Source organism: Nocardioides asiaticus, assembly GCF_040049175.1.
GTDB classification, from domain to species: Bacteria; Actinomycetota; Actinomycetes; order Propionibacteriales; family Nocardioidaceae; genus Nocardioides; species Nocardioides cheoyonin.
In genome coordinates this window covers 283,053-393,884 of sequence record NZ_JBDZDM010000004.1, presented here as the reverse complement: position 1 = coordinate 393,884, position 110,832 = coordinate 283,053, and the positions used below count along the sequence as shown (strand labels likewise).

Sequence of the window (110,832 nt, the reverse complement as noted above, 5' to 3'; positions counted from 1 at the left end):
CAGCCCCGCTTCGCCGGCGGCAACCCGCCCGACCTGATCGACAACTCCGGCGCCGGCATCATCGGCTTCAACACGATCGCCGACCAGCTCGAGACGCTCGACGACGTCTTCGACGCCGACAACTACGAGGGCACCAAGATCGCCGACACCCTCTACCCGAACGCCAAGGCCACCGGCACCTACAACGGCCGCTTCGTCGCGATGAACTACGTGATGACGCTGTACGCCGTCTGGTACTCCGCGTCGCTGTTCGAGGAGAACGGCTGGACCCCGCCGAAGACGTGGGACGAGGCGCTCGACCTCGGCGCGAAGGCCAAGGCGAAGGGGAAGTACCTCTGGGTCTGGGGCAAGGAGGCGGCGACGTACTACCGCACCCTCGCCATCGACTCGGCGGCCAAGGAGGGCGGCGACGAGGTCCGCCTCGCGCTGGAGAACCTCGAGTCCAAGGCCTGGTCGCACCCCGCGATCCAGGGAGTCTTCGAGAAGCTGGGCGAGATGGTGAAGCAGGGGATGTTCGTCCCCGGCGGCGCGGGCACGCAGTTCACCGCCGCGCAGGCGAAGTGGAGCAACGACCAGCTCGCCCTGCTCTACCCCTCGGGTGGGTGGATCGAGAACGAGATGAAGAAGGCCACGAAGAAGGGCTTCGAGATGACCGGCTTCCCCGAGCCGACGCTCACCGACAGCCCCGAGATGGGGTACACGGCGCTCCGGGCCGCCTCCGGCGAGGGCTTCATCGTGCCCAGCCAGGCCAAGAACCCGGCGGGCGGCAAGGAGATCCTGCGGGCGATGCTCTCGAACGCCGCGGCGACCAACTTCTCCAAGACGCGCCTTGCGCCGACGATCGTGAAGGGCACCGTGCCCTCCGACGGGTTCGGGTCCACCGCCCTGAAGTCGCAGTCGAAGCTGCTCGACGACGCCGGCGACAAGGTCTTCAACTACCAGTTCTACGACTACTACGGCATGGACAGCGACCAGCTGGTGGTCTGGAACTCCTTCCTGTCCGGCGACACCGACGTCGCCGGGCTGACCAAGGGGATGCAGGAGATCAGCGACAAGGTCGCCAACGACTCCTCCGTCAAGAAGCTCAAGATCACGTGACAGCCATGAGCACCAGCAGTACGACGACGGGCGGCCGCCCCCGCGTGGCCGCCCGACGGCGGCTGGCCCGCTGGCGTGGGCTGCTGACCTTCGACCGGATCAGCTTCATGCTGGTGTTCCTCGGGCTGCCGCTCGCGATCTTCGTGATCTTCGTGCTCGTGCCGGTCTGCCAGGCTATCTTCTACTCCCTGACCGACTGGACCGGGTTCTCGCCCGAGATGCACGTCGTCGGCCTCGCCAACTTCCGCAAGCTGGCCCACGACGACATCTTCCTCCACGCCGTCCGCAACAACGTCCTGCTCGCCCTGGTGGTCCCGTTCGTGACGCTGACGCTCGCGTTCGCGATCGCGGTCGTCGTCACCATGGGCGGTCCCAGCACCGGCACGATCCGCGGGATCCGGGCAGCGGGCCTCTACCGGATCGTCTCCTTCTTCCCGTACGTCGTGCCCGCGATCGTCATCGGCCTGATCTGGGCGCAGGTCTACGACCCCGCCGCGGGGCTCCTCAACGGCGCCCTCACCAAGGTCGGGCTGCACGGGTTCGAGAACTTCGCGTGGCTCGGGGAGGTGAAGAGCGCGATGCCGGCCTCGATGTTCGTGATCATCTGGGGCTCGATCGGGTTCTACACGGTGCTCTTCGTCGCCGCCATCAAGGGTCTCCCCGCCGAGATCTACGAGGCGGCCCGGCTCGACGGCGCGGGCCGTTTCCGCACCGCGGTCTCGATCACGCTGCCGCTCGTCCGGGACAACGTCCAGACGGCGTACATCTACATCGGCATCCTCTCCCTCGACGCCTTCGTGTTCATGCAGGCGCTCAACCCGAACGGCGGGCCCGACAACTCCACCCTCACGATGAGCCAGTACCTGCTGACCACCGCCTTCAAGAAGAGCCAGTTCGGCTACGCCACCGCGATGGGCGTCGTGCTCGCGCTCATCACCCTGCTGTTCGCCACGCTCGTCTTCCTGGTCAACTACCTGACCGGCGGGCGCGAGAGGAGGAAGGCATGACCGCCGTGGCCACCGACGAACGCGTCGTCGCACCGCACCGCCGTAGCGCGCGCAGCGGGGGGGACATCGCCGTCGAGACGACCTCGCACGTCCTGCTGGTCATCTGGTCGGTGATCGTGGTCGTGCCGTTCCTCTGGGTCGTGCTGTCGTCGTTCAAGACGACCAAGGAGATCCTGCACTCGCCGTTCGCGCTCCCGGCGCACTGGCGGTTCGCGAACTACTCCGAGGCCTGGACCGACGCCGGGATCGGCCGGTTCTTCCTCAACACCGTGCTGGTCGTCGCCAGCGCGCTGGTGATCGTCATGCTGCTCGGCGCGATGTGCGCCTACGTCCTCGCGCGGTACCGGTTCCCCGGGCGCCGGCTCATCTACGGCCTCATGCTCGGCGGACTCGCCTTCCCGATCTTCCTCGTCATCGTCCCGCTCTTCTTCGTGCTGCGGAACGTCGGCCTCCTCAACACCCTGCCCGGGCTCACGCTGACGTACGTCGCGTACGCGCTGCCGTTCACCGTCTTCTTCCTGTACGCGTTCTTCAAGACGCTGCCGCACGACGTCTACGAGGCGGCGACGATCGACGGGGCGGGGGAGTGGCGGACCTTCTTCCAGATCATGCTGCCGATGGCCGGTCCCGGCATGGCGAGCGTGGCGATCTTCAACTTCCTCGGGTTGTGGAACCAGTTCCTGCTCCCAGTGGCGCTCAACACCGACCAGAGCCACTACGTGCTGACCCAGGGGATGGCGAGGTTCTCCTCCCAGGCCGGCTACTCGGTCAACTTCGGTGCGCTCTTCGCCGCCGTCGTCATGACCGTGGTGCCGGTGCTCGTCGTGTACCTGTTCTTCCAGCGGCGGCTCTCCGGCTCGGTCGCGACCGGCACCTTCCGATGAAGGTTAATGAACGCTAACCTGCGGACATGACCTTCGAACTCTCCCGCGAGCACGAGGAGTTCCGGCACGTCGTCCGTGACTTCGCCGAGGCCGAGATCGCGCCGTACGCCGCCCAGTGGGACCGCGACCACCACTTCCCGGTGGAGGTCGTGCAGCAGATGGGCAAGATCGGGCTCTTCGGCCTGACGGCCCCGGAGGAGTACGGCGGCGCCGGCGGCGACTTCACCTCGCTCTGCGTCGCCATCGAGGAGCTCGGCCGGGTCGACCAGTCCCTCGGGATCACGCTCGAGGCCGGCGTCGGGCTCGGGATCAACCCGATCCTCACCTTCGGCACGCCGGAGCAGAAGGAGCGCTGGCTGCCCGACCTCGTCGCCGGGCAGAGGCTGGCCGGCTTCGGGTTGACCGAGCCCGGCGCCGGCTCCGACGCCGGCGCCACCAAGACCCGCGCCGAGCTCGTCGGCGACGAGTGGGTCGTCAACGGGGCCAAGCAGTTCATCACCAACTCCGGCTCCGACATCACCTCCGTCGTCACCGTCACCGCTCGGACGGGCGCGCGCGAGGGCGGCAGGCCGGAGATCAGCGCGGTCCTGGTCCCGGCCGGCACGCCCGGGTTCACCGCGGAGCCGGCGTACGACAAGCTCGGCTGGCACGCCTCCGACACCCACCCGCTGACCTTCGAGGACGTCCACGTCCCGGCCGACCACCTGCTCGGCGAGCGCGGCCGCGGCTACGCGCAGTTCCTCGCCACGCTCGACGACGGCCGGGTGGCGATCGCCGCGCTCGCGGCCGGCTGCGTCCAGGCGTGCCTCGACCACTGCCTGGCGTACGCCGCCGAGCGGCAGACCTTCGGCGTACCCATCGGACGCAAGCAGGGCGTGGCCTTCCAGCTCGCCGACCTCGAGGTGATGGCGCAGGCCGGCCGGCTGCTCACCTACAAGGCGGCGGCGATGAAGGACGGTGGCGCGCCGGTGGCTGACTTCAAGCGGGCGGCGTCGGTCGCGAAGCTCTACACCTCCGAGGCGGCGGTCACGGCGACCCGGATCGCCACCCAGGTCTTCGGCGGCTACGGCTTCATGGAGGAGTACCCCGTCGCCCGGTTCTACCGCGACGCCAAGATCCTCGAGATCGGCGAGGGCACCTCGGAGATCCAGCGGATGCTCATCGCACGCGGCCTCGGCCTGCCGGTGGAGTGATCGGCGGGACCGCGTTCGGGCTCCCTTCACCTGCAGCCTTTAGGCTGCTGCGCATGCGCGCAGGACGCCTGGCCGGCGAGGCCGGCCGCTTCATGGCGGTCGGCGGCATCGCGACGGCCGTCGCGTTCGTCCTGTTCAACCTGCTCGCGCACGGGCTGTTCGTGCCGGCGGTCCTCCCGTCGCACCCGATCCTGTCCTACGTCCTCGCCAACACGGTCGGGATGCTCATCAGCTATGAGCTGAGCCGCCGGTGGACGTTCCGGTACCGCGCGTCCGACCACCCCGACGGCGGCTTCACGGCGTACGTCGTCATCAACGTCGCCACCATGACGATTCCGGTCGCCTGCCTGTGGATCAACCGGAACTGGCTGGGACTCTCGGACCCGATCTCGGACAACATCGCAGCCAACGTGATCGGGATCCTGCTCTCGCAGGTGGCGCGGTTCTATCTCTTCCGGCGGTTCGTGTTCCACCGGCCGATCCGCTACACCGAGGTCTACGAGGACCCCCGCGCGACCGCCCGCGCGGCGCGGGTGCTCGACGAGATCACCGAGGAGGTCACCGACTGACCGGCGGCGTGGCTCGGGTCGCCACGGCACTGCGTGAATGCCACGGGCACTGCGTGAATTCGGCCGAGCCGGTCAGGCTGCGGTCGGCTGCCGGTGGCGTCGTAGGAGGGCCGCCTCGCCCTCGGTCAGGACGTGGGTGCCTGTCGGGTCGACGAGTCGGAGCAGGCCGTGGGGCGTGCGCCAGAGGTAGCGCCCCAGACCGAGCTGCTCGACGGTGTAGCCGAGATGGGTCTTGGCGCGGTGGGAGCTGCGTGAGAGTGGGGCGGCGTTGAGATCGCTCGTCTGGCCGGGAGGTCCACCGGGGTCGTAGGGGACCGGGTGGTCGAGGTCGCCGCGACGGTTGGTGGACGTGGCGTGCGGGAAGACGTCGCCGACGGCAAGGCGGAGTCTGGTCCGCTCCTTGAGGTGTTCGGGGTGCTCGTAGCCGTTGACGCTGCGGATCTGGGCCAGGTCGACGACCGGGGTGAGCTCGATGTCGGCATGGCCGAGGAGCCGGGAGAGGTGTGAGGCGAGCATCGGCCCGAGGCCCTCCACCCGGGTGAGGCCGTCTCCGGAGAGCAGGGTCGACTCGTGGAGGTGCACGTAGACCTTCGCTCGGTCTCTCTTCCGTCGTCTCGCCGGCGGCTGGTCGGGGGTGGAGGCGTCGTCGTTGATCAGGTCGAGGACCTCGTCGGGCCTGGCCAACAGCTCGAGTGCCCGCGCTCGAAGCTCGTCGTGGCTGAGTGGCCCGGACTCGGCGTCGGACTCCGGGTCGGGAGCGTCGTCGGAGTGCGCCGCCAGCCGGTCGGCGACCTGGGTGATGAGTGCGTTGAGCTGGTAGGCGGCGGCCGGGTCGATCTTGGCGAAGAGGGACTGCACGGCCCGGCCCGAGTCGGGATGGGCGGGGTCGGCGGGCCGAAGCCGGCCGAGCCAGACCCCGCGCTCGCGTCGCCTCTGCTCGAGCTGGGCCTCGTGGGCGGCGGTGTCGGCCTCGATGATCTTGGCCTCGGCGATGGCGATGAGGCGGGCCGGGGACTCGTGGACCGCGGCGGTCACCGCCTGGTCGACCACGCCGACGGCGCGTTGTGAGAGGCGCCTGGACATCCTGGCGACCTTACGGGCCAGCCAGGGCTCGCACTCGAGCCCTCGGGTCGCTGCCCAGAGCGCGGGAAGCCGGTGGCGCAGGTCGAGGGCGTCGGCGGTCGCCGACCGCGTCGCCGCGGCGGACGCGTGGCGCGCGATCGCGAGCTCGGCCAGGCACAGCTCCCGCACCGTCGGCGTCCCGTCGCCGCCGAGATCGATCAGCCGCTCTCCGCCCGGCACCTCGAGGGCGGGCGCCTCGCCGTGCAGGTCCGCCCAGGCCAGGCACACCTCGAGGTCGTCGACCTCGGCGGCCCGGCGGGCGCGCAGCACCGACTCGGCGCGGTCGAGCACCGTGCGCGGGTCGAGGAGGTCGGGGCTGGCTGCCATGGACCCGAGTCTACCCGGCATCGACCCATATTAGAACAGACGATCGATAATCCACAGGTACCCGTCAAGATGTTGCCGGCCGACCGCCGACCTCAGTGAGGGTGCGGGTTCACCGCGGCGGACTGACCGCGGCGTCCGGCATCACCGTGCCGGAGGTGCTCGGCGTGGTAGAGCGCCTGGTCGAGCAGCTCGGCGACGTGATCGTCGTAGAGCTCGTAGACGATGGAGCGCCCCTCGCGCTCGCCGGTGACGAGGCCGAGGTTGCGCAAGATCCGCAGCTGCTGGGAGACCGCCGGCTGCTCCATCCCGACCGACTCGGCGAGCTCACCGACTGTCGACGGCGCCCGACGCAGCCGGTCGAGGATGAGTAGCCGGCTGGACGAGGCGAGTGCCTGCAGGGTCGCCGCGAGCGACTTGGCCGAGGTGGCGTCGAGCTCGGCCCGCGCCCCGGCGCTTCCCTCCCCGATGTGACCCATGCTGACATCCTACCGACGTTTTCATGCATATATGTGCATGTGATTATCCTTGGGTGTGACGACCCTCCAGGACCCTTCCCCCTTGGCTGTCCGCCCCCTACCCGCCCGCCGCTCGCCGTGGGCCTCGGCATGGGACCTGCTGGAGGTCCGCTGGGCCGGCCTCGCCCTGGTGCTCTTCGCCCTCGGCGGCATCGCCGAGCTGACCGGCGCGGCCTCGCCGCTGTGGTGGGCGCTCTATCTGGCGTGCTACGTCGCCGGGGGCTGGGAGCCCGCGCTGGCCGGTCTCCGGGCGCTGCGGGAGAAGACACTGGACGTCGACGTCCTCATGATCGTGGCCGCGATCGCGGCGGCGGCGATCGGCCAGGTCCGCGACGGTGGGCTGCTGATCGTCATCTTCGCGACCTCGGGCGCGCTGGAGGCGTTCGTCACCCGGCGTACGGCCGACTCGGTCAGCGCGCTGCTCGAGCTCACTCCGGACCGGGCGACCCGGGTCCATGCCGCCGGCGAGGAGGTCGTAGACGTCGCCGAGCTCGAGGTGGGAGACCGGATCCTGGTCCGGCCCGGTGAGCGGATCGGCGCGGACGGCGTCGTCGTCGAGGGCTCCAGCGAGGTCGACCAGGCGACCATCACCGGCGAGCCTTTGCCCGTGCTCAAGAGCATCGACTCGGAGGTCTACGCGGGCACCGTCAACGGCACCGGGTCGTTGACCGTACGAGTCGGCGCAGCGGCACACGAGTCGGTCGTGGCCCGGATCGTCGCGCTGGTCGAGGACGCCTCGCAGACGAAGGCGGCGACGCAGCTGTTCATCGAGAAGGTCGAGCAGCGCTACTCCGTGATCGTGGTAATCGGGACCTTGCTGATCGTGGCCATCCCGCTGATCGCCGGCGCCGCGTTCCAGCCCTCGTTGCTGCGCGCGATGACCTTCATGATCGTCGCCTCGCCCTGCGCCGTCGTACTCGCCACCATGCCGCCGCTGCTGGCTGCCATCGCCAACGCCGGCCGACACGGGGTGCTGATCAAGTCGGCCGTCGCTCTGGAGAGCCTTCGGGGCGTGGAGGTGGTGGTGTTCGACAAGACCGGCACGCTGACGCACGGCTCGCCGCTCGTGGTCGACGTAGTTCAGCTTGCCGACCACTCGGCCGACGACGTGCTTGCCGCGGCCGCCTCTGCCGAGCAACACAGCGAGCACCCGATCGCGCGTGCCGTCGTCGCGGCGGCCCGGGCCCGCCGGCTGACCCTCTCGGCTGCCGGAGAGTTCCACGCCACCCCGGGCCGCGGCATCACCGCCCGTGTCGCGGACCGCACGCTGAGGGTCGGCTCGCCGCTGCTCCTCGATGAGCTCTCCGGAGCCGAGGCCGTACGCCCGTCCGTCGTCGACCTCGAGGAGGCCGGGCACACTGTCGTGGCCGTCATCGTCGACGACCAGCCCGTCGGCCTGATCGCCCTGACGGACGAGATCCGGCCGACCTCCCGTCCGACCGTCGAGCGGCTCAGCGCAGATGGACTGCGGTCGATCCTCCTGACCGGCGACCATGCTCTGGCCGCCCGTCACGTCGGCGACCGCGTCGGAGTCGCCGAGGCGTACGGCGGGCTGTTGCCCGCGCACAAGGCGGCCACCATCACCGCCCTCCAGGACGAGGGCCGCCGCGTCCTCCTGGTCGGGGACGGCATCAACGATGCCCCGGCGATGGCGACCGCCGACGTCGCGGTTGCGATGGGACGCGGCGGCTCAGACCTGGCCGTGGAGACCGCCGACGTGATCCTGGTCCACGACGACATCGCCGCCATCCCCGCCACCGTCGAACTCGCACACCGCGCGCACCGCGTCGTCAAGGCGAACATCATCTTCGCCGCCTGCGTCATCGTCGCCCTCGTCACCTGGGACTTCGCCGGCCATCTGCCGCTGCCGCTCGGCGTCGCGGGACACGAGGGATCGACCGTCGTCGTCGGCCTCAACGGACTGCGCCTGCTCCGCAGGCACGTGTGGAAGGCCGATGCCACGTAGGTCCGGCCCCGTGGCGGCCGCCTCGACGCGGAAGGTGCTAGCCCCAGAGCTCGGTCCACGAGTGGCCGAGCTCAGCCAGCAGGTCCCGCAGCAGCGGCAGGCTGAGGCCGACGACGTTGTGATGGTCGCCCTCGACACCGGTGACGAACGCGCCGCCCAGGCCGTCGATCGTGAACGCGCCCGCCACCACGAGCGGCTCGCCGGTGGCGACGTACGCCGCGATCTCCGCGTCGCTCACCTCGGCGAAGTGGACGACGGTGGCGGCGGTTGCGGAGACCGTCTTGCCAGTGGCGGTGTCGGTCAGGGCGTGACCGGTGAGGAGTACGCCGGAGCGCCCGCGCATCTCCTGCCAGCGCCGGGTCGCCTCCTCGGGGCTGCCCGGCTTGCCGAGCGCCCGGCCGGCGAGCTCGAGGACGCTGTCGCAGCCGAGCACGAGCGCGTCAGCGGGGAGGTCGTCGCGACCTGCGACGGCGGCGCACTTCAGCTCCGCCAGCTGCAGCGCCAGCTCCGCGGGCGGAAGCCCGTCCAGCTGCTCCTCGTCGACCCCGCTGACGATCACCGTCGGCTCGACGCCGGCGGCCCGAAGCGTCTTCAGGCGGGCGGGGGACTGGCTTGCGAGGACGAGCGTCGGCATGAGGGTCACCCTATGGTCGTGCGTGCGCCCGGAGAGACTCGAACTCTCACTGAACAGGACCTAAACCTGTCGCCTCTACCTATTGGGCTACGGGCGCGGGATCTCAGACCTTGTTGAGCTGGAGGTCCTTGCGCAGCTTGGCGACGTGGCCGCTGGCCTTGACGTTGTACTGCGCGAGGAAGACCTTGCCGTCCTCGTCCACCACCACCGTGGAGCGGATGACCCCCTCGACCTCCTTGCCGTACAGCTTCTTGGTGCCGTACGCGCCGTACTCCTTCATGACCGTCTTGTCCGGGTCGGACAGCAGCGTGATGGTGAGGTGGTCGCGCTCGCGGAACTTCGCCAGCTTCTCGGGCTTGTCGGGGGAGATCCCGACGACCTCGTAGCCCTGCGCCTGGAGCGAGTCGAGCGAGTCGGTGAAGTCGCATGCCTGCTTCGTGCAGCCGGGCGTCATCGCGGCGGGGTAGAAGTAGACGATGACCTTCTTCCCGAGGTAGTCGCTCAGCGCGACCTCCTTGCCGGTGTCGTCGGTCAGCGTGAACTCGGGAGCGGTGTCGCCGGGCGCGAGACGGGTCATGCGGCACAACCTACCGTCCGGTCGCCGCCCGGATCGGCGCTGGGCCGGTCTGAGGGGCTAGTCTCTGCGCCATGGCCAAGGCAGACCCGACCTCCGCCCTCGAGAGCGAGATCGAGGAGATCCGCGAGCGACTGGCGGGCACGATCGACCAGCTGCTCTACCGGTCGAGCCCGAAGACCATCGCCCAGCGGCAGATGGCCGCGGTCAAGGCGGTGTACGTCGACCCCGCGACCGGCCAGCCGAGGACGCTCAACATCCTCGCGACCGTCGGCGGCGTGGTGGGGACCATCGCCCTCTTCGTCGCCCTGCGCAAGGTCGCGAAGTAACGCGCCGCCGACCTCATCCAGAACCTCATCCAGATCAGTCCGAGACAGAAGCCTGAACAGCACCGCCACGTGAGCGACAAGACTCCCATCAAGATGCTCCACGACCGTGTCCTGGTCGAGGTCGACAAGGACAACGGCGAGCGCCGCTCGTCCGGTGGCATCGTCATCCCGGCCACCGCAGCCATGGGCGCCCGCCGCCTCGCCTGGTCGCGGGTCGTCGCGGTGGGCCCCCACGCCCGCTCCGTCGAGGTCGGCGACCGGGTCCTCTTCGACCCCGAGGACAAGGCCGAGGTCGAGGTCGCCGGCGAGACCTACGTGATCATGCGCGAGCGCGACGTCCACGCGGTCGCGGCGGAGCTGGTGGGGGACGAGACCACCGGCCTCTACCTCTGATATGGGCTAGGCGGGCAGCAGCCGCTCCCAGACCCGGTGCTTCGCCATCAGCCCGGAGACCTCGGAGAGGACCGGCTGCGGGTCCTCGCCGGTGACGATGCCCGGTGCCTCGAGGCCGACCCCGGCCGCCGTGATGACGCCGTCGCCGTCCCCCCACGCGCCGATGGCCTTCCCGTGCCTGAACGACTCCTGGACGAGCAGCGCCACGCGGTGGTCGGTCGACTGCTTGCCGGCGCCGTCGGCGAGGAGCAGCGCGTCGTACTCCACCGACCGGGCGGTCGCGAAGGACCGCTGTGCCGGTGTGCCGTCCTCGAGCTGGCCGCCGGTCGGGGCGATGAGGAGGGGAGTCATCCCGGCCTCGTCGATCGCCGACCGGAGCGCACCGACCTGGTCCAGCGGCGAGTCGGGACCGACCACGATGCCGATCATCCGGCCGTCCAGCGGCCAGCTCTGACCGACCATCGACAGCGCGGGGCTGGGGTCGGGCTCCGCCAGCTCGACCGTGGGCTCCGGCGCCGGCAGGCCGAGCTCGTCGGCCACCCTCTGGCACAGCACCGGGTCGATGTTGGCGAGGCACTGCAGCTGCCGGACCTTGATGTTCTCCTCGTAGCACTTGCCGAGCTCGAAGGAGTACGCCGCGATGATGTGCTCCTGCTCGACCGGCGTCATCGACTTCCAGAACAGCCTGACCTGGCTGAAGTGGTCGTCGAAGCTGGCCGCCTGCTCCCGGGTCTTGGTCGCCGCCTCCGGGACCTTGACCGGGTTGTCGAGGAACGCCGACTGATCACCGCCCGCCTGGAACGGGCAGCCGCCGTCGAGCGAGTTCGGGTGGTACGGCGCCACCCCGCGGTGCACGCCGTCCTGGTGGAACCCGTCGCGGAACATGTCGTTGACCGGCGCGTGCGGACGGTTGATCGGGATCTGCTGGAAGTTCGGGCCGCCCAGCCGGGTGAGCTGCGTGTCGACGTACGAGAACAGCCGGGCCTGCATGAGGGCGTCGTCGGTCACGTCGATGCCGGGCACGAGGTTGCCGACGTGGAAGGCGACCTGCTCGGTCTCCGCGAAGTAGTTCGATGGATTCCGGTTGAGGACCATCTTCCCGATCGGCTGCACCGGGGCGAGCTCCTCCGGGACGATCTTGGTCGGGTCGAGCAGGTCGATGCCCTCGAACACCTGCTCCGGGGTGTCCGGGAAGACCTGGATGCCGAGCTCCCACTCCGGGTAGGCGCCGGCCTCGATCGCGTCGGCGAGGTCACGCCGGTGGAAGTCGGGGTCGAAGCCCGCCAGCATCTGGGCCTCCTCCCAGACCACCGCGTGCACGCCGAGCCTCGGCTTCCAGTGGAACTTCACCAGCGAGGTCTCACCGGCGTCGTTGACCAGCCGGAAGGTGTGGACGCCGAAGCCCTCCATCATCCGGTACGAGCGGGCGATGCCGCGGTCGGACATGTTCCACATCGTGTGGGCCTGTGCCTCGGTGTGCAGCGAGACGAAGTCCCAGAACGTGTCGTGGGCGCTCTGCGCCTGCGGGATCTCCCGATCGGGGTGCGGCTTCCCGGCGTGGATCACGTCCGGGAACTTGATCCCGTCCTGGATGAAGAAGACGGGGATGTCGTTGCCGACCAGGTCGAAGGTGCCTTCGGCGGTGTAGAACTTCGTCGCGAACCCGCGGGTGTCGCGGACGGTGTCGGCCGAGCCGCGGGATCCCAGCACGGTCGAGAACCGGACGAACGTCGGCGTCTCGACGTCCTTCTTCAGGAAGCCCGCGCTGGTCACCGAGTCGGCGTTGCCGTAGCCGACGAAGACCCCGTGGGCGGCGGCGCCGCGGGCGTGCACGACCCGCTCCGGGATCCGCTCGTGGTCGAAGTGGGTGATCTTCTCCCGCAGGTGGTGGTCCTGCAGCAGCGTCGGGCCGCGCTCGCCGGCCTTGAGGGACTTGTCGGTCTCGCGCAGGCGTAGGCCACTGCTGGTGGTGAGCCACTCGTCCTGCTGGGCGTTCACGGCCTGGTCCTCGTTCGCCTCCACGCCTGTCGGCGTACGCACCTCGGGCCCGGTCTGGTCCGGCTTGGGCGGCAGCGGGCCGCGGGGAGTGGTGGGCTCTTCGAGCGTGGGCTCCTCGGAGCTCGGCGCGCCGGGGATGTTCGGGTCGGTCATGGGATCCTCCGGAAAGTCTGGTCTGTGGCTCGGGCGGCGCTGCTCGCGCCTTGGCTCCGTGTACCCGATGCCGGCGGTGCGCCATGCGGCCGCGCGCTCGATGTCCGCTCGATGTCTGCGGACGGACGACCCGTTCAGTCGGCGAAGGAATGGGTACCGACCGGCCATGAGCGAGCGTTCCGGCGCACTCGACCAGCTCCTTGGTCGGGGCCGCGCGAAGTCCGAGGCCACGTCCGACGAGGGCTCCGACGTCGAGACCCCGCCCCGATCGCCGCTGGGACTGAGCAAGCGGTCGTGGCTCTACGTGCTGCGCAAGACGATCCGCGAGTTCAGCGGCGACCAGTGCACCGACCTCGCGGCCGCACTGACCTACTACTCCGTGCTCGCGCTGTTCCCCGGCGCGATCGCGCTGATGTCGCTCATCGGCCTGGTCGGGCAGGGCGAGGAGACGGTCAACACGATCACCGACATCATGCGCGACGTCGGCGCCGGGTCGATCGCGGACACCCTGCAGCCGACGCTCAACGAGCTCAGCAAGAGCACGACCGCGGGGCTCGCCCTGGTTCTCGGTCTTCTCGGTGCCGCCTGGTCGGCATCCGGGTACGTCGGCGCGTTCGGCCGCGCGATGAACCGGGTCTACGGCGTGCAGGAGGGTCGCCCCGTCTGGAAGCTGCGGCCCGCGATGCTGACCCTCACCGCCGTCACGCTCGTCCTGGCCGCGATCGCGCTGCTCGCGATGGTGCTCACCGGTCCGGTGGCGAAGGCGGTCGGGGACCAGATCGGCCTCGGATCGACGGCCGTCCTGATCTGGGACATCGCCAAGTGGCCGGTCCTGGTGTTCGTCGTGATGCTGATCGTCGCGCTGCTCTACTGGGGCACGCCCAACATCCGTCCGCCCCGGTTCCACTGGCTCAGCGTGGGCGCGTTGGTCGCAATCATCACCTGGGCGGTCGCCTCGGCCGGGTTCGGCGCGTACGTCGCGAACTTCTCGTCGTACGACCGGACCTACGGCTCGCTGGCCGGTGTCATCGTCTTCCTGCTGTGGCTGTGGATCACCAACCTCGCGCTGCTGTTCGGGGCCGAGCTCGACGCGGAGCTCGAGCGTGGCCGCGAGCTGCAGTCCGGCATCGCCGCGGAGGAGAACGTCCAGCTGCCGCCGCGTGACACCCGCACGATCGAGAAGGCGGAGAAGAAGCGTCTCAAGGACGTCGAGAAGGCGCGCAAGATCAGGCTCGATGCTGCCCACCGGCTGCGCCACCTGCACGGCCGCCACGCGCACGTCGACGACCGGACGGGCAAGACTCCCGAGGACCCGCCGGAGAAGCCGCCCGGCACCGAGAGCTGAGCAGGCTGAGCGTCAGGCGTTCTTCGCGTGGCGCGCCAGCGCGCCGTAGCGGTGGGCGAGGACCACGATGTTGCTCTCGTAGTCGTGGCCGTTCCAGTCGGTGCAGGTCACCAGCACGAGCCGACCGTCGCCGCGCCCCTGGCCGAAGAGCCGGCGGGCCTGCGCTGCGAGCCGGTCGCGTGAGAGGACGTCGACGCTGTCGACCTGGTACTGGAACGTGCCGAGCCTGGTCACCACGTCGACCTCCTGCTGCGGCTGCAGCCGGTCGAGGCGGTTCATGCTGCCGCCGCCGGTGTGGACCGTGTGGCCCGTGATCACCGTCTGGCCGTGGTCGGCGCCGGGCTTGGCACTGCCGCGCCACCAGCCGACCTCGGTGTAGTTGCGCGGCGGGTCGAGGCTCGTGCCCTCGAGCTCGATCGGCACGACCTTGGCCTTGGTGTGCGCCCCAGGCATGCGCAGCATCAGCGGCGCGCCAGGGGGTACGTCGGCGTCGTCGCCGTTGCTCGGCCACGCGACTCCCGCCACGGCGAGGGCGAGCGCGAGCACCACGAGCGTCGTCCAGACGCCGTTGGCGGCCGCGCCGGTGCGGGACTGCTCGGACATCTCGGCGGCCGGCTCAGCGACGGGTGCGGCGGTAGGCGATCAGCCCCGACCCGGCGGCGCCGAGCAGGACGAGGCCGAAGAGTGCGACCCGGCCCGGCGTCACCGGCCCGTCGGCGTCGGACGCATCGCGGTAGCCCGCCGTCACGACCGTAGGCACGTGCTCCGGAGCGCGGGCGGGCGGGTTCTTGGCGGGCGGGTTCTTGGTCGGCACCGTGCGCGAGGCGACCCGGCCATTGGGCCCGCACGACGAAGTGCCGACCGTCAGCTGCACCGCGTCTGTGCCGACGAACTGCTTCGCAGCGGGCAGCACGTGCAGGTCGAGCGCCGTGACCTTGATCGAGCCGTCGCCGCGGGTCTGCTCGTTGAGCACCGCGTCGAGCACGTTGTCCTCGAGCGGACCGAGCTGGCTGCTGAGCTGGTCCAGCGCTTCGTCCACGATCGGCTGGATCTGGTCGGTCGCAAGGCTGAGGTCAGCCGCCCCCTGGAGCGCATCCGTGAACTGCGTCTGGAGAGCGGCGAACACCTTGTCGGCAACGCTCCTCGCATTGGTCACGACGTGGGTGTTGGGAGCCGGGTCGACAGGGAGCGCCACCAGGTCGAGGCGACCGTAACCGGGGATCTCCGTCCACAGGACGGCGTCCGCGATGTTGCTCGTGCCGGTCGCGGTCCTGCCCTTCGCGGTGCACTGGCTCTGCACGGCGCCGAGGTCGAGGTGGAGACCGGGGTCGCCAAGGCTGTCGAGAGCCGCTTTGAGGACTGAGGCCAGATTCTGCGTCAACGCGCTCTGCGGACCCTGGAACAGATCCTGCAGCTGGTTGTCCATGCCCTGGAACAGGTCGGACTGCACGACTTGCACCTTGCTGAAGTCGAGGCTGCCGACGGACAGGTCGAGCGTCTGGCCGCCGGTGAGGCAGCGGCCCTCACCGACGCTGACGACGGTGGCGCCGTTGCCGGCGAGGCCGGAGCAGGCCGCCGCCGTACCGGTGCCGTTCGAGACCGAGGTGGTGGCGTCCTGGGCGAGGGTGCCGAGCCGGAGCGCGCGCTGGCCCGCGAGCGCGGTGAGGGCGGGCTCGTTGCTGCCGGACGCAGTCTGACCGGAGCCGTCGTTGGTGACGGCGTACGTGCCGGTGCCGGAGCCGCTCCCCGCGACGCTGATCGAGGCGGCCGTCGCCGAGGCCTGGGCGACCGGCGGGTCGGCCGCAGCGAACGCCGGCGCAGCCGACAACCCGACGACGGCAGTGACGACCGGCAGCGCGGCTGCCCGCGCCCATGCGGAACCACCCACGGCTTCCTCCCCTGTGGTGACCTACATCACCATCAACGGAGGACGGAGCCGGAGGTTACGCGCCAGTACCCGTGCGGGTGTCGGCGATGCCGTAGGCGTACGTCGGCCGCAGGCGTACGACGACCCGCCGGTCCTTCACCATCGCGGTGCGGTAGTCCTCCCAGTCCGGGTGCTCGCCGCCGATCGAGCGGTAGACCTCGACCAGCTCGTCGACAGTGGCGTCGTGCGGGTCGGCCGCGACGGGGGTCAGCTCGGCGTCGCACTCGAGGACGGCGTACGACCAGAAGGTCCCGCCGTTGAGATGGAGCGCCGCCCACGGCGTACGCCGCAGGTTGTGGTACTTCGCCCGGTCGGCGGTGATCGAGATCCGGATCAGCCCGTCGTCGCCGACCGCGTGGCCGACGTTGGAGAGCTGCGGCTTGCCGTCCTTCTTGAGGGCGACCAGCGTCGACTGGTGGGTCGCCCGCGCCATCGCCATCGCATCAGAGATGTCCACTGCTCAAGGATGCCTCGCGCTCGGTCACCGGCGCGTCGGCGGGCCGACGGCCCCAGTAGCCGGCGATCAGCGACCCGGACACGTTGTGCCATACCGAGAAGATCGCTGCCGGGAGCGCGGCGACAGGCGAGAAGTGGGCGGTGGCCAGGGCCGCGGCGAGGCCGGAGTTCTGCATGCCGACCTCGAGGGCGACCGTACGCCGGCTCGCCACCGGCAGGCCGGTGACCTTCGCGAAGAGGTAGCCGAGCGTGAGCCCGCCGCCGTTGTGGAGCACGACGGCGAGTACGACGAGGGCGCCGACGGAGAGCACCGTGTCGGCGCTCCCGGCGACGACCGCGAGCACGACCCCGGTGATGCCGGCGACCGAGACGAGCGGGAGGACGTCCAACACCCGCTCGACGAGCCGCGGCACGGCGAGCCGGAGCAGCAGCCCGACGATGACGGGCACGACGACGATCTTCACGATGTCGACGAACAGGTCGGACGCCGACACCGGCAGGTCCTTGCCGACCAGCGACAGCACGAGCACCGGCGTCAGGACCGGCGCCAGCAGCGTCGAGACAGACGACATCGCCACCGACAGCGCGACGTCACCCTTGGCGAGGAAGACCATGACGTTGGACGCCGTGCCGCTCGGTGCGGAGCCGACCAGGATCATCCCGGCGGTCAGCATGGGGGACAGGCCGAGCACGTGCGCGATGCCCCAGCCGAGCAGCGGCATCACGAGGTAGTGGGCGACGATCCCCACCAGCAGCGCCCACGGGCGCTGCCCGATGATCGCGAAGTCCGACGGCCTCAGCGTCATGCCCATCCCGAGCATGATCACCGTCAGCAGCCACGGCACCGCCGCGGTCCAGCTCGAGAACGCCCCGGGCGCCGCCAGCGCCACCGCGCCGGCGACGAGGACGATGAGCGGGAACCATCGGCCGACGACGGCACCCACCTGCTTGACGGTCATCTCGAGCTCCTCCTGATCGTTGACTCCCCGCGGCCGGGAATGACGAAGGCCCCGGCCGGACATCTCGTCCTGGTCGGGGCCTTCGCGCGACGTACGCCACGTAGGACTTGAACCTACAACCCGCTGATTAAGAGTCAGCTGCTCTGCCAATTGAGCTAGTGGCGCATGCCTGACGGCGAGAGGAAACACTAGCAGCGCCCGACGTACCCCCAAAATCGTCAGCGGAGCTCGAGGACGGCGTGGGCGGCGTTGTGGCCGCCGAGGCCGGAGACGGCGCCGCCGCGGCGGGCGCCGGAGCCGCAGAGGAGTACGGCGAGGGAGCCGGTCTGCACGCCCCAGCGGGCGGCCGGCTCGTCGAGGCGGCTGCGGTGCGGGGCCCACGGCCAGTCGAGGTCGCCGTGGAAGATGTGGCCGCCGGGCATGGCCAGGTCGGCCTCGACGTCCTGCGGGATCTTCGCCTCGAGGCAGGGCTTGCCGTCGTCGTCGCGGGCGACCACCGACGCGATCGGGTCCAGCAGGTGCTCGTCGAGCGAGGCGATCGCCCGCTTGACGGCCTCGGCCTTGGCGGCGGCCACCTGGTCGGGGTCGCCCTCGAAGAGCGGGGCGGGCGTGTGGAGGCCGAAGTAGGTGAGCGTGTGGGTGCCCTCGGGGACGTCGCCGAGGATCGAGGGATCGGTGAGGCTGTGGCAGTAGACCTCGCCGGGCAGGCGGGTGGGGAGCGAGCCGGCCGCGGCCTCGGCGTACGCCCGCTCCAGGGCGGAGAGCTCCTCGCCGAGGTGGAGCGTGCCGGCGAAAGCGACGGCGGGGTCGGCGCCCGACCGGAGCCGGGGGAGCCGGTCGAGCAGCAGGTTGATCTTCAGCTGGGAGCCGACGGGCTTGGACTCCGGGTCCTCCGCCTCGCCGAGCAGGATGCCCAGGACCCACGGCGCGACGTTGGCGAGCACGAACCGCGCGGAGACGGTGTGGCGTCCGGAGCGGTCGTCCCAGGTGACCTCCGCGCCGTCGTCGCCGGCCGCGATGCGGTGTACGCCGGCGGAGGTGACCAGCTCGGCGCCGGCGTCGACCGCCGCCTTTGCGAGCGCGTCGGTGACCGCGCCCATCCCGCCGACCGGGACGCGCCACTCGCCGGTACCGTTGCCGATGAGGTGGTAGAGGAAACAGCGGTTCTGGGCCAGGGACTCGTCGTGGAGCGAGGCGAAGGTGCCGATCAGCGCGTCGGTGGCGACCACTCCACGGACCAGGTCGTCGCGGAACCGCTTCTCGATCGTCACGCCCAGCGGCGTCTCGACGAGGTCGCGCCAGATGCCGGGATCGACCTGCTCGCGGATCGCCCGGTCGGTCGGCAGCGGCCCGACCAGCGTGGGCGCGACGGCGTGGGCCAGGTCGGAGACGTCGGCGTAGAACTCCCGCCAGGCGGCGTACTCGCCGTCGCCGCCGGTCAGCCGCCGGAACGACGCCGCGGTCTCCTCGCCCTCCTCGCGCTCGACGAGCAGGCCGCCGGGGACGCCGTCACGGACGAAGGGGGTGTACGACGCCGTCGGCCGCGACACGAGCGCGAGATCGAGACCGAGGTCGCTGACGATGCGGTCGGGGAGGAGCGAGACGAGGTAGCTGTAGCGCGACAGCCGGGTCGGCCGACCGGCGAACGCCGGCGCCGAGACCGCGGCGCCGCCGACGTGGTCGAGCCGCTCCAGCAGCAGCACCGAGAGGCCGGCCCGGCCCAGGTAGGCCGCGGCGGTGAGGCCGTTGTGGCCTCCACCCACGACGACGACGTCGTACCTCCCTGCGGTCACGTGCCCAACCTAGGGCATCGACGCTCAGAGGACCTTCTGGAAGAAGTGCGTGGCGTAGGGGTTGTCGTTGTAGCGCTCGATCCGCTCGTAGCCGGCGCGGTCGTACATCGCGACCGCCTCCTCCAGCACGTGGCGGGTGTCGAGCCGGACGACGTGGTGGCCGAGTGCCGCGGCCTCAGCCTCGAGCGCCCGGAGCAGGCGCGACCCGAGGCCGGCCCCGCGCCACTCCGGGTGGACCCACATCCGCTTGATCTCGGCCGTGCCGGCGTACTCGCGTACGCCGCCGCCGGCCACCGGCTCGCCGGCGCTCGTCGCGACCAGGAAGACCCCGTGGGGCGGACGCAGCGTCTCGTCGTCCTCCTCGATCGGCGGAGGAGTGAAGCCGTCCTCGAAGCGCTCGTCGGCCTCGGTGAAGTAGCGGGCCACCGCCTCGCGCGCCGCCGGGTGGGCGGGGTCGACCGGCTCGATGACGACGGTCGCCGCCCGGACGAGCAGGTCGGCGGTGGCGAGCGCCTCGTTGAGTCGCTCGCGCTGGCGAGGGGTCAGCGGGTCGAGCAGCTGGTGGGCGCGCTCCTCGGAGCGGCGGTCGAGGTCGTCCCAGCGCTCCCGGCCGGCGGCCGTCAGCTCGACCGTACGACGCCGCCTGTCGGCGGGGTCGGGCCGGACGGCGACGTACCCCTTCCGCTCGAGGCCGCGCAGCATCCGGCTGAGGTAGCCGGAGTCGAGGCCGAGCCGCGTGCGCAGGTCGGCCACGGTGGTCGCCCGCGTGCCGATCTCGTACATCAGCCGGGCCGCACCGAGCGGCAGGCCCATCCCGAGGAAGGAGTCCTCGAGGGCGCCCACGCGCTGGGTGTAGCTGCGGTTGAAGCGGCGCATCACGGAGGTGTCGGTCGTCACTTGTCTGACTCTAGTCAGATGATTTCGGGACTCAACCCGATTCGCTCGTCCTCCTGGCGGTCCGGCATAGCCCGTTCGGGCTATGGGGGCAGGGTAAAGAGACCCTTCCATTCGGCGTATCGAGGCCGGTTCGCCCATGCTTCCGACGTGAAACTCCGCATGCTCCCCGCGCTGGTCGTCGCGGTCGTCGTCGGCCTGGTCGTCGGCGGCGCGGCGCTGTCGTTCGCCAGCAGCACGACCACCCCGAAGGTCTACGTCTGCGTCGGCAAGAAGAGCGCCGTCGTCGCGGCGACCAAGCAGGGCACCTGCCCCGCCGGCTCGAAGCGCACCGCCGTCGATCAGCGCGGTCCCGCCGGCGCCCGCGGTCCCGCCGGCGCGCGCGGCGCGACCGGCGCCCGCGGTCCCGCCGGCGCGCGTGGCGCGACCGGCGCCCAGGGCCCTGCCGGGCCGACCGCCACGGTGACCGCGACGGTCACCACCGATCCGGCGGCGTCGGCGACAGCCGCCGGCCAGGCCGTGGCACCGGAGCCCGCCACGCCGACCACGTCCGAGGCCGCTGCCACCGCGGACCCGTCCGTCCTGGACGGAGGCCGCCCGTGACGTACGACGGACGCCGGCGCTACCACCGGCGCGGACTGCTCACCCTGCTGGTCGGGGGCGCGTCGTCCCTCGCCGTCGCCGCCACCGCCGGGCCGGCGGCGGCGCACGACGACGCGGCCGGTGGAGCTGCGAGCGACGAGATCGACGGCGGCCACGTTTCCGAAGGGCTCCAGCGGTCACCGAAACAGGCGTGACCACGATCAAGCTGCGCCGCGGGTCGGCCGAGGAGTGGACCGAGGTGAACCCGGTCCTCGCGCAGGGCGAGCCCGGGTTCGACACCACGACCGGTGTCCTCAAGGTCGGCGACGGCACGACCGCCTGGGCGGACCTGCCCGGCTACCTCGCCGACACCGAGCTGCGGGCGACCTTCGCCGCGCGGACCCGCACCGGCGTCGCCGCTGTCGGCCAGGGCGAGCTGGTCGTCAATGTCAAGGACTACGGCGCGACCGGTAACGGCACGGACGACGACACCGAGAAGGTCCAGGCCGCCAACAGCGCAGCGAAGGGCGGGGTCCTCTACTTCCCGAAGGGCACCTATCTCGTCTCGGCTCCGATCGCCGCGCAGAGCCACACCATCTACCGCGGCGCCGGCCGCACCGCCTCGACGATCAAGGTGGCCGCCGGCAGCGGACAGTCGAAGGTGCTCGATCTCTCGGGCTGCCGGGACGTCATCGTCGAGGACCTCGGCCTCGACGGCACGGGCTCGGGCTGCATCGCGGGCGTCTACGGCTCCGACAACCACTCCGGGAAGGACTGGCACGTCCGCCGCTGCCTCCTCACCGGCTTCGCGCCCGGCTCCGCGCCGAAGAACGGCCAGGGAGCGGTCTACATGTGGACCGCGAACGGCGTCTCGGTGATCGACTGCGTCATCACCGCCTCCGGCCGCGGGATCCGGCTCGACACGCCCAGCGGCGACGTCGTCGTGAGGGGCAACCGCATCACCGGCGGCGCCGGCCCGGTCTCGGCCGACGGCGTCATGCTCACCGGGATCTCGATCAACTCCAGCGTCCAGTGCGACAACGCCCGGGTGTCGGTGACCGACAACATCGTGTCCGGCGCCGACCGCGACCCGTACTACCCCAACGGGCGGGAGGGGCACGCGATTGCCGTCTACAAGGTCGCCAACGTCCGGATCACCGGCAACCACTGCCTCGCCTCCGGTCGCGGCATCCTCTGCTCGGCCGGCTCGTTCGGCGCCGTCGTCCAGGGCAACACCGTCGAGCGCAACTGGGACGCCGGCATCCGCTGCGAGCCCGCGATCGACGACGACATCACCGTCGGCGGCGCCGGCCAGCGTCGTGGCGTCGTCATCGTCGGCAACCGCTGCCTCGGCAACAGCGTCGTCGGTGCGAGCGGCAGCAGCGCCAACGGCACCGCCATCACCACGTCGTACGCCGCCGGCTCCACGGTCGTCGGCAACGTCGTCCAGGACTCCGGCAAGCACGGCATCCACTGCGACAGCGACCGGGTGGTGGTCGTCGGCAACGTCGTCTCCAACTCGTGGAACGGCGGGGCCTCGCCGCTCTCCGGCCAGGGGGCGAAGGCCGGGATCGGGCTGTACGCCGCCAAGGACTGCATCGTCGCGTTCAACCAGTGCTACGACAACCAGGCGACGCGCACCCAGGACTACGGGCTCTCCGTGGTCACCGGCGACGGCGGCGGACCGCACGTCGTCTTCGGGAACGTCCTCAGCGGCAACGGGCGTGGCGAGATCCACGACCCGCAGGCGCTCGTGCGGAACGGCTTCTTCGGCGCCAGCCCCGCGGCCCGGCCGGCGGCGCTGCCCGCGACCGACGCCGGCACCGTCGACGAGAGCTACGGCGCCGAGGAGGCCGCCGTGATCAACAACCTGCGTACCCGACTCGAGGCCCTCGAGTCCCGGTTGCGGGACATCGGCCTGCTCGGCTGACCTGACCCGGCTCGCGGGAGCTCGCCGACACCACGTCGGCATCGTGAGAAATGCACCTCGCCCCGGTCACTGCGTGAGTGACCGGGGCGAGGGATGAAGCTCGAAAGAAGCAGCCTCAGATGGCGCGGACGTTCTCCGCCTGCGGGCCCTTCGGGCCCTGCGTGACGTCGAACTCGACGCGCTGGTTGTCGGTCAGGCTGCGGAAGCCCTGCGCGACGATCGCGGTGTGGTGGACGAAGACGTCAGCGCCGCCGTTGTCCTGCGCGATGAAGCCGAAGCCCTTGGTGTCGTTGAACCACTTGACGGTTCCCTGGGTCATGATCTTTTCCTCGGTGTGACCAGGTGCGGCACTGTGCCGGCACCGTTCTGCTGAAGACATCCGTAACCGTCCTGATGTCCAGCGAACTCGAAGAAGAGGCGAGGAACAGGTACTGCGAAGATGATCGGCCACCGGCGGCGGCCGGGAAGTCGTCGTACGACGCTTCCTCCAACACGGTGAACCCTACCAGTCGCCCGGTGATCGTGCCCCATCCCGGCGAGGCCGGTGACAAAGCACGAGACCCCGTCCCGGCAGGGGCCGGACGGGGTCTTGTGCGATGGGGTGAGCGACGGGGCTTGAACCCGCGACCCTCGCGACCACAACGCGATGCTCTACCAGCTGAGCTACGCCCACCATCGGTCGCCGGCGCGTGTGCCAGGACCGCGGATCAGCATAGGGGAATCAGGCGCCTTCCGTGGAATCGGGGCCGTCGTCGGCCGGGCCGGCGTCGGTCTCGGCGTCGGCCTCCTCGGCACCGAGCCCGGTGATGGAGCCGCCGTGCCGCGCGGCGATCGCCTTGGCGGTCTCGCTGTCCGGCCCGGGCTCGGGGACGAACACCGCCTCGCGGTAGTAGCGCAGCTCCTCGATCGACTCCTGGATGTCGGCGAGGGCGCGGTGGTTGCCGCGCTTGGTGGGGGAGGAGAAGTAGGCACGCGGGAACCACCGCCGGGCCAGCTCCTTGATCGAGGACACGTCGACGTTGCGGTAGTGCAGGAAGCCCTCGAGCTCGGGCATGTCCCGGGCGAGGAAGGACCGGTCGGTGGCCACGGTGTTGCCGCCGAGCGGCGGGCGGCTGTCGGACGCGCAGTACTCCAGGACGTACGCCATCACCTGCTGCTCGGCCTCGCCGAGCGTCACGCCGTGCTCGAGCTCCGGCAGCAGACCCGACTTGGTGTGCATCTCACGGACGAACCCGTCCATCTGCGTCAGCGCCTCGGCGGGCGGCTTGATGACGATGTCGACGCCCTCGCCGAGGACGTTGAGATCGAAGTCGGTGACCAGCGCGGCGACCTCGATCAGCGCGTCGCGCCGCAGGTCGAGGCCGGTCATCTCACAGTCGATCCAGACGAGGCGCTCGTTGAGTGATGGCACGTGGAGACCTTACCGCCGTGCGGGCGGGTGCCCTCTCTCAGCGACGACTCAGCCCGGTTGCCTATTCTTGCGAGCATGGCGAGCAGGAGCGAGAAGGCGCGGGAGCGTGCCGAACGGGCAGCAGCGGCGCTGGCCGAGCAGAAGGCGAAGGAGCGCCGCCGTCGGATGCTGTCCGTGGTCGGCGTGGTCGTCGCGATGGCGGTCATCATCGGTGGCGCGCTCGCCTACAGCCTCACCCGGGACAGCGGCACCGACGCGCCGTCCTCGTCGTCGTACTCCCTCGGGATCGGGAAGAAGAGCGCCCCGCACACGGTGGTGGTCTACGAGGACTTCCTGTGCCCGTACTGCCAGGCCTTCGAGGCGGCCTCCCGCGCCCAGCTGACGAAGCTGGCCCAGCAGGGGAAGGTGTACGTCGAGTACCGCCCCTTCCACTTCCTCGACCCCGACTACTCACTCGAGGCGCTCAACGCCTTCGCCGTCGTCAAGGGCGCCTACCCCAGCACCTCCCCGACGGGGGTCGCGAAGAAGTTCCACGACCTGCTCTACGAGAACCAGCCGTCGGAGCAGGGGCCGTTCCCCAGCACCAGCGACCTCGTCGACCTGGCCGTCAAGGCGGGCGCCGCCAAGAGCAAGGTCGAGGACGGGATCAAGGACACCAGCAGCGAGAAGGACTGGACCGACGGCGCCACCAAGGAGGCGCTCGCGACCGGTCTGCAGGGCACCCCGACGGTGCTGCTCGACGGGACCCAGTTCCAGCAGGGGTCCTCGGTCGAGGACATCGCGAGCAACCTGATCAAGCAGCTCTCGTGACCACCGTCTAGGCTTCCGCCGTGCAGCTCGAGCAGGTCCAGAAGTACGTCATGTCGTCCTTGCTCTGCTCGGTCGTCCTGCTGCACTCCCTCGCGATGGCCGTGCTCGGTGTCAGCCTGCCGAACAAGGGCGGGTCGCGCCCCGGGCTCTTCGTGATCTCGGTGCTGCTCGGCGTCGTCGCGATCACCGGCGTACGCCTCATCAACAAGCTGCGCATCGCCACCCCGTGGCTCGTCTGCGCGCTGGTGATCCCCGTCGCCGTCTACGTCGTCGCGCCCCACTGGGGCTGAGCGCTGGCAGGATCGGCGCCATGGAGCCCGACTGGGACACGCTGAAGGAAGGTGACGTGGTCTACCTCGAGGAGGAGACCGGGGGACCGGTGCAGTTCCGGGTGGGGAAGGACGCGCTCTACCCGCAGGAGTACCCCGCCGTCCACTGGGACAACCCCTACATGCCGCTGGCCGCCGCGCAGCGGCTCGTCGCCGACGGCGAGGGCGGGCTGCGGAAGAAGTACGACGCCGCCACGAGCACGTGGCGGTACTGAGCGGCTGACGACCGGGCGGGTCAGCTCGTGGGCAGGGGACGGTCGGCGTACTGCTCCCGCAGGGTCTTCTTGGAGAACTTGCCGACCGAGGTCTTCGGCACCTCGTCGATGAAGACGACGTCGTCGGGCACCTGCCACTTGCCGAGCCGCTCGGTGAGGAAGGCGAGCAGCTCCTCCTTGGTCACGCTCTGCCCCTCGCGTACGACGGCGAACGCCAGCGGGCGCTCGCCCCACTTCTCGTGCGGCACCGCGATGACCGCGGCCTCGGCGATCGAGGGGTGCGCCATGATCTGGTTCTCGACCTCGACCGAGCTGATCCACTCGCCGCCGGACTTCACCAGGTCCTTGGTGCGGTCGACGATGCGCATGTAGCCGAGCGGGTCGATGGTGGCGACGTCGCCGGTGCGCAGCCAGCCGTCGGGGGAGTACGACGAGCCGGGCTCGTCGGTCCGGTAGTACTGCCGCGCGATCCACGGTCCGCGGGCCTCCAGCTCGCCGGTGGTCTCGCCGTCCCAGGGCTGCTCCTCCCGGGTCGTCGGGTCCACGATGCGCAGCTCGACGCCCGGTGGCGGCCACCCGGCGGTGGCGCGTACGTCGGCCAGCGTCTCCTCGTCGGCACCGTCGTACTCCAGCCGGAAGGTGCTCAGGCTCCCCACCGGCGACATCTCCGTCATGCCCCAGCCCTGGGTGATCGGGATCCCGGCCTTCGCCCGCCAGGCCTCGGAGAGCGACCGCGGGATCGACGACCCACCGCCCATCACCAGGCGCAGGCTCAGGTCGCGGCCGGGGAGCAGGTCGAGCATGCCCATCCAGATCGTCGGGACGCCGGAGGTCACCGTCACCTTCTCGGTCTCGATCAGGTCGAGCAGGCCGGCGGGTGAGAGGTCCGGGCCGGGCAGGATCTGGGCGGCGCCGGCCATCGCGGCGGCGTACGGCAGGCCCCACGCCATCGCGTGGAACATCGGCACCACCGGCAGGGTGCGGTCGCGGTCGGTGAGGCCGAGCGCGCCGTTGGTCAGCATCGCGATCGCGTGCAGCCAGGTGGAGCGATGGCTGTAGACGACACCCTTCGGGTGGCCCGTCGTGCCGGAGGTGTAGCAGATCGCCGCTGCGGTGTTCTCGTCGGTGACACGGCCGTAGACGTCGACCTCGGGCGCGCTCCCGACCAGCTGCTCGTAGTCGATGATGCGCGGGTCGTCCGGCAGCGGAGTCGGCGCGCCGTCGTCCATGACGACGATGTGCTTGAGGGTGGTGAGCTGGGAGAGGTTGGGCCCGAGTACGCCGAGCAGCGACCGGTCCACGAAGACGACCTCGTCCTCGGCGTGCTCGAAGGTGTAGACGAGCTGGTCGGGGAAGTAGCGGATGTTGCCGGTGTGCAGCACCCGCCCGGTGCTCGGCACCGCGTAGTAGAGCGCGAGGTGGCGGAAGGTGTTCCAGGCGAAGCTCGCCACCCGGCCGTCCGGGGAGACGCCGAGGGTCTCCAGTGCGCCGGCGAGCCGGCGTACCTCTCCCGCCAGGTCGGCGTAGGTCGCCCGCTCGACCCCCGTCGCCGTCCTCGTCACGATCTCGCGGGTCGGGAAGAGGCGCTCGGCGCGGCGGAGGATCGAGTCGATCGTCAGGGGTGCGTCCTGCATGAGCCCGTCCATGCGGCACATGGTGCACTCATGTGCCCTGGGTCACAAGGAAACGTCTCGGAAGTTCACCGACACGGAGGAAGCCGATGCCGGCCGGGACGTCACGCGCGCCGGGCGGTCAGGCGACCGGCGCCCGACCCAGCGTGACCGTCGCGGTGTGGGCGTCGCCCGACTCGTCGGTCCAGTGCAGGCTGACGCGGTCACCCGGCTCGTGCTTCGCGAGGACGTCAGTGATGTCGGAGAGGCTGCTGACCGAGGTCCCGTCGATCGAGGTGATCGTCGAGCCGACCGTCACGCCGGCGTCGTCGGCGGCGCCGCCGTCGACGACCCCGGCGACCCGAGGCGTGCCGGAGCCGTAGAGCTGGACGCCGAGCGCCGCGTCGTACCCGATCTCGACGTCGCCGCCATCCTTGCCGGCGATGATCTGCGCGGCGATGTCGAGGACGCGGTCGATCGGGATCGCATAGCCGGAGATGTCCGACCCGCCGCTGCTGGCGGCGACGTTCATGCCGACTACCTCGCCGTCCGCGTCGAGGAGCGCACCGCCGGAGTCACCGGAGACGATGTCGGCGTCGACCTCGATCAGGCCGGTGAGGCGGCTCTTCGAGCCGTCGTCGTCGGTCACCGTGATGGCGGTGCTCGGGTCGGTCACCGTGCCGTCGGCAGCGACGAGAGAGCCCTCGCCCTCGGCGTTGCCGACCGAGGTGACCTGTTCGCCGTCGGAGACCGCCGCCTTGTCGGTCGCGACCGTGGAGAGGCCGGAGGCGCCCTTCAGCTGCAGCACCGCGACGTCGTGGGTGTCGTCGTAGCCGAGCACCGTCGCGTCGTACGTCTTGCCGCCGGGCACCGACACCTTGATCTCGGTCGCGCCCTCGACGACGTGGTGGTTGGTCACCACGATCCCGTCGCTGCTCAGGACGAGCCCGGTGCCCGCCGCCTCCGCCGACCCGTAGTCGACGATCGTGTCGACGAGCACCACGCCCTTCGACTCGGCCGTGGTCGCCGGCTCGGTGTCCAGCGTCGTCGTACCCGAGTCCTGCGAGCCGTACGACGGCAGCCCCTCGCCGTAGCCGTAGTCACCGTAGCCACCGCCGTAGCCGTAGCCGCCATAACCGCCGCCGCCGTAGCCGTATCCACCCCCGTAGCTGTAGCCGTAGCCGTAGCCCGGAACGGGGCTGTCCACCGCCGACGCAGCAGCGGGGAGGGCGACCGGAAGTGCGACGAGCGGGATCGCCAGCGCAGAGGCGGCGAGCGTGTTGCGGAAGCGGCGGTGCTTGGCCATCGGGACCTCCTGGAAGGGCTTGACGATGACTACTGTCCGCGCGCGTTCTGTGACATCGCTGTGAGAGGCAGAGGTGTCTGCTGGGAGCCCGGAGAGCGCCGGTCTCAGGGGACGACGGTCACCGGGCAGGGGCAGTTGCGGACCGTCCGGACCGCGGTGGAGCCGAAGAACTTGTGGACCGCAGCGGTGCTCGCGCCGACGACGATCGCGTCGGCGCGACGGTCCGTCGCGATCCTGGACAGGACGGCCGCGGGATCGCCGAAGGCCGTGGTGAACGTGACCGGGACATCGGTGTGCGCGGCGACGTCCTTCACCGTCTCCTCGAGGCCGGAGCGGACCGTCGGGTCGGCGGCGGCCTGCGAGGCCCAGAAGGGGTCGTACGGCGCCGAGAGCACGTGCACGGCGAGCACAGACGCCCCCTGCCGGCCGGCGAGGCCGATGGCGTAGTGGAGCGCGTGCTCCGAGGTCGTCGATCCGTCGAACCCGACGACCACGACGGGTTCGTGTCGCTCGGGCGCCGTCATGGCTCCCGGCGCGACGGCGCGCCAGTCGGAGAGTGCACGAGGAAACTGTATTGATCGTTTATATAAAGCGTCAATGCGATCGGGTAGGGTGTCGCTGTGACCGGGGGGCCGGGGGCGACGGAGTCCGAGGTGGCGGAGGCGCTGTACGCGCTGCTGACCGCCGTCGTCCGGCGTACGCCGCGTGACCTCAGCCTCACCGCTCTCTCCACGCTTGGCACCCTCGCACGCAGCGGCCCGCGGCGCATCACCGACCTCGCCGCGGTGGAAGGGGTCACCCAGCCGGCGATGACGAGCATGGTCACGAAGCTCGCGGCGGCCGGGCACGTCGTACGCCGTCGGCACGCCTCGGACGGGCGGGTCGCCCTGGTGGAGATCACCGACGCGGGCGCCGACTACGTGGCCGGCCGGCAGCGCGAGGGCGCGGCCGAGCTCGCCGTACTCGTCTCGAAGCTCTCGCCCGCGGCCGCGGCCGCGCTCGCCCGGGCGGTTCCAGGGCTGCGCGAGCTGGTCGAGCTCGACACCGAGGAGCGCGACCCTGCCGACGAGCGCCGCTGACCGCGCCGACGCGCGGGAGGAGTACCGTCGACACGAAGCGCGGTGCCCGACGTCCGGAGGGCCCGTCACCTTCAGGGGCCGCGGGCCTCGTGAGCGGTCGGAGACGAACATGCACCAATCCACGGTCCCTTCGGTTCGTCCCGGCCCGGGCGGTCGGCTCCTCCGAGCGCGCGACCTGGAGGTGACCGCCGCCCGCGCGCGCCTGCGTGCGGCACGGGACGCCTCGCCACGGCACTGGGACTCGCAGGACCTGCGCGGCGAGCTCCTGCTCGCCCTGGAGAGGCTCGCCGCGACCGTCGTCCGGTCCGGTGCGCCGGTGCCGTACCGGCTCAGCTCCGAGATCGACCTCTACCGGCGGCTCGGACGGCTGAGCTGAGCGGTCGCGTAGTCGCAGACCCGGATGAGCACACGGGCCGGGCGCGATGCGCCCGGCCCGTCCGGTGAGATCGCCGGTCAGGCGACCGACCGGTACTCCGGTGCCTCCTGCTCCTTGACCTCGAGCGTGTGGACGACGCGCTCGGTGGTCAGCTCGTGCAGGACCAGCGCACCGGCGGCGAGGACCGCCATCGCGATCGCGTCGGCGAAGGCCAGCCAGCCAAGGGTCGCGCCGGTGAAGGCCCGGCTCCACACGATCGCCACGACGCTCGCGACCAGCGCGAAGGCGTTGATGAGGTAGCGCCCCCGACAGGATTCGAACCTGTGACCCGCGGATTAGAAGGCCGCTGCTCTATCCAGCTGAGCTACGGAGGCCGGGCCCGGGATCGGGCCGCAGGCAAGTATGCCCCAGCGGCGCCGCTCGCCACGCACTCTCGCCGACGTACGACGGCACCGGCGCGCTCCTCGGCGCTCTCCCCAAGACGGGGCATCCGCCTCTTGCCGCAACCCCGCGTCTGCCGCCAGATTGTCGTGAGGGTCTCGACGGAGGCTCGGCGCAGTGTCCGGGGGGCAGCCATGCACACGCGGAATACCAGCCTCAAGCGGTCCACGGTCGTGCTGGCCGTCGGGGTGCTGGCGATCGGCACCGGTCTGAGCACCGGCACGTCGTACGCCGCCGACCGAGCCAAGCCCACCGCAAGGGCGAGCCTCGGGAAGACCCAGCACGAGCAGCGCGGGGCCTTCGACGCCCGGTACGGGACCAGCGCTGCGGCGAAGGCCCGGCTGGCACGCACCGCCGCCAGGGCGGCGGCCCGGCCTTCGACTCGGTCGCTGCGCCGGTCGCTCGGCGACCAGGGGCTCGTCGACATCGACGGCACCACCGGTACGCCGCGGCTGGTAGGCAGGCTCGACGGGTTCCTCACCGGCGCGAGCTCGGCGTCGCCACGCTCGATCGCTCTCGGCTACGTACGGGCCCACGAGACCGCCTTCGGGCTGACCGGCCGGGACCTGACGACCCTCCACTTCCGACAGGACTACGTCGACATCGCCGGGACCCACCACCTGTCGTGGACCCAGCGGATCGGGGGCGTTGAGGTCTTCGGCAACGGGCTGGACGCCGCCGTCACCAGGACCGGGCGGCTGCTGATGATCGGCGGCTCGCCGGTCTCCGGTGCCGACGCCCCGCCGGCGGGGGCGCGCCGGATCGGCACCGCGGCCGCGGCCATCTCCGCAGCCCGGCGCAAGCTCGGCGAGCCGACGACACCCGGCCGTCGGGATGTGGCCGGGCCGGTGCTCTTCGTCACCCGCACCGGCACCCATCTGGGGTGGCGGGTGGTCACCATGTCCGCCTCGCAGCCGGCCTTGTCCGTCGTGGACGCGCACACCGCCCGGCTGCTGTACCGCCGCTCGCTCAGCTCGGACGCGAACTCCGGCGACAGCGGCGGGCTGGCCTACGCCTACTTCCCCGGGCACCGGCCCGGCGGCGAGCAGGTCTCGGTCGACTACACCCGGCGCGGCTGGCTGCCTGCCACCGCGCGGACGCTGTCGGGCAACAACTCCCACACCTACTCCGACGTGGACGACGACAACCTGGCGGAGAGCTCCGAGGAGGTGCCGCCCTCGGCCGGGAACCGGTGGGACTACCCGCTCCAGCCCTTCCATCTCTCCGACGTGTCGTTCTGTGACAACCCGTTCCCCTGCTCGTGGGATCCCGACACGCCGTTCTCGTGGCAGGCCAACCGCGCGCAGAACGCCGCCCAGGTCTTCTTCTACGTCAACAACTGGCACGACCACCTGCTGGCTGCGCCGATCGGGTTCACCGAGGCGGCCGGCAACTTCCAGGTGACGAACCGCACCCACCGTGGCAAGGGCGGTGACCCGGTCGACACCCAGACCGACGACGGCGCGAACACCAGCGCCGGGCTGCCGGACGGCAACCACCTCGACAACGCCAACATGAGCACGCCGCCGGACGGCCAGTCGCCCACGATGCAGATGTACCTGCAGCACCAGCCCGGTACCACCTACCCCGACGGGGACCCGTTCTCGCCGACCAACGTGGGCGACGAGGCCGACACCGTCTACCACGAGTACACGCATGGCCTGTCGAACCGGCTGGTCGTGGATCCCTCGGGCGACTCCACCCTAGGAGTCGTCCAGGCCGGTGCGATGGGCGAGGCCTGGAGCGACTGGTACGCGATGGACTACCTGGTCGACCAGCACCTGCAGACCGACGACCGACGCGCGGTGGACGTGGTGCTCTTCCAGTACGACGGCGCCGGCGTGGCGCTGGACCGGACCCAGCCGATGGACTGCAAGGTCGGCTCCACCGCGGAGGCCTGCAACGGGGGCGACACCGGCCACTCGGGCGGCTACACCTACGCCGACTACGGCCAGGTGTTCGGGCTCCCGGAGGTGCACTCCGACGGTGAGATCTGGGCGGAGACGCTGTGGGACCTGCGCGATGCGCTCGGCTCTGCGAAGTCCGAGTCGCTGGTGACCCGCGCCATGGAGCTCTCACCTGCCAACCCGTCGTTCCTCGACGAGCGCAACGCGATCCTGATGGCCGACACCGCGTTGTTCGGCGGCCGGGACCAGCACACCATCTGGTCGGTCTTCGCCCACCGGGGCATGGGCTTCTACGCCGGCAGCCTCGGCGCTGACGACGCGGCACCCGGTGCCGACTTCCACACCCCGCCCCACCACCCGGCCACGGCGACGATCACAGGCGCGGTCACCGACCCGGACACCGGCGCGCCCGTCTCCGGTGCCACCGTGACACTGGCGTTCCAGGGCGGGTCCGGGCCGGTCAACCCGTCGGCCACCACCGGCGACGACGGCACGTATCAGCTCGGCCCCGTGCCGGTCGGCACCTACCAGAAGCTGCAGGTCAGCGCCCCCGGCTTCGACCCCGTGACGACGGCGGTGACCGTCACCGGGCGCGGCGCGGTCGAGGACTTCACCCTGCGTCGTGACTGGGCGTCGGAGACCGGCGGTGCCTCGATCAGCGACTTCAACGGGCCGGACTACTCCCCTGTCTGTGGGCCCGACGGCGCCATCGACAACAGCCTGAGCACCGGGTGGGGCAGCACCACCGGCGACGACGCAGGCGACCCGACGAACGTGTTCGTGCCCAAGCACATCACGGTGCGGCTGCCGCAGGGTGTGGACGTCTCGCAGTTCGCGGTCGATCCCTCGGCCACCTGCGGGGACGGCGCGAGCGCCTCGACCGGCGCCTTCTCGATCGAGACCTCGCAGGACGGCACCACCTGGACCACCGCGGCCACGGGTTCCTTCACCTCCGCCGACCTCGGTCGGCTGAACCCGATCGTCCCCACCGCGGGCAGCCAGGGCGTCACGTACGTGCGGTTCACGATCCTGGGCAACCAGACCCCGGACTTCGCGACCAGCTGCCCCGACGGTGCGTTCTCAGGTTGCTCGTACACCGACCTGACCGAGCTCGAGGTGTACGGGGCCCCGGCGTCCTAGTGATGCTCACTGCAGCGTGCGGGTGGCCGATCTCAGGCTGTCGTGGAGGGTGTTCGCGTAGCGCTGCGCCTCACCGGTGTCGTTGCGGAGGAACAGTGCGTCGTTGATCGCCGGCAGGACCTGCGTGCCGTAGCCGGAGTTGACGCCGGGCGCGTAGATCTGGTGGCGGTACCACGACCGTCCGGGCAGACCGGCGCCGACGAGCAGCTCGCGTTCGACCTTCTCCAGGCGCCGCGTGAGTGCGTCGAGGGTGCGTGCGTCGGCGTTCGCGTCGAGCTTCGCGTCGATCGTCGACTGCAGCTTCTCGGCGGCGTCCGACCAGCCGGCCGCCTGCTCCTTGTCCGGCCCGAGGTCGACCACCTGGCGCCCGAAGGCGCTCTCCTGCTGGGAAGCGAGGTCGTCGAGGTACTGGCCTACCTCGTCGGCGTACGGCTGGTAGTGCAGCGGCACCACGTCGGCGTCGGCGAGGCGCATCGTGGTGAGGCCGACGACCTGCGCGGTCGCGACGTGGTACTTCCAGCCGGGGTCGATGAAGTGGTCCTCCATGTAGAAGTTGTCGCAGCTGCAGTGGTAGTCGCCGCTGTGGGTGGAGGAGCCGATGTCCGCCGCGGGGACGCCGTAGTGGTCGAGGTACGCCGTGTAGTCCGACCCGCTGCCCAGCCGCCCGGGCGTCGGGGTGGCGTCGTCGCTGTTGTCGGCCCACTCGTCGTACGCCGAGCCGTCGGTGCCGGGCCACGGGACGTGCTTGGCGACGTCGCTGATGACGCCGTCGAGCGAGGGGACCGAGGACGCGCCGAAGTGCTCACCGCCCGCACCGTCCATGTTGAGGTACGCCACGACCTTGCCGAGCCGCTTGGCGCCCTGGTCCTCGGCGTACTCGGTGGAGCCGAACAGGCCGTACTCCTCGCCGTCCCAGGTGCTGAGTCGGATCGTCCGCGCCGGCCGCCAGCCGGTCGACTCGAGGTTGTGCAGCCCGCGCGCGATCTGCAGCACGGCCTCCGCGCCGGACAGGTTGTCGTCGCTGCCGTAGGTCCAGGCGTCGTGGTGGGCGCCGACCTGCACGATCTCGTCGGGGTGCGTGGCGCCCGGGATCGTGACCGTGACGTCGTACACCGGCTTCACGGAATAGTCGATGTCGAGATCCATGTGGACCGTGGAGCCGGAGCCGAGGCGGTAGGTCAGCGGCAGGCCGCCCTGCCACTCCTTCGGTGCCTCCGGCCCGCCGAGGTGCTCCAGGATCGGCTTCGCCGAGGCGTAGCTCAGCGGCGTCGTCGGCAGCCTGGCGATGTTGGCCTTGCTCGGGTCGATCCGCTTCGCGTGCTTCGTCGCCGGCTTGCCGGGGGTCAGGGGGTCCCCGCCGTACTGCCAGAGCTCCTGGACGCTGCCGCGCTGGATGCCGTCGGGCGCGCGCCACGGACCGTCCGGGTACGTCGTACCCCTGGTGTCGCCGTCGTCCGCGGGGTCGGAGTAGATGAGCACGCCCTTGGCGCCGTGCTCGGCCGCGAGGTTGGTCTTCACGCCCCGGAAGACCTTGCCGTAGCGGGTGAGCACGATCTTGCCCTTGACGCTGACGCCCTGCTCGGCGAGCGTCGCGTAGTCGTCGGTCGTGCCGTAGTTCGCGTAGACGACCGGGGCGGTGACGTCGCCGGACGGTGAGAGCGCGTTGTAGCCGACCACGGTGTGCCGGCAGTCGGTCTCGACCGAGCGGCACTTCTCCTTGTTGGCCGCCTGGAAGTGCACCGGCGAGGTGAGCTCCACGCCGATGTGCTTCGGCGTGGACATGTAGACGTAGTAGGTGTGCACCCGCGGCGAGAGGCCGAAGGACCGCAGCCGCGCCACGATCTGCTCCATGCGGCGCTCGTCGCCCGGCGTACCGACCGTCGCCGTGTGCTCCGCCAGCTGCTCGTCGAGCTCGCGGGCGAGCGCGGCGGACGGCTGGTCCATGAACGCGTCCTCCGCGGCGCGCTCGCTCGCGCTCGAGGCGGTGGTGAAGCCGTCGAGGCGTGGCTCGTCAGCCTCGCCTGGGGCAGGGGCCACGACCGAGAGCGCGACCGCGCTGGCCGCAGCCGCTGCGAACGCCGTGCCTCGTCGGAGCAGCCGGGTCGTGGATCTGCGCCCGGGTGACTGCTCGTGTCCTCGCGTGGATCCCGATGGGCGGGTTGTGGTCATGGGGTCCTCCTTCGTCCCGAGTCGAGGGTGTTCCCGCTCTTTACCTTAGGGCTGGTCCAGACCACCGTGGAGCGTTCTGCCGCCCCACGGGAGAGCGGCGGCCACGTTGTCGAACGGCTTCTCCCGCCGAGTGCCGCTGCCGGCGTATCGCGAGCAGACTGGTCGTGCTCTTCGGAGGGCGGGAGCAGCGATCCTCGACTGCAGGGAGGCAGCGATGGTCACGATCGGGACGTGGAACCTGGAGAACCTGTATCGCCCGGGCGGTGACGGGCCGACGACGCAGGAGGCGTACGACGCCAAGCTGGCGACCCTGGTCGACACCATCAAGGCGCACGCGCCGGACGTGCTGGCGGTGCAGGAGGTGGGACAGCCGGCGGCGTTCACCGACCTGCTCGAGGCGCTCGGCGCCGGATGGAACGGGGTGCTGTCGGGCCATCCGGACGCCCGCGGGATCCGGGTCGGCTTCCTCTCCCGGGTCGCGGCGTCGGCGACGACGGATCTGCTCGCGTTCCCCGCGAGCCTCGAGCCGGTCCAGGTCGGCGACCCGGCCGCGGAGGGTGAGCCGCCCGCGATGGAGGCTGCGATGGGGCGCGGCGGGCTGCACGCGACGTACGACGTCGGCGGTGTGACCTGGGACCTCGTCACGGTCCACCTGAAGTCGAAGCTGCTGACCTACCCGGGCGGGCGGTTCGCTCCGCGCGACGAGGACCAGCGGGCGAGGTACGGCGCGTACGCGCTCTTCCGGCGTACGGCGGAGGCGACCACGGTGCGGATGCACGTGAACACGCTGCTCACCGACCTCGACACCCGCCGCGTCGTCGTGCTCGGCGACCTCAACGACACCGAGCAGGCGGCGACGACGCAGCTGCTCTACGGGCCGAGCGGGTCGCAGTTCGGGACCGGCGGGTTCAGCCACCCGGACAAGGGCGACGTCGCGCGGCTGTGGAACCTCGCGCCCCAGCTGCCGGCCGACCACCACTACTCGCGGATCAACGAGGGCCAGCCCGAGCTCATCGACCACATCCTGATCAGCCACGCGCTGCTCGACGGGTTCAGGTCGGTCGACGCCGACGTGTCCCAGCTGGAGAGCATCACGCCCGATCCGCGGGCGCGTGCCAATGCGCCTGCGTCCGACCACGCGCCGCTGATCGCGCAGTTCGCGTGACCGCCGCGCTCAGCGCGGGATCTTGGTGAAGTCCCAGCTCATGATCTTGGTCGGCTCGATGCGCAGCCAGGCGTGCCGGCCGTCGTCGAGGAACTCGTCACTGCCGTGGTACTTCCGCGCGAACTCGGTCCGTGGCCCGTCGCCCGTCGGCGCGGCAAGCCCTGAGATCTCGACACCGCGCAGCACGTCGTACTCCTCGCCGCTGTCGACCACCGCGGACACCCGCGGCTCGCGGACCACGTCCGCCCAGCGCTGGCTGCGGGTCAGCGACCAGAGCCAGAGTGCCGATCCGTCCCACACGAACCAGAGGGGTACGACGTGCGGGTGGCCGTCCGCTCCGACGGTCGCCACCCGGCACGTGCGCTCCGTGGCCAGGTAGGCGTCCCGCTCCGCCTCGCTCATCGCGATCCGACGGGAGCGACGCTGCTGCCTCATGACCGCAGGATGTCAGAGGTCGGTGCCGAGGGTCGTGATCCACTCGTCGGTAGTGGTGACGACCGCCTGCTTGGGGAAGACCTTCTCCAGCAGGACCCGGTGCACCTCGGGGTCGCGGTCGGCGCACGCGTCGGCGAGCACGACGAGGCGGAAGTCGAGGTCGGCCGCCTGCCGCAGCGTGGAGAGCACGACGCCACTGGTCGCGATGCCGGCGAGGACCAGGGTGTCGACGCCGGCGGCGCGGAGGAGGACGTCGAGGTCGCTGCCGCTGAAGGCGCTCACCCGGCGCTTCACCACGACCGGCTCGTCGGGCCGGGGAGCCAGCGCAGCGTGGATCTGTGTCGCCGCATGCTCCTCGAGCATCCCCTCGCCCGACCGCGCGAGGCGACCGAACGTCGGGTTGCTCGCCGAGATCTCCGGGTGGCCCGGTCGGAAGGCCACCCGGACGAACATCACCGGGACTCCCGCCTCCCGCGCCGCGTCGGCGGCGCGGCGGGCGGTGTCCACGACGCCCGTCCCGTCGTACCGCTCGACGATCTCCTGCTGGAAGTCCATGACCAGGAGGGCGGGACGGGGGTCGGGCATCGGAGCTCCTTCTCGGCGCGGGCGGGCGTCGCACCGAGCATAGGGAGACGATTCACCCGCCTGCGCACCAGCGTCGGCCAGCTCCACCACGGGATGAGCCTTCCTCGGCTAGGGCCGGATACCCCCGGCGGTTAGGGTGCAGGGCGTGACTCAGCGCTTCTGTACCTCCTGTGGCCGCTCGGTCGACGGGATGAAGTTCTGCACGGGCTGCGGGACGCCGGTCGGTGATGCCGCGGCCGGGCCTGCCTCCGTGGCCCGGCCCGGGCACGCCCCCGAGCCGGTCCCGAATCCGTCGTCGCCCGCGCCGGTGCCGGGGATGCAGCCGCCGACCCAGGGCGTTCCTGCCCCGACCCAGGGGGTCCCGGCGCCCGTGTGGACGCAGCCGGTGCCCCAGGCGCCGTCCGCGCCGCCGTCCGCGCCGCCGTCCGCGCCGCCGTCCGCGCCGCCGTCCGCGCCGCCGTCCGCGCCGCCGTCCGCGCCGCCGTCCGCGCCGCCGTCTGCGCCGCCGTCCGCGCCGCCACCGGGGCCGCCGCCGGGCTTCGCGCCGGGCCAGTTGCCGGCAGGCCAGCCGCGGAGCGGCCGGCCGGCGGCGCCGTGGCGCGGCCGGAGCAAGAGCCCGTGGATCGCGCTGGGCGTCGTCCTCGTCGTCCTCGTCGGCGGCCTCGCGTTCGCGCTGGGGACGATCGCGAACCGCGACGACAGTGGCTCGACGGTGACCTCGCCGGTCTCCGACACCGACGAGGGCGCGGCGGGCGCGACGACCCCGAAGGCGTCGACGTCCCCGACCACGACGGCGGCGGGGGAGAAGGTGGCGCGCAGCATCTCGGCGCTGCTGGCCGACTCGATGAACGACAAGAGCGACATCCAGGACGCCGCGAGCGACCTCACCGCCTGCCGCGGCATCGACAAGGCGGTGCGGACCTTCACGACCGCCGCCGCCTCGCGCGGGCGGCTGGTGCGGCAGATCGGTCGGCTCGACACCGGCAAGCTGCCGGGCTCGGCCAGGGTCGTCGCGCAGCTGAGCGAGGCGTGGACGGCGTCCAAGAAGGCGGACCTCGCCTTCGCGGCCTGGGGCCGCTCGATGCACAAGACCAAGAAGAGCTGCCACAGCGACCACGGCGCCCAGCGCCGCGCGGTCGACCAGAGCGTCAAGAGCCACGCCCCGAAGCGGGCCGCGGCACGGGCGTGGAACCCGATCGCGACGAGGTACGGCCTCCCGACGGTGGCCTGGAAGCAGCTCTAGCCTCCCGGCGCCCGACGGCGGTGGAGCAGCAACCGATCTGTCCAGTAGAACCGTTGCTGAGCCACCGCTGCGTGGCAGGGTCAGCCGTCCCGCGAGCGCCGGACGAACTCGGTCATCGCCGCGGCGATCTGGTGGGCTGCCTTCCGCTGGAACGCGTCCGAGGTGAGCATCGCGGCGTCCTCGGCGTTGCGCATGTTGCCGGCCTCGAGCAGCACCTGCGGCACGGTCGTCAGGTTCAGCCCCGCGAGGTCGTCGCGGGTGGTGAGGCCGTCGACGCCGTCGTACGTCGAGGTCGGCATGCCCGTCTTGCGGAACGAGTCGCGCAGGATCCCGGCGTACCGCCGCGACGCGGGTACGACGGCGTCGTTGGTGCCCGAGGGGACCGGCTGCAGGATCGCGAAGCCGCGTCCGGAGTCAGGGCCGCCGTCAGCGTGGATGTCGATGGCGACGTCGGCGTGCGCGCGGTTGATGATCCGGGCGCGCTGGTCGATGCAGGGCCCGACGCCGGTGTCGTCGGTGCGCGTCATCACGACCCTCGCGCCGCGGCTCCGCAGCTCACTCGCCAGGAAGCTCGCCACCCGGAAGTTGAAGCGCGACTCGGGGTAACCGGCGTACGTCGCGGTGCCGGTGGTGTTGCAGTCCTCGTAGGTCCGCCCGTTCCAGACCTGGCGCGTGATCACGTCGGTCGCGGTGTGGTTGAGACCGTTGTGGCCGGGGTCGATGCCGACGGTGACGCCAGCCAGCGGGGGTCGTGCCCGCTTCGGCTTCGGTGCCCGGTCGGTCGCGCTCGGCGATCCCGACGGCGACGGCGTGGCCGAACCCGTCCGGCCGGCCGCGGCGTCCGTCGAAGCGATCGTCGGGTCACTCGTCGGGCCGGCTGCGTGCTCGGAGCCCTCGGTCGCGCCGCAGCCTGCGAGACCCGCCGCCCCGGCCAGCAGAGTCGCCGCTGCGGCCGTGGCGGCGTACTCGCGCAGGCGCGGCATGGTTTCGACTCCTCGGCACGGGGAAGGGAACGGCGATCGACCCGCGGTGTCGACAGCACGAGGTCGGCCTTCGATGCTAGACAGGCCACCTGCGACCCGGCCAATCACCGCAGACCCCGACCGACCGGAGGACAGACGTGACAGACCAGGCCATCGTGATCCTGCGCAGCGGGTGGCGTACGGCGGGGACCGTCGCGGCCGCCACCGTCGGCTCGGCGCTGCTCCTCTCCCTCGTGCTGGCGTTCGTCGGCAAGCAGCCGGACGTGTCGGTCCACGACACCTTCACGCTCATGACCGCGCTGATGACCGGCGCGTTCGGGGCCTCGTTCGGCGGCAGCGCGGAGGACTCCGGCATCTCGGTCAACGCAAGCGCGAGCGCGATCCCGCTCACCATCACCCTGGTCGCGCTGGCCGCGACGGTGATCGTGTTCCGTCGTGCCACGGCGGGCTACGGACGCCCGTTGGAGGCGCTCATCGACGCGCTGCGCGCGGCGTTGATCTGCGGTCTGGTGATGATGATCTTCGCGCTCGTCTTCACCGCCGACTCCGACGGCACCAAGATCCACGCGAGCGCGGTCGGCGCCTTCTTCCTCACGCTGATCCTCGTCTTCGGCGTCCTCGCCGTCACCGTCCTGCTGCGCCGCGACTGGCTCCACGCCCACTGGGCGCAGCTGCTCCACGACTGGGCGCGCGCGCCGATCCTGGGGCTGGTCGCGGTCTTCGCGCTGCTCCCCGTGGCCGGGATCATCGCCGCCCTCGCCGTGCTCCTGATCGGGAAGGGCAGCTCCGGCTACACCGGCGACTTCACCGGCGCCGACTGGCGGCTGGTGGTCATCGGCGTCATCGCGTACGCCGGCAACCTCGGCCTGTGGGCCATCACCCTCGGCACCTGCGGCAAGGTCGGGGTCTTCGGCATCGACCAGATCCTGTCGATGGTCTCCAGCCTCAGCGAGAGCCTCGGCGGCGACAGCCAGGAGTTCCCCACCGGCGGCCGCCTGACCTGGTTCACCGGGACCTTCCACGAGCCCGGCCTGTGGGTCACGGTCGTCCTCACCCCGCTCCTCCTCGCCGCGGCGGCGTACGCCGTCGTACGCGCCACCGGCTACGCCGGCAAGGGCCACCCGGCCGGGCCGTCGGCCCTGCGCGGGCTGCTCGTCTGGGTCGTCGCGCTGCTGGTCGCCGTGCCGATCTTCGTCAGGGTCGCCAACCTCCACGCCCACGTCGAGGGGCCGTTCGGCATCGACCTGAGCCCGGCCGTCGGAGCCTCGGGCGTGGGCGCGACGTTCCTGCTGTTCGCCTACGCGCTGATCATCGCGGCGATCCTGGCGTTCGCGCTCGGGCTGCTCGACGCGGCGACCGTACGCCGCGCCGGCGCCGCCGTCCGCACCCGGCTCCAGGAGCCGTCGCCGACCGGCTACGGCCAGCAGGGCTACGGCCGCCCGCCCGCGGGACCGCCCGGCGGGCCGACCCAGCCGCCGCCGGCGTACCGGCCACCGCAGGCGTACCCCCAGAGCCCGCCCCAGAGCCCGCCGCAGGCCCCTCCGCAGGGACCGGCTCAGGGCTGAGCGCGGCGCGCGGCCACCATCTGCTGCTCCCGCCCGGAGCGAGCGGCGGCGTGGCCGACGCTGACACCAGCCATCACGACCAGGAGCACCCAGAAGAGCCAGGTCTCCCACTCCATCCCCTCGACCAGCTCCCAGGTCTCCTTGGCCGCGATCAGGAAGCCGCCGCAGCCCACCATCAGCCAGGCGGCCGCCTTGTTGACGAAGCCCAGGAACGCCTCGAAGTCCTCGTCCGAGAGCCGTGCCACCATCTCCCGGCGCATCCGGTCACTGCGGGACTTCGAGATGAAGTACGCCGCCGGCGGGATCAGCCACCACCAGGGGGACACCGGCTCGGGCCGGCCGACCTCCGCGGCCACCGCGGCGATCCGGTCGCGCTCGATGTCCTCGTCGCGCAGCTCCAGGACCGCCTGGTAGACCGGGCCCGCGACCAGCAGCCATGCCCCGGCGAAGCCGCACCACAGGATCAGCTCGTGCATGCGGGCAGCGTAGAGGTCAGAGGTGCTGCCCCATCCACGCCTCGACGTCGGCCGGGGTCCGGGGGAGGGCTGCGGACAGGTTCCGGGCACCGTCGGCGGTGACGAGGACGTCGTCCTCGATCCGGATGCCGATGCCGCGCAGCTCCTCGGGGACGAGGAGGTCGTCCTCCTGGAAGTAGAGGCCCGGCTCGACGGTGAGGCACATGCCCGCGTCGAGGGTGCCCTCGTAGTAGGCCTCGGCCGAGGCGCCGGCGCAGTCGTGGACGTCGAGGCCCAGCATGTGGCTGACGCCGTGGAGGGTCCAGCGGGAGTAGACCTTGCTGTCCTCGTCGAGCGCCTCCTCGACCGACACCGGCAGCAGCCCGAGGTCGCCGAGGCCGTGCGCGAGCACCTCGATCGCGGCGTGGTGCGGGTCGCGGAACTTCGCACCCGGGCGCACCGCCGCGATCCCGGCCTCCTGGGCGCGGAGCACGAGCTCGTAGAGGTCGCGCTGGAGCGGGGTGTAGGTGCCGCTGATCGGGAGGGTGCGGGTGATGTCGGCGGTGTAGAGGTTGCGGCCCTCCACGCCCATGTCGAGCAGCACCATCTCACCGGGGCTGATCGGCCCGGTGTTGTCGATCCAGTGCAGGGTCGTGGCGTGCTTGCCGCCGCCGACGATCGAGTCGTAGCCGAGGTCGTTGCCCATCGCGCGGGCGCGGCGGAAGAAGGTGCCCTCGATCCAGCGCTCGCCGTACTTCAGCGCGTCGGACCAGTCCTTGACGCAGTCCTCGAAGCCGAGCGCGGTGATGTCGCAGGCCTCCTGCAGCTCGCCGACCTCCCACTCGTCCTTGACGAGGCGCATCTCCGCGACGACCCGGGCGAGGTCCCCGTCGAGGGTCTCGTCCGGGGCGACCAGCCCGTCGACGTACGCCGAGCGGCCGCGCAGCACGCGGGTCTTGGCGGAGCCCCTGAGCGCGTCCTCGAGCTCGTCGACGTGGCGGACCTCGATGCCGAGCGAGTCGCTGATCTCCTTCGCCGAGGGGCGCCGGCCGACCCACAGCTCGCCGTACATGCGGTCGCGGAAGAACTCGTCGGTCTCGCGCGAGGAACGCGGCCGTGCGTAGAGCACCGCCTCGCCGTCCTCGACCACCAGGACCGCGTCGGAGGTCTGGTTGCCGGTGAAGTAGGTGTGGGCGGTGTCGGGGCGGAAGCGGTACTCGGTGTCGTTGGCGCGGGTCTTGTAGGTCCCCGCCGGGATCACCAGCCGCTCGCCGGGGAACGTCTCGGCCAGCCTCGCGCGCCGGGCGGCGGCGTACGGCGTGATCGGGTGCGACGGCAGGTCCAGATCACGATCGCCCCAGCCCTGGCGCATGAACGCCGACCACGCCTCGGGGACCGACGGATCGTGGCCCTCCGTCTTGAGCGTCTCGCCGGCGGGCTCCTCCGGCAGCACGGTCTCGGGCTCGGCGGGGGCGTTGAGGTCCTCGGCGGTCATGGCGCAAGCGTACGCCGAGGGCCGCTCGCGGCGCCCGTGCGTTACCCGCTCATCGCGCGCGCCTGAGCGCGGGACGGCCGGACCGTCCCGATAGGCTGCGGCCATGGGGGCGGTCTCGTCCGATAGCCGCACGTTCACCATCGTGGTGGGCGTGCTCGTCGGCCTTGCGGCGATCCCGATCATCGCGCTGGTCGTGCTCAGCGGGACCGGCGACGCCTCCGGTGCGCCGAGCTCCGCCGCGGCGCCGGTCCTCGGCCTCGTGCTGGCCTCGGTGCCGGTCGTGCCGCTGGTGCTCTGCTACCTCTGGCTGGACCGCTACGAGCCCGAGCCGCGGGTGCTCCTCGGCCTCGGACTGGCCTGGGGCGCCTGCGTCGCCTGCGCCGTCGCCGTGCTCGTCGAGGGCGTCGGCGGTCTGGTGACCGGCTGGAGCGAACGGGTCCAGCTCGCCGTGCTCGCCCCATTCACCGAGGAGGCCTGCAAGGGGACGTTCCTCGTCCTCCTGCTGCTGTGGCGACGCGTCGAGCTCGACGGCGTCCTCGACGGCATCGTCTACGCCGGCATGGTCGGCATCGGCTTCGCCTTCACCGAGAACGTCTTCTATCTCGCCGCCGCCTACAACGGCACCGACTCGGTCGCTCCGGACGGCAGCACGATCGACGGTGCCGCCGCGCTGACCGGCACCTTCATCGTGCGCTGCCTCTTCAGCCCGTTCGCGCACCCGCTCTTCACCGCCTTCACCGGGGTCGGCGTCGGCGTCGCCGTGGGCAGCCGCTCGCGCGCCGTACGCATCCTGGCGCCGGCCCTCGGCTACCTCTGTGCCGGCTCCCTCCACATGTGCTGGAACGCGTCGACGATCTACGGGCCGGGAGGCTTCTTCCTGACGTACGCCGTCCTGATGCTGCCCGCCTTCGCCGGCATGGTGATCCTCGCGGTCTGGGCGCGCCGGTCCGAGCGCCGGATGCTCGAGGCGTCGCTCGGCGACGCGGCCAGCCGCGGCCTGATCCCGTACCCCGACGTCGGCTGGATGGTCGACCTCTCCGCGCGCCGGCTGGCCCGCCAGTACGCCCGCAGCCACGGCGGGCCGGTCGGCGAGGCGGCCATGAAGGAGTACCAGCAGGCGGCCATCGAGCTCGGCTTCCTGCACTCGCGCTACCTCCGCGGCACCGCGCCCCCGGACTTCGCGACCCGCGGCAAGGAGTACGTCGCGAGGATCGGGGCCGTTCGCCCGAGAATCGCCTTCCCCGGACAGGTGGTAACCACGAGATGACATCCCCCGCCCCAGGCGACGCGGCGGACAGCACCCGCATGGTGACCGCGCTCGTGCGCCTTCACCACGCGCTCCAGGACGTCGCGCTGCCTCTCGACATCGCCGACGCCCCTGCGCAGCGGCAGGCGCGGGCGACGATGATCGACCAGCTCGAGGACTACGTCATCCCGCGGATGATGACGATCGACGCGCCGCTGCTGGCGGTCGTCGGCGGGTCGACCGGCGCCGGGAAGTCGACGCTGGTGAACTCGCTGGTCGGCACCCGCGTCACCGCCCCCGGCATCCTGCGGCCCACGACCCGCTCGCCCGTGCTCGTCCACCACCCGGACGACGGCAAGTGGTTCGGCCAGGACCGGCTGCTGCCCGAGTTCGAGCGGGTCGACCACGCGACCAACGACCCCGGCGCCCTGCAGCTGGTCCCCTCCGACCTGCTCAAGCCCGGCCTTGCGATCCTCGACGCCCCGGACGTCGACTCGGTCGAGGAGCAGAACCGTCTGCTGGCGGCCGAGCTGCTCGCCGCCGGCGACCTGTGGATCTTCGTCACCTCGGCGGCGAGGTACGCCGACCAGGTGCCGTGGGAGTTCCTCAAGCTGGCTGCCGAGCGGTCGACCGCGGTCGCCGTCGTCCTGGACCGTACGCCGGCCGACGCCGTCCAGACGGTGGCCACCCACCTCGCCCGCATGCTCGCCTCGCGCGGGCTCAAGGACAGCCCGCTCTTCATCGTCCACGAGGGGACCGTCAGCGAGGACGGCCTGCTGCCGTCGTCGTACGTCGCCGAGGTGCGCGGGTGGCTCGACATGCTCGCCGACGACGCCGCGGCGCGGCACGCGGTCGTCACCCAGACCCTCGACGGCGCAGTGCGGGCGCTCGCGTTCGACGTGCACGCGGTCGCCGACGCCGCGTCCGGGCAGGCCGAAGCCGCCCACCGGCTGCGGGCCGACGCGGACATGGCGTACGACGAGGCGGTCTCGGCCATCATGGCGGCGACCGAGGACGGCACCCTGCTGCGGGGCGAGGTGCTGGCGCGGTGGCAGGAGTTCGTCGGCACCGGGGAGCTGCTCAAGAGCCTCGAGAACCGCGTCGGCAAGCTCCGCGACCGGGTCGTCGGCGCGATCAAGGGCAAGCCGCAGCAGGCCGAGCGGGTGACCACCGCGGTGCAGGGCGGGCTCGAGCTGCTCATCCTCGAGCAGGCCGAGGCGGCCGCCGAACGGGCCGAGCGGGCCTGGCAGATGACCGAGGCCGGCCGCGGGCTGCTCGCCCAGGGGCCCGCCGACCTCGGCCGCGCCTCCCGTGCGCTGCGCGCCAGGGCGGAGCGGTCGGTCCGCGACTGGCAGCAGGACGTGCTCGACATGGTGCGCCAGGAGGGCCAGGACAAGCGGACGACGGCGAAGTTCCTGGCCTACGGCGTCAACGGCCTCGGCGTCTCGCTCATGATCGTGGTCTTCGCGAGCTCGGCAGGGCTCACCGGCGCCGAGTTCGGCATCGCCGGCGGCACCGCGGTGCTCGGCCAGAAGCTGCTCGAGGCGGTCTTCGGCGACCAGGCCGTACGCCGGCTCGCGCTGCGGGCGCGGCAGGCGCTCGAGTCGCGCGTCCGGGCGCTGCTCGAGGACGAGCGGGTCCGCTACACCGGCCTCGTTGACGCCCTCGTCATCGACGAGGAGGCGCCCGCCCGGCTGCGGCAGGCCGCCCGCCGGGTCGACGACGCGAGGTTCGCGACGCAGCGGCCCGATCTCGGTGCCGGGCTCGGCTTCGACGAGTCCTAGTCTTGACCCGGAGGGTCCACCACTGACGGCGCGAACTGAAAGGTGAGCATGAGCGGGTTGCTCGAAGGAGCCAAGAACCTGGTCACGAAGGGCACCGACATCGGCGAACGCCTCGAGGGTCTCTCCGCCGCGACCGACGCGGCGACCGGGCGGCTCGACGACGCGACCGTCGACGGCGCGCGCGGGGTGGTCGAGCGCGCCGCCGGGCGGCTCAAGCTCTCCTCCGAGCACACCGTGGTCGGCATCGCCGGCGCCACCGGGTCCGGCAAGTCCTCCACGTTCAACGCCCTCACCGGACTGGAGCTCTCCGCCGTCGGCGTACGCCGGCCGACGACGTCGTGGGCCACCGCCTGCGTGTGGGGCGCCGAGGGCGCCCGCGAGCTGCTCGAGTGGCTCGGCATCCCGGAGCGCCACCAGACCACCCGCGACTCGATGCTCGACACCCGGCGCGAGGGCCACGAGCTCGACGGCGTCGTACTCCTCGACCTGCCCGACCACGACTCGACCGAGGTGTCCCACCACCTCGAGGTCGACCGGCTCGTCGGCCTCGCCGACATGCTGATCTGGGTCCTGGACCCGCAGAAGTACGCCGACGCCGCGATCCACGACCGCTACCTCCAGCCGCTGCGGACCCACGACGACATCATGGTCGTCGTCCTCAACCACATCGACCGGGTGCCGGAGGAGCGCCGGGAGTCGATGGTCGCCGACGTACGCCGCCTGCTCGACAACGACGGCCTGCAGAAGGTGCCGGTCATCCCGGTCTCCGCCAAGCTGGGCTGGGGCGTGCAGGAGCTCAAGGCCGAGATCGCCCGCCGGGTCTCCGCGAAGAAGGCCAACAAGCAGCGCCTCGAGGCCGACATCCGGTCGGCGGCCGCGCGGCTCGACGAGGCCTCCGGTCACGGCCGGCCCCGCTCGCTGTCGAAGGGCCGCGTCGAGGCGCTCGACGACGCGTTCGCCGAGGCGGCCGGGGTGCCGACGGTGGTCGACGCGGTCGAGCGGTCGACGAAGACCCGGGCCGCCCGCGCCACCGGCTGGCCGCTCGTCTCCTGGGTCTCCGCGCTGCGACCCGACCCGCTCAAGCGGCTCCATCTCGACCTCGGCGCGGAGGGCAGGCAGCTCGCCGGGCGATCGCGGACCTCGATGCCGCAGGCCTCGGCGGTCGAGCGTTCCCGGGTCGAGGCGGAGGTGCGCGCGCTCGCCGACGAAGCGGGGGAGGGGCTGGGTGCTCCCTGGCAGGAGGCCATCCGGCGGGCGTCGGTCTCGCGGATGGGCGACCTGTCCGACCGGCTCGACGCGGCCGTCGGCAGCGTCGACCTCGGCGTACGCCGGCTCCCGGCGTGGGCGTCGCTCGTGCGCGTGCTGCAGTGGCTGCTCATCGTCTGCGCTGTCGGCGGGCTCGCCTGGACCGTGCTGCTCGCCCTCTCCGGGACCCTCTCCGACGACTCGACGCCCAAGGTCGCCGGCTTCGCGCTGCCGCTGGTCCTGCTGGTCGGCGGGGTGGCGCTCGGGATCGTGCTGGCGCTGCTCTGCCGCGTGCTGGTCATCGGCACGGCGCGCGCTCGCGCTGCCGCTGCCGAGCACCGGCTGCGCTCCGCCGTCGGCCAGGTGTCGCGCGAGCTCGTCGTCGACCCGATCGAGCAGGAGCTCTCGGCCTACACCGCGCTGCGGCAGGGGCTCGCCAAGGCGCTCAAGTAGGCCGGTTTCTCTCCACAGGCCGCCTTCCCGGCAGTGGCTTCCACAGCCGTCGCCGCCGGCGGCGGGCCCTGTCGGTGCCGGGGCCGACGCTCGTCGTCATGGCCCGCGAGCGCGGGCGAGAACAGGAGAGAGACGATGAACCAGTCGATGATCACCGTGCAGGGCTATGTCGGCGGCGAGCCGGTCCTGCGCAACGCCGGCGGCCACAAGGTCGCCAACTTCCGCGTCGCCGTGACGCCCCGGCGGCTCAACCGGAACACGGGGGAGTGGGCCGACAGCCCGACGCAGTGGTACACCGTGAACGCCTGGCGCAAGCTGGGCGAGAACGCCGCCCGCTCGCTGCGCAAGGGCGACGCCGTCGTGGTCCACGGCCGGCTGATGGCGCGGTCCTACACCAACAAGGACGGCATCGAGGTCAACACCTTCGAGATCGAGGCCAGCGTGGTCGGCCACGACCTGAACCGCGGCAGCTCGATGCTGATGAAGAACGAGGGACGGCGCTCCGAGGAGGACCCCGAGGCGGCCGCGATCGAGCAGGCCCGCCGCGACTGGGGCGGTCCTCTGCCGATGTCGGAGCCGCCCGGCTTCGAGCGCGATCGGCCCGACCCCGACCTCGCTCCCGACGCCGAGCCGGAGGCCCCGGCGCCGGCGGCCTGAGACGGCGGCCTGAGACGGCGGTCAGAGACGGGGATCGGCGCCCCGGGGCGGATGTGCCTCGGGGCGGCGATCCCCGTAGGGTTCAGGGTTATGGCGGACTACATCTTCACCCTGCGCAACGTGCGCAAGGCCCACGGTGACAAGGTCGTCCTCGACAACGTCACCCTGTCCTTCCTGCACGGCGCCAAGATCGGTGTCGTCGGCCCGAACGGCACCGGGAAGTCGACGCTGCTGAAGATCATGGCCGGCCTCGAGCATCCCAACAACGGCGATGCGATCCCCGACCCCGACGCGACCGTCGGCATGCTCCAGCAGGAGCCGCCGCTGACCGAGGGCAAGACCGTCCTGGAGAACGTCGAGGAGGCGGTCGGCGACATCAAGGCGAAGCTCGACCGCTACAACCAGATCTCGGAGCAGATGGCCGATCCCGACGCGGACTTCGACAGCCTCCTTGCGGAGATGGGCGACCTGCAGACCGATCTCGACCACGCCAACGCGTGGGACCTCGACAGCCGGCTCGAGCAGGCCATGGACGCGCTGCGCTGCCCGCCCTCGGACGCGCTGGTCGACAACCTCTCCGGTGGTGAGCGCCGCCGGGTCGCGCTGTGCAAGCTGCTGCTCCAGCAGCCCGACCTGCTGCTCCTCGACGAGCCCACCAACCACCTCGACGCCGAGTCGGTCCAGTGGCTGGAGGGCCACCTCAAGAGCTACCCCGGTGCTGTCCTGGCCGTGACCCACGACCGGTACTTCCTGGACAACGTCGCCGGCTGGATCCTCGAGCTCGACCGCGGCCGCGCACACCCCTACGAGGGCAACTACTCCACCTACCTGGAGACCAAGAAGGAGCGCCTCAAGATCGAGGGCCAGAAGGACGCCAAGCGCGCCAGGATGCTCGAGAAGGAGCTGGAGTGGGTCCGCTCCAACGCGAAGGCGAGGCAGACCAAGTCGAAGGCGCGCCTGGCCCGCTACGAGGAGATGGCGGCGGAGGCCGAGCGCGCCCGCAAGATCGACACCTCCGAGATCAACATCCCCGCCGGGCCCCGGCTCGGTGACGTCGTGCTCGAGGCGAAGGGCCTGACCAAGGGCTTCGAGGGCCGGCCGCTCTGGGACGACGTCTCGTTCTCCCTGCCGCGCGCGGGCATCGTCGGCGTCATCGGGCCCAACGGGGTCGGCAAGACCACGCTCTACCGCATGATCACCGGCTCGGAGGAGCCCGACGCCGGCTCGCTCGACGTCGGCCAGACCGTGAAGATCTCCTACGTCGACCAGAGCCGCGGCGGCATCGAGCCCAACAAGAACGTGTGGGAGGTCGTCTCCGACGGCCTCGACTTCATCAAGGTCGCCAACTTCGAGATGAACTCCCGGGCCTACGTCGCGAGCTTCGGCTTCAAGGGCCCCGACCAGCAGAAGAAGGCCGGCGTCCTCTCCGGCGGTGAGCGCAACCGGCTCAACCTCGCCCTCACGCTGAAGATGGGCGGCAACCTGCTGCTCCTCGACGAGCCGACCAACGACCTCGACGTCGAGACGCTGTCGTCGCTCGAGGACGCGCTGCTGGAGTTCCCCGGCTGTGCCGTGGTCACCTCCCACGACCGCTGGTTCCTGGACCGGATCGCCACCCACATCCTCGCGTGGGAGGGCACCGACGAGGAGCCCGGCCGGTGGTTCTGGTTCGAGGGTAACTTCGCGGCCTACGAGGAGAACAAGGTCCAGCGCCTCGGAGCCGACGCCGCCCGCCCGCACCGGGTCACCCACCGCCGTCTCACCCGCGACTGAGCCAGCGACTGACCCTCGGCGGGCTAGGGCTCGCGCATCTCGATCTGGGGGCGGTCGGAGACCAGGTGGTCCGAGACCGCGTCCATGACCCGGCCGAGCGCGGCGAAGTCGTCGGGGGAGGCGAGGTCGACGAGGTGCTCGCGTACAGCGGTGACGTGGCTCGGGGCGGCGCGCACAAGGAGGTCCATGCCCTTGTCGGTGAGCCTGGCGACCACGCCGCGCCCATCAGCAGGTGAGGTGCGCCGCTCGACGAGGCCGGCCCTCTCCATCCTGGTGACCGTGTGGGTGACCCGGGAGCGGGAGTGGGCCATCGCGTCGGCGAGCTGAGCCATCCGCATGGCGCCGTCGTTCTCGGAGAGCCGGACGAGGATCTCGTACTCCGCCAACGAGATGTCGAACTCGCGCCGCAGCTCGGAGTCGAGCCGGTCGCTGAGCAGCGTCATCCCCATCAGCAGGGCGCGCCACGACCGCTGCTGACCGGCGTCGAGCCACGGAGTCCCATCAGTCACACACAGAAGGATAGGGCTCGGGCGCCGGCGGCGAGCGCCGGGTGAGGTGGGTCGTCAGAGGCGCTCGAGGATGAGGGCCATGCCCTGGCCGCCGCCGACGCACATGGTGATGAGGCCGGTGGTCTTGTCGTGCCAGTCCAAGCTGTTGAGCATGGTGTTCTGCAGCCGCGCGCCCGTCATCCCGAACGGGTGGCCGACCGCGATGGCGCCGCCGTTGACGTTGAGCCTGTCGAGGTCGATGCCGAGGTCCTGGTAGGACGGGATGACCTGCGCGGCGAACGCCTCGTTGATCTCCACGAGGTCGATGTCGTCGATCGTCATCCTCGCGTTCTTGAGCGCCTGACGGGTGGCCTCGACCGGCCCGAGGCCCATGATCTCCGGCGAGAGCCCGGTGACGCCGGTGGACACGATCCGGGCCAGCGGCGTGACGCCGAGCTCGGCGGCCTTCGTGTCGGACATGACCACGACCGCGGCCGCGCCGTCGTTGAGCGCGCAGCAGTTGCCGGCGGTGACGGTGCCGTTCTCGCGGAAGACCGGCTTGAGCTGCGAGATCGCGTCGTACGTCACGCCGGCGCGCGGGCCGTCGTCGGCGGAGACGACGGTGCCCTCGGGCGTGGTGACCGGGGTGATCTCGCGCGCCCAGAAGCCGTCGGCGATCGCCTTCTCGGCGAGGTTCTGTGAGCGGACGCCGAACTCGTCCATCTCCCGGCGCGAGATGCCGCGCGAGGTGGCGACGTTCTCCGCGGTCTGGCCCATCGCGATGTAGATGTCGGGCAGCAGGCCGTCCTCGCGCGGGTCGTGCCATGCCTCGTTGGTCTCGGCGGTCTTCGCGGTGCGGGACTGCGCGTCGTCGAAGAGGTGGTTGACCGTGTCGGGCAGGTGGTCGGAGGTGCCCTTGAAGAAGCGCGAGACGGTCTCGACGCCCGCGGAGACGATCACATCCGCCTCGCCGGCCTTGATCGCGTGGAACGCCATCCGGGTCGTCTGCACCGAGGAGGAGCAGTAGCGGGTGATCGTCGCGCCCGGCACGTTGTCCCAGCCGTTGAGGATGCTCACCACGCGGCCCATGTTGTTGCCGGACTCGCCGCCGGGCAGGCCGCAGCCGAGGAGCAGGTCATCGATCATCGAGGGCTCCAGCCCCGGCACCTTCTCGACCGCCGTCTTCGTGATGAAGGCGGCGAGGTCGTCGGGGCGGAGCTCCTTGAGCGACCCCTTGTTGGCGCGGCCGATCGGCGTACGCGCCGCGGAAACGATGACTGCCTCGGGCATGGCAACTCCAGTTACTCGCGAGTAAGGAACGACGGTGTTCGCCACCATACTCGCCCGTCGCGGAGGCGGGCGCGAGAGCGAGTCGGCATCTGGGAGGATCGGGCCCGTGCGCCACACCTACGAGTGCCCGATGCGCTGGGCCGACCTCGACCTGCTGGGCCACGTCAACAACGTGGTGTACGTCGACTACCTCCAGGAGGCGCGGGTCGACATGCTGCAGGTCCACGCGCGCACGCACGCCACCGACGCCCTGGCCGAGGCGACCCTCGTGGTCAGCCACCAGGTGACCTACGTCAAGCCGCTGCTCTTCGACTTCGCGCCGGTCCACATCGACTGCTGGGTCACCGAGATCCGCGCGGCCGCGTTCACCCTCGCCTACGAGGTCTACAAGCTCGATGCCGCCGGGGAGCGGGTCGTCCACCTGACCGCGACGACCGTGCTCGCGCCGTACGTCTTCGCGACGGAGTCGCCCCGCCGGCTCACGCCGGCTGAGAAGGAGAGCCTGGCGGTCTACCTCGAGGCCCAGCCGACCCCGAAGGTGGAGTACGGCGAGCCGCGCCACACCGACCTCGGCCACTACCCGGTCAACGTCCGGTTCTCCGACGTCGACATCTACCGCCACGTCAACAACGTGAAGTACTTCGAGTACTTCCAGGAGGCCCGGATCGCCTCGCTCGGCCGGGTGGAGCAGGAGATGGGCGGGCGGCGGCCCTCGATGGTGGTGGCGCAGACCGACGTGGAATACCGCAAGCCGCTCCTGTTCCGCCCCGAGCCGTACGACATCTACACCTGGCTCTCCCACCTCGGGAACCGCTCCATGGTGCTCGAGGCGGAGATCCTCGACGCCGGCGAGCGACTGGCCCGCGGCCGCTTCGTACTGGTCTTCTTCGACCCCGAGACCGAGCGCAGCATCGCGCCCTCCGACGACGTACGCGCCGCGTTCGAGAAGCTCGCGTAGGGCGCCCGCGCAGGCCCGGCGCGGCGCAGGGCCAAGATGGTGCCGTGACGCTCCGCGGCCTCCTGCGCTCGCCCCTCCCGCTCCCACGGCAACTGGCCGGCTGGGTGCTGGCGCCCGTGGTGCCGATCGTGGTCGGACTCCGGCTGCACGACCGGCCCGACGTCGCACTCCTCGCCAGTCTCCTGCTGCTCGCCGGGACCGTGCTGGTCGCGCTCGTCGGCGGCCGCCGACCCGCCCTCGTGGGTGCGGTCGCAAGCTTCCTCGTCCTCAACTGGTGGTTCACCCCGCCGCTGCGGCACTGGTCGATCGCCGACACCACGGACCTCGTGGCGCTCCTGGTCTTCGTGGTCGTCGCGGTGTCGGTCGCGACGGTGGTCGACCTGGCCGCGCGGCGCGCGGAGCAGGCGGTCCGGGCCCGCAGGGAGGCCGAGGCCCTCGGCCGGCTCTCGCGATCGGTGCTGGTCGGCGAGGACACCGCGGAGGCGGTCGTCGAGGAGGTACGTGCGACGTTCGGCCAGCGCTCCGTCGTGCTGCTCTCGCGGCGGGACGAGGAGTGGGACCGGGTCGCCGGCACGGGTCTGGGGCTGGCCGCCTCCCCGGAGCACGCCGACACCGCCGTACGCGTGGACGACGACCACGTCCTCGCGCTGCACGGCCCTCGGCTGCGTACGACGGAGCGGCGGCTGCTCGACGCGTTCGCGGTGCAGGCAGGGCTGGTGCTGGAGTACCGCCGGCTGCGCGAGCGCGAGGAGCGTGCGGCGGTCCTCGAGCGCGCCGAGGCGACCTCGACCGCGCTGTTGAGGGCGGTGTCCCACGACCTGCGTACGCCGCTGGCCACCCTCCGGCTCGCCGTCGACGGGCTGCTCTCGACGCAGGGCCTCTCCGAGGCCGACCGCAAGGAGCTGCTCGACTCGGTCGCGGCGTCGAGCGCCCAGCTGGAGCGGCTGATCGAGAACCTTCTCGACCTGTCCCGGATCGAGAGCGGCCTCGTGCACCCCAGGCTCGTCGTGTGCAGCCTGGACGAGGCGCTGCCCTTCGCCGTGGCAGGTCTGCCCGTCCTCGACGAGATCCCGGAGTCGGCGCCGCTGGTGCTGACCGATCCCGGGCTCCTCGAGCGGGTGGTGGCCAACCTCGCGGCGAACGCCGTCCGCGCCGGCGGGCCCGTCCGGCTCGGTGCTCGCGAGGTCGGCGACTGGGTCGAGATCCTCGTCGTCGACCACGGCCCGGGGGTGCCGCTGGCAGATCGGGACCGGATGTTCGCGCCGTTCCAGCGGCTCGACGACACCTCGGGGGAGGGGCTCGGGCTCGGCCTCGCGGTCGCCCGCGGCCTCGCCGAGGCACTCGGCGGTGGGCTACGCGTCGAGGACACCCCGGGCGGCGGCCTCACGATGGTGGTGGCCGTACCCCGCGCGCCCGGGGCGCAGCGATGAGCAGGGTGCTGGTGATCGAGGACGAGCCCGCGCTTGTCCGGGCGCTCGAGATCAACCTCCGCGTCGCCGGCTGGGAGGTCGAGACCGCCCCCGACGGCCGCTCGGGGCTGAGGGCGGCGGCCGACTTCCACCCCGACGTCGTGCTCCTCGACCTCGGCCTGCCCGACCTCGACGGCACCGAGGTGATCGAGGGGCTGCGCGGGTGGACGCAGGTGCCCGTCGTCGTACTCTCCGCGCGGCAGCACGGCGACGACAAGGTCGAGGCGCTCGACCTCGGCGCCGACGACTACGTGACCAAGCCGTTCGCGATGAACGAGCTGATGGCCCGGCTGCGCGCCGCCGTACGCCGGGGGCAGGAGAGCTCCGCCGCCGAGGTCACCACGATGACCGTCGGCGACCTCGAGATCGACTTCGCGCGCAAGCGGGTGAGCAAGTCCGGCGCCGACGTACGACTCACGCCGACGGAGTGGGCCTTCCTCGAACTGCTGGCGCGCAACCTCGGCCGGCTCGTCCCGAGGACCCAGATCCTCAAGGAGGTGTGGGGGCCCGCGTACGCCAAGGAGACCCACTACCTGCGGGTGTACGCCGCCCAGCTCAGACGCAAGCTCGAGGACGACCCGGCGCACCCGCGCCACATCGTGACGACCAGCGGGCTCGGCTACACGCTCGAACCGGGGGAGTGACCGCCGCGCCCGGCATGAGGTCCCGCCCGCCTGGGTAACGCCCGGCCCATGGACGCGCTCGAGGTCGCCCTGCTCGACATCGACGGCACGCTGCTCGACTCGACCTACCACCACGCGCTCGCCTGGGGCCGTGCGTTCGCGGAGGTCGGCCACCCGGTGCCGCTGTGGCGACTCCACCGGCACATCGGGATGGGCGGCGACCGGCTGATGGCCGCGGTCACCGACGAGGAGACGGCTGACCGGATCGGCGACGCCGTGCAGGAACGCTGGCGGGCGGCGTACGACGAGGTCATCGGGGACACCCGGCTGCTGCCGGGCGCGCGCGAGCTCCTCGACGGGCTGCGCGCGGCCGGGCTCGACGTGGTCCTCGCGAGCTCCTCGATCCCGGAGCACGCCGAGCACGCGCTGAAGCTCCTCGACGCCGCCGACCGGACCGACGCGTGGACCACGAGCGAGGACGCCGAGGAGTCCAAGCCGGACCCGGAGCTGCTCGAGGCCGCCTTGGCCAGGGTGCGCGGGCGGCAGGCGGTGATGATCGGCGACGCGACGTGGGACGTCGTCGCCGCGAGCGAGGTCGACATCCCGACCATCGGGCTGCTGTGCGGCGGGTTCGGCGAGGCGGAGCTGCGGGACGCCGGTGCCGTCGCCGTCTACCGGGACCCGGCGGATCTCCTGGACCACCTCGACGAGGCCCTCGCGTCGGCCGCCCACGGCTGACCGGGTGCAGCGACCGGGTGCAGCGCAGGTCAGCGCGCCCGACGACCGGCGGGTCGGCTCACCGAGACCGCGGCCGAGAGCGCGATCAGCACCGCGAGGTGCTGCAGGTCCCCGGACGCGAACGTGAGTCGGCCGCCCACGTTGACGACGAAGCCGGTGAGCAGCGCCCAGCCGGTGAGCCCGGTGAGCACCGCGTAGCGCAGCGGCAGCAACAGCGCGGCGAGTCCGCACGAGCCGACGTACCCGAGGAGCCCCACCAGCAGTCCGACGTGGAGCTGCACGAACACCGCGGAGAGGGCGAGCATCATCGCCGCCGCCAGCCCCGCGCGTACGGCGTACAGCGTCCCCAGCGAGCCGCCCACGACCCCACCGTGCCCCAGAACGGGCCGTCGGGAGCCGCCGTGGACGCATCCCTGACGGCGCACGAGGAAATCCATACGGAATCTTGACGCCTCCACGCGTGGCAGCGATGAGGCCCGTACGCCGGGGACGCAGCAGGCTGAGATCGTGACCTCGTCGGCCCTCACCCAGATCCCCGCAGCCCCGCACGCCGCCGAGCCGCCGGAGGAGAAGAAGCACCCCTGGTGGCGCGTCATGTGCCTGACCGGGGTCGACTACTTCTCGACGCTGGGCTACCAGCCGGGCATCGCCGCGCTGGCCGCGGGGCTGCTCTCGCCGATCGCCACCCTGGTCCTCGTCGTGCTCACCCTGCTCGGCGCCCTGCCGGTCTACCGCCGCGTCGCCGCCGAGTCACCGCACGGCGAGGGGTCGATCGCGATGCTCGAGCGGCTGCTGTCGTTCTGGAAGGGCAAGCTCTTCGTCCTGGCCCTGCTCGGCTTCACCGCCACCGACTTCATCATCACGATGACGCTGTCGGCGGCCGACGGCGCGGCTCACGTCGTGGAGAACCCGCACGTCCCCGACGCCGTGCACGGCCACAACATGCTCATCACCCTGGCCCTGCTCGCGCTGCTCGCGGCGGTGTTCCTGCGCGGGTTCGGCGAGGCGATCGGGATCGCCGTCGCGCTGGTGGCGGCCTACCTCTCGCTCAACGCGGTCGTCATCGCGGTCGGGATCATCAAGGTCTTCGAGGATCCGTCGGTCTTCGCCGACTGGCGGTCGGGGCTCGTCGCCGAGCACGGCAACGTGCTCGCGATGGTGGGCGTGGCCATCCTCGTCTTCCCCAAGCTCGCGCTCGGCATGAGCGGCTTCGAGACCGGAGTCGCGGTCATGCCGCAGATCAGGGGCGAGCCGGGGGACACGGAGCAGGCGCCCGCGGGACGGATCCGCGGCGCGCGCACGCTGCTCACCGCCGCGGCGCTCACCATGAGCGTCTTCCTCGTCACCAGCTCGTGGGTGACGACGCTGCTCATCCCGAAGGAGGCGTTCGAGGCAGGCGGCCCGGCCAACGGGCGTGCGCTCGCGTACCTCGCCCACGAGTACCTCGGCAACGGCTTCGGCACGGCGTACGACGTGTCGACGATCCTCATCCTGTGGTTCGCGGGGGCGTCGGCGATGGCGGGGATGCTCAACCTGATCCCGCGCTACCTGCCGCGTTACGGCATGTCGCCGGAGTGGGCGGCGGCGACGCGGCCCCTCGTGCTCATCATCTCGGCCGCGGCGTTCCTGATCACGTGGCTCTTCAAGGCGTCGGTCGACGCGCAGGGTGGCGCCTACGCCACCGGCGTCCTCGTGCTCATGACCTCCGCCGCCGTGGCCGTGACGCTGGCCGCGCGGAAGACGGGCCAGCGCCGGCTGACGAGGGCCTTCGCCGCCATCACGGCGGTCTTCCTCTACACGACGGTCAACAACGTGATCGAGCGCCCCGACGGCGTGAAGATCGCGGCGTGCTTCATCGCCGCGATCATCCTGGTCTCGCTGGTCTCCCGGGTGGTGCGCTCCTTCGAGCTCCGGGTCGTGAGCGTCGAGCTCGACGCGACGGCCGACCGGTTCGTCCGTGACTGCGCCCGTCGCCGGATCCGGCTGATCGCCAACGAGGCGGACGAGGGCGGGCCGGAGGAGTACGAGGCCAAGCTCCGCCAGATGGTCGCCGACAACGACCTCGCCGACGAGGGCGACATCGTGTTCGTCGAGGTCGCCGTCACCGACCCGTCGGACTTCGAGGGCACCCTCCACGTCCAGGGCAGGGTGGTCGGCAAGCACCGCAGGGTCCTGCGCGCCGAGGCGCCGTCGGTGCCCAACGCGCTCGCCGCGCTGCTGCTGCACATCCGCGACACGACCGACGTCGTACCCCACATCTACTTCGAGTGGACCGAGGGCAACCCGGTCACGAACTTCCTCAAGTTCCTCTTCATCGGCGTCGGCGAGGTCGCCCCGGTCACCCGCGAGGTCCTGCGTCGGGCCGAGCCGGACCGGAAGCGCCGCCCACACGTGCACGTGGGCTGACTCCAGGCCCTCGCCGACGCGCTCTCTACGCCGGCGAGGGCTCCGGTCCGCCCAGGCGGGCGCGCAGCCGCTTGAGGGCACGGTGCCGCGTGACGCGTACGGCGACCTGGGTCATCCCCAGCGCCTCGGCCGTCGCCGCGGCGTCGAGGCCGACCACCTCGGTGCAGGCGACCACGTCGCGCTCGCGTGCCGACAGCACGGCCAGCGCCGAGCGCACCCAGTCGTCGGCGAGCACGCTCGTCTCCGGTCCGGGGACCGGGCGGTCGGCGTCGGACCCGATCGTCTCCGACGGCGAGGTACGCCGCCGGCCGCTGCTCCGGCGGGCGTTGGCGGCGAGCCGCCGGGCGATCCCGAAGAGCCAGCCGGCGAACTCCTCGGCGCTGCCCTGGAAGTCGCCGAGCTTGCGGGCGGCCGTCAGCCACGTCTCGCTCGCCAGGTCCTCGGCGTGGGCGGCGGTGTCGGTGGGCGAGCGGTGCTCCAGCCATACGAGCAGACGCCCGGCGTGGGCTCGGTAGAGCTCCCGCCAGGCGTCCGGGTCGCCGCGCTTCGCCGCGGCGACGACGTCGTCGTCGGCGCTCACGTCAGGGTGTGTCCGGCCTTCCGCTACCCCCGTTGCCCGCTGGGGCCGTCCGCGGCGGCCGGTGCGGGTTGTCGTTGCCCTTGTGCTTGCCGGGGTTGTCGCCCGACCGGCCGCGGTCGGCCCGGGGGCCGTGACCGCCACCGTGAGCCGAGTCCTGCCCGGTGCCGGCCGAACCCGGCTCCGGAGACCCGGCTCCGGACGCGGCACCTCCGGGGGAGGCGCCGGCGTCTCCGGTGACGGCCCCGGCGTCCTGCGAGCCGTGGCCGTCCTGGGTGGAGCCCGGTGCCGACGTCGGTGGCGCGTCGGCACCGGGCCCCGTCGAAGGCCCGCGCGTGGGGCTGGGGCCTTCGCTGCGATCCGGCGAGGGAGTGGGGCGTACTGAGCGCTCCCCGGGGGCGGGTGGGGGACCGCCGCCCGGGATCTGGGAGACGCCCCACGCCGTCACCGCGATCGCGGCCACGGCAGCGGCGGCCAGCAGCACACGCGGCAGGGCGGGCTTCGCCGGCGCCTGCGCGGGGGGCGGTGTGCTGCTGGCCGCCACCAGTCGCGAGAGCAGGACCGGGTCGGGCTCCAGCGTCGGTACGCCGACGCGGAGCCGCTCGACCGGGTCGATGCTCATCGTTCTCCTTCGTGGGGTGTCAGTCGCCCTGGTGGGCGTGGGCGCGACCGGCGGCGCGCCTCTCGGCCGCGGCGGCCTTCTTGTCCGACGCCTTCTCGTGAGCAGCTGCCTGGCGCTGCTCCTGGGTCGGCTTCGGCGGCAGGACGACGGCGCCCTTGCCGTGGCCGCGGCCCCAGGCGTGCCCGTCGTGCTTGTGCGGCTTGACCCGACCGTAGTGCCGGCCCTGATCGGCCTTCTCGGTGGGGGAGGCGGACGGGTCGGTCCCCGCCGTCGAGTCGTCGGCGGTGCCGGTCCTCGCCGAGGCGATCGGCTCGGCCGGCGCGCTCGGGTCCGCTGGGGCGGCGTGCTTCGCCCGGGCGGCCGCGGCGATCGCCTGGCCCTTGGCGGCGTGGTCGTCGACCTCGTGACCGGACTTGTTCACCACGCCGGCGGCGTACGCGCCGGAGACGGTGGCGCCGACGACGGCGGCGGCCGCCAGGCCGACCTTGATGCTGCGCATGTGCTCTCCTTCGAGGCGGGGACGTTCACCCCCACCTGTCGCCACGTGTGCGCGGCGTTACAGCCGCCTCGAAGATTTGTCCGACGGGCCGTCCGGGGCCTCCCGGCCGGGACTCAGCCGGGAGTGTTGACCATGAAGGTCGCGGCGTGGGTGACGTAGGCCCAGAACTCGGCGTCCTGCTCCGGGGTGAGCTTCGCGGCGTCGAGCCCGGCGCGGAAGTGGACAAGCCAGCGGTCGCGCGCCTCCGGAGTCACCGCGAACGGCGCGTGCCGCATCCGCAGCCGCGGGTGGCCGCGGCGCTCGGAGTACGTCGTCGGGCCGCCCCAGTACTGGCACAGGAACAGCAGGAACCGCTCCTCGGCCGGGCCGAGGTCCTCCTCCGGGTAGAGCGGCCGCAGCACCTCGTCCTCCGCGACCCCGGCATAGAAGGTGGAGACGATCGTGCGCATGGTCTCCATGCCGCCGATCTCGTCGTAGAACGTCACGCCACCATTGTGCCGAGCCCGCGGTTGCGTCCGCCCATCGGAGTGCAAGGATCGAGCGTAAGCGTCCACACAGACGGACTGTCCACCATCGAAGGAGATCGCGCATGGCCACCACTCGCACCGCCACGACCGTCTGGGAGGGCACCCTCTTCGAGGGGGCCGGCAAGGTCACGCTGGAGTCCTCCGGCCTCGGCACGTTCGACGTCAACTGGCCGTCCCGCGCCGAGGAGGCCAACGGCAAGACCAGCCCCGAGGAGCTCATCGGCGCCGCCCACTCGGCCTGTTTCTCGATGGCTTTCTCCAACGGACTGGCCCAGAACGAGACGCCGGCGACCAGCCTGCAGACCTCGGCTGCGGTCGAGTTCACGCCCGGGACCGGCATCACCGGCATCAAGCTGACTGTCCGCGGCGTCGTCCCCGGCGTCGACAACGACACCTTCGTCAAGCTCGCCGAGGAGGCCAAGGCGAATTGCCCGGTCAGCCAGGCGCTCACCGGCACCACGATCACCCTCGACGCCGCACTCGCGTAGGCGGCGTACGACGACGGAGGCCCGCGGCTCGAGCCGCGGGCCTCCTGTCGTCAGTGGGGTGTGATAGGGCGCTGCTCAGCCCGCGTCGGAGGTAGGGGTGTCCGACGTCGCCGTGGCCGCCTCGGCGGCCTTCTTCTCCTCGCGCTTCTCCTCGCGGTGCCACACGACCCGCTGCTGGAACGGGATCTCGATCCCCTCGTGGTCGAAGCGGGTCTTGATCCGCTGGCGCAGCTCGCGGGCGACGCCCCACTGCTCCAGCGGCTGGGTCTTGACCAGGACGCGGAGCGTCACCGAGTCGGGCGCCAGGGCCTCGACGCCGGTCACCTCCGGCTCCTCGATCACGACGTTCTTGAAGTCGTCGTCCGCCCACAGGTCGTGGGCGACCTCCTGGAGGATCCGCTTCGCGCGGGCGATGTCCTCGCCGTACGCGATGCCGACGTCGATGACCGCGCGCGACCAGTTCTGGCTCATGTTGCCGACGCTGAGGATCTCGCCGTTGGGGACGTACCAGACCGTGCCGTCCAGCGCTCGCAGCCGGGTGACGCGCAGGCTGACCGCCTCGACGGTGCCGCTGGCGGCTCCGACGTTGACGACGTCGCCGACGCCGTACTGGTCCTCGAAGATCATGCAGATGCCGGACAGGTAGTCCTTGACCAGCGACTGGGCGCCGAAGCCGAGGGCAAGGCCGATGATCCCGGCGCTGGCGATGATCGGGGCGATGTTGATGCCGAGCTCGCCCAGGGTCATGGTCCCGAAGATCACGAAGATGATCCCGGTGACGACGCTCTTGAGCATCCCGCCCATCGTCTTGGTGCGCTGCACCCGGCGGGCGGACGTGCTGAGTCGGTCGGCGAAGCGGTCGGCGAGCCTCTCGGGAAGGACGCCGCCCGCGGCGCGTTGGATGAGCCGGTCGACGAGGCGGTGCAGGACCCATCGCAGGATCAGGGCGACCGCGATGAGACAGACGATCGCCACGACTCTTCGGATGGCGACGTCTGCGAAGTCGGTGAGTCTCTCGGACAGGTCGAGAACAAACATGGGCCCCAGTATGGCGGCCGGGTGGTGGGCGGTAATCTGGCGCCGTGAGCACGTCCTTCGCCCGCCGCGCCGCCGCCGTGGCCGCCGGCACCACCGCTGTCGTCGCGTCCTCGACCGTCCTCGCCGGACCCGCGTCCGCCGGGGTCCCGCAGGGCTGGGCACCCCACGAGGACATGAACGCCGTCCACTTCCTCACGATCATCCTCTTCATCCCGATCGTCGTGGCGGCCGTCATCTCGCTGCTCGTCCTACTGCCCGGGATCATCCGCGGCGAGGGTCTGCTGCCCAAGGTCCACACCGAGTCGCAGCCACCGGTCGAGCGCCACTGAACCCCGCGCACCTACGAGCGAGCCCCCGCGAGCGATGCTCGCGGGGGCTCGGTCGTTCCGGCGACGGGGGCTACTCGGCGTCCTTCCTCTGCGCGGCCAGGGCGCGGGCGACCTCGTCGCGGCCCTCGCGCACGTAGCGCTTCGCGGCCGGCTCGGCCGGTGAGGACTCGAGCCACTCGTCGGCCTTCGCGAGGAGCTCCTCGGAGGCCAACGGGAGCGGGAAGATGTACTCCAGCACCGTCGAGGCCCGGAAGGTGCCGAGGTGCTCCCACAGCGTGTCGGCCGCGGTGAAGTACTTCTCGACGTACGGCGCGAGAACCTCCTCCTGCCCCGACCGCTGGAACGACAGCACGATCGAGCGGGCGGTCTCGTTGGCCACGTCGGTGCGTACGACGACGGCGTCCCACGCCTCCGCCTTCGCCTCCGCGGTGGGCTGCGCGGCACGCGCGGCGGCAGCCTTCTCCTGCCCAGAGATGGTGTTGTCGCGCTCGAGCTCCGCGGCGATCTCGGCCTCCCCGGCAGCGCCCGCGGCCGCCAGGCCGGTGAGCAGCGCCCAGCGCAGGTCCTGGTCGACGTCGAGGCCGTCGTAGGTCAGCGAGCCGTCGAGCAGCGCTCGCAGGTCGGCGAGCGCCTGCTCGGCGTGTGCCGCGGCGGCGTAGGACCGCACGAAGGTGAGCTGATGGTCGCTCCCGGGCTCGGCCCGGGCGAGCAGCTCCTTGAGCCCGGCCTCCCAGCGGTCCCTGAGCGCGGCGCGGTTGGCCGGCGCGGAGAGCCGGTTGACCGCCTGGGCGGCGAAGGCCGGGATCCGGGTGACACCCCAGCTGTCGGTCTCGGCGCCGATGTTGGCGAGCACGAGGGTGACGAAGTCGGTGGCGCTCATCTCGGCGTCGCGGGTCATGTCCCACGCGGCGCCCCAGATGAGGGCGCGGGCGAGCGAGTCGTCGAGCTGGGACAGGCTCGTCAGCGCGGTCTCGAGCGAGCGCTCGTCGAGCCGGATCTTGGCGTAGGCGAGATCTCCCTCGTTCAGCAGCAGCAGGTCGGGCTGCCTCACGCCGGCCAGCTGGGGGATCTCGGTGAGCTCGCCCTGGACGTCGACCTCGAAGGAGTCGCGACGGACCAGCTTGTCGCCGTCCTCGTCGTACAGGCCGATGCCGATCCGGTGGCGCCGCAGCGTCGGGTGGTCGGGGTGCGCGCTCTGGCGTACGGCGAAGGTGGCGTACTCGCCATGCTCGGTGAGCGTGAACTCGGGCGCGAGCGTGTTGACCCCCGCGGTCTGCAGCCACTCCTGCGCCCAGCCCTGGAGCTCGCGGCCCGAGGCCTCCTCGAGGTGGCGGAGCAGGTCGGCGAACTCGGAGTTGGCGTAGGCGAACTCCTTGAAGTAGGCGCGCAGGCCGGTCAGGAACGGCTCGAGCCCGACCCAGGCGACCAGCTGCTTGAGCACCGAGGCGCCCTTGGCGTAGGTGATCATGTCGAAGTTCACCTCGACCGCCTGCAGGTCGTAGTTGTCGGCGGCGATCGGGTGGGTGGTCGGCAGCTGGTCCTGGCGGTAGCCGGTCTGCTTGCGGGCGTTCGCGAAGCCGGTCCAGGCATCGGTGAACTCGGTGGCGTTGACCTGCGCGTGGTAGCAGGCCCACTCGGCGAACGACTCGTTGAGCCACAGGTCGTCCCACCACTTCATCGTCACGAGGTCGCCGAACCACATGTGGGCCATCTCGTGCAGGATGACCGAGCAGCGGAAGTCGTAGAACGAGCGCGGCTGGCGGCTGCGGGGGAGGTACTCGTCGCGCAGCGTCACCGCGCCGGCGTTCTCCATCGCGCCCATGTTGTACTCCGGCACGTAGAGCTGGTCGTACTTCCCGAACGGGTAGGGGAAGTCGAAGGCCTCCTCGAAGAACCTGAAGCCCTGCTTCGTGATCTTCACGATCTCGTCGCGGTCGAGGTACGGCACGAGCGACTGGCGGCAGTAGTGGCCGAGCGGGATCGCGCCGTACGCGCCCTCGTAGACGTCGTGCACCGCGTGGTACTCACCGGCGATCAGCGCGGTGATGTAGGTCGACATCCGCCTGGTCGGCTCGAAGTCCCAGCGCGCCCTGCCGTCGCCCAGCGGGACCGGCTCGGGTGAGGGGGAGTTGGAGACGACCGTCCAGCCCTCCGGCGCGCTCACGTGGAAGGTGAAGACCGACTTGAGGTCGGGCTGCTCGAAGCTCGTGTAGACGCGGCGGGCATCAGGAACCTCGAACTGCGAGTAGGTGTAGACGCGGTCGTCGGCGGGGTCGACGAAGCGGTGCAGCCCCTCGCCGGTGTGGGAGTAGGTGCAGTCCGCCTTCACGACCAGCACGTTGTCGGCAGCCAGGTCCGGCAGCGCGATCCGGCTGTCGGCGTACGACGTCGCGGGGTCGAGCGGCACGCCGTTGAGCGTGATCTCGTGGACCGTCGCGTCCACCAGATCGGCGAACGTCGAGGCCCCCGGCGAGGAGCAGGTGAAGGCGATCGTGGTGGTCGAGGCGAACGTCTCGGGACCGGTGGTGAGGTCCAGCTCGATGTCGTACGACGTGACGTCGAGGAGTGCTGCGCGGGTCTGCGCCTCCTCGCGCGTGAGGTTGGTTCCTGGCATGCCCGGAATCCTCTCATCCGGATCCCGACACCCCGTGATCGCCCGCATTCCGACAACGGAAGGCAAAGAAATTCGAGGCCATTCACGCGGGGAAAGCAAAAATACAGAATTGTAATTCCGCCACGCCGGTTTCAATGCTTGACAACTTTCCCTAGGGTGCTCACGTGCCTCAGAAGTCACATGCGCATCAGAACATCACGAGAGTCACACGGCTCGTGGCCGGGTCCGTGGCTCTCCTGCTGTCCGCGCTCTGCCTCCAGGTCGTTGTCCCGAAGCTCTCGCCGCCGGCATCGGCGAGCTCGTCGCTGCTCTGCGTCGGGTTCTCGAGCTGCGGCAGCCAAGGCATGAAGAACGCCGGCTACCACGAGCACTGGGGCCACATGTACTGGCGGATGTACTCCGGCCGGAACTGCGTGAACTACGCGGCCTACCGGATGGTGCAGGCAGGGATGCCCGACGTACGCCCCTGGTCGGGCAGCGGGAACGCGACCAACTGGGGCCGCGCGATGAGCTCGATCACCGACCACACGCCGGTGGTCGGCTCGATCGCGTGGTGGCGCGGAGGCGCGCAGGGCGCGAGCTCGCTGGGCCACGTGGCGTACGTCGAGCGGGTCGTCTCCTCGAGCGAGATCATCGTCTCGGAGTCGAACTGGGGCAGTGACTTCGACTGGCGCCGCATCACCAAGGACAGCTACTGGCCGACCGGCTTCATCCACTTCCGCGACCGTGCCTTCAAGAACATCGTGCGACCGAAGATCGTCGGCACGCCGAAGGTGGGCGTCCACCTCACCGTCGGCGGCGGCAAGTGGCAGCCCGCCGGCAAGCCGAGCTACCAGTGGCTGCAGGACGGCAAGCCGATCCCCGGCCAGACCGGGCAGCACTTCATGCCGATCCGGACGCAGATCGGCCACCGGCTCTCGGTGCGGGTGACGGCGTCGAGGCCCAACTACCAGAGCACGTCGGTGGTCACGGCGCAGACCGCCCCGGTGGTGCCGGGCGACCTGACGATGACCGCGGAGCCCTCGATCGGCGGCACGCCCGAGGTCGGCCACGAGCTGACCGTCGACCCGGGGACGTACTCGCCGTCGGGCTACAGGACCACCGTCCAGTGGTACGCCGACGGGCAGCCGCTCCAGGGCCAGACCGGGGCGACGTACACCCCGACCCAGGACGACGCGGGCAAGACGATCACCGTCAAGGTCCACGTCACCCGGATGGGCCACAACCCGCGCGACGTCACGACCGACGCGGTCGGTCCCGTGATCGGCACGCCGGTGAAGGTCGTGAAGAAGGGCGACGTGACAGGCGCGCTGCGCCCGGGCCGGGTTCTCCACGTCGACCCGGGCCGGCTCAGCCCGGCCAGCGCGAAGCCGGTCTCGTACCAGTGGCGCCGCAACGGAGTCCCGATCCCGGGCGCTACCCACGCGACGTACCGGACCACGACGGCCGACGTCGGCCGGAAGATCACGGTCATGGTGCGGCTCGCCGCCTCCCGCCACAAGTCGATCAGCGAGAAGTACACCGGCGGCTCGGTCCGGGTGTTCCCGCGGATGACGGTGAAGGCGGACGGCGGCACGAACCGGATCGCGGTGACGGTGCGCGTGTGGGCGCCGGGCGTCGGCTTCGACGGCACGCTGGTCAGGGTGATGAGCGACAAGCGGGTCCACTGGGTCCGTGTCGTGGACGGCGTCGCGCGGACGACGTACCGCCACATGGACGCCGGGAAGCGGCGCGTGCGGGTCACCTTCGACAACGCGATGGTGGTCCCGCGGACGATCCAGGTCCCGACGCACGTGTCCGCGCGGCACGCGAGGAACTGACCGCGGAATCGACCCGGGCCGGCGATGGTTGAGGGCGACATGACGACCAACGCTGACTTCTGGTTCGACCCGGCCTGCCCGTTCGCCTGGATCACCTCGCGGTGGATCCTCGAGGTGGAGAAGGTCCGCGACGTGTCCGTGACGTGGCACATCATGAGCCTCGCCTACCTCAACCAGGACAAGGACATCCCTGAGGACTACCGCAAGCGCCTCTCCACCGCGTGGCAGCCCGTCCGGGTCTGCATGGCGGTCGACCAGCAGTACGGCCAGGAGAAGCTGGCCGAGATCTACACGGCGCTCGGCACCCGGCGTCACATCGAGAAGAAGGACTTCACCCGCGAGGTGATCGAGGACGCGCTGACCTCGGTCGGCCTGCCCGCCGAGCTCGCGGACGCGATGGACGACCCGGCGTACGACGAGGCGATCAAGAAGTCGCACCACCTCGGCATGGACCAGGTCGGCAACGACGTCGGCACGCCGACGATCGCGATGAACGGCCACGCCTTCTTCGGGCCGGTGATCTCCAAGGCGCCGAAGGGCGAGCAGGCCGGGCGGCTCTGGGACGGCTTCGCGCTCGTGACGGAGTACCCGTACGTCTACGAGCTGAAGCGCGCACGGGTCGACGAGCTCGACTTCAGCTGACCGCCGCGCGCTCGCGCCCGGCGTCGGATCCCGGCTGACCGTGGCGCGGCGACCGGCGGACGTCCTACCGTGGGCGCGTGGTCTCCCCGGACTCCCTGCGGATCCTGTCGCACGCACTCGACCAGGCCGGCGACGTGCTCGACCACGTCCACGCCGGCGTCCTGGATCACCCGACGCCGTGCTCCCGGTGGGACGTGGCGGCGCTCGCCGACCACCTGATCAACGACCCGAGGCAGTTCCTCGCAGCGATGAAGGGTGAGGACGTCGACTGGGGCGCGCCGCCGCCCCACGTGACGGAGGGCTGGGGGCCGACCTTCCGGGTGGCCGCCGACGACCTGATCCACTTCTGGCACGAGCACGCGGGCGACGACGTCCAGACGCCGCCCGAGATGCAGATCGCCGAGCTCGCCGTCCACACCTGGGACCTCGCCACGGCCCTCGGCCGGCCGCCGACGTCGTCCCTCGACCCCGAGGTCGCGGAGACCGGGCTGGGCTTCCTGCGGGCGATGCTGAAGCCCGAGATGCGAGGCGACGCGTTCGCGCCGGAGCAGACCGTGCCGGACGGCGCGGGGGTCTACGAGCGGATCGCCGCGTTCGCGGGACGTACGCCGCTGCCCGTCTGACCGCCGGCGGCGTCACACCAGTCCCACGCGACACACCGAGAACAGTCGGTCCGGACACTCGGACGCCTTCATCGTCGATGATCGTGGGCATGGGTCAGACGAGAACTCGGACTCGGGGACGTCTCCTGCCTCGCGCCGCCCCCGCGCTCCTGCTCGCCCTCGTGCCGATCGGGTACGTCGGGCCGAGCGGGGCCGGTGTGGGGCTGGAGGCCGCCTCGGCACTGTCGTCAGCGAAGACGCCGGTACTGAAGCTGAAGCCCACCGGCGGTGGCGTGAAGGAGCTCGACCTGCGGCTCGCCCCGCGGCTGCGCGTGCCGACGGAGCACGGCCGGCGTACGCCGTCGCTGCGGACGACCGGCTTCTCGATGGTCGGCGTGACCTGGACCGGCAGCCACGCGCCGAGCCGGATCCTCGTCCGTTGGCGCGAGGGCGGCCGCTTCCGTGGCTGGCACCAGATCCCGCTGCAGACCGACCTCCCCGGCGCTGCCGAGCAGGGTAAGCGGAGCGGCACGCAGCCGGTGTGGACCGGACGGCACCGCGACCTCCAGGTCGCCGTCGTCGGCACGGCGCGCCGCCTCCGGCTCACCCTCATGTCCACCGGGCCCAAGCAGGACGTCGACGCGCCGTCGATCGTCGACGGCCGGCGTACGACGCCGCGGATCAAGCCGTGGCGCTACTGGACCCGGGCGCCGTACCCGAAGCTCTACAGCCGCAAGCAGTGGGGCGCCGACCCGTCCTGGCGGAACGGGACGGTGCGCTACAACCATGTGGAGAAGCAGATCCACATCCACCACACGGCGACGTCCAACAGCTACACCCGGGGCGACGTGCCGGGGATCCTGCGCGGCATCTACCGCTACCACACCCACAGCCTGGGCTGGTTCGACATCGGCTACAACTTCCTCATCGACAAGTTCGGTCGGATCTGGGTCGGTCGCAGCGGCGGCCCCCGCAAGCTCGTCCGCGGCGCCCACACCCTCGGCTTCAACCAGAGCTCGGTGGGCGTGGCGATGATCGGCAACTACCAGAACCAGCCGCCGCCGAAGGTGGCCATCACCAAGCTGGTGCGGCTGGCGGCGTGGAAGCTGGACGCCTACCACCGCCGGGCCACCGCGAAGATCAAGGTCTGGTCGTCGGGGAGCGACAAGTACCGTCGCGGCCGCGCGGTCTGGCTGCCGGTGATCGACGGGCACCGGGACACCAACGACACCGAGTGCCCGGGGACCGCGCTCTACAACATGCTGCCGGAGATCCGGAAGCGGGTCTGGGCGCGCGAGCAGCAGTTCAACAAGTAGCCCCCGTGCCTGCGTCCGCGTCGGCCGCCGATGAATATCCGATGGCGGCGGCTCACTAGGATCGTGCCCATGAGCAAGGTCCCACCGGCCGGAGGCCGGCATGTCCTCAGCGCCGTCGCCTGGCCCTACGCCAACGGCCCGCGCCACATCGGCCACGTGGCCGGTTTCGGCGTACCCTCCGACGTCTTCAGCCGCTACATGCGGATGGCGGGCCACGAGGTGCTCATGGTCTCCGGCTCCGACGAGCACGGCACCCCGATCCTGATCGCCGCCGACGAGGCCGGCCTGTCGCCGCAGGAGCTCGCCGACAAGAACCACCGCCTCATCGCCGAGGACCTCGCCGCGCTCGGCCTGACCTACGACCTCTACACGCGTACGACGTCGCGCAACCACCACGCCGTCGTCCAGCAGCTGTTCCGCGGCGTCTGGGACAACGGCTACTTCGTCGAGGAGACGACGTACGGCGCGATCTCGCCGTCCACCGGCCGCACCCTGCCGGACCGCTACATCGAGGGCACCTGCCCCATCTGCGGGTACGACGGCGCGCGCGGCGACCAGTGCGACAACTGCGGCAACCAGCTCGACCCGCAGGACCTGATCAACCCGCGCTCGAAGATCAACGGCGAGGTGCCCGAGTTCGTCGAGACCCAGCACATCTTCCTCGACCTGCCGGCGCTCGCGGAGGCGCTGGGCGAGTGGCTCGACGACCGGGAGCGGTCCGGCACCTGGCGGCCCAACGTGATCCGGTTCAGCCAGAACATCCTCAAGGAGATCCGGCCGCGCTCGATGACGCGCGACATCGACTGGGGCATCGCGGTGCCGCTCGAGGGCTGGCAGGACAACCCGACGAAGAAGCTCTACGTCTGGTTCGACGCGGTCATCGGCTACCTCTCCGCCTCGATCGAGTGGGCCCGCCGGCAGGGCCGCCCGGACGCGTGGCGGGACTGGTGGAACGACCCTGAAGCGCTGTCGTACTACTTCATGGGCAAGGACAACATCACCTTCCACGCCCAGATCTGGCCGGCCGAGCTGCTCGCCTACAACGGCAAGGGCTCCAAGGGCGGCAGCCCGCAGGAGCTGGGCGAGCTCAACCTGCCCACCGAGGTGGTCTCCAGCGAGTTCCTGACGATGGAGGGGCGGAAGTTCTCCTCCTCGCGCAAGATCGTGATCTACGTGCGCGACCTGCTCTCGCGCTACCAGGCCGACGCGTTCCGCTACTTCGTCGCCGTCGCCGGCCCCGAGAGCCAGGACAGCGACTTCACCTGGGCCGAGTTCGTCCGTCGTACGAACGACGAGCTGGTCGCGGGCTGGGGCAACCTGGTCAACCGCACGGCCACCCTGATCGCCAAGAACTTCGGCGAGCTGCCGCCGCTGGGCGAGCTCACCGACGACGACCAGGCGATCCTCGACCTCGTGGAGGGCGCGTTCGAGACCGTCGGCGCGCTGATCGGGCGGCACCGGCAGAAGCAGGCGATCAGTGAGGCGATGCGCGCGGTCGGCGAGGTCAACCGCTACGTCTCCGACCTCGAGCCGTGGAAGCTCGCCAAGGACCCGGAGGACCGCGACCGGCTGGGCACGGTGCTGCACGTGATGGCGCAGTGCGTCGCCGACCTCAACCTCGTGCTGTCGCCGTTCCTGCCCTTCTCGGCCAACGAGGTCGACAAGGCGCTCGGCGGCAAGGGCGAGGTCGCCCCCCTCCCGCGGATCGAGGACGTCGAGGACCTCGACGGCGGCCCCGGCTACCCGATCATCACCGGCGACTACTCCGGCGCACCCGCCTGGCGGCGCCACCCGATCACGGTCGGCACCGCGGTCGGCAAGCCGACGCCGATCTTCCGCAAGCTGGACCCGTCCGTCGTCGACGAGGAGCTCGCCAGGCTGGGCTCATGACCCGGATCGCAGTCCTCGGGGACGACCGCGGCCACCGCAGCCACCAGGAGCTGAACGCGCTGCGCCCGCGGCTGCTCGAGGAGCTCGGCGTGGAGGCCACCTGGGTGCCGTCGGCGGACGCCGCCGGGGCGCCGGTCCACCCGCTCGTGCGCGCGTTCGCCGCGGCGGTCAGCTCCGCGCATCGATGATCCAGTCGTAGCCGAGAGCGAGGAGCCTTCGGTCGGCGGTGAGGAAGTCCAGCCCCTCAGCGGCGGCCTGCGCGACCAGCATCCGGTCGAACGGGTCGTGCCCTTCCAGCTCGGGGATGCTGGCGATCGAGGCGGCATGGACATCCGTGAGTGGGAGCGCCCGCAGCCCGCTCTCACCCAGCCGGTGGACGAAGTCCTCGCCGACCCGGATCTTGCCTTTCGCCTGCTTGATCCGGATCTCGACATGACTGATGGCCGAATGATGGACGAACGCGGCCGCCATGAGGCGTTCGCGCGTGCGAGGGCCGAGATTCTCGGGGGAGAGGACGAGCCAGAGGAGCGCGTTCGTGTCGAGGAGGATCACGGCTCGTACTCGTAGTCGGTGCCGCGCCAGATCTCGGCGTCCACCTCGGGACTGAAGGCGTCGTCGGCCACCCATATCTCATCGCGCAGGCCGCCGAAGACGAGGTCCGGCTTGACTGACGGGCGTAGCTCGGCGACCGGCTTGCCGGCGCGGGCGATGATCACCGTCTCGCCGCGCTCGACCCGCTCGATCAGGCGCGAGAGGTGGGTCTTCGCCTCGTGGATGTTGACCGTGGTCGGCATGGACTTAGTCTAACTTAGTCCACATGCGTGTCACGCTGCAGTTCCACCCCGACTGGCCCGCCGGCCGGACGGGCGCCGGCGGGCTGGTGATCGAGGCGATGGCGCGCGACGGCGCCTATCGCAGCCAGTTCGAGACCGGCACCTCCAACGGCGGCCTGACGGCGTACGACGGTGGCGACCGGTGGCGCTGGGAGAGCCGGCTCTTCGGCGGCAGGTACGACGCCGGGCCGGCACACCGGCGGCCGGTGTACGGCGCGCTGAACCATCACGCGCGGCCGCACGGCGGGTCGGTGAGGTTCGGCTCGGCGTACGTCAGGCTGCGGCCGGAGGTCGTGCAGCGGTCGACCTTCTGCTTCCCGGACAGCGTGTTCGAGCCCGAGCGGGTCGGCGGCCCGGAGCTGATCGACGAGCTGGTCGCCCTCGCCGCGGCGAGCGGTCACGACGACCTGGACGACTACGTCGAGGCGCATGTCCACGGCGGGGTGCGGTTCGTGCGGGACGCGGAGGCGGTCGTGCTCGACCCGTGCTTCCGCGGCACGCCGGTCGAGCGGGCCGCCTGCGACCTCGGCTGTGCGGTCGAGTTCCACCCCGGGTTCCGGGTCGCGACCGACGGGCTGGACCCGACCTACCGCGGCGAGGAGTACGTCGCGCTGGCGCAGCGGCTGGCCGAGCCGCGCGGCGGCGTCCTCACCCCCGACCTCGTCGGGGCCGCCGCGCGCTCTGCCGAGCAGGACCCGCAGGCCCTGAAGCGGGTCTGGCACTACCTCGCGCGCTTCGGCCGGGTCAGCGGCTGATCTCCAGCCCGAGCCACTCGGCGAGCGCGTCGATCTCGGCCTCGACGGCGTCGCCGATCTCGGGGTCCCATGGGAAGTCCTCGTGGACGGCGAAGACGCGGAGCAGCCCCTTCTTGCGGTCAGCCTTGGCATCCAGCTTCCCGACCAGCCGGTCGCCGTGCAGGATCGGCAGGGCGAAGTAGCCCCAGCGGCGCTGCGCGGCCGGCTTGTACATCTCCAGGACGTACTCGAAGTCGAAGATGTCGAGCGCCCGGTCGCGGTCGTAGACGAGCCGGTCGTACGGCGACAGCAGGGCGGTCCGCCCCTCGAAGGGCGACCCGAGCGCCTCGACTGCGTCCGGGTCGACCCGCCAGGTCCCCTCGACGCCCTCGACCGTGCAGGGAGCGCCGAGGCCGCCGGTGCCCAGCTCCTCGCCGCCGTTGCCCTTGCTGGTGGCCCGCGCGATGCCGAGCGAGCCCAGCCGGCGGCGGTCGAGCAGGGCCCGCGCCTCGTCGGCGGCCGGTACCTCCAGGTCGGCCGGGTAGACCCGCTCGGCCAGGTCCCATGTCCGGAGCTTGCCGCGGCGGCCACTGATCGCGACCTCGCCGAGCCGGTTGAGCAGGGTGAGCATCCGGTCCACGGATCTGTCGTTGGTCCAGCCGCTCGACTCCCACGGCACCTGAGAGGTGTCGGGGATCTCGGCCGCGGTAAGGGGGCCTTCGCCGTCCAGCCGGGCGAGTACGTCGGCACGGAAGTCGGCGTTGGCCTCCACCCACTCGAGCGCGGTCGGGTGGATCCGGTGCGGCTCGGTGGCCAGCAGCAGCCCGACGTCGTCCATCGGCCTGATGAACGAGGACAGCTCGACCAGCGACCGCTCTCGCTCGAGCGCGTTGGTGAGGTCGGAGTGGTCGTAGGCGTCGCCGAGCCGGGACCAGCACACCAGGTCGGCGTTGGGCGCGATGGCGGCGGTCGGATCGATCTGGATCTGGGTGAGCTCGTCGACCACCTCGACCAGCGCCCATGGCCGGCGTACGTCGAGGAGCTGGGCGCGGCAGGCGATCCGGCGGGCGTCCTGCCGGCTCAGCCGCACCTGACCCGTGGTCACCCCGCCACAACTCCCGACTCGCCGGGCCACGACCCCGGACTCGACCTCAGAGCCGGGCGAGGGCCGCGCGGAACGGGTCGAGTCCCAGCGACCCCAGGTCGAGGGCGGCGCGGTGGAACGCCTTGAGGTCGAAGGCGTCGCCCTTGCGCGCCCGGGCGTCCTCGCGGGCCTCGAGCCAGATCCGCTCGCCCACCTTGTAGGACGGCGCCTGGCCGGGCCAGCCGAGGTAGCGCTTGACCTCGAAGTCGATGAACGCGTCGTCCATGAGGCAGTGCTGGCCCATGAACTCCCGGCCCAGCGCCGGCGTCCAGGTCTCGCCGGGGTGGAAGCCGAACGGGTTGTCCTCGGGGATCGTGAGCTCGAGGTGCATCCCGATGTCGATGATCACCCGCGCGGCCCGGAAGGACTGGCCGTCGAGCATGCCGAGCCGGTCCGCCGGGTCGGCGAGGTAGCCGAGGTCGTCCATCAGCCGCTCGGCGTAGAGTGCCCAGCCCTCGCCGTGGCCGCTGACCCAGCACATCAGCCGCTGCCAGCGGTTGAGCAGGTCGGCGCGGTAGGCGGTCTGCGCGACCTGCAGGTGGTGGCCCGGGACGCCCTCGTGGAAGACCGTCGTCTTCTCCCGCCACGGGCTGAACTCCGTGACAGATTCGGGCACCTCCCACCACATCCGGCCGGGCCGGGAGAAGTCCTCGGTGGGGCCGGTGTAGTAGATCCCGCCGTCGTGGGTCGGCGCGATCATGCACTCGATCCGCCGGACCGGATCGGGGATGTCGAAGTGGACGTCGGCGAGCTCGGCGATGGTCCGGTCGGCCAGCTGCTGCATCCAGTCGCGGAACGCCTCGGCGCCCGCGATCTTGGTCGACGGGTCGGCGTCCAGGTGGGCCACCGCCTCCTGCACCCCCGCGCCGGGGAGGATCTTGTCGGCGGTCGCGGCCATGTCGTCGGAGAGCCGCTTGAGCTCCTGCCAGCCCCAGGCGTAGGTCTCCTCGAGGTCGACGACCGCGCCGAGGTAGCGCCGCGACGCGAGCGCGTAGTGGTCGCGGCCGACCGGCTCCTTCTCCTTCCCGAGCGGCTGCAGCTCGGTCTCGAGGAACGTGCCGAAGTCGGCGAACGCCGCCGACGCGCCGGCCGCCGCCTGCTGCAGCTCGTGTCGCAGCGACTCCGGCAGCGACTCGGGGGCGCGGTCCACCAGTCCGGCGAACACGTCGTCGTCGCCGCGCTGGGCGGTCCAGCCCCTGATCTGCTCGGCCACCTCGGCGTACTGCCTCGCGGCGACCACCCGGCCGGCGGCCGCCTCCTCGGTCAGCGTCGTGCGGTACTGGTCCACGGCGGCCGGGAGGCCGCCGAGGCGGGCGCGGATGTTGCCCCAGTCGTCCTCGGTGTCGGTGGCCATCAGGTCGAAGACCGCCCGGAGCTCGTGGATGCCGCTGAAGATCACCGACACGAACGGACGGTCGAGGTTCGCGTCGGCGAACTCGACGTCGAGACCGATCCGCTCGAGGAAGGCCTCCTTCGCGACCTGCTCGCGCTCGTCGGTCGGGTCGAGCGCCGCCACGTCGGCGAGCGCCCGGCGGTGCAGCTGCTCGCGCGCGTCGTAGCCGTCGGGGGAGAGGTCGGGCAGCTCGGCCTCGTGGCCGGCCACGCCGACGTACGTCGCGGTCAGGGGGTCGAGGGCGCACAGCTCCTCGACGAAGCGGTCCGTGCGCTCGTCGACAGGTCGGGTCACGAGGGCGAGACTAGGCCATCGCGTGGGTAGCCTCGGAGCGGATTTCGCACGAGCTCGAGCGGCCGGTTGCTCAGCTGCCGGCGATGTTGAACATCCAGGCGATGCCGAACCTGTCGGTGAACTGGCCGAAGTAGTCGCCCCACGGCGCCTTCTCCAGGGGCATGCCGGGCTTGCCGCCCTCGGAGAGCCGGGCGAACGCCGAGGACAGCCGGTCGTACTCATCGGCCCCGCCGGTCATCGCGACGGTGATGCCGCTGGTCGGGGCGACGTACTCCATCCCCGGCGGCGTGTCGGCGGCCATGATGACCAGGCCGTCCTCGAGGTCGAGCTGGCCGTGCATCACGAGGTCGGCCGCCTCGGGCGGCACGCCCATCGACTGACCGGCGGGGTTGTCCCCGAACGTCATCGCCGTGACGGTGCCGCCGAGCGCCGACTGGTAGAACTCCAGTGCCTGCCTGGCCTCGCCCTGGAAGCTGAGATACGGGTTGAGGGTCGCCATCGCCGTCCATCTCCTCTGTCTGCAGCCGATCGCCGCTGATCAGCGCGCCTTACCACGCTAGGACTCGGCGGCGGGGCCGGGAAGGGGCGTCGGCGAGTGTTCACCTGCTGACAGACTGTCGGGCGTGAAGATCTTCATCTCCTCCGACATGGAGGGCACGGCCGGCGTCGTCGCGTGGGAGCAGTGCCGGCAGGGCGAGCCGGAGTACGAGTACTACCGCACGCTGCTCCAGAACGAGGTGAACGCCGCGATCGAGGGTGCGCAGGCAGCCGGCGCGACCGAGTTCCTGGTCAACGACTCGCACTCGACGATGCGCAACCTGCGCCCGGCCGGGCTGGCGGGGCGGGCCCGCTACCTGTCGGGCCGCCACAAGCCGCTCTACATGATGGAGGGGCTCGACGACTCCTTCGACGCGATCTTCTTCGTCTCCTACCACGGCTCGATGTCGGCCGCATCGCCCCTGTCGCACACCTACAACCCGCTCGCGATCGCCGAGGTCAGCCTCAACGGCCGGGTCGTGGGGGAGTCGGGGATCAACGCCCTGGTGGCGAAGGCGTACGGCGTACCACTCGTCCTCGTGACCGGTGACCAGGTGACCGCTGAGGAGGCGGCCCGGGTCTCGCCCGGCGTACACCCCGCCGTGGTGAAGACCGGGCTCAACCGGTTCGCCGCCGACAGCCTGCACCCCGACGAGGCCTGCGACCTGATCCGCGCCCAGGCGCAGAAGGCGGTCGAGTCGCTCGCCGAGGCGCAGCCGCCCGCGATCGACCTGCCGGCCACGCTGGCGGTGACGTTCCGCAACGCCGACCTGGCCGAGATGGCCACCTGGATCACCGGCGTACGCCGCACGGGCCAGGTCGCCGTCGAGCTGAGCGACGAGGATCCGCTGCGGCTGTTCCGCACGTTCGTCACCGTGGTGCTCCTGACCCGCGGGATCGCCGAGTAGCGCGCGCCGCTGCAACGCGACAGCGGGCCGTGGCGTAGAGGTCGTGTGAGACTTCTGCCGGAGGTGCCGATCGTGGCGGAACCCGAGGAGACCCTGCCCGAGGACAGGGCCGGGCGGGGGACCGACTTCGGCGCGTGGGTGGCCGCGCGCGGGGGCGCGCTGCAGCGCTTCGCCTACCTGGTGACCGGCAACGCCGACGAGGCCCCCGACCTGGTCCAGGACGCGCTGGCCAACGCCATGCCCCGCTGGTCCGAGCTCGCCGAGGCCGGGACCGCGGAGGCCTACGTGCGCCGCAGCATCGTCAACGGCTCGGTCTCACGCTGGCGCAAGGACAGGCGCCTCGTCGCTGTCGAGGACGTCGAGCACGTCGTACGCCGGCACACGCCGGACGCGACCGAGCGGCTCGACGACGCCGACGAGGCGTGGCAGCTCGTGCAGACACTGCCCGCGACGCAGCGCGCCGCCGTCGTGCTCCGCTTCTACGAGGACCTCTCCTTCGCCCAGATCGCGCTCGTCCTGGACTGCCCCGAGGCCACCGCGCGGTCCCACGTCCACCGGGCGCTCGCCCGACTCCGCCAGCAGCTCGCCCAGCCGCCTGAAGAGGGTGCCTCCCATGACTGACCAGCCCGATCCCGGCTTCGAGCGCGAGGAGCGCGCCTTCCGGGCGGCCCTCGAGGAGCACGCCGGCGACATCGAGCCGCACGATCTCGCCGCCCCGACGCGACCCGTACGCCGGCGGCGCACCTGGCTCGCCGCCGCGGCCGCCGCGGTCGTCGTCATCGGCGGTGCCGGCATCACCACCGCCGTCCTCGCCGGGGGCGGCGGAGGCGGCAGCGGCACGGCCGGCTCCGAGCAGGGCAGCAGCTCGCTCGCGACGGACGGGGCGGGCAAGGGCCGGAGCAACCTGCGTGGGGGCCGCAGCGTCGCCGCGGTCCTGCCGGACGCCGCGTCGGGGATGCAGTGGGTCTCGCGGTACGACGTCGCCGTCCAGGTCCCGTCGTCGTGGAGCTATGCCCAGGCGCCGTCGAAGCCGGAGTGCGTGCAGAAGCCGGGAGACACCTGGGACAACGCCCCGCGCCATCCGTACGTCGGGCTCGACCCGAGCTTCTTCGTCATGCCGATGATCGCCTGCCCCGACCCGCGGCCCGACGTGCCCGCGGAGTTCGTCAACCTGCCGCTGTCGCTGTGGCAGCCCTACCTGACGTTCGCCCGGACCGACGACGACGGTGCCGGTGGGGTGGAGGCAGGCAGCGCCGGCACGGCCGGGGGATCCACCGGCGCGAGCGGGTCGGACGGCTCCTCGACGCGGGACGGCACCTGGAGCTACCGCGGCTGGACCCTCACCCGGTGGACGGTGGGCGGCGTGCAGCTCTCGCTCCTGACCCGGACCGCCGACGCCGATCTGGCCGCGCGGATCAAGGAGTCGACGACGCGGTTCGAGGTCGACCAGAACGGCTGCCCGGCCACCTCCGACGTGCAGGCGGCCGAGCAGGCGACACCGAGCAGCGCCGCGAGCGCCTCCCGGCTCACGCCGTCGTCGGTCTCGGTGTGCCAGTACCTCCGCGGCTCCGACGGGGCCGGGCTGGTCGCCTCTCGCCGGCTGACCGGCTCCGAGATGGGTGGGCTGCTGCGCGGCATCGCGGCGGCGCCGTCGGGCAGCGGCCCCGACCAGGGCAGCGGCTGCCCGGCGACCGCGAGTCGCTCGGCGATCGAGCTCAGGTTCAACCGCGCCGGCGGCGGGGTGCCCGCGACGGCGTACGTCTACTACGGCGGATGCGACGACGGGATCCACGACTCCGACTCGGTCAGCAGGCTCACTTCCGCGGACTGCCGGCCGCTCTTCGCCGGGGCGCCGATCATGCCCGACGTCGCCTCGGTCCTCGAGGGCGTCTGCACGAAGCCGTAGCGCTCGGCGCGGATCAGTCGTCGGCGAGCGCCGGCCGCCGCGCCGCCTCGGGCACCCGCGGCGGCACCAGCAGGCGCGCGGCCCGCCAGGCGGCGTACGCGAAGAGGCCGGCGAGCAGCACGTTGCGTGCGGCCAGCAGGCCGACGTACAGGCCGGTGCCGGGGAAGCGGCCGAGCACGTAGCCGTAGTGGCGCGGGAAGACCTCGTGCGTGAGCGCGGCGGCGCCCAGCAGGAGCGCCGACCAGGTCAGGAGGGCACGGAGGCCGGGTCGCCCGTCGAGGAGGAGTACGCCGGCCGCGGCGGCGGGGAGCAGCCACAGGAGGTACTGCGGGCTGAGCACCTTGTTGGTCACGACGAACCCGGTCACCGAGGCGAGCACGAGCCACACCAGCGGCTCGACGCTCCGGGCGGGCGGGGCGTCGCGGAGCCGGAGCCACGCGAGCGCCCAGCCGGCCGCGACGAGGACGAGCGCGAGCACCGCGGCGACCGAGACGAGCACGAGCAGCGGACCCACGACCGGCCCGCCGACGTCGTACGCCTTCCACGTCGTGTAGGTGACGGTGTAGCCGTCGGCGCCGTTCGCCCACGCGAGCATCGCGGGGGTGGCCGCGACCGACTCGATCTGCAGCCCGCGGTCGCTCTGGTAGGTCAGCGGCGTCCAAAGCCGGTGCCAGCCGCCCGCGACGAGGCTGCCGGCGGCCAGGACGACGCCGGCCACGGCGACGGTGGCCACCACCCGCCGCCGGCCGGTGCGTGGCGCGGCGAGCGCGGGCAGGACGAGGAAGGGCCAGTACTTCACCCCCGTCGCCACCGCTCCGAACGCCGCCGCCACGCCGGGCCGGTGGACGGCGTACAGCAGCGCGAGTCCGACGAGGATGCCGGGGACGAGGTCGAACCGGGCGTACGTCGTGGCGCCCAGCGCCGGCGCCGCCGCCAGCCAGACCCACTCGGCGGCGGTGATGCCCAGGTAGGTCCGCGGCTGCTCCGGGCGCCACTCCCGGGCCCGGACCAGCATCACGAGGAAGAAGAGGTCGGTGGCCACGCCGAGCGCTGCGATCACGGCGACGTAGGCGCCGACGTGGCCGACCAGCCCGAGCAGCGCGTAGGGCAGCCAGAGCAGGAGCAGAGCCGGCACGGGGTACTCGGTCAGCGTGCCGGCCACGTGGTAGTGGTACAGCGCGGCCAGGCTGCCGCCGTAGTAGGTCACGTCACCGGTGACCATCCGCTCCTGGGTGCAGAGCAGGACGAGCACGAACCCGCGGGTGAGCACCCAGGCCACCGAGACGGGCCACACGCGCATCCGATCCCCCCCGAACCAGCTTGCTGTCGGCTGACCTCAGTGTGGCAGGCCGGAGGCCCGCCAGGCGCCGGGACCGTGGTGGAGCGGCGTACGAGGCCGGGGAGCCGCCCACAGCGACCGCGGCTTCCTCGGTGGCGGTGCCTCGGCGCCGCCCAGGGCGGAGAGGACCGCCACGATCGCCGCGACCTCCTCCGGCGTGGCGTCGGGGTTCACGACCCTGAGCAGCGGCTGGTCGGCCGGTGTCGGTTCGCTCTCGGTGCTCACAGCGGGATGTTCCCGTGCTTCTTCGGGGGCAGCGACTCGCGCTTGGTGCGCAGCAGCCGCAGCGCGCGGACGACCTCGGCGCGGGTCTCGTGGGGCGGGATGACGGCGTCGACGTAGCCCCGCTCGGCGGCGATGTAGGGGTTGGCGAGGGTGGTCTCGTACTCGTCGATGAGCTCCGCCCGGCGGGCCTCGACGTCACCGCCGGCGTCCGCGACCGCCTGCAGCTCGCGCCGGTGGATGATGTTGGCCGCGCCCTGGGCGCCCATGACCGCGATCTGCGCGGTCGGCCAGGCGAGATTGATGTCGGCGCCGAGGTGCTTGGACGCCATCACGTCGTAGGCGCCGCCGTAGGCCTTGCGGGTGATGATCGTGACGAGCGGGACGGTCGCCTCGGCGTAGGCGTAGATGAGCTTGGCGCCGCGGCGGATGATGCCGTTCCACTCCTGGTCGGTGCCGGGCAGGAAGCCGGGGACGTCGACGAAGGTGAGGACCGGCAGGTTGAACGCGTCGCAGGTGCGGACGAAGCGGGCGGCCTTCTCGGAGGCGTCGATGTCGAGGGTGCCGGCGAACTGCATCGGCTGGTTGGCCACCACGCCGACCGGGCGGCCCTCGATGCGGGCGAAGCCGACGACGATGTTAGGTGCGTAAAGTGGCTGGACCTCGAGGAACTCCCCAACCCCGTCATCATCAGTGTCGACGACGTGCGCGATCACCTCGTGCATGTCGTACGGCTGGTTCGCGCCGTCGGGGATGATCGTGTCGAGCTCGCGGTCGAGGTCGGTGATCTCGAGGTCCGCCGCCCCGAAATCCGGCCCGGCGTCGTAGGCCGGCGGCTCGTCGAGGTTGTTGGACGGCAGGTAGGAGAGCAGCGCCTTGACGTAGTCGATCGCGTCCTCCTCGTCGGCCCCCATGTAGTGGGCGTTGCCCGACTTGGTGTTGTGCGTCCGCGCGCCCCCGAGCTCCTCCATCGTGACGTCCTCGCCGGTCACCGTCTTGATGACGTCGGGCCCGGTGATGAACATCGCCGAGGTCTGGTCGACCATCACGGTGAAGTCGGTGACGGCGGGGGAGTAGACGTGGCCGCCCGCGCAGTTGCCCATGATCAGCGAGATCTGCGGGATGACGCCGCTGGCATGGACGTTGCGGCGGAAGATCTCGCCGTAGAGCCCGAGCGAGACCACGCCCTCCTGGATCCGGGCGCCGGCGCCCTCGTTGATGCCGATCAGCGGGCAGCCGGTCTTGATGGCGAGGTCCATGACCTTGGTGATCTTCTCGCCGTAGACCTCGCCCAGCGAGCCGCCGAAGACGGTGAAGTCCTGGCTGAAGACGCACACCTGGCGCCCGTCGATCGTGCCGTAGCCGGTGATGACGCCGTCGCCGTAGGGCCGGGTGCGCTCGAGCCCGAAGTTGGTCGACCGGTGCCGGGCGAGCTCGTCGAGCTCCTGGAAGGAGCCCTCGTCGAGCAGCATCTCGATCCGCTCGCGGGCGGTCTGCCTGCCCTTGGCGTGCTGTCGCTCGACGGCCTTCGCGGACCCTGCGTGGATCGCCTCGTCGAGCCGCTCCGCGAGGTCGGCGAGCTTGCCGGCGGTCGTGTGGATGTCGGGCCGTGGGGTGGCGTCTGGCTGCGCAGTCACGACTGACAATCTAGTGGGCGTGCCCGATGCCTCGATGAGACGCCCACCACTCGACGCCGTACGGCTGGCCGCCGTGAGCGGGTGGGACGTCGAGATCCTGCCGGAGACGCCCTCGACGAACGCCGTGGTCGCCGAGCGAGCCCGCCAGGGGGCGCCCGAGGGACTGGTCGTCACCACCGAGCACCAGACCGCCGGCCGCGGCCGCCTCGACCGGGCCTGGTCGACGCCGGCCCGCTCGGCGCTGACCGTCTCGGCGCTGCTGCGGCCCGACAGCGTACCCGCCGAGCGCTGGCCGTGGCTCCCGCTGATGACCGGCGTCGCGGTGGCCGACACGCTGCGGGGACAGGGGTACGCCGCCGGGCTGAAGTGGCCGAACGACGTGCTCATCTCCGGGCGGAAGGTGTGCGGCATCCTGGTCGAGCGGGTGGACTCGCCCGTCGGGCCGGCGGCGGTCGTCGGGATCGGACTCAACACCTCGCTCGCCGCCGACGAGCTGCCGGTGCCGACGGCGACCTCGCTCGCCCTCGAGAAGGGGGCGCCGGTCGACCGCACCGAGCTGCTCCACGCGCTGCTGGAGCAGTTGACGACGTCGTACGCCGCCTGGCGGGAGCGCCCGCAGGCGCTGACCGAGGCCTACCTCGGGCTGAGCGTGACCGTGGGCCGGTACGTCCGCGCGGAGCTTCCCGGCGGCGACCTGGTGGGGACGGCGACCGGCATCGACGCCTCCGGCCGGCTCGAGGTGGTCCCGGACGGCGGCACGGACCCGGTGGCGGTCGGCGCCGGCGACGTGGTGCACCTACGGGGTGCACCGGCGCCCGACGGGGAGGTGACATGATCTGCCCGTGGCCATCTCGAGCAAGCTCCTCAACCCGGGCGAGGAGGTCGTCGTCAGCACCCGCACGCATGCCAAGGTGCTGCTCCTGCCGCTCCTCGCGCTCGTGGTGCTGCTCGCGATCGCCGTCTTCGTGCAGGTACAGATCGGCAGCGCCGCGGTCCGGTGGATCGTCTGGGTCCTGGCCGCCGTCGGGATCCTGTGGTGGTTCCTGAGGCCCCTCGTGCAGTGGCTCGCGGCGTCCTACACCATCACCAACCGGCGCCTCATCACCCGCCACGGCGTTCTCACCCGCACCGGCCACGACATCCCGCTGACGCGGATCAGCGACGTGGAGTACGAGTTCGGGCTGGTCGACCGGATGCTCGGCTGCGGCACGCTGATGATCAGCGACGCCAGCACCGACGGTGAGGTCACCCTCCACGACATCCCGCACGTCGAGGACGTGCAGCGCCGCCTCAACCAGCTGCTCCACGAGCTCCACGACCCGAGTGGTCAGGGTGAAGGTGTCTGAGCCGCAGCAGAATGCCCTCACCGCTGTCCAGGTCGCCGAGCGTGCCGGCCTGAGCGTCGATCTCGCCAAGCGGCTCTGGCGCGCCCTCGGCTTCCCCGAGGTGCCCGACGAGGAGCCGTTCTTCGACGAGGACGACGTCGTGGCCGTGCGGACGCTGAAGGCGGTCGTCGACGACGGCATCATCGACTTCGACCTCTCCGTGAACCTCGCCCGCGGGATGGGCCAGACGATGGCGCGGCTCTCGGACTGGGAGGTCTCGGCGCTGCTGCACCGCGTCGAGGGGCTCAAGCAGGACGAGGAGTCCCCACGCGGCTCGGGTGACCTGCTCCAGGCCGCGGTCGGCGTCGCGGAGGAGTTCAGCGGACCGTTCGAGGAGCTGCTCGTCTACGCCTGGCGGCGCCACATCCGGGCCGCCCTGGCCCGGGTCGAGGCGTCGCTCGCCGGCGCTGACGAGCTCGGCACCACCCAGCTCTCGGTCGGCTTCGCCGACATCGTCTCCTTCACCGCGCTCTCCAACACGCTCACGGAGGAGAGGATCGGCGACCTGGTCGAGCTCTTCGAGTCCCGCTGCGCCGATGTCGTCGCCGTCCAGCACGGCCGGGTGATCAAGTCCCTCGGCGACTCCGTCCTCTTCGTCAACACCGACCCCATCCGGGCGTACGACACCGCCGAGGGGATCATCAACGTCATCGGCAAGGACCCGCGCATGCCCGACGTACGTGTCGGCATCGCCACCGGCTCCGTCGTCACCAGGCTCGGCGACGTGTTCGGTCCGCCGGTCAACATGGCCGCCCGGCTCACCGCCGTGGCCCGGCGCAACCGCGTGATCGTCGACGACGCCACCGCGGCCCTGCTGCCGTCCGCCGAGTTCGACACCCGCCGGCTCGCCGCCCGGCCGGTGCGGGGGTTCGGGATCGTCGAGCCGGTGTCCGTACGCCGGCACTGAGCGCGCGGTCGCCGACGCGCCGCCGATCGCCGCAGGTCGGATACCCGGTGGGGTAAGTGTTAGCAAAGGAAGGGATTGGCACGAATCGGCCAGTGGCCGATTCGGGCAAACCTTTGCCTGTGGGCTTTACCCAGACCTACGCTCGCGCCGTGATTCAGGTGCAAGACATCAAGCTCGACCCGGCGACGAGGCGCGCCTGGCGGGGCGACGAGGAGATCACCCTCTCGCGCAAGGAGTTCGACCTCGTCCACGCCCTCATCCGGCGCGCCGGCGACATCGTCAGCCGCGACGAGCTCATGCGCGACGTGTGGCACGCGAACTTCTACACCTCGTCGAAGACCATCGACGTCCACCTCGGCTGGGTGCGGCGCAAGCTGGGGGACGACAGCCGGAGGCCCCACCTGATCACGACGATCCGCGGCAAGGGCCTGCGTTTCGAGAAGGAGACCGTCGCGTCCTGACGCGCCGGTCGCCCGGGCGGCGGTGCCGAATCGGCTCCGGCCTGCCCGCCGCCATAGGATCTTGGGCGTGCCCCTCGCCCCGACCCTCGCCGTCATCGGCGGCGGCCAGCTGGCCCGGATGATGGCCCAGCCGGCCATCGCGCTCGGACTCCCGCTCCGACTTCTCGCCGAGGCCGAGGGGGTGTCGGCGGCCCAGGTCATCCCCGATCAGCTGGTCGGCGACTACCGCGACCTCGACACCCTCAAGAAGGTCACCGAGGGCTGCGACGTGGTCACCTTCGACCACGAGCACGTCCCTACCGAGCACCTGCACGCGCTGGAGGAGTCCGGCCTCGCCGTACGCCCCGGGCCCGACGCGCTCGTCCACGCGCAGGACAAGGCCGTGATGCGGGAGCGCCTCGGTGGGCTCGGGATCCCGTGCCCGCGCAACGCGGTGGTGACGAGCGTCGCCGAGGTCGAGGAGTTCGGCTTCCCGTGCGTGCTCAAGACGACCCGCGGCGGCTACGACGGCAAGGGCGTCTGGGTCGTACGCTCCGCCGCCGACGTCGAGGAGCCGCTCCGCGTGGCCGCCGAGAGCGGCGTCCGCATCCTGGCGGAGGAGCTGGTCGACTTCCGTCGTGAGCTCTCCGCGATCGTCGCCCGGTCCCCGAGCGGCCAGGCAGCGGCGTACCCCGTCGTCCACACCCTCCAGGTCGACGGCATCTGCCGGGAGGTGATCGCGCCTGCGCCCGATCTCGCGCCCGAGCTCGCCGGGCAGGCCCAGCAGATCGCGCTGACGATCGCGAAGGAGCTCGACGTGACCGGCATCCTCGCGGTCGAGATGTTCGAGACCGTCGACGGCCGGGTGCTCGTCAACGAGCTCGCGATGCGTCCGCACAACACCGGGCACTGGACCCAGGACGGCGCCGTCACCTCGCAGTTCGAGAACCACCTCCGCGCCGTCATGGACCTCCCGCTCGGCTCGCCGGCGCCCCGCGCCCGCTGGTCGGTCATGGTCAACATCCTCGGAGGCGAGACCCCCGACGTCGGCCGGCTGTACGACGGCTACCCGCACGCGCTCGCGCGCGACCCGCACCTGCGGGTCCACCTCTACGGCAAGGAGCTGCGGCCGGGCCGCAAGGTCGGCCACGTCAACACGTACGGCGACGACCTCGACGACTGCCTCGAGCGGGCCCGTCACGCCGCGGCGTGGTTCCGCGGCGACCTCGGCAACGACAGCGAGTAGCAGCCGGCAGCCGGCCGACGTCTCCGGCCTCAGCTGCGGTCAGATCACCGTGCCGACGTCCTGGCGGATCAGCACGTCGAGCGCGTGCTCGGCGACCGCCGCAATCGTCATCGACGGATTGCACGCGCCGGACGAGCCGGGGATCAGCGCGCCATCGAGGACGTAGAGGCCGCGCTGGCCGTGCACTCGGCCGACGGTGTCGCACACCGGGCCCATCACGGCACCGCCGAGGCTGTGCCAGGTGTTGGGGAGCACGGCGCCGACGTCGGTGAGTACGCCGTCGAGCCCGACGGTCTTGTGCATCCGCTCGTTGATCACCGAGAAGCTCCCGTTGTCGCCGAGGAACGGGAACTTCAGGTGGGCCTTCCCGGTCAGCGGCTGGTAGACGAACCGGCCGCGGTCCTCGGAGTACCCGTAGCCGATCACCATGATCGAGTGCGGGTCCACGACGTTGGTGCTGGTCAGCATCGGCGGCATCGCCGCCTGCACGATCGTGTTGACCGTCGAGGCGTCGTCCCAGTCGAAGGAGCCGAACACACACGGGCCGCCGGTGGTGGCGCCGAAGTCGGTGAACGGGTCGGTCCAGACGTAGATCCGGTCGCCGTTGGTGCCCCAGCCCTCGCCGACAGCGTCGGGCAGGTCCGGGATCGACCCTGTGCCCTGGGCCTCCACCAGCAGCCGGGAGGTGCCCGTCGAGCCGGCGGCCATGATGAGGGTGCCGGTGGTGATCGTCTTCGTCTCGAGCGTGGTGCCGTTGTCGTCGGTGCGGTCGGCCTGCACCACCCAGCTGCCGTCCGCGGCCCGCGCCACCGACGTGACGTTGTGGTGGTCCGCGATCGTGCAGCGGCCGGTCGCCTCCGCCTGCGCGAGGTAGGTGACGTCGAGGGAGTGCTTGCCGCCGTTGTTGACGCCGAGGAAGCAGTCCCCGTTCGTGTACGACGGCTTCATCTCGCCGCGCAGCTCGGCCAGTGCATAGGACCAGTCGATCGGCATGAACAGCTTCTGGACGTCGTACCCGGCGGCGAGCGACTTGTCCCGGAAGTAGCGCGCCGCGTAGTAGGGGTCGGCATCGATCAGCTCGTCGGGCGGTTGTGCGATCTGCAGCATCTGCGCCACCCGCGGGTAGTGGACCCGGTCGAGCAGGTCGTAGTCGAGGTCGGCGGGGAAGATCTTCGCGAAGACCGCGGGTGTCGGCTGGAGCGAGACGCCCTCATAGGCCACCGAGCCGCCACCAACGGCGGCCGGGACCAGCGCGAGCATGTTGTCGCCGGCGATGGCCTCCACGATGCCGACGTACGGCTCGAGGCCCAGCGGCGTGCCGAGCAGCGTCTGCAGCGCACGGGCGCCCTCGGGCAAGGTGCCGTACCAGAGGATGCGCTTGTCCGGCGGGTGCAGCGTCGGGAAGGTGTCCGCGTTCGGGCCGGTGGGCCAGCGCTTGCCGCGCTCGAGCACGGTGACCGGCACGCCCGCCTGGGCCAGCCGCAGCGCCGCGACGCTGCCGCCGAAGCCGGAGCCGACCACGACGACGCGGTGGTGCTCCGTGGAATGGGGGGTGGAATGGGTGGTGGAGCGGGGGATGGCGGCCGCCGCGGCGCGCGAGACGCCCGACCCGGCCACGGCCGCGGCAGTGCCGGCGGCGGTGATGAAGGTACGCCGAGTCGCACGCACGAGCGCTCCTGGTGGTGGGGGATGTCGCAGGGCTCGTCGGGAAAACGCGGGAGGCCGGGCGTGGTTACGGCAGCGAGAGCAGCGCGCGCGCCCCGATAGGCTCGGCGCCATGAGCGCGCAGGTGGGCATCGTGATGGGCTCGGACTCGGACTGGCCGGTGATGCAGGCGGCGGCGGAGGCGCTGGCGGAGTTCGGGGTCGCCTACGAGGCCGACGTGGTGTCGGCCCACCGGATGCCCGCGGAGATGATCGAGTACGGCGAGCGGGCCCACGAGCGCGGGCTGTCGGTGATCATCGCCGGGGCCGGTGGTGCGGCGCACCTGCCCGGCATGCTCGCGGCGGTGACGCCGCTGCCGGTGATCGGGGTGCCGGTGCCGCTGAAGTACCTCGACGGGATGGACTCGCTGCTCTCCATCGTGCAGATGCCGGCCGGGGTGCCGGTGGCGGCGGTCGCGATCGGCAACGCTCGCAACGCCGGGCTGCTCGCCGTACGCATCCTGGCGGCGACCGATCCCGGGCTCCAGCAGAGGATGCTCGACTTCCAGGCCGCGCTCAAGGAGGCGGCGCAGAAGAAGGGCGAGGCGGTCAGGGGCTCCTGACCCCTCCATGCCGCCCCTACATGCGGCCCGCCCGGCGGGATACCGGGGAGGCATGACTGCACCACCGATCGAGCCCACCGACCCGGACGTCGTCCCTCCCCGCCCGGACCCGGCGCCCGAGCCCGTGCCCGACCCCGAGCCGGCACCGGACGTGCCCCCTGCGCCCGAGCCGCTGCCGGGCGAGGAGCCGAGCGCGCCCGAGCCGCCCGACTGAGCCACGCTCCCTCATGACCCGGCCAGCACCTCCGTGACCGTGCGGGCCGGATGGCCGGTCACGCGCGGCACGACGTCGGAGACCTCGGCGACCGAGCCGTCCGCGATCGAGGAGTACCAGCTGACCTGGTCCTCCGGCACCTCTGCCGGCCCGTCGGCGAAGGCGAGGCCGGCGGCCGCGCACGCCTCGTCGAGGCTCAGCGCCTGTGGCCCGGTGACGGACAGCACCGCCTCGTCGTACGCGCCGGTCTTGTCGAGCAGCACCTCGACGGCCACCTCGGCGATGTCGTCGTGGCCCACGAAGGCGCACCGGCCCTTGCCTGCCGGGCCGCGCACGACGCCGTCGTCGGCGAAGCGGCGCAGCATCTGGGGGTAGTACGACGGCCGCAGCACCGTCCAGGTGAGGCCGCTGTCCGCGAGGACCTGCTCGGTGGCGAAGTGGTCGCGCGCGTTGACGTACGTCGCGTCGGGCGAAGCGCCGAGCAGCGAGATGTAGACGACCCGGTCGATCCCGACCGAGCGGGCGGCGTCGATGGCCGTGGCGTGCTCCTCCAGCCGTCGCCCGGACAGGTGGCCGGAGACGAGGAGCAGGGTGTCGGCGCCGGCGAGCGCGCGCGACATCGCCGCGTGGTCGGCGTACGGCGCCGGGAAGCGTGGCTCGTTGAAGCGCAGGTGGGCGACCCCGGCCAGCTTGCGCCGGTCGCGGGCGAGCGCGAGATGGAACGTCCCGCGGGCGTCGAGCAGCCGCGAGACCCGTCCGCCGAGCTGCCCGGTGACCCCGGTGACCGCGATCGTCACGCCAGGAACTTATCAGCGGTCAGCGGCAGCTCGCGGACCCTCACCCCGGTCGCGTGATAGGTGGCGTTCGCGATCGCGGCGGCCGTGCCGACGATCCCGATCTCGCCGATGCCGCGCGACCCCATCGGTGTGAACACCGGCGTCTCGTCCTCAAGCCACTCCGCGTCGATGCCGCGTACGTCGGCGTGGGCGGGGACGTGGTAGGTCGCCAGGTCCTGGGTCACGACGTGACCGAACCGCGGGTCGCGCACCGACTCCTCGTGGAGCGCGGAGCCGAGCCCCATCACGAGGCCGCCGAGGAACTGCGAGCGCGCGGTCGTCGGATTGATCACGCGGCCGACCGAGTAGACGCCGAGGAGCCGCTCGACCCGCAGCTCGCCGGTGTCGCGGTGGACCCGGGTCTCGGCGAAGACCGCGCCGAAGGAGTGGAAGGAGTACCGCTCGGCCTCGTCGCCGCGGGCCGCCCCCGCCTCGCTCCTCGCCCCCGGCTCCGGCCGGTCGCCGTGCTCCTCCCGGAACAGCTGGGCCGCGGCGACCACCGCCGAGCCCCACGAGCTGGTGCCCGAGGACCCGCCCGCGACCGTCGCCATCGGCAGCGAGGTGTCGGCGACGCGTACGTCGACCGCCTCGGGGCCGACCTCCAGGGCGTCGGCGGCGATCTGGGTGAGGACGGTGCGGGCGCCGGTGCCGATGTCGACCGAGCCGATCGAGACGGCGTACCGGCCGCCCTCCACCGCCTCCACGCGCGCGACGTTGCCTGGGAACCGCATCGCGGGGTAGGTCGAGGAGGCGACCCCGGTCCCGACCCACCACTCCTCGTCGCGGGTGGTCCGCGGCTGCGGCGACCGGTCGGCCCAGCCGAACCGTGCCGCCCCGCGGTCGAAGCACTCCAGCAGCCTGCGGGTGTCGAACGGGTTGCCCGTCTCGGGATCCACGTCGGGCTCGTTGCGGCGGCGCAGCTCGATCGGGTCGAGACCGCACGCCTCGGCGAGCTCGTCCATCGCCACCTCGTTCGCGAACATGCCCGGCATCTCACCGGGCGCGCGCATCCACGACGGCACCGCCACGTCGAGCACCGCGAGCCGGTGGCTGGTGCGGCGGTTCGGGGCGGCGTACATCATCCGCGTCGGTGAGGCCGTCTGCTCGGCGAACTCCTTCGTCCGCGAGCTCTGCTCCTGGACACGGTGCTCGATCGCGGTCAGCCGGCCGTCGCGGTCGGCGCCGAGCCGCAGGTGCGAGATGGTCGCTGTCCGGTAGCCCGCGAGCGCGAACATCTGCTGCCGGGTCATGACGACCCGGACCGGCCGGCCGGCGGTCGTCCGGGCGGCCAGGGCCGCGGCCATGACGTGGGAGTGCGCCTCGCCCTTGCTGCCGAACCCGCCGCCGACGTACGGCGCCATCACGCGGACCTGCTCCTTCTCGAGCCCGAGCATCGAGGAGAGCACCGAGGCGACACCGTGCACGCCCTGGCTGGCGTCGTACATCGTCAGCGTCTGTCGACCGTCCTCCTCGCCCCACCACGCCACGGTGGCGTGCGGCTCGAGCGGGTTGTTGTGCTCGTACGGCGTCCGGTAGGTCTGCTCCAGCACGACCTCCGCCCCGGCGAGCGCGGCGTCGACGTCGCCCTGCTCGGTGTCGGTCTCCTTGGCGGGGTTGACCTGCTCGGGACGGTACGTCGCGTTGTCCTCGCGCAGCTCCGCCTCGAACGGCTCGGCCTGCTGCTCGACGCGGAGCAGCCGGGCGCCCTCGCGCGCGGCCTCGGAGGTCTCCGCGAGGACCAGCGCGACGATCTGGCCGCGGTAGCCGATCCGGTCGTCCTGCAGGATCGCGAGCTCGCCGTTGCTCGTGTCCTCCAGCCGCGGCGCGTTGGTGTGGTCGACGACGGCGACGACGCCCGGGTGGTCGAGCGTCGCGCTCGTGTCGAGGCTCGTCACGCGTCCCCGCGCGACGGTCGACTGCACGAGCCAGCACGACAGCGGCGCCGGCACCGGTTGGTCGGCGGCGTACGCCGCCCGGCCGGTCACCTTCTCGGTGCCGTCGACCCGGGCGAGCGACGTCCCCATCACCTTCGCCGACAGCGGTGTCGTGGCGAGGTCGGTCATCGTCCCTCCTCCGAGTCCGGAGTCGCGTCAGGTGTCGTGTCGAGCTCGGGCACCAGCCGCCGGAAGGCGAGCGCGGTCGTGTTGCGGACCATCGGCACCTTGTACGCCGCTCCCGGCCCCGGGTCGGCGGCGCGCAGCTCCTCCCCGGCCGCAGCGCGTACGGCGTCCTCGGTGAGCCGCGTCCCGCGAAGCGTGTCCTCGGCGCGGGTGGCCCGCCAGGGCTTGTGGGCGACACCGCCCCAGGCGATCCGTACGTCGCGCACGGTGAGGTCGTCGGCGAGGTCCACGCCGACCGCGACGGAGACGAGGGCGAAGGCGTAGGAGGCGCGGTCGCGCACCTTCACGTACGTCGAGCGCCGGGCCGCCGCCGAGGGCGGCAGCTCCACGCCGGTGATCAGCTCGCCGTGGCCGAGCACCGTGTCGCGGTCGGGCTCGTCGCCGGGCAGCCGGTGCAGCTCCGCCGCCGGGATCCGGCGCTCGCCCTCGGCGGTGAGCGTCAGGACCGTCGCGTCGACCGCGGCCAGCGCGACGGCGAGGTCGGACGGGTGCACGGTGACGCACGCGGGGCTCGCGCCGAGCACGGCGTTGTAGTGCTCGTAGCCGCCGATCGCCGAGCAGCCGCTGCCCGGCTCGCGCTTGTTGCACGGTGTCGTCGCGTCCTGGAAGTACACGCAGCGGGTGCGCTGCAGCAGGTTGCCGCCGGTCGTGGCCTGGTTGCGGATCTGGCCGGACGCGCCGGCGAGCAGCGCACGGGCGACCGCCGGCCACTCGGCGCGCACCCGGGGGTGGGCGGCGAGGTCGCTGTTGCGGACGTTCGCGCCGACCCGCAGGCCGCCGTCGACCTCCTCGATCGCATCGAGGGGCAGGTGGCTGACGTCGACCAGCGTCTCGGGCGTGGCGACGCCGAGCTTCAGGTGGTCGACGAGGTTGGTGCCTCCGGCCAGGAACCGCGCCGTCGGGTCGGGCGCGACGGTCGCGACCGCCTGGGCGGAGTCGGCGGGACGGACGTAGCCGAGCTCCTTCACGCCTCCGCCACCTCCCGGATCGCCGCGAGGATGCCGGCGTACGCGCCGCAGCGGCAGAGGTTGCCGCTCATCCGCTCGCGGATCTCGGTGTCGGTGAGGTGCTCGACCGACGCGGGCTCGGCGAGGTCGTCCGTCACGTGGCTGGGCCTGCCGTGGGCGGCCTCGTCCAGCATCCCCACCGCCGAGCAGACCTGGCCGGGCGTGCAGTAGCCGCACTGGTAGCCGTCGTGGGCGAGGAACGCCTCGTGCATCGGATGCAGGCCGCCGGGGGAGAGCCCGGCGGCCGTGGTGAGCTCGGCGCCGTCGTACGACACCGCGAGGGCGAGACAGGTCAGCTGCCGTCGGCCGTCGACCAGCACCGTGCACGAGCCGCACTGGCCGTGGTCGCAGCCCTTCTTCGGCGAGGTGTTGCCGAGCCGCTCGCGCAGCGCGTCGAGGAGGGTGGTCCGGGTGTCGACGGTCAGGGTGTGGGACTCGCCGTCGACCGTGAGCTGGATCGGGGTGTCCACGCCCGATCGGTGACCCGCCCGGCGCTACGCCAAACGCTCGCGGACGTACCACTCCTTGCTCGGGCAGGTGTCCATCACCATCCTGAGCCCGGCCTTCGTGGTCCGCTCGAAGGCGGCCTCGTCGACGACGCCCATCTGGAACCACACTCCCTGCGCGCCGATCTCGACCGCCTGGTCGGCGAACTCGCCGGCCGCCTCGGAGCGGCGGAACACGTCGACGACGTCGATCGGGCCCACCGCCGCGGCGGCGTCGGCCAGCGTCGCGTACGCCTTCTCGCCGAGCACCTCCAGGCCACCGTCCGCGGCCTTCGGATGGATGGGCACGATGCGCTTGCCGCGCCGCTGGAGCTCCTGGGCGATGGAGTACGCCGTACGCCACGGGTCGCCGGACAGGCCGACGACCGCCCAGGTCTCGCACTCGTCGAGGAAGTAGTCGACCGTCGCGCGGTTCTGCCAGTCGGTCATGACGCCACAACCGCGGTCCCGATCCCGGGATTCCCGCCCGGTTGGTGACCGGCGGGTAACAAGCGACGGTGAACCTCCGTAGACTGCCGGGCATGACCGACGAGTACCCGCTCTTCGCGCTGTCGGAGGAGCACCGGGAGATCCGCAAGGCCATCCGGGAGATCTGCGACGACAAGGTCGCGCCGCACGCGGCCGCCGTCGACGAGGAGGCCCGCTACCCGCAGGAGGCCCACGAGGCCCTGCTGGCCTCGGACTTCTTCGCGCCGCACGTCCCCGAGGAGTACGGCGGCGCCGGCGCCGACGCGCTCGCGACGGTCATCGTCATCGAGGAGGTCGCCCGCGCCGACATGGCGGCGAGCCTGATCCCCGCGGTCAACAAGCTCGGCTCGCTGCCCGTCCAGATCGGCGGCGGTGAGGAGATCAAGAAGAAGTACCTCACCAAGCTCGCCGCCGGCGAGGGCGGGTTCTCGTACTGCCTCTCCGAGCCGGACGCGGGATCGGACGCGGCCAACCAGAAGACCCGCGCCGTGCGCGACGGGGACGAGTGGGTGCTCAACGGCACCAAGCGGTGGATCACCAACGCCGGCGTCTCGGAGTACTACACGGTGCTCGCCATGACCGACCCGGAGAAGCGGTCGAAGGGCATCTCCGCGTTCGTCGTCGAGAAGTCCGACCCGGGCGTCTCCTTCGGCGCCCCGGAGAAGAAGCTCGGCATCAAGGGGTCGCCGACCCGCGAGGTCTACTTCGACAACGTCCGCCTCCCCGCCGACCGGATCATCGGCGAGGAGGGCCGCGGCTTCGAGTACGCCATGCAGACCCTCGACCACACCCGGATCACGATCGCCGCGCAGGCGGTCGGCGTCGCCCAGGGGGCGCTCGACTACGCGCTCGGCTACGTCAAGGAGCGGCAGCAGTTCGGCAAGCCGATCGCCGACTTCCAGGGGCTGCAGTTCATGATCGCCGACGCCGGGATGAGGCTCGAGGCCGCCCGCCAGCTGACCTACGCCGCCGCCGGGCGCTCCGAGCGCGGCGACTCCGACCTCACCTTCTTCGGCGCCGCGGCCAAGGCGTTCGCCTCCGACGTCGCGATGGAGGTCACCACCAACGCCGTGCAGCTGCTCGGCGGCTACGGCTACACCCGCGACTACCCGGTCGAGCGGATGATGCGCGACGCCAAGATCACCCAGATCTACGAGGGCACCAACCAGGTGCAGCGGATCGTCATGGCACGGCAGCTGCTCGCCGGGGTGCAGAGCAACCTCTGAACGGCCTGTCCGTCAGGCGCCGAGCTCCCGGGCGACGGCGGCGATGGTCTCGTCGGTGCCGAAGCCCAGGAGCCGCGCCTTCTCGACGTACGCCGCGGCCTCCTCGCGCAGGAGTCCGGCCCGCCGCTGCGCGCCGCCCGCGACCCGGGTGCCGGCGCCGCGGCGGGTCTCGATGAGGCCCGCCTGCTCCAGCTCGCGGTAGGCCCGCGCCACGGTGCCGGCCGCGAGCCCGAGGTCGCCGGCCAGCTGGCGCACCGCCGGCAGCCGCTCGCCGACGGGCAGCGCACCGCTGTCGATGAGCGCGTCGAGCCGCCGGCGTACCTGCTCGTACGGCGGCGCCGGGTCGGCGGGGTCGACGGCCAGCTGCTCCGTCAGCGTCATCGCGGGCTCCTCGGGTCGGGTGCTCATCCCAGCATGCCCGGCGTCCGGCCCGGTCACTCGGTGGCGATCGCCTTGAGCACGTCGAGCCGGCTGGCGCGTACGGCTGGGATGGCCGCGGCGACGACCCCGACGACGACGGCGGCGACGAGGAAGAGCACCAGCTGCGTGAGGGGTACGCCGAGGCTGCTGATGTCGCTCGCGAGCGACTGCCGCAGCGCGATGCCGAAGGCGAGCCCGAGCACCAGGCCGAGGACCGCGCCGAGGGCGGCGATCGCGACCGACTCGAGCGTGACCATGCCGCGCAGCTGCGGCCGGCTGAGGCCGATGGCACGGAGCAGGCCGAGCTCGCGGGTGCGCTCGATGACGCTGAGACCGAGCGTGTTGACGATGCCGAAGACCGCGATCACGACGGCGAGCGCGAGCAGCCCGTAGATCAGGTAGAGCAGCTGGTTGACCTGCCCGCGGATGGAGTCGGCGAACTCCTGCTTGTCCTGGACCGACACCACCGGGAGCGCGTCCAGCATGGTGTCGAGCCGCCGGTGCAACACCGACGGGTCGGTGCCGGGTGCGGCGTCGATGCTGAGGTAGCTGTCCTGGCGCTCGATCCCCGCCTTCGAGATCTCGGAGAGCGGGATGGTGATCGGCCCCGTCACGGCGCTCTCCTTCGCGATCCCGGCGACCGTGAGGCGCAGCGCCTTCGCGCCGGGGAAGGTGAGCCGGAAGGTGCTGCCGACGTGCCAGCCGTGCTCCCTCGCGACCTCCTCGAACACGAGCGCCTCGTCGCCGTGGACGGCCTGCCGGCCGGCGACCATGTCGAGCGAGTAGATCCGCCAGAAGCTCGACGCGTTGGCGGTGAACGCCGTGCTCCTGCCGTGGAGCTCGCCGTACGCGACCTGCTGGCGGGCCATCACGCCGACGCCCGGGACGGAGGCGATCGCGTCGCCGATCGCCGTCGGGAACGGCGCGTACGACGGCCCCTGCACGATGAAGTCGGCCGCGAAGTCCTCGTCGACGATGTCGTCGACCGTGCGGTTGAGCGACGCGGCGAGCACGCCGATCGTGGACACCAGGGCGAGGCCGATCATGAGGGCGGAGGCGGTGGCGCCCGTCCGCCGCGGGTCACGCTGGGCGTTCTCGCCCGCGATCCGGCCGGTCGCTCCGAAGAGCCGCGCGAAGAGCCGCGTGAGCAGCGAGAGGAACGGCCGGCCGAGCAGGCCGCTGAGCGTCGCCGTGGTCACGATCCAGATGACCGCGCCGACCCCGATCCAGGCGGTGTCGTTGCCCGGAGCCCCGACGAGACCGGCCACGGCGCACAGCGCGCCGAGCGCGAGGGCCGGCACGCCGACGTACAGCCGACGACGCAGCGACGACGGGGCGGGCGTGGCGTCGACCCGCATCGCCGCGACGGGTGCGATCCGGCCGGCCCGGCGGGCGGGGAGGTACGCCGCCAGCGCGGTCACCAGGACGCCGACGGCCACGCAGGCCGTGATGCTCGACGCCGTCAGCGTCAGGGTGTCGCCGGCGATCTCGAGGCCGAGCCCGCGGAAGACGGCGGCCAGACCGCGGGCCAGGGCCCAGCCGGCGGCGATGCCGACCCCGGTGGCGACCACGGCCATCAGCACCGCCTCCAGGAGGACCGACCAGGTGATCTGGCGGCGGGACGCGCCGAGCGCGCGCACCACGGCCAGCTCGCGGGTCCGCTGGGCGACGAGGATCGTGAAGGTGTTGACGATGATCAGCGCGCAGACGAGCACCGCGATGCCCGCGAAGACGAGCAGGAACGTCGAGATCACACCGAGGATCGAGTCGATCGAGCTCTGGGTGTCGGCGGCGACCTTGTCACCGGTCACCGCCTCGAAGCCGGCAGGCACGAGCGGTCGTACGGCGTCGACGAGCTGCTGCTGGCTGACCCCTGGCGCCGCCGAGAGCTCGATCGCGCCGTACGCGTCACGCCCGCCCAAGAAGAGACGCTGTGCGTCGTCGGTGTCGAGCATCAGGATGACCGCGCCCGCGACGCCGCCGCCGGTGAAGGAGTTGATCCCGACCAGCCGGAGCCGCTGCAGCGGCTGTGGTCCCGGCGTGACGATCCTGACCGTGTCGCCGACCCGGTAGTGGCCGCGCTCCGCCGACCGCTTGTCCATCATGATCTCGCCAGTGCGGGTCGGGGGCCGGCCGGAGTCCATCCGCATCATCGGCTCGCCGAGCAGGTTGTCGATCGGGGCGTAGTTGTTCGCGAACGTCGGTGCGCCCTGCCCGCCGACGAGCTTGCCCTCCTTGCTGAGCAGGCTGACGCCGTACCCCTCGACGCCGCCCTGCGCCGCGCCGACCTCCGGGAGCGCCCGCACCCTGGCCAGCTGTGCCGGCGACAGCGTCAGCGTCGACGGCTGGCTGGCGGTGATCATCTCGTCGCGGCCCTTCACCTGGATCATCGCGTCCGGGATGGTGCCCTTCACGATGTTGTCGAAGGTCGCGCTGAGCCCGTGGCTGAAGGTGAGCACGCCGGCGAGGAACGCCACGCCGAGCACGATCGCGAGCGAGCTCATCGCCAGCCGGGTCTTGCGGGCGAAGAGGCTGCGCAGCGCGAACCGGAGCATCGTCAGCTCCGCTCCGCCGACCGCTGGGCGGGAAGGGCCTGGATGCCCGCGAGGTGGGCGAGGATCTGGGCGCGGTCGGCGCTGCCGAGCTCGTCGATGACCCGCCCGTCGGCGAGGAAGACCACTCGGTCGCAGTACGACGCCGCCACGGCGTCGTGGGTCACCATGACGACCGTCTGCCCGAACTCGTCGACGCTGCGGCGCAGGAACGCGAGGATGTCGGCCCCGGCCGCGCTGTCGAGGTTGCCGGTCGGCTCGTCGGCGAAGACGATCGCCGGCTTCGACACCAGCGCCCGCGCGCAGGCGACGCGCTGCTGCTGGCCGCCGGACAGCTCGCTGGGCCGGTGGGCCAGGCGGTCGTGCAGCCCCAGCGTGCCGACCACGGTGTCGAACCAGGCCCTGTCGGGCCTGCGCCCGGCGAGGGAGAGGGGGAGCAGGATGTTCTCCCGCGCGGTGAGCGTCGGGATCAGGTTGAAGGACTGGAAGACGAAGCCGACCTTCTCCCGCCGCAGCTGGGTCAGCGCGATGTCCTTCAGTGAGCTGAGCGCCGTGTCGTCGATGAACGTCTCGCCGCGGGTCGGCTTCTCCAAGCCCGCGAGGCAGTGCATGAGCGTCGACTTGCCCGAGCCGGACGGTCCCATCACGGCGGTGAACTGGCCGGCGCACAGGTCCAGGTCGATGCCGTCGACCGCCCTGACCTCCGCGTCGCCGGTGCCGAAGACCTTCACCAGCCCGACGGCGCGGGCGGCGATGCGACGCTGCTCCGGACGGCTGTCACGAGTGCCCATGCCTCCACTCTCCGCCCGTTCGCCGACAGAGGGCACGGGAGAAAGGCCCGGCACAAGGACCCGGGTGCCCAGCTCCGCTCAGCCGGCGCTGATCTCCCGGATCCCCTTGCTCGTGAGTGCGCCGGTCGCGGCGACCGCCATCGCGGCGGCCGCCCCGACGGCGATCCCGGCGGCGCCGAAGTGGTGGACGAGCAGCCCGGCGACCACGGGGGCGCTGGCGGTGAGGCCCATGGCCGCCAACATGATCGCGCCGATGGCGCGGCCCTGGAGACGGTCGGGGACGACACGGGCCAGATGTCCGAACAGTCCGGCGTTGAGCGCGGGCCCCAGGAAGCCGAGGACGGCCACGGGGGCGGCCGCCAGCGGCGACCCGGACAGCGGGAGGACGGCGAGCATCAGCGGTACGCCGGCGACGCAGATCCCGCGCAGCAGCAGCGGGAACGCGAACCTCCGCAGGAGCCACCCCGCCGCGAGGGCACCGGCCAGGCCGCCGACACCGAAGAGGGTCTCGGCCGTCCCGATCAGCGCCGGGCTCAGGCCGTGCCCGCGGAGCACGAGGACGAGCCCGAACAGGATCCCGTTGAGCGCGAAGTTGATCGGTGGGGCGATGAGCATCGTGGCACGCAGGAACGGGTCGGTGACCATGAAGCGCAGCCCCTCGACGAGGTCTCCCACAGCGGAGGCCGGCTGCTCCGTCTTCACCTCCTGGAGCGGGGTGCGGATCAGGAGGAGTGCGACCAGGGAGAACAGGTAGCTGACGGCGTTCGCCGCGAACGGGAGCGCGCGGCCCAGCCCGAAGGCGGCACCGCCGAGCGGCGGGCCCACCAGCGTGACGGCGTACTGCCTCGCCTCGTTGCGGGCCATCGCCGTCGACACCTGGTGCGGCGGCACGAGGTTGCGTACGGCGGCCATCGCCGCGTTGAAGAACGGCATGTCGCACAGCGCCTCCACGACCGCGACGGCGAGCACGAGCGCCACGCTGCCGTGACCGGTCAGCAGCGCGGCCGCGAGTACGCCGAAGGCCGCCAGCCGGAGCAGGTCGCACCCGATCATCAGCCGGCGCCGGTTGACCCGGTCGACGAGGACGCCCGACGGCAGGTTGACGAGCAGCTGGACGACGAGCGCGACCGTCCCCACCGCCCCGGCCGTCACGGCGGAGCCGGTGAGCTCGAGCACCACGAGCGGGTAGGCCAGCGAGGCCATCGAGCTGCCCAGGCTGGACAGCGCCTGCCCGCCCCAGAGCAGCCCGAAGTCGCGGTTGCGCCACAGGCTCGACGGCGGGGCCTGCTCGCCGTCGGCCACCGAGGAGGTCATCCCTGCTCCTCGGCCGCCCGGGCGGGGAAGCCCCACCCGAGGACCCGGACCGGTCGCGCACCGCGGGGGCGGGTCGAGGGGTCGGTGAAGCGCTCGGGGTGGCGGGTCACGATCTCGGTGAGCACGGTGTCGACCTCGTGCAGCTCGGCCGGCGTCATCCAGGCCAGGGACTGGGTGAGGAACGCGGCGTCCCGCCACCTCCGGGGCTCGCCGGCCTCCCGGGCGAGGAAGGCCCGCCGCTCGGCGTACTCGTGCTCGACGAGCATCTCTCCGACCGCCTGGCCCGCGGCCTGCAGCTCGCGGTCGTCCGCGTCGCCCCACGTGCTGCTCTGCAGGACCAGGCGCCACGGGCGGCGGCGGCCGGCGCGGCCCTCGGCCTCCTCGACGAAGCCGTACTTCGCCAGCTGGCGCAGGTGCCAGGAGCAGTTGGCCGGGCTCTCGCCGACCCGCTCGGCGAGCTCCGAGGCGGTCAGGGGGCCGCCGAAGGCCAGCTCCTCCATCAGCCGGAGGCGGAGCGGATGGGCGAGCGCGCGCAGCTCGCGTGGGTCGGTCAGGCGACGGCGGGGCAGCTTCTCCGGCATGCGTTGAAACTAGTCTTTCGAAAGAACTCTTTCTACATCCCTTTCGCCGTCTAGGGAGGACCCCGCGTGCGAGGGGGTTGACCGCTGCGGCAGAATAGTTAGCAAAGGTCAACTATCTAGAAGGAGGCGGGATGGCGGACGCCGCGGTCCGGGAACGGGTCGAGGAGCGCAGGCAGCGGGCTCAGGCGAGGGCGGAGCGCGATCTGCGCAGCCCCCACTACAAGTGGATCGCCCTCTCCAACACCACGCTCGGCGTCCTGCTGGCGACCATCAACCAGTCGATCCTCCTCATCGCGCTGCCCGACATCTTCCGCGGCGTGGGCGTCGACCCGCTGGCCGCCGGCAACACCAGCCTCCTGCTCTGGCTGATCATGGGCTACATGGTCGTGACGGCCGTGCTCGTCGTCGGGCTGGGGCGACTGGGCGACATGTACGGCCGGGTGAAGATCTACAACGCCGGCTTCGCGATCTTCACCGTCTTCTCGATCATGCTCGCGATCACCTGGATGCACGGCACGGCGGGCGTGCTCTGGCTCATCGCGATGCGCATCTTCCAGGGCATCGGCGGCGCGATGCTGATGGCGAACTCCGCCGCGATCATCACCGACGCGTTCCCCGCCAACCAGCGCGGTCTCGGTCTCGGGCTCAACCAGGTCGCCGGCATCGCCGGCTCCTTCATCGGCCTCGTCGTCGGCGGTCTGCTCGCGCCGGTCGAGTGGCACATGGTCTTCGTCGTGTCGGTGCCGATCGGCGTCTTCGCCACCGTCTGGGCCTACCTCAAGCTGCACGACCTCGGCGCCCGCCGGCACGCCCGGATGGACTGGTGGGGCAACGCCACGTTCGCGATCGGCCTCATCGCCGTCCTCGTCGGCATCACCTACGGCATCCAGCCGTACGCCGGCCACGACATGGGCTGGACCAACCCGTGGGTGCTGACCGCCCTGATCGGCGGCGCCGTCGTGCTCGCGATCTTCTGCGTGGTCGAGACCCGGGTCGCCGAGCCGATGTTCCACATCGGGCTCTTCAAGATCCGCGCGTTCACCTTCGGCAACCTCGCCAGCCTGCTCGGCGCCCTCGGCCGCGGCGGGCTGATGTTCATCCTGATCATCTGGCTGCAGGGGATCTGGCTGCCGCAGCACGGCTACAGCTTCGAGAAGACGCCGCTGTGGGCGGGCATCTACATGCTGCCGCTGACCCTCGGCTTCCTCGTCGCCGGGCCGGTGTCCGGCTACCTCTCCGACCGGTTCGGCGCGAGGCTCTTCGCGACCGGCGGGATGGTCGTCGCGGCGCTCAGCTTCGTCTGGCTGCTCGAGCTGCCGGTGAACTTCTCCTACTGGGAGTTCGCCATCGCGCTGCTGCTCAACGGCCTCGGCATGGGGCTGTTCGCCTCACCCAACCGTGCCGGGATCATGAACAGCCTCCCGGCGGGTCAGCGCGGCGTCGGCGCGGGCATGACCAGCACCTTCCAGAACGCGGCGATGGTGCTCTCGATCGGCATCTTCTTCTCGCTGATGATCGCCGGGCTCGCCTCGACGCTCCCGCACGAGCTCACCAGCGGCCTGACCGCCCAGGGCGTCCCCGCCGGCAAGGCGGCGGAGATCGCCGACCTGCCGCCGGTAGGCGTGCTGTTCGCCTCGCTGCTCGGCTACAACCCGGTCCAGATGCTGCTCGGCTCGGACACCCTCAGCCACCTCACGGCGGCCCAGCAGGCCCACCTGACCGGCCGGGACTTCTTCCCGGCGATGATCTCGGGGCCGTTCGCCGACGGGCTCGGGGTCGCCTTCGGGTTCGCGATCGCCTGCTGCCTGGTCGCGGCGCTCGCGTCCGCGCTGCGCGGCGGGAAGTACGTCCACGTCGATCCTGTGCCGCAGACCACCGAGGACGCCGAGGCGGCCGCGGCGGAGCGGGCCTGACCCGGCCCGGTCAGGCTCGGTCAGGACCGGTTCCGGCCGAGCCGGTCGACGCGGCCCTGAGGCGTCTCCAGCGCGACGAGCGGGAGGGTCGTGCCCCGCTCGTCGATCCGGGCGCCGAGGGTCTCCTCGAGGACCGGGGCGAGCCGCGCCCAGGCTCTCGGATGCCGGTCGCGGTAGCGCTGCAGCGCCTCCGCGGCCTCCGCATCGGTGAGGCGTCGCGCCGCGGCCGGGATCCGGTGCAGGCGTCCGGTCGAGACCCTCACCGCCGAGTTGGCCATCACGTTCCGGTACCACTGCGCATTCTCGCCGAAGCCGGAGACCACGACGTACCTCCCGGCGTCGTGGTCCACGACCTCGAGGACGGTGTAGCGGCGCCGGCCCGTGGTGCGGCCGCGGTGCTCGAGGAGCAGCAGGCGGTCGCCGAGGAGCCGGCCGAGCCGGGCACGGTAGAGCAGGATCGGGGCGCGTACGACGGCGCGCGTGCGCAGGAGGCGGCCCGCGAGGCGGGCGGTGCGGCTCGGGTGTGTGGGCACGGGTCCTCCGGTCGTCCTCTGGTCGGTGGGTGTCAGTCCGTCCGGGCAAGCAGGCCGACGCGGTCGCCGGGACGGAGGACGAGGGACTCCTCGGGCGGGTGCAGCCGGTCGTCGCGGATCACCGACGCCGCGACGTAGCCGTCGGGCCACGAGACGCCGCCGAGCTCACGCCCGGCGTACGGCGAGCCCGCGGCGACCGCGAGCTCGAGGATCCGGTGCCCGGGGAGGGCGCCCGGGCCGGCGTCGGTCCGGCCGGCGTCGGAGGCGGCGAGCTGGTGGGCGACGGTCCGGAGGATGCTCCGGTTGGTCACCCAGCCCTCGATCAGCTGGCCGTCCTCGGACAGCACGGGCAGGCCGTCGCGGCGATGGGCCTCCATGTGGCGGAGCACGTCGACGATCGACTCCGAGTCGAAGACGGCGGACGGGGCGCGGACGGTCGCGATCTCGCCGTCGAACGCTGCCTCCGCCGGCGGCGGGCCCGCCGGAACCGACACCGGCCGGGTGAGCCGCTGCATCGCGCCGCCGGCCGTGAGCTGGGTGAAGGCGCGCCACGGGGCGACCCGGTCGATGTCCTGCCCCCGGCGGAGCAGCTTGGTGGTGTAGATCGTGCCGTAGCTGAGTCCACGGGAGACCGCCGTCGAGACGCCCGCCGTGAGCATGACCGGCAGGGTGAGGCCGTAGGCGCCGGTCATCTCGACGACGCTGGCCAGGGACGTCAGCGGGGCACGGGTGGCGGAGCAGAAGACGCCTGCCATCCCGACCGCGGCGTACAGCGCCGGATCGCCGGCGCCGGGACCGGCGAGGTCGTCGACGACGATGCCGTACGCCGTCCCGAGCATCAGCCCGACGAACAGCGACGGGGCGAACACGCCACCGGAGCCGCCGACGCCGAGCGTGAGGCTGGTCGCGACCAGCTTGCCGACGACGAGCAGGAGCAGGAACCACACGCCGTAGTCCCCGGCGACCGCCTTGAACATGACGGGGTAGCCGACGCCGTACAGCTGGGGGAGGGCGAGCAGGACCAACCCGACGAGGAGGCCGCCCACCGCCGGCCGCGCCCACTCGGGCCGCGTGCCCCAGACCCGGTCGCAGAGGTCCTCGACGGCGTACAGCACCACCGTGAAGAGCTGGCCGAGCAGCCCGGCGAGCACCGCGAGCAGGGCCACGAGGGCGTAGTCGGCGGGATCGTCGAGGCGGACCCCCAGCGGGAACTTGTCGAGGAAGCGGACGTCGCCGAGGATCGGGATCGCCACCGCGTCGGCGACCATCGCCGACAGCATGATGGCGAAGAGCGCGTCGCCGGCGAGCTCGCGCAGGATGATCTCCACGGCGAAGAACACGCCGGTGATCGGGGCGTTGAAGGTCGCCGCGATGCCGCCGCTCGCGCCGCACGCCACCAGGATCCGCAGTCGGCTCTCCGGGGTGCGGATCCACTGCCCGAGGCTCGAGGCGAGCGCCGAGCCGATCTGCACGATCGGCCCCTCCCGGCCCACGCTGCCACCGGTGCCGATCGTGAGCGCCGATGCGAGCGCCTTGACCACGCTCACCTGGGGACGGATCCGGCCGCCGTTCTCGGCGACCGCCACCATCACCTCGGGTACGCCGTGGCCGCGCGCCTCCCGGGCGAACCGGTACACGAGCGGGCCGTACAGGAGCCCGCCCACGGCAGGAACGACGACGAAGAACCCCAGCCCCAGCCAGGCGAGGTGGTCGCTCCCCACGCGGCCGTCCTGGCCGAACTGGTCGTGGCCGGTCGCCAGCCAGGTGATGCCCTCCACGAGGTAGCGGAAGACGACCGCGCCGAGACCCGCCCCGACGCCGACGAGGACGGCGAGGGCGAACAGGCCGAAGCGTGAGCCGCGCAACCAGGACAGCGTCGCCTCGGCGGGCGGCGTACGACGGTCGGCCTGGTCGAGCATGGCACTCCTCCGGCTGCGGCGGTTCGGTTGGTTCGAGAACATATGCAATCATGCAAATGTTGCAGACATGCAATTGACTCGGATGGTGGACTGGGGGCATGACCGACCAAGGCGGGCTCACGGCCGCCACCGATGCGACGCTGACGGCATCGCGGGCGCTCCTCGGCATCGTCGCGAGGTCCGTCGCGGACGCGCTGGACGAGGTGACGCTCCCGCAGTTCCGCGTGCTCGTCGTGCTCTCCGCCGAGGGGCCGCTCCGGCTCGGCACGCTCGCCGAGCGCTTGGGTGCCAATCAGTCCACGTTCAGCCGGAGCGTCGACCGGATGGTCGCCGGCGGCTGGGTCGTCCGCAGCGAGAACCCGGACAGCCGACGGGAGGTGCTGGTCGACCTCACGGAGGCCGGGCGCGGCCTGGTCGCCGCCGTCACCGAGCGTCGACGCCGGGAGATCCGCGCCGTGCTCGGCCGGCTGACCGAGGAGGAGCGGACCGCCGTCGTACGCGCCCTCGGGGCGCTCAACGACGCGGCCGGTGAGCCCGCCGCCGAGGACCTCCTCGTCCTCGGTCTCTGAGGCCTGCGGAAGCAACAAGGTTGTAACCAGCCGTAACCGTCGAGGCCGTTTCCGACCACCGGTCGGTGTCTACCGGTCCGCCATGGCGGACTCGTGGATGGAATTCATCTGGGGCCTCGTGTCGGCGGTGGCGACGGCGCTGGTGGAGGTGGCGCTCGGGCTGCTCGCCTTCCGCCTGGTCGGTCGGTACTGGCCGCCGGCGCGGCGGGCCGGGTCGGCGATGCGCAGGCCGTTCTTCACCTTCGCGCTCGCGGTCGCGGCGAACGTCGCGGTGCGGAAGGGCCCGATGGGCACCGCGTCGTGGTGGGGGCTCGTCCAACAGGCCTGCCACATCGCCGTGATCGGCGCGACCGCCTGGCTCGTCGGCGCGATCCTGGTCTACCTCGAGGACGTCAGCCTCCGGCGTCACAGCATCGACGTGCCCGACAACCGCGAGGCCCGGCGGCTGCGCACCCAGGTGCTCCTGCTGCGACGGCTCACGATCGGCGCGCTCGTCGTGATCGCGATCGGGGCGACACTGCTCAGCTTCCCGGGCGTGCGCGCGGTCGGCGCGAGCGTGCTCGCCTCAGCGGGCGTCATCTCGATCGTCGCCGGGCTGGCCGCCCAGTCGACGCTGTCCAACGTCTTCGCCGGCCTCACCCTCGCCTTCTCCGACGCGCTCCGCATCGACGACGCGATCATCGTCGAGGAGGAGTGGGGATGGGTCGAGGAGATCACCCTGACGTACGTCGTCGTACGGCTGTGGGACGACCGGCGGCTGATCCTCCCGTCGACCTACTTCGCCAACAACCCGTTCCAGAACTGGACCCGGCACACCTCCGAGCTGCTCGGCTCCGTCGAGCTCGACGTCGACTGGCGGGTCGACACCCACGCCATGCGCGACCAGCTCGACACGATCCTCGACTGCGCCGGCGAGCTGTGGGACGGCCGGGTGAAGGTGCTCCAGGTGACCGACGCCGTCGCGGGCGTGGTCAGGGTCAGGGTCCTCGTCACCGCGCGCGACGCGCCGACCCTGTTCGACCTGCGCTGTCACGTCCGCGAGCAGCTCATCGCCTGGCTGCAGCGGCACGATCCCGACGGGCTGCCGCGCCAGCGCACCGAGCTGGTCGAGTCCCAGGCGCGGCGCAACGGCACCCACGTCCCCGAGCCGCGAGCGGGGCTGTTCACCGGGGACGCCGAGGCCGAGGACCGGGCCGCACGGGCCGGGGGAGGGGGCGACCACCTCGACGACGAGGTCCAGTAGCGTGCGAGCCATGGCTGAGCTCATGGAGATCACGACCAGCGCCGGGACCGCCGAGGCCTACCTGGCCCGCGCCGAGGGCGAGAGCAGGGGAGGAGTGCTGTTCTTCATGGACGCGATCGGGCTGCGCCCGCGGATCGCCGACATGGTGGACACCATCGCCGGCTGGGGCTACACGGTGCTTGCGCCCAACGTCTTCTACCGCGTCGGCACGGCCGCCGAGACCTCGCCGAGCACCGACCTGCGCGACCCCGAGGCCCGGGCGGCGTTCTTCTCCTCCGGCGTCATGGACCGGGTCAACGGTCTCACCCCCGACCAGGTCGCGATCGACGTGCCGGCGTACGTCGCCGTGCTGGACGAGTACACCGGCGGCGGCCCGATCGGCACGACCGGCTACTGCATGGGCGCCCGGCTCGCCGTACGCACCGCCGGTCTGCTGCCCGACCGGGTGGCCGCGGTCGGCGGCTTCCACGGCGGCGGGCTCGTCACCGAGGACCCCGACTCTCCGCACACGAAGATCGCCGGCACGCACGCGGAGTACGTCTTCGGCCACGCCGACAACGACGGGTCGATGACGCCGGACAACGTCGCGACGCTCGAGAAGGTGCTCGAGGAGGCCGGCCTGGTCCACAGCAACGAGATCTACCCGGGCGCGGCCCACGGCTACACGATGGAGGACACCTCCCAGTGGAACGCCGCCGCCTGTGAGCGCCACTTCGTCGAGCTGAAGGCGCTCCTCGACCGCACCGTCGGCACCTGACCGACCCTCGCGCGGCGTCGGTCACCGTCCGGTGCCCAACCCATCGTCACCTGTTCGCTTCACCTTCACGGAGGGCGACCCGGGCCGCCAACACGGCCATCAGCTGACGCACCGGACCCATGCGAGACTCAGCGGCCGTGCTCCTCGGCGAGTGCGGCGGCTGCCTCGTCGATGATCGCGCGCATCGACTTCTCCGCGGCCCCGGGGTCGCGCTGGCGGACCGCCCGGGCGACCTCGTCGTGCAGCGCGATCGCCTCCGGGTTGGGGTTGCGGGGCATCAGGTCGTGGTGGGTGCGACCCTCGAGGACGACCGCCACGACCGAGGCGAGCGCCCGCAGCATCTCGTTGCCGCTCGCCTCGAGGAGCGTGCGGTGGAAGCGTTGGTCGGCCTCGAGGTAGGGCTCGAGGTCGCCGTCACGGCCGGTCACGACCATGTCGGAGACAGCCGCCGCGAGGGTGCGGTTCTGCTCCGGGGTGGCCCGCTCGGCGGCGAGCGCCGCCGCGACCGGCTCGAAGCCGCGCCGCAGCTCGGAGAGTGAGAGCAGCTGGTTGCTGCGGTCGCCGCACTCGAGCCGCCACCGGATCAGCCGCGGGTCGAAGAGGTTCCACTGCTCGCGGGGCCGCACGGTGATGCCGACCCGGCGCTTCGACGCGACGAGGCCCATCGACTCCAGGACACGGATCGCCTCTCGTGCCGCGCTCCGCGAGACGTCGTACGACGACGTGATGCCCTCCAGGGTGAGGACCTCTCCCACGGCGAGCCGGCCCGAGGCGATCCTCTCGCCCAGGCTGTCGAGCAGGTCCGCATGGATCCTGCTGCGTCCGGCGCCGTTCGGCTTCACGTCATTGATCATCCCACCTGGAGAGCGTCAGGCATATAGACGGCTCTTTGATCGTTACACGTGACAAAAGTCTGACTATTTGGTCAGATATGTGACGGTCCCCACAGGAGGGAGTGTCCGGACATGAAACCAGTACTCGTCGTCATGGGCGTCTCCGGCTCAGGCAAGTCCACGGTCGGCGCCGCCATCGCGCAGCGTCTCCGCGTGCCCTTCGCCGACGCCGACGACTTCCACCCGCCGGCCAACATCAAGAAGATGTCGGCCGGCATCCCGCTCGACGACCACGACCGCCATCCGTGGCTCGAGGCCATCGGGGAGTGGCTCGCGGCGCACCCGAACGGCGCCGTCATCAGCTGCTCGGCGCTCAAGCGGAAGTACCGTGACCAGCTGCGTCACCACGCCCACCAGGTCACGTTCCTCCACCTGGCCGGCAGCCGCGAGGTGATCGCCCGTCGCCAGGCCAGCCGCCCCGGCCACTTCATGCCGTCCTCCCTGCTGACGTCGCAGTTCAAGACGCTCGAGCCTCTCGAGCCCGACGAGCGGGGGACCACGATCGACGTCGACCAGGACGTCGACGCGATCGTCCAGGAATACGTCGACGCCGTGGCCCACGACGTCGGCTGAGTGAGGAGAGCTCCATGCATCTCGTGTCTCCGGCCCTGGCGGCCTCGGACCTGACACAACCGGTGGCCGGCGGGTTCCAGCTCGTGCTGGCGGCGGTCCTCGGCATCGCGGTGATCGTCGTCCTGATCACCCTGCTCAAGGTCCACCCCTTCCTGTCCCTGATCGTCGGCGGCCTCGTCGTCGGCATCGTGGCGGGACAGAACGTCAACGACGTCGTCACCAGCTTCAGCACCGGATTCGGCAGCACCGCCGCCGGCGTGGGCCTGCTGATCGCGCTCGGCGCGATGTTCGCCAAGCTGCTCGCCGACTCCGGCGGTGCCGACCAGATCGTCGACACGATCGTGGGCAAGGCCTCACCCCGCGCGCTGCCGTGGGCGATGGCGCTGGTCGGCGCGATCATCGGCCTGCCGATGTTCTTCGAGATCGGCCTCGTGCTGCTCATGCCCGTGATCTACCTGGTCGCACGCCGTGCCAGGGTCTCGCTGGTCACCGTCGGCATCCCCGCTCTCGCCGGTCTCTCGGCCATGCACGGCTTCGTGCCGCCGCACCCGGGCCCGTTGACCGCTGTCGCCAACCTGGGCGCCGACCTCGGCCTCACGCTCGGTCTGGGCGTGATCGTCGCGATCCCGACCGTGATCGTCGCCGGCCCGCTGTTCGGCCGGCTCGCCGGACGGTGGGTCGACGTACCCGCCCCGACGAGGTTCGACTCGACCCGCGACGAGAGGGCGGTCCGTCCGTCCTTCGGGATCACGCTGTTCAGCGTGCTGCTGCCGGTCGTGCTCATGCTCGCCAAGTCGGTCTCGGACATCGTGTGGGACAGCAACCCGGACAACACCGTCCGGCAGGTCTTCGACGTGCTCGGCAACCCGCCGATCGCGCTGCTCATCGCCGTGGTCGTCGCCATGTTCACTCTCGGCAGGGCGTCGGGCATGGGCAAGGCGGAGCTCTCGAAGGTCCTCGAGAGCTCGCTCCCGCCGATCGCCGGCATCCTGCTCATCGTGTCGGCCGGCGGCGGCTTCAAGCAGGTCCTCGTCGACACCGGCATCGGCACCAAGCTCGCCGACTGGGCCGACAAGGTGGACTTCCCGGTCCTCCTCCTGGCCTGGGTCCTCGCGGTCCTGATCCGGCTCGCCACCGGCTCGGCGACGGTTGCGACGATCACCGCCTCCTCGCTCGTGGTCGGGCTGCTGCCCGGGCTCGACAACTGGGAGGTCTCGCTGGTCGTGCTCGCCGTCGGTGCCGGCTCGGTGTTCTTCTCCCACGTCAACGACGCCGGGTTCTGGCTGGTCAAGGAGTACTTCGGCATGACCGTCGGCCAGACGATCAGGACCTGGTCGTCGATGGAGACGGTGCTCTCCGTCGCGGGCCTCGCCTTCGTGCTCGTGCTCGACGTGATCCTGAAGCTGATCCTCTAGGCCGGGAAGACCCGCGGCAGCGCGGAGGCCTTGCCGGTGAAGACCGGGTCGCGCTTCCCGCGGAAGGCCGCGACCCCCTCCGCGCCGTCGCCCACCGCTGTGTGCCACATCGCCAGCGAGTCGGAGAGATGCGCCTCGAGCGGGGTTGCGGCCGCGCTGTTGCGGTAGACGAGCTGCCGGGCCAGCCCGAGCGCCACCGGGGAGCGGCCGACGACGAACCGCCGGGCGAGGTCGTACGCCGCCGGCAGCAGCTCCTCGGGCTCGTGGACCGACCGAACCAGCCCGCCGGCGTACGCCTCCTCGGCGGAGAGGATGTCGGCGCCGTAGATC

113 protein-coding genes and 4 tRNA genes (2 of these 117 running past the window's edge) are annotated in these 110,832 nt (G+C 71.7%); 57 read left to right on the top strand and 60 right to left on the bottom strand.

The annotated features are described in order from the left end of the window. The 5 genes in view from ngcE to ABLE53_RS16885 are tightly spaced (at most 53 nt apart) and all read left to right on the top strand, a layout consistent with a single transcriptional unit that may run on beyond the window. A protein-coding gene (ngcE, locus tag ABLE53_RS16905; RefSeq protein WP_348860224.1) for an N-acetylglucosamine/diacetylchitobiose ABC transporter substrate-binding protein crosses the window boundary here: on the top strand, positions 1-1,098 show its 3' portion. Its footprint begins 318 nt before the window's first position; only the last 1,098 of its 1,416 coding nucleotides appear in the window; the start codon falls outside the window, past its left edge; it ends in the stop codon at positions 1,096-1,098. Positions 1,099-1,103: 5 nt separating this feature from the next. After that, positions 1,104-2,105 carry a carbohydrate ABC transporter permease gene (locus tag ABLE53_RS16900; RefSeq protein ID WP_348860223.1) on the top strand — a complete coding sequence of 334 codons (1,002 nt, stop codon included), beginning with the start codon at positions 1,104-1,106 and terminating at the stop codon, positions 2,103-2,105. After that, entirely contained in the window at positions 2,102-2,989 is an 888-nt protein-coding gene (locus ABLE53_RS16895; RefSeq protein ID WP_348860222.1) for a carbohydrate ABC transporter permease, read from the top strand. Before ABLE53_RS16900 ends, ABLE53_RS16895 begins: the two co-directional genes overlap by 4 nt. 26 nt (positions 2,990-3,015) lie before the next feature. Further along, positions 3,016-4,182, top strand: a complete 1,167-nt coding sequence (locus tag ABLE53_RS16890; protein WP_348860220.1) for an acyl-CoA dehydrogenase family protein — start codon at positions 3,016-3,018, stop codon at positions 4,180-4,182. A 53-nt stretch (positions 4,183-4,235) separates the two neighbouring features. Beyond that, the gene (locus ABLE53_RS16885) at positions 4,236-4,751 is read left to right on the top strand and encodes a GtrA family protein (protein WP_348860219.1); all 516 of its coding nucleotides are present in this window, start codon (positions 4,236-4,238) and stop codon (positions 4,749-4,751) included. Between the two features lie 72 nt (positions 4,752-4,823). On the opposite strand, the gene ABLE53_RS16880 is transcribed toward ABLE53_RS16885, so the two are convergent. Next, positions 4,824-6,200, bottom strand: coding sequence for a hypothetical protein (locus ABLE53_RS16880; protein ID WP_348860218.1), 1,377 nt, complete (start codon positions 6,198-6,200; stop codon positions 4,824-4,826). Positions 6,201-6,292: 92 nt separating this feature from the next. Beyond that, on the bottom strand, positions 6,293-6,676 hold the full coding sequence (locus ABLE53_RS16875) for an ArsR/SmtB family transcription factor (protein ID WP_348860217.1): 384 nt from the start codon (positions 6,674-6,676) through the stop codon (positions 6,293-6,295). An 82-nt stretch (positions 6,677-6,758) separates the two neighbouring features. On the opposite strand from ABLE53_RS16875, the gene ABLE53_RS16870 reads away from it, so the two are divergent. Next, positions 6,759-8,681 (top strand): heavy metal translocating P-type ATPase, encoded by a 1,923-nt coding sequence (locus ABLE53_RS16870; protein WP_348860216.1) that lies wholly within the window; start codon positions 6,759-6,761, stop codon positions 8,679-8,681. Positions 8,682-8,718: 37 nt separating this feature from the next. Here the strand turns inward: ABLE53_RS16870 and ABLE53_RS16865 are convergent, their stop codons facing one another. From ABLE53_RS16865 to bcp, 3 genes are all read right to left on the bottom strand, one after another. After that, positions 8,719-9,315 (bottom strand): Maf family protein, encoded by a 597-nt coding sequence (locus ABLE53_RS16865; protein WP_348860215.1) that lies wholly within the window; start codon positions 9,313-9,315, stop codon positions 8,719-8,721. Positions 9,316-9,338: 23 nt separating this feature from the next. Then, a tRNA-Leu gene (locus tag ABLE53_RS16860) sits at positions 9,339-9,412 on the bottom strand. A 6-nt stretch (positions 9,413-9,418) separates the two neighbouring features. After that, a complete protein-coding gene (gene bcp, locus ABLE53_RS16855) occupies positions 9,419-9,892 on the bottom strand; it encodes a thioredoxin-dependent thiol peroxidase (protein WP_348860214.1) in 474 nt (157 codons plus the stop codon). A 71-nt stretch (positions 9,893-9,963) separates the two neighbouring features. Between bcp and ABLE53_RS16850 the strand changes: the two genes are divergently transcribed. Both ABLE53_RS16850 and ABLE53_RS16845 read left to right on the top strand, forming a co-directional pair. Beyond that, a complete protein-coding gene (locus ABLE53_RS16850) occupies positions 9,964-10,218 on the top strand; it encodes a DUF3618 domain-containing protein (RefSeq protein WP_348860213.1) in 255 nt (84 codons plus the stop codon). A 93-nt stretch (positions 10,219-10,311) separates the two neighbouring features. Beyond that, positions 10,312-10,611: a GroES family chaperonin gene (locus ABLE53_RS16845; protein ID WP_348860386.1), complete on the top strand. Its 300-nt coding sequence runs from the start codon at positions 10,312-10,314 to the stop codon at positions 10,609-10,611. A 6-nt stretch (positions 10,612-10,617) separates the two neighbouring features. Here the strand turns inward: ABLE53_RS16845 and ABLE53_RS16840 are convergent, their stop codons facing one another. Continuing rightward, entirely contained in the window at positions 10,618-12,762 is a 2,145-nt protein-coding gene (locus ABLE53_RS16840; protein WP_348860212.1) for a catalase, read from the bottom strand. A gap of 166 nt (positions 12,763-12,928) precedes the next feature. Between ABLE53_RS16840 and ABLE53_RS16835 the strand changes: the two genes are divergently transcribed. After that, positions 12,929-14,107 carry a YihY/virulence factor BrkB family protein gene (locus tag ABLE53_RS16835; protein ID WP_348860210.1) on the top strand — a complete coding sequence of 393 codons (1,179 nt, stop codon included), beginning with the start codon at positions 12,929-12,931 and terminating at the stop codon, positions 14,105-14,107. A gap of 12 nt (positions 14,108-14,119) precedes the next feature. Here ABLE53_RS16835 and ABLE53_RS16830 read toward each other — a convergent pair whose 3' ends face one another. From ABLE53_RS16830 to ABLE53_RS16800, 7 genes are all read right to left on the bottom strand, one after another. Beyond that, positions 14,120-14,710 (bottom strand): class F sortase, encoded by a 591-nt coding sequence (locus ABLE53_RS16830; RefSeq protein WP_348860209.1) that lies wholly within the window; start codon positions 14,708-14,710, stop codon positions 14,120-14,122. A 13-nt stretch (positions 14,711-14,723) separates the two neighbouring features. Continuing rightward, positions 14,724-15,995, bottom strand: coding sequence for a hypothetical protein (locus ABLE53_RS16825; protein WP_348860208.1), 1,272 nt, complete (start codon positions 15,993-15,995; stop codon positions 14,724-14,726). A gap of 55 nt (positions 15,996-16,050) precedes the next feature. After that, on the bottom strand, positions 16,051-16,491 hold the full coding sequence (locus ABLE53_RS16820; RefSeq protein WP_348860207.1) for a PPOX class F420-dependent oxidoreductase: 441 nt from the start codon (positions 16,489-16,491) through the stop codon (positions 16,051-16,053). Continuing rightward, a complete protein-coding gene (locus tag ABLE53_RS16815) occupies positions 16,478-17,449 on the bottom strand; it encodes a bile acid:sodium symporter family protein (protein ID WP_348860206.1) in 972 nt (323 codons plus the stop codon). The genes ABLE53_RS16820 and ABLE53_RS16815 overlap by 14 nt, the downstream gene beginning before the upstream one ends. A 92-nt stretch (positions 17,450-17,541) precedes the next feature. After that, a tRNA-Lys gene (locus ABLE53_RS16810) sits at positions 17,542-17,614 on the bottom strand. A gap of 53 nt (positions 17,615-17,667) precedes the next feature. Beyond that, positions 17,668-19,242, bottom strand: a complete 1,575-nt coding sequence (locus tag ABLE53_RS16805; RefSeq protein ID WP_348860205.1) for a phytoene desaturase family protein — start codon at positions 19,240-19,242, stop codon at positions 17,668-17,670. A gap of 24 nt (positions 19,243-19,266) precedes the next feature. Beyond that, the gene (locus tag ABLE53_RS16800; protein ID WP_348860203.1) at positions 19,267-20,139 is read right to left on the bottom strand and encodes a bifunctional helix-turn-helix transcriptional regulator/GNAT family N-acetyltransferase; all 873 of its coding nucleotides are present in this window, start codon (positions 20,137-20,139) and stop codon (positions 19,267-19,269) included. A 147-nt stretch (positions 20,140-20,286) separates the two neighbouring features. Between ABLE53_RS16800 and ABLE53_RS16795 the strand changes: the two genes are divergently transcribed. The 3 genes from ABLE53_RS16795 to ABLE53_RS16785 are packed head-to-tail and all read left to right on the top strand — an operon-like array spanning position 20,287 to position 22,648. Then, complete coding sequence (locus ABLE53_RS16795) at positions 20,287-20,739, top strand: collagen-like domain-containing protein (RefSeq protein WP_348860202.1); 453 nt, start codon at positions 20,287-20,289, stop codon at positions 20,737-20,739. Then, positions 20,736-20,933, top strand: coding sequence for a hypothetical protein (locus ABLE53_RS16790; protein ID WP_348860201.1), 198 nt, complete (start codon positions 20,736-20,738; stop codon positions 20,931-20,933). The genes ABLE53_RS16795 and ABLE53_RS16790 overlap by 4 nt, the downstream gene beginning before the upstream one ends. Further along, positions 20,930-22,648 (top strand): glycosyl hydrolase family 28-related protein, encoded by a 1,719-nt coding sequence (locus tag ABLE53_RS16785; protein WP_348860200.1) that lies wholly within the window; start codon positions 20,930-20,932, stop codon positions 22,646-22,648. The genes ABLE53_RS16790 and ABLE53_RS16785 overlap by 4 nt, the downstream gene beginning before the upstream one ends. A 115-nt stretch (positions 22,649-22,763) precedes the next feature. On the opposite strand, the gene ABLE53_RS16780 is transcribed toward ABLE53_RS16785, so the two are convergent. The 3 genes from ABLE53_RS16780 to orn all read right to left on the bottom strand — a co-directional run bounded on the left by ABLE53_RS16780 (position 22,764) and on the right by orn (position 24,017). Continuing rightward, positions 22,764-22,967 carry a cold-shock protein gene (locus tag ABLE53_RS16780; RefSeq protein WP_348860199.1) on the bottom strand — a complete coding sequence of 68 codons (204 nt, stop codon included), beginning with the start codon at positions 22,965-22,967 and terminating at the stop codon, positions 22,764-22,766. Positions 22,968-23,245: 278 nt separating this feature from the next. After that, a tRNA-His gene (locus ABLE53_RS16775) sits at positions 23,246-23,321 on the bottom strand. 48 nt (positions 23,322-23,369) lie between these two features. Next, complete coding sequence (gene orn / locus ABLE53_RS16770; RefSeq protein WP_425474891.1) at positions 23,370-24,017, bottom strand: oligoribonuclease; 648 nt, start codon at positions 24,015-24,017, stop codon at positions 23,370-23,372. A 117-nt stretch (positions 24,018-24,134) separates the two neighbouring features. Here orn and ABLE53_RS16765 point away from each other — a divergent pair, with 117 nt between their 5' ends. Genes ABLE53_RS16765 through ABLE53_RS16755 form a run of 3 tightly spaced genes read left to right on the top strand, consistent with a single transcriptional unit; the run spans position 24,135 to position 25,413 of the window. Then, entirely contained in the window at positions 24,135-24,869 is a 735-nt protein-coding gene (locus tag ABLE53_RS16765) for a DsbA family protein (RefSeq protein ID WP_348860197.1), read from the top strand. Positions 24,870-24,889: 20 nt separating this feature from the next. Beyond that, entirely contained in the window at positions 24,890-25,159 is a 270-nt protein-coding gene (locus ABLE53_RS16760; RefSeq protein WP_348860196.1) for a transcriptional regulator, read from the top strand. Positions 25,160-25,179: 20 nt separating this feature from the next. Continuing rightward, entirely contained in the window at positions 25,180-25,413 is a 234-nt protein-coding gene (locus tag ABLE53_RS16755; RefSeq protein WP_348860195.1) for a hypothetical protein, read from the top strand. Positions 25,414-25,433: 20 nt separating this feature from the next. Here the strand turns inward: ABLE53_RS16755 and ABLE53_RS16750 are convergent, their stop codons facing one another. From ABLE53_RS16750 to ABLE53_RS16740, 3 genes are all read right to left on the bottom strand, one after another. Beyond that, positions 25,434-27,059: a long-chain fatty acid--CoA ligase gene (locus tag ABLE53_RS16750; protein WP_348860194.1), complete on the bottom strand. Its 1,626-nt coding sequence runs from the start codon at positions 27,057-27,059 to the stop codon at positions 25,434-25,436. 106 nt (positions 27,060-27,165) lie between these two features. Beyond that, positions 27,166-28,329: a S1C family serine protease gene (locus ABLE53_RS16745; protein ID WP_348860193.1), complete on the bottom strand. Its 1,164-nt coding sequence runs from the start codon at positions 28,327-28,329 to the stop codon at positions 27,166-27,168. 104 nt (positions 28,330-28,433) lie between these two features. Beyond that, entirely contained in the window at positions 28,434-28,853 is a 420-nt protein-coding gene (locus ABLE53_RS16740) for a universal stress protein (RefSeq protein WP_348860192.1), read from the bottom strand. A 96-nt stretch (positions 28,854-28,949) separates the two neighbouring features. Here ABLE53_RS16740 and ABLE53_RS16735 point away from each other — a divergent pair, with 96 nt between their 5' ends. Both ABLE53_RS16735 and ABLE53_RS16730 read left to right on the top strand, forming a co-directional pair. Further along, complete coding sequence (locus tag ABLE53_RS16735; RefSeq protein WP_348860191.1) at positions 28,950-29,408, top strand: MarR family winged helix-turn-helix transcriptional regulator; 459 nt, start codon at positions 28,950-28,952, stop codon at positions 29,406-29,408. A 109-nt stretch (positions 29,409-29,517) separates the two neighbouring features. After that, positions 29,518-29,784, top strand: a complete 267-nt coding sequence (locus ABLE53_RS16730; RefSeq protein ID WP_348860190.1) for a hypothetical protein — start codon at positions 29,518-29,520, stop codon at positions 29,782-29,784. 77 nt (positions 29,785-29,861) lie between these two features. Here the strand turns inward: ABLE53_RS16730 and ABLE53_RS16725 are convergent, their stop codons facing one another. Continuing rightward, positions 29,862-30,047 carry a hypothetical protein gene (locus ABLE53_RS16725; RefSeq protein ID WP_348860188.1) on the bottom strand — a complete coding sequence of 62 codons (186 nt, stop codon included), beginning with the start codon at positions 30,045-30,047 and terminating at the stop codon, positions 29,862-29,864. A 37-nt stretch (positions 30,048-30,084) separates the two neighbouring features. Next, positions 30,085-30,158: transfer RNA gene (locus tag ABLE53_RS16720), tRNA-Arg, on the bottom strand. Positions 30,159-30,359: 201 nt separating this feature from the next. Here ABLE53_RS16720 and ABLE53_RS16715 point away from each other — a divergent pair. Then, positions 30,360-33,272, top strand: coding sequence for a M36 family metallopeptidase (locus ABLE53_RS16715; protein ID WP_348860187.1), 2,913 nt, complete (start codon positions 30,360-30,362; stop codon positions 33,270-33,272). 6 nt (positions 33,273-33,278) lie between these two features. Here ABLE53_RS16715 and ABLE53_RS16710 read toward each other — a convergent pair whose 3' ends face one another. Then, a complete protein-coding gene (locus ABLE53_RS16710) occupies positions 33,279-35,441 on the bottom strand; it encodes a M28 family peptidase (RefSeq protein WP_348860185.1) in 2,163 nt (720 codons plus the stop codon). Between the two features lie 214 nt (positions 35,442-35,655). Between ABLE53_RS16710 and ABLE53_RS16705 the strand changes: the two genes are divergently transcribed. Beyond that, a complete protein-coding gene (locus tag ABLE53_RS16705) occupies positions 35,656-36,606 on the top strand; it encodes an endonuclease/exonuclease/phosphatase family protein (RefSeq protein WP_348860184.1) in 951 nt (316 codons plus the stop codon). Between the two features lie 9 nt (positions 36,607-36,615). Here ABLE53_RS16705 and ABLE53_RS16700 read toward each other — a convergent pair whose 3' ends face one another. The 3 genes from ABLE53_RS16700 to ABLE53_RS16690 form a co-directional block, all read right to left on the bottom strand. Continuing rightward, positions 36,616-37,041, bottom strand: coding sequence for a pyridoxamine 5'-phosphate oxidase family protein (locus ABLE53_RS16700; protein WP_348860183.1), 426 nt, complete (start codon positions 37,039-37,041; stop codon positions 36,616-36,618). A 12-nt stretch (positions 37,042-37,053) separates the two neighbouring features. Then, positions 37,054-37,626: a cysteine hydrolase family protein gene (locus ABLE53_RS16695; protein WP_348860182.1), complete on the bottom strand. Its 573-nt coding sequence runs from the start codon at positions 37,624-37,626 to the stop codon at positions 37,054-37,056. Between the two features lie 150 nt (positions 37,627-37,776). Further along, positions 37,777-38,448, bottom strand: a complete 672-nt coding sequence (locus tag ABLE53_RS16690) for a hypothetical protein (RefSeq protein WP_348860181.1) — start codon at positions 38,446-38,448, stop codon at positions 37,777-37,779. Here ABLE53_RS16690 and ABLE53_RS16685 point away from each other — a divergent pair. After that, positions 38,435-38,869, top strand: a complete 435-nt coding sequence (locus ABLE53_RS16685) for a hypothetical protein (RefSeq protein WP_348860180.1) — start codon at positions 38,435-38,437, stop codon at positions 38,867-38,869. The two genes, ABLE53_RS16690 and ABLE53_RS16685, sit on opposite strands and share 14 nt — an antisense overlap. Positions 38,870-38,949: 80 nt before the next feature. Here ABLE53_RS16685 and ABLE53_RS16680 read toward each other — a convergent pair whose 3' ends face one another. Next, positions 38,950-39,852, bottom strand: coding sequence for an N-acetylmuramoyl-L-alanine amidase (locus ABLE53_RS16680; protein ID WP_348860179.1), 903 nt, complete (start codon positions 39,850-39,852; stop codon positions 38,950-38,952). Between the two features lie 137 nt (positions 39,853-39,989). Between ABLE53_RS16680 and ABLE53_RS16675 the strand changes: the two genes are divergently transcribed. After that, positions 39,990-41,417, top strand: coding sequence for a hypothetical protein (locus tag ABLE53_RS16675; protein ID WP_348860178.1), 1,428 nt, complete (start codon positions 39,990-39,992; stop codon positions 41,415-41,417). Here ABLE53_RS16675 and ABLE53_RS16670 read toward each other — a convergent pair. Both ABLE53_RS16670 and ABLE53_RS16665 read right to left on the bottom strand, forming a co-directional pair. Next, positions 41,408-41,893, bottom strand: a complete 486-nt coding sequence (locus ABLE53_RS16670) for a hypothetical protein (protein WP_348860177.1) — start codon at positions 41,891-41,893, stop codon at positions 41,408-41,410. The genes ABLE53_RS16675 and ABLE53_RS16670 overlap by 10 nt on opposite strands. A 16-nt stretch (positions 41,894-41,909) precedes the next feature. Beyond that, the gene (locus tag ABLE53_RS16665) at positions 41,910-43,367 is read right to left on the bottom strand and encodes an aminopeptidase P family protein (RefSeq protein ID WP_348860176.1); all 1,458 of its coding nucleotides are present in this window, start codon (positions 43,365-43,367) and stop codon (positions 41,910-41,912) included. 103 nt (positions 43,368-43,470) lie between these two features. Here ABLE53_RS16665 and ABLE53_RS16660 point away from each other — a divergent pair, with 103 nt between their 5' ends. The 5 genes from ABLE53_RS16660 (at position 43,471) to ettA (ending at position 50,525) form a co-directional block, all read left to right on the top strand. Next, positions 43,471-44,634, top strand: a complete 1,164-nt coding sequence (locus tag ABLE53_RS16660) for a PrsW family intramembrane metalloprotease (RefSeq protein ID WP_348860175.1) — start codon at positions 43,471-43,473, stop codon at positions 44,632-44,634. Continuing rightward, a complete protein-coding gene (locus tag ABLE53_RS16655; RefSeq protein ID WP_348860173.1) occupies positions 44,631-46,397 on the top strand; it encodes a dynamin family protein in 1,767 nt (588 codons plus the stop codon). The genes ABLE53_RS16660 and ABLE53_RS16655 overlap by 4 nt, the downstream gene beginning before the upstream one ends. A gap of 48 nt (positions 46,398-46,445) precedes the next feature. Next, positions 46,446-48,095, top strand: a complete 1,650-nt coding sequence (locus tag ABLE53_RS16650) for a YfjP family GTPase (protein ID WP_348860171.1) — start codon at positions 46,446-46,448, stop codon at positions 48,093-48,095. A gap of 135 nt (positions 48,096-48,230) precedes the next feature. Beyond that, the gene (locus ABLE53_RS16645) at positions 48,231-48,752 is read left to right on the top strand and encodes a single-stranded DNA-binding protein (RefSeq protein ID WP_348860170.1); all 522 of its coding nucleotides are present in this window, start codon (positions 48,231-48,233) and stop codon (positions 48,750-48,752) included. A gap of 90 nt (positions 48,753-48,842) precedes the next feature. Then, the gene (ettA, locus tag ABLE53_RS16640) at positions 48,843-50,525 is read left to right on the top strand and encodes an energy-dependent translational throttle protein EttA (protein WP_348860169.1); all 1,683 of its coding nucleotides are present in this window, start codon (positions 48,843-48,845) and stop codon (positions 50,523-50,525) included. Between the two features lie 23 nt (positions 50,526-50,548). Here the strand turns inward: ettA and ABLE53_RS16635 are convergent, their stop codons facing one another. Together ABLE53_RS16635 and ABLE53_RS16630 are read right to left on the bottom strand one after the other, a co-directional pair. Continuing rightward, entirely contained in the window at positions 50,549-51,034 is a 486-nt protein-coding gene (locus ABLE53_RS16635) for a MarR family winged helix-turn-helix transcriptional regulator (protein WP_348860168.1), read from the bottom strand. A 54-nt stretch (positions 51,035-51,088) separates the two neighbouring features. Further along, positions 51,089-52,303 (bottom strand): acetyl-CoA C-acetyltransferase, encoded by a 1,215-nt coding sequence (locus ABLE53_RS16630; protein WP_348860167.1) that lies wholly within the window; start codon positions 52,301-52,303, stop codon positions 51,089-51,091. A 106-nt stretch (positions 52,304-52,409) separates the two neighbouring features. On the opposite strand from ABLE53_RS16630, the gene ABLE53_RS16625 reads away from it, so the two are divergent. Genes ABLE53_RS16625 through ABLE53_RS16610 form a run of 4 tightly spaced genes read left to right on the top strand, consistent with a single transcriptional unit; the run spans position 52,410 to position 56,091 of the window. Then, positions 52,410-53,261 carry an acyl-CoA thioesterase gene (locus tag ABLE53_RS16625; RefSeq protein WP_348860166.1) on the top strand — a complete coding sequence of 284 codons (852 nt, stop codon included), beginning with the start codon at positions 52,410-52,412 and terminating at the stop codon, positions 53,259-53,261. Positions 53,262-53,305: 44 nt separating this feature from the next. Then, positions 53,306-54,691 (top strand): sensor histidine kinase, encoded by a 1,386-nt coding sequence (locus ABLE53_RS16620; protein WP_348860165.1) that lies wholly within the window; start codon positions 53,306-53,308, stop codon positions 54,689-54,691. After that, positions 54,688-55,374 carry a response regulator gene (locus tag ABLE53_RS16615; RefSeq protein WP_348860164.1) on the top strand — a complete coding sequence of 229 codons (687 nt, stop codon included), beginning with the start codon at positions 54,688-54,690 and terminating at the stop codon, positions 55,372-55,374. The genes ABLE53_RS16620 and ABLE53_RS16615 overlap by 4 nt, the downstream gene beginning before the upstream one ends. 48 nt (positions 55,375-55,422) lie before the next feature. Then, on the top strand, positions 55,423-56,091 hold the full coding sequence (locus ABLE53_RS16610) for an HAD family hydrolase (protein WP_348860162.1): 669 nt from the start codon (positions 55,423-55,425) through the stop codon (positions 56,089-56,091). Positions 56,092-56,120: 29 nt separating this feature from the next. Here the strand turns inward: ABLE53_RS16610 and ABLE53_RS16605 are convergent, their stop codons facing one another. Next, entirely contained in the window at positions 56,121-56,453 is a 333-nt protein-coding gene (locus ABLE53_RS16605) for a hypothetical protein (RefSeq protein ID WP_348860160.1), read from the bottom strand. Positions 56,454-56,598: 145 nt separating this feature from the next. On the opposite strand from ABLE53_RS16605, the gene ABLE53_RS16600 reads away from it, so the two are divergent. Further along, positions 56,599-58,497, top strand: a complete 1,899-nt coding sequence (locus tag ABLE53_RS16600; RefSeq protein ID WP_425474885.1) for an APC family permease — start codon at positions 56,599-56,601, stop codon at positions 58,495-58,497. Between the two features lie 25 nt (positions 58,498-58,522). On the opposite strand, the gene ABLE53_RS16595 is transcribed toward ABLE53_RS16600, so the two are convergent. The 4 genes from ABLE53_RS16595 to ABLE53_RS16580 form a co-directional block, all read right to left on the bottom strand. Further along, positions 58,523-59,077 carry an RNA polymerase sigma factor gene (locus ABLE53_RS16595; RefSeq protein WP_348860159.1) on the bottom strand — a complete coding sequence of 185 codons (555 nt, stop codon included), beginning with the start codon at positions 59,075-59,077 and terminating at the stop codon, positions 58,523-58,525. 1 nt (position 59,078) lies between these two features. Further along, positions 59,079-59,696, bottom strand: a complete 618-nt coding sequence (locus ABLE53_RS16590) for a hypothetical protein (RefSeq protein WP_348860158.1) — start codon at positions 59,694-59,696, stop codon at positions 59,079-59,081. Between the two features lie 19 nt (positions 59,697-59,715). Beyond that, a complete protein-coding gene (locus ABLE53_RS16585) occupies positions 59,716-60,195 on the bottom strand; it encodes a hypothetical protein (RefSeq protein WP_348860157.1) in 480 nt (159 codons plus the stop codon). Positions 60,196-60,308: 113 nt separating this feature from the next. Further along, positions 60,309-60,680, bottom strand: coding sequence for a globin (locus ABLE53_RS16580; protein ID WP_348860156.1), 372 nt, complete (start codon positions 60,678-60,680; stop codon positions 60,309-60,311). Positions 60,681-60,784: 104 nt separating this feature from the next. Between ABLE53_RS16580 and ABLE53_RS16575 the strand changes: the two genes are divergently transcribed. Next, positions 60,785-61,210 carry an OsmC family peroxiredoxin gene (locus ABLE53_RS16575; RefSeq protein WP_348860155.1) on the top strand — a complete coding sequence of 142 codons (426 nt, stop codon included), beginning with the start codon at positions 60,785-60,787 and terminating at the stop codon, positions 61,208-61,210. 75 nt (positions 61,211-61,285) lie between these two features. Here the strand turns inward: ABLE53_RS16575 and ABLE53_RS16570 are convergent, their stop codons facing one another. After that, positions 61,286-62,248, bottom strand: coding sequence for a mechanosensitive ion channel family protein (locus ABLE53_RS16570; RefSeq protein WP_348860154.1), 963 nt, complete (start codon positions 62,246-62,248; stop codon positions 61,286-61,288). A 44-nt stretch (positions 62,249-62,292) separates the two neighbouring features. Here ABLE53_RS16570 and ABLE53_RS16565 point away from each other — a divergent pair, with 44 nt between their 5' ends. Then, a complete protein-coding gene (locus ABLE53_RS16565) occupies positions 62,293-62,577 on the top strand; it encodes a hypothetical protein (RefSeq protein WP_348860152.1) in 285 nt (94 codons plus the stop codon). 70 nt (positions 62,578-62,647) lie between these two features. On the opposite strand, the gene pepN is transcribed toward ABLE53_RS16565, so the two are convergent. Next, on the bottom strand, positions 62,648-65,191 hold the full coding sequence (gene pepN / locus ABLE53_RS16560; RefSeq protein ID WP_348860151.1) for an aminopeptidase N: 2,544 nt from the start codon (positions 65,189-65,191) through the stop codon (positions 62,648-62,650). Between the two features lie 227 nt (positions 65,192-65,418). On the opposite strand from pepN, the gene ABLE53_RS16555 reads away from it, so the two are divergent. The 6 genes from ABLE53_RS16555 (at position 65,419) to ABLE53_RS16530 (ending at position 71,649) form a co-directional block, all read left to right on the top strand. Next, a complete protein-coding gene (locus ABLE53_RS16555) occupies positions 65,419-67,011 on the top strand; it encodes a CHAP domain-containing protein (protein WP_348860149.1) in 1,593 nt (530 codons plus the stop codon). A 39-nt stretch (positions 67,012-67,050) separates the two neighbouring features. Then, positions 67,051-67,653: a mycothiol-dependent nitroreductase Rv2466c family protein gene (locus ABLE53_RS16550; RefSeq protein ID WP_348860148.1), complete on the top strand. Its 603-nt coding sequence runs from the start codon at positions 67,051-67,053 to the stop codon at positions 67,651-67,653. A gap of 77 nt (positions 67,654-67,730) precedes the next feature. Next, positions 67,731-68,276, top strand: coding sequence for a TIGR03086 family metal-binding protein (locus ABLE53_RS16545; RefSeq protein ID WP_348860147.1), 546 nt, complete (start codon positions 67,731-67,733; stop codon positions 68,274-68,276). Positions 68,277-68,365: 89 nt separating this feature from the next. After that, the gene (locus ABLE53_RS16540; RefSeq protein WP_348860146.1) at positions 68,366-69,571 is read left to right on the top strand and encodes a peptidoglycan recognition protein family protein; all 1,206 of its coding nucleotides are present in this window, start codon (positions 68,366-68,368) and stop codon (positions 69,569-69,571) included. 69 nt (positions 69,572-69,640) lie between these two features. Then, on the top strand, positions 69,641-71,461 hold the full coding sequence (gene metG, locus ABLE53_RS16535; protein ID WP_348860145.1) for a methionine--tRNA ligase: 1,821 nt from the start codon (positions 69,641-69,643) through the stop codon (positions 71,459-71,461). Next, positions 71,458-71,649 carry a hypothetical protein gene (locus tag ABLE53_RS16530; protein ID WP_348860144.1) on the top strand — a complete coding sequence of 64 codons (192 nt, stop codon included), beginning with the start codon at positions 71,458-71,460 and terminating at the stop codon, positions 71,647-71,649. Before metG ends, ABLE53_RS16530 begins: the two co-directional genes overlap by 4 nt. Here ABLE53_RS16530 and ABLE53_RS16525 read toward each other — a convergent pair. Beyond that, positions 71,630-72,013 carry a type II toxin-antitoxin system VapC family toxin gene (locus ABLE53_RS16525; protein ID WP_348860143.1) on the bottom strand — a complete coding sequence of 128 codons (384 nt, stop codon included), beginning with the start codon at positions 72,011-72,013 and terminating at the stop codon, positions 71,630-71,632. The two genes, ABLE53_RS16530 and ABLE53_RS16525, sit on opposite strands and share 20 nt — an antisense overlap. Next, a complete protein-coding gene (locus tag ABLE53_RS16520) occupies positions 72,010-72,255 on the bottom strand; it encodes a type II toxin-antitoxin system Phd/YefM family antitoxin (RefSeq protein ID WP_348860142.1) in 246 nt (81 codons plus the stop codon). Before ABLE53_RS16520 ends, ABLE53_RS16525 begins: the two co-directional genes overlap by 4 nt. 23 nt (positions 72,256-72,278) lie before the next feature. On the opposite strand from ABLE53_RS16520, the gene ABLE53_RS16515 reads away from it, so the two are divergent. After that, positions 72,279-73,049, top strand: coding sequence for a DUF3626 domain-containing protein (locus tag ABLE53_RS16515; protein WP_348860141.1), 771 nt, complete (start codon positions 72,279-72,281; stop codon positions 73,047-73,049). Here ABLE53_RS16515 and ABLE53_RS16510 read toward each other — a convergent pair. The 3 genes from ABLE53_RS16510 to ABLE53_RS16500 all read right to left on the bottom strand — a co-directional run bounded on the left by ABLE53_RS16510 (position 73,039) and on the right by ABLE53_RS16500 (position 76,358). After that, positions 73,039-74,133: a DNA glycosylase AlkZ-like family protein gene (locus tag ABLE53_RS16510; protein ID WP_348860140.1), complete on the bottom strand. Its 1,095-nt coding sequence runs from the start codon at positions 74,131-74,133 to the stop codon at positions 73,039-73,041. The two genes, ABLE53_RS16515 and ABLE53_RS16510, sit on opposite strands and share 11 nt — an antisense overlap. Positions 74,134-74,179: 46 nt before the next feature. Then, the gene (locus ABLE53_RS16505) at positions 74,180-75,859 is read right to left on the bottom strand and encodes a DUF885 domain-containing protein (protein ID WP_348860139.1); all 1,680 of its coding nucleotides are present in this window, start codon (positions 75,857-75,859) and stop codon (positions 74,180-74,182) included. 70 nt (positions 75,860-75,929) lie between these two features. After that, positions 75,930-76,358 (bottom strand): VOC family protein, encoded by a 429-nt coding sequence (locus ABLE53_RS16500; RefSeq protein ID WP_348860138.1) that lies wholly within the window; start codon positions 76,356-76,358, stop codon positions 75,930-75,932. A gap of 124 nt (positions 76,359-76,482) precedes the next feature. On the opposite strand from ABLE53_RS16500, the gene ABLE53_RS16495 reads away from it, so the two are divergent. The 3 genes from ABLE53_RS16495 (at position 76,483) to ABLE53_RS16485 (ending at position 79,210) form a co-directional block, all read left to right on the top strand. Next, complete coding sequence (locus ABLE53_RS16495) at positions 76,483-77,304, top strand: M55 family metallopeptidase (RefSeq protein ID WP_348860137.1); 822 nt, start codon at positions 76,483-76,485, stop codon at positions 77,302-77,304. 72 nt (positions 77,305-77,376) lie between these two features. Continuing rightward, complete coding sequence (locus ABLE53_RS16490; protein ID WP_348860135.1) at positions 77,377-77,925, top strand: SigE family RNA polymerase sigma factor; 549 nt, start codon at positions 77,377-77,379, stop codon at positions 77,923-77,925. Then, complete coding sequence (locus tag ABLE53_RS16485) at positions 77,918-79,210, top strand: hypothetical protein (RefSeq protein WP_348860134.1); 1,293 nt, start codon at positions 77,918-77,920, stop codon at positions 79,208-79,210. The genes ABLE53_RS16490 and ABLE53_RS16485 overlap by 8 nt, the downstream gene beginning before the upstream one ends. Before the next feature lie 13 nt (positions 79,211-79,223). On the opposite strand, the gene ABLE53_RS16480 is transcribed toward ABLE53_RS16485, so the two are convergent. The 3 genes from ABLE53_RS16480 to ABLE53_RS16470 are packed head-to-tail and all read right to left on the bottom strand — an operon-like array spanning position 79,224 to position 82,408. Continuing rightward, the gene (locus ABLE53_RS16480) at positions 79,224-80,510 is read right to left on the bottom strand and encodes a glycosyltransferase 87 family protein (protein ID WP_348860133.1); all 1,287 of its coding nucleotides are present in this window, start codon (positions 80,508-80,510) and stop codon (positions 79,224-79,226) included. A 36-nt stretch (positions 80,511-80,546) separates the two neighbouring features. After that, on the bottom strand, positions 80,547-80,774 hold the full coding sequence (locus ABLE53_RS16475) for an acyl-CoA carboxylase subunit epsilon (RefSeq protein ID WP_348860132.1): 228 nt from the start codon (positions 80,772-80,774) through the stop codon (positions 80,547-80,549). Then, on the bottom strand, positions 80,771-82,408 hold the full coding sequence (locus ABLE53_RS16470) for an acyl-CoA carboxylase subunit beta (RefSeq protein WP_348860131.1): 1,638 nt from the start codon (positions 82,406-82,408) through the stop codon (positions 80,771-80,773). Before ABLE53_RS16470 ends, ABLE53_RS16475 begins: the two co-directional genes overlap by 4 nt. 34 nt (positions 82,409-82,442) lie before the next feature. Between ABLE53_RS16470 and ABLE53_RS16465 the strand changes: the two genes are divergently transcribed. The 5 genes from ABLE53_RS16465 to ABLE53_RS16445 all read left to right on the top strand — a co-directional run bounded on the left by ABLE53_RS16465 (position 82,443) and on the right by ABLE53_RS16445 (position 86,386). Continuing rightward, entirely contained in the window at positions 82,443-83,243 is an 801-nt protein-coding gene (locus ABLE53_RS16465; protein WP_348860130.1) for a biotin--[acetyl-CoA-carboxylase] ligase, read from the top strand. A gap of 7 nt (positions 83,244-83,250) precedes the next feature. Beyond that, entirely contained in the window at positions 83,251-83,754 is a 504-nt protein-coding gene (locus tag ABLE53_RS16460; protein ID WP_348860129.1) for a PH domain-containing protein, read from the top strand. Next, positions 83,747-84,700, top strand: coding sequence for an adenylate/guanylate cyclase domain-containing protein (locus tag ABLE53_RS16455; protein ID WP_348860128.1), 954 nt, complete (start codon positions 83,747-83,749; stop codon positions 84,698-84,700). The genes ABLE53_RS16460 and ABLE53_RS16455 overlap by 8 nt, the downstream gene beginning before the upstream one ends. Positions 84,701-84,849: 149 nt before the next feature. Next, entirely contained in the window at positions 84,850-85,161 is a 312-nt protein-coding gene (locus tag ABLE53_RS16450) for a winged helix-turn-helix domain-containing protein (RefSeq protein WP_348860127.1), read from the top strand. A gap of 67 nt (positions 85,162-85,228) precedes the next feature. Continuing rightward, positions 85,229-86,386, top strand: coding sequence for a 5-(carboxyamino)imidazole ribonucleotide synthase (locus ABLE53_RS16445; protein ID WP_348860126.1), 1,158 nt, complete (start codon positions 85,229-85,231; stop codon positions 86,384-86,386). 39 nt (positions 86,387-86,425) lie between these two features. Here the strand turns inward: ABLE53_RS16445 and ABLE53_RS16440 are convergent, their stop codons facing one another. Continuing rightward, entirely contained in the window at positions 86,426-88,054 is a 1,629-nt protein-coding gene (locus ABLE53_RS16440; protein WP_348860125.1) for a GMC oxidoreductase, read from the bottom strand. Between the two features lie 109 nt (positions 88,055-88,163). Between ABLE53_RS16440 and purE the strand changes: the two genes are divergently transcribed. Together purE and ABLE53_RS16430 are read left to right on the top strand one after the other, a co-directional pair. Further along, a complete protein-coding gene (gene purE, locus ABLE53_RS16435; RefSeq protein ID WP_348860124.1) occupies positions 88,164-88,652 on the top strand; it encodes a 5-(carboxyamino)imidazole ribonucleotide mutase in 489 nt (162 codons plus the stop codon). Between the two features lie 52 nt (positions 88,653-88,704). Beyond that, on the top strand, positions 88,705-88,866 hold the full coding sequence (locus ABLE53_RS16430) for a hypothetical protein (RefSeq protein ID WP_348860123.1): 162 nt from the start codon (positions 88,705-88,707) through the stop codon (positions 88,864-88,866). Between the two features lie 11 nt (positions 88,867-88,877). Here the strand turns inward: ABLE53_RS16430 and ABLE53_RS16425 are convergent, their stop codons facing one another. From ABLE53_RS16425 to ABLE53_RS16405, 5 genes are read right to left on the bottom strand one after another with little or no spacing between them, the layout of a single operon-like run. Further along, entirely contained in the window at positions 88,878-89,663 is a 786-nt protein-coding gene (locus tag ABLE53_RS16425) for an NAD(P)H-binding protein (RefSeq protein WP_348860122.1), read from the bottom strand. Then, the gene (locus ABLE53_RS16420; RefSeq protein WP_348860121.1) at positions 89,660-91,765 is read right to left on the bottom strand and encodes a xanthine dehydrogenase family protein molybdopterin-binding subunit; all 2,106 of its coding nucleotides are present in this window, start codon (positions 91,763-91,765) and stop codon (positions 89,660-89,662) included. Before ABLE53_RS16420 ends, ABLE53_RS16425 begins: the two co-directional genes overlap by 4 nt. Then, the gene (locus ABLE53_RS16415; RefSeq protein WP_348860119.1) at positions 91,762-92,790 is read right to left on the bottom strand and encodes an FAD binding domain-containing protein; all 1,029 of its coding nucleotides are present in this window, start codon (positions 92,788-92,790) and stop codon (positions 91,762-91,764) included. Before ABLE53_RS16415 ends, ABLE53_RS16420 begins: the two co-directional genes overlap by 4 nt. After that, entirely contained in the window at positions 92,787-93,299 is a 513-nt protein-coding gene (locus ABLE53_RS16410) for a 2Fe-2S iron-sulfur cluster-binding protein (RefSeq protein WP_348860118.1), read from the bottom strand. Before ABLE53_RS16410 ends, ABLE53_RS16415 begins: the two co-directional genes overlap by 4 nt. Before the next feature lie 24 nt (positions 93,300-93,323). Next, a complete protein-coding gene (locus tag ABLE53_RS16405; RefSeq protein ID WP_348860116.1) occupies positions 93,324-93,764 on the bottom strand; it encodes a CoA-binding protein in 441 nt (146 codons plus the stop codon). Between the two features lie 92 nt (positions 93,765-93,856). On the opposite strand from ABLE53_RS16405, the gene ABLE53_RS16400 reads away from it, so the two are divergent. Then, positions 93,857-95,029 (top strand): acyl-CoA dehydrogenase family protein, encoded by a 1,173-nt coding sequence (locus ABLE53_RS16400; RefSeq protein WP_348860115.1) that lies wholly within the window; start codon positions 93,857-93,859, stop codon positions 95,027-95,029. Positions 95,030-95,041: 12 nt separating this feature from the next. On the opposite strand, the gene ABLE53_RS16395 is transcribed toward ABLE53_RS16400, so the two are convergent. From ABLE53_RS16395 to ABLE53_RS16375, 5 genes are all read right to left on the bottom strand, one after another. Next, positions 95,042-95,410: a GntR family transcriptional regulator gene (locus tag ABLE53_RS16395; RefSeq protein WP_348860113.1), complete on the bottom strand. Its 369-nt coding sequence runs from the start codon at positions 95,408-95,410 to the stop codon at positions 95,042-95,044. 53 nt (positions 95,411-95,463) lie between these two features. Then, positions 95,464-98,004: an ABC transporter permease gene (locus ABLE53_RS16390; protein WP_348860112.1), complete on the bottom strand. Its 2,541-nt coding sequence runs from the start codon at positions 98,002-98,004 to the stop codon at positions 95,464-95,466. 2 nt (positions 98,005-98,006) lie between these two features. Then, positions 98,007-98,792, bottom strand: a complete 786-nt coding sequence (locus ABLE53_RS16385) for an ABC transporter ATP-binding protein (protein WP_348860111.1) — start codon at positions 98,790-98,792, stop codon at positions 98,007-98,009. Positions 98,793-98,870: 78 nt separating this feature from the next. Continuing rightward, on the bottom strand, positions 98,871-100,106 hold the full coding sequence (locus tag ABLE53_RS16380) for an MFS transporter (protein WP_348860110.1): 1,236 nt from the start codon (positions 100,104-100,106) through the stop codon (positions 98,871-98,873). Continuing rightward, a complete protein-coding gene (locus ABLE53_RS16375; protein ID WP_348860108.1) occupies positions 100,103-100,687 on the bottom strand; it encodes an ArsR/SmtB family transcription factor in 585 nt (194 codons plus the stop codon). Before ABLE53_RS16375 ends, ABLE53_RS16380 begins: the two co-directional genes overlap by 4 nt. A gap of 131 nt (positions 100,688-100,818) precedes the next feature. Between ABLE53_RS16375 and ABLE53_RS16370 the strand changes: the two genes are divergently transcribed. Next, positions 100,819-102,600: an MFS transporter gene (locus ABLE53_RS16370; protein WP_348860107.1), complete on the top strand. Its 1,782-nt coding sequence runs from the start codon at positions 100,819-100,821 to the stop codon at positions 102,598-102,600. A 20-nt stretch (positions 102,601-102,620) separates the two neighbouring features. Here ABLE53_RS16370 and ABLE53_RS16365 read toward each other — a convergent pair whose 3' ends face one another. After that, a complete protein-coding gene (locus ABLE53_RS16365) occupies positions 102,621-103,133 on the bottom strand; it encodes a nitroreductase family deazaflavin-dependent oxidoreductase (protein WP_348860105.1) in 513 nt (170 codons plus the stop codon). Between the two features lie 32 nt (positions 103,134-103,165). Next, positions 103,166-105,052, bottom strand: a complete 1,887-nt coding sequence (locus tag ABLE53_RS16360) for a chloride channel protein (RefSeq protein ID WP_348860103.1) — start codon at positions 105,050-105,052, stop codon at positions 103,166-103,168. 98 nt (positions 105,053-105,150) lie between these two features. Here ABLE53_RS16360 and ABLE53_RS16355 point away from each other — a divergent pair, with 98 nt between their 5' ends. The 3 genes from ABLE53_RS16355 (at position 105,151) to ABLE53_RS16345 (ending at position 107,621) form a co-directional block, all read left to right on the top strand. Beyond that, positions 105,151-105,621, top strand: a complete 471-nt coding sequence (locus ABLE53_RS16355) for a MarR family winged helix-turn-helix transcriptional regulator (RefSeq protein ID WP_348860102.1) — start codon at positions 105,151-105,153, stop codon at positions 105,619-105,621. An 82-nt stretch (positions 105,622-105,703) separates the two neighbouring features. Continuing rightward, a complete protein-coding gene (locus tag ABLE53_RS16350; protein WP_348860101.1) occupies positions 105,704-106,864 on the top strand; it encodes a mechanosensitive ion channel family protein in 1,161 nt (386 codons plus the stop codon). Between the two features lie 10 nt (positions 106,865-106,874). After that, positions 106,875-107,621 carry a dienelactone hydrolase family protein gene (locus tag ABLE53_RS16345; RefSeq protein WP_348860099.1) on the top strand — a complete coding sequence of 249 codons (747 nt, stop codon included), beginning with the start codon at positions 106,875-106,877 and terminating at the stop codon, positions 107,619-107,621. A gap of 128 nt (positions 107,622-107,749) precedes the next feature. Here ABLE53_RS16345 and ABLE53_RS16340 read toward each other — a convergent pair whose 3' ends face one another. Further along, complete coding sequence (locus ABLE53_RS16340; protein WP_348860098.1) at positions 107,750-108,463, bottom strand: FadR/GntR family transcriptional regulator; 714 nt, start codon at positions 108,461-108,463, stop codon at positions 107,750-107,752. 123 nt (positions 108,464-108,586) lie between these two features. Here ABLE53_RS16340 and ABLE53_RS16335 point away from each other — a divergent pair, with 123 nt between their 5' ends. Both ABLE53_RS16335 and ABLE53_RS16330 read left to right on the top strand, forming a co-directional pair. Further along, positions 108,587-109,087: a gluconokinase gene (locus tag ABLE53_RS16335; RefSeq protein WP_348860096.1), complete on the top strand. Its 501-nt coding sequence runs from the start codon at positions 108,587-108,589 to the stop codon at positions 109,085-109,087. Between the two features lie 14 nt (positions 109,088-109,101). Beyond that, positions 109,102-110,502: a GntP family permease gene (locus ABLE53_RS16330; protein WP_348860095.1), complete on the top strand. Its 1,401-nt coding sequence runs from the start codon at positions 109,102-109,104 to the stop codon at positions 110,500-110,502. Here the strand turns inward: ABLE53_RS16330 and ABLE53_RS16325 are convergent. Continuing rightward, positions 110,499-110,832, bottom strand: partial view of a crotonase/enoyl-CoA hydratase family protein gene (locus tag ABLE53_RS16325; protein WP_348860093.1) — the 3' end only. The gene runs 551 nt beyond the window's last position; only the last 334 of its 885 coding nucleotides appear in the window; its start codon lies off the right edge, out of view; the stop codon is at positions 110,499-110,501. The genes ABLE53_RS16330 and ABLE53_RS16325 overlap by 4 nt on opposite strands.

Excerpts from the sequence above, each read along its gene's own strand:
- ABLE53_RS16900 (WP_348860223.1), top strand. The coding sequence starts at position 1,104 with ATGAGCACCAGCAGTACGACGACGGGCGGCCGCCCCCGCGTGGCCGCC.
- ABLE53_RS16895 (WP_348860222.1), top strand. The coding sequence starts at position 2,102 with ATGACCGCCGTGGCCACCGACGAACGCGTCGTCGCACCGCACCGCCGT.
- ABLE53_RS16890 (WP_348860220.1), top strand. The coding sequence starts at position 3,016 with ATGACCTTCGAACTCTCCCGCGAGCACGAGGAGTTCCGGCACGTCGTC.
- ABLE53_RS16885 (WP_348860219.1), top strand. The coding sequence starts at position 4,236 with ATGCGCGCAGGACGCCTGGCCGGCGAGGCCGGCCGCTTCATGGCGGTC.
- ABLE53_RS16880 (WP_348860218.1), bottom strand. The coding sequence starts at position 6,200 with ATGGCAGCCAGCCCCGACCTCCTCGACCCGCGCACGGTGCTCGACCGC.
- ABLE53_RS16875 (WP_348860217.1), bottom strand. The coding sequence starts at position 6,676 with ATGGGTCACATCGGGGAGGGAAGCGCCGGGGCGCGGGCCGAGCTCGAC.
- ABLE53_RS16865 (WP_348860215.1), bottom strand. The coding sequence starts at position 9,315 with ATGCCGACGCTCGTCCTCGCAAGCCAGTCCCCCGCCCGCCTGAAGACG.
- bcp (WP_348860214.1), bottom strand. The coding sequence starts at position 9,892 with ATGACCCGTCTCGCGCCCGGCGACACCGCTCCCGAGTTCACGCTGACC.
- ABLE53_RS16850 (WP_348860213.1), top strand. The coding sequence starts at position 9,964 with ATGGCCAAGGCAGACCCGACCTCCGCCCTCGAGAGCGAGATCGAGGAG.
- ABLE53_RS16845 (WP_348860386.1), top strand. The coding sequence starts at position 10,312 with ATGCTCCACGACCGTGTCCTGGTCGAGGTCGACAAGGACAACGGCGAG.
- ABLE53_RS16840 (WP_348860212.1), bottom strand. The coding sequence starts at position 12,762 with ATGACCGACCCGAACATCCCCGGCGCGCCGAGCTCCGAGGAGCCCACG.
- ABLE53_RS16835 (WP_348860210.1), top strand. The coding sequence starts at position 12,929 with ATGAGCGAGCGTTCCGGCGCACTCGACCAGCTCCTTGGTCGGGGCCGC.
- ABLE53_RS16830 (WP_348860209.1), bottom strand. The coding sequence starts at position 14,710 with ATGTCCGAGCAGTCCCGCACCGGCGCGGCCGCCAACGGCGTCTGGACG.
- ABLE53_RS16815 (WP_348860206.1), bottom strand. The coding sequence starts at position 17,449 with ATGACCGTCAAGCAGGTGGGTGCCGTCGTCGGCCGATGGTTCCCGCTC.
- ABLE53_RS16780 (WP_348860199.1), bottom strand. The coding sequence starts at position 22,967 with ATGACCCAGGGAACCGTCAAGTGGTTCAACGACACCAAGGGCTTCGGC.
- orn (WP_425474891.1), bottom strand. The coding sequence starts at position 24,017 with ATGACCGGCCTCGACCTGCGGCGCGACGCGCTGATCGAGGTCGCCGCG.
- ABLE53_RS16765 (WP_348860197.1), top strand. The coding sequence starts at position 24,135 with ATGGCGAGCAGGAGCGAGAAGGCGCGGGAGCGTGCCGAACGGGCAGCA.
- ABLE53_RS16755 (WP_348860195.1), top strand. The coding sequence starts at position 25,180 with ATGGAGCCCGACTGGGACACGCTGAAGGAAGGTGACGTGGTCTACCTC.
- ABLE53_RS16750 (WP_348860194.1), bottom strand. The coding sequence starts at position 27,059 with ATGGACGGGCTCATGCAGGACGCACCCCTGACGATCGACTCGATCCTC.
- ABLE53_RS16745 (WP_348860193.1), bottom strand. The coding sequence starts at position 28,329 with ATGGCCAAGCACCGCCGCTTCCGCAACACGCTCGCCGCCTCTGCGCTG.
- ABLE53_RS16740 (WP_348860192.1), bottom strand. The coding sequence starts at position 28,853 with ATGACGGCGCCCGAGCGACACGAACCCGTCGTGGTCGTCGGGTTCGAC.
- ABLE53_RS16730 (WP_348860190.1), top strand. The coding sequence starts at position 29,518 with ATGCACCAATCCACGGTCCCTTCGGTTCGTCCCGGCCCGGGCGGTCGG.
- ABLE53_RS16715 (WP_348860187.1), top strand. The coding sequence starts at position 30,360 with ATGCACACGCGGAATACCAGCCTCAAGCGGTCCACGGTCGTGCTGGCC.
- ABLE53_RS16710 (WP_348860185.1), bottom strand. The coding sequence starts at position 35,441 with ATGACCACAACCCGCCCATCGGGATCCACGCGAGGACACGAGCAGTCA.
- ABLE53_RS16705 (WP_348860184.1), top strand. The coding sequence starts at position 35,656 with ATGGTCACGATCGGGACGTGGAACCTGGAGAACCTGTATCGCCCGGGC.
- ABLE53_RS16700 (WP_348860183.1), bottom strand. The coding sequence starts at position 37,041 with ATGAGGCAGCAGCGTCGCTCCCGTCGGATCGCGATGAGCGAGGCGGAG.
- ABLE53_RS16695 (WP_348860182.1), bottom strand. The coding sequence starts at position 37,626 with ATGCCCGACCCCCGTCCCGCCCTCCTGGTCATGGACTTCCAGCAGGAG.
- ABLE53_RS16690 (WP_348860181.1), bottom strand. The coding sequence starts at position 38,448 with ATGCTGCGCGCCACCTTCTCCCCCGCCGCCGTCGTGGTCGGGGACGTC.
- ABLE53_RS16680 (WP_348860179.1), bottom strand. The coding sequence starts at position 39,852 with ATGCCGCGCCTGCGCGAGTACGCCGCCACGGCCGCAGCGGCGACTCTG.
- ABLE53_RS16670 (WP_348860177.1), bottom strand. The coding sequence starts at position 41,893 with ATGCACGAGCTGATCCTGTGGTGCGGCTTCGCCGGGGCATGGCTGCTG.
- ABLE53_RS16665 (WP_348860176.1), bottom strand. The coding sequence starts at position 43,367 with ATGACCGCCGAGGACCTCAACGCCCCCGCCGAGCCCGAGACCGTGCTG.
- ABLE53_RS16660 (WP_348860175.1), top strand. The coding sequence starts at position 43,471 with ATGGGGGCGGTCTCGTCCGATAGCCGCACGTTCACCATCGTGGTGGGC.
- ABLE53_RS16655 (WP_348860173.1), top strand. The coding sequence starts at position 44,631 with ATGACATCCCCCGCCCCAGGCGACGCGGCGGACAGCACCCGCATGGTG.
- ABLE53_RS16650 (WP_348860171.1), top strand. The coding sequence starts at position 46,446 with ATGAGCGGGTTGCTCGAAGGAGCCAAGAACCTGGTCACGAAGGGCACC.
- ABLE53_RS16645 (WP_348860170.1), top strand. The coding sequence starts at position 48,231 with ATGAACCAGTCGATGATCACCGTGCAGGGCTATGTCGGCGGCGAGCCG.
- ettA (WP_348860169.1), top strand. The coding sequence starts at position 48,843 with ATGGCGGACTACATCTTCACCCTGCGCAACGTGCGCAAGGCCCACGGT.
- ABLE53_RS16630 (WP_348860167.1), bottom strand. The coding sequence starts at position 52,303 with ATGCCCGAGGCAGTCATCGTTTCCGCGGCGCGTACGCCGATCGGCCGC.
- ABLE53_RS16615 (WP_348860164.1), top strand. The coding sequence starts at position 54,688 with ATGAGCAGGGTGCTGGTGATCGAGGACGAGCCCGCGCTTGTCCGGGCG.
- ABLE53_RS16610 (WP_348860162.1), top strand. The coding sequence starts at position 55,423 with ATGGACGCGCTCGAGGTCGCCCTGCTCGACATCGACGGCACGCTGCTC.
- ABLE53_RS16590 (WP_348860158.1), bottom strand. The coding sequence starts at position 59,696 with ATGAGCATCGACCCGGTCGAGCGGCTCCGCGTCGGCGTACCGACGCTG.
- ABLE53_RS16585 (WP_348860157.1), bottom strand. The coding sequence starts at position 60,195 with ATGCGCAGCATCAAGGTCGGCCTGGCGGCCGCCGCCGTCGTCGGCGCC.
- ABLE53_RS16575 (WP_348860155.1), top strand. The coding sequence starts at position 60,785 with ATGGCCACCACTCGCACCGCCACGACCGTCTGGGAGGGCACCCTCTTC.
- ABLE53_RS16570 (WP_348860154.1), bottom strand. The coding sequence starts at position 62,248 with ATGTTTGTTCTCGACCTGTCCGAGAGACTCACCGACTTCGCAGACGTC.
- pepN (WP_348860151.1), bottom strand. The coding sequence starts at position 65,191 with ATGCCAGGAACCAACCTCACGCGCGAGGAGGCGCAGACCCGCGCAGCA.
- ABLE53_RS16550 (WP_348860148.1), top strand. The coding sequence starts at position 67,051 with ATGACGACCAACGCTGACTTCTGGTTCGACCCGGCCTGCCCGTTCGCC.
- ABLE53_RS16540 (WP_348860146.1), top strand. The coding sequence starts at position 68,366 with ATGGGTCAGACGAGAACTCGGACTCGGGGACGTCTCCTGCCTCGCGCC.
- metG (WP_348860145.1), top strand. The coding sequence starts at position 69,641 with ATGAGCAAGGTCCCACCGGCCGGAGGCCGGCATGTCCTCAGCGCCGTC.
- ABLE53_RS16530 (WP_348860144.1), top strand. The coding sequence starts at position 71,458 with ATGACCCGGATCGCAGTCCTCGGGGACGACCGCGGCCACCGCAGCCAC.
- ABLE53_RS16520 (WP_348860142.1), bottom strand. The coding sequence starts at position 72,255 with ATGCCGACCACGGTCAACATCCACGAGGCGAAGACCCACCTCTCGCGC.
- ABLE53_RS16515 (WP_348860141.1), top strand. The coding sequence starts at position 72,279 with ATGCGTGTCACGCTGCAGTTCCACCCCGACTGGCCCGCCGGCCGGACG.
- ABLE53_RS16500 (WP_348860138.1), bottom strand. The coding sequence starts at position 76,358 with ATGGCGACCCTCAACCCGTATCTCAGCTTCCAGGGCGAGGCCAGGCAG.
- ABLE53_RS16485 (WP_348860134.1), top strand. The coding sequence starts at position 77,918 with ATGACTGACCAGCCCGATCCCGGCTTCGAGCGCGAGGAGCGCGCCTTC.
- ABLE53_RS16480 (WP_348860133.1), bottom strand. The coding sequence starts at position 80,510 with ATGCGCGTGTGGCCCGTCTCGGTGGCCTGGGTGCTCACCCGCGGGTTC.
- ABLE53_RS16465 (WP_348860130.1), top strand. The coding sequence starts at position 82,443 with ATGAGACGCCCACCACTCGACGCCGTACGGCTGGCCGCCGTGAGCGGG.
- purE (WP_348860124.1), top strand. The coding sequence starts at position 88,164 with ATGAGCGCGCAGGTGGGCATCGTGATGGGCTCGGACTCGGACTGGCCG.
- ABLE53_RS16430 (WP_348860123.1), top strand. The coding sequence starts at position 88,705 with ATGACTGCACCACCGATCGAGCCCACCGACCCGGACGTCGTCCCTCCC.
- ABLE53_RS16420 (WP_348860121.1), bottom strand. The coding sequence starts at position 91,765 with ATGACCGACCTCGCCACGACACCGCTGTCGGCGAAGGTGATGGGGACG.
- ABLE53_RS16405 (WP_348860116.1), bottom strand. The coding sequence starts at position 93,764 with ATGACCGACTGGCAGAACCGCGCGACGGTCGACTACTTCCTCGACGAG.
- ABLE53_RS16400 (WP_348860115.1), top strand. The coding sequence starts at position 93,857 with ATGACCGACGAGTACCCGCTCTTCGCGCTGTCGGAGGAGCACCGGGAG.
- ABLE53_RS16395 (WP_348860113.1), bottom strand. The coding sequence starts at position 95,410 with ATGACGCTGACGGAGCAGCTGGCCGTCGACCCCGCCGACCCGGCGCCG.
- ABLE53_RS16390 (WP_348860112.1), bottom strand. The coding sequence starts at position 98,004 with ATGCTCCGGTTCGCGCTGCGCAGCCTCTTCGCCCGCAAGACCCGGCTG.
- ABLE53_RS16385 (WP_348860111.1), bottom strand. The coding sequence starts at position 98,792 with ATGGGCACTCGTGACAGCCGTCCGGAGCAGCGTCGCATCGCCGCCCGC.
- ABLE53_RS16380 (WP_348860110.1), bottom strand. The coding sequence starts at position 100,106 with ATGACCTCCTCGGTGGCCGACGGCGAGCAGGCCCCGCCGTCGAGCCTG.
- ABLE53_RS16375 (WP_348860108.1), bottom strand. The coding sequence starts at position 100,687 with ATGCCGGAGAAGCTGCCCCGCCGTCGCCTGACCGACCCACGCGAGCTG.
- ABLE53_RS16370 (WP_348860107.1), top strand. The coding sequence starts at position 100,819 with ATGGCGGACGCCGCGGTCCGGGAACGGGTCGAGGAGCGCAGGCAGCGG.
- ABLE53_RS16360 (WP_348860103.1), bottom strand. The coding sequence starts at position 105,052 with ATGCTCGACCAGGCCGACCGTCGTACGCCGCCCGCCGAGGCGACGCTG.
- ABLE53_RS16355 (WP_348860102.1), top strand. The coding sequence starts at position 105,151 with ATGACCGACCAAGGCGGGCTCACGGCCGCCACCGATGCGACGCTGACG.
- ABLE53_RS16350 (WP_348860101.1), top strand. The coding sequence starts at position 105,704 with ATGGCGGACTCGTGGATGGAATTCATCTGGGGCCTCGTGTCGGCGGTG.
- ABLE53_RS16345 (WP_348860099.1), top strand. The coding sequence starts at position 106,875 with ATGGCTGAGCTCATGGAGATCACGACCAGCGCCGGGACCGCCGAGGCC.
- ABLE53_RS16335 (WP_348860096.1), top strand. The coding sequence starts at position 108,587 with ATGAAACCAGTACTCGTCGTCATGGGCGTCTCCGGCTCAGGCAAGTCC.
- ABLE53_RS16330 (WP_348860095.1), top strand. The coding sequence starts at position 109,102 with ATGCATCTCGTGTCTCCGGCCCTGGCGGCCTCGGACCTGACACAACCG.